This window comes from Kribbella catacumbae DSM 19601, from assembly GCF_000372465.1.
Classification (GTDB): domain Bacteria; phylum Actinomycetota; class Actinomycetes; order Propionibacteriales; family Kribbellaceae; genus Kribbella; species Kribbella catacumbae.
This window is the reverse complement of sequence record NZ_AQUZ01000011.1, coordinates 1-115,343: the sequence shown is the minus strand read 5'-3', so window position 1 is coordinate 115,343 and position 115,343 is coordinate 1. Positions and strand designations below refer to the sequence as shown.

General features: G+C 67.8%; 99 protein-coding genes and 2 riboswitches (1 of these 101 running past the window's edge). Of the genes, 60 read left to right on the top strand and 39 right to left on the bottom strand.

Annotated elements, in window-relative coordinates:
* The 4 genes from pdxT to A3ES_RS0114125 all read right to left on the bottom strand — a co-directional run.
* On the bottom strand, positions 1-122 hold the 5' end (the start) of the coding sequence (gene pdxT / locus A3ES_RS0114140) for a pyridoxal 5'-phosphate synthase glutaminase subunit PdxT (RefSeq protein ID WP_020387481.1). 478 nt of this gene lie to the left of the window's left edge; 122 of the gene's 600 nt are visible here — the first part of the coding sequence; it begins with the start codon at positions 120-122; its stop codon lies off the left edge, out of view.
* 22 nt (positions 123-144) lie between these two features.
* Positions 145-702, bottom strand: coding sequence for a DUF6891 domain-containing protein (locus A3ES_RS0114135; RefSeq protein WP_020387480.1), 558 nt, complete (start codon positions 700-702; stop codon positions 145-147).
* Positions 699-1,601, bottom strand: coding sequence for a pyridoxal 5'-phosphate synthase lyase subunit PdxS (gene pdxS, locus A3ES_RS0114130; RefSeq protein WP_020387479.1), 903 nt, complete (start codon positions 1,599-1,601; stop codon positions 699-701). Before pdxS ends, A3ES_RS0114135 begins: the two co-directional genes overlap by 4 nt.
* Before the next feature lie 75 nt (positions 1,602-1,676).
* Positions 1,677-3,032, bottom strand: coding sequence for an aminotransferase-like domain-containing protein (locus tag A3ES_RS0114125; RefSeq protein WP_020387478.1), 1,356 nt, complete (start codon positions 3,030-3,032; stop codon positions 1,677-1,679).
* A 197-nt stretch (positions 3,033-3,229) separates the two neighbouring features.
* Between A3ES_RS0114125 and A3ES_RS0114120 the strand changes: the two genes are divergently transcribed.
* On the top strand, positions 3,230-4,879 hold the full coding sequence (locus tag A3ES_RS0114120; protein WP_020387477.1) for a bifunctional 3'-5' exonuclease/DNA polymerase: 1,650 nt from the start codon (positions 3,230-3,232) through the stop codon (positions 4,877-4,879).
* Between the two features lie 91 nt (positions 4,880-4,970).
* On the opposite strand, the gene A3ES_RS0114115 is transcribed toward A3ES_RS0114120, so the two are convergent.
* Together A3ES_RS0114115 and A3ES_RS0114110 are read right to left on the bottom strand one after the other, a co-directional pair.
* Positions 4,971-6,977: a glycoside hydrolase family 6 protein gene (locus A3ES_RS0114115; RefSeq protein ID WP_020387476.1), complete on the bottom strand. Its 2,007-nt coding sequence runs from the start codon at positions 6,975-6,977 to the stop codon at positions 4,971-4,973.
* Positions 6,978-7,149: 172 nt separating this feature from the next.
* The gene (locus tag A3ES_RS0114110) at positions 7,150-8,196 is read right to left on the bottom strand and encodes a LacI family DNA-binding transcriptional regulator (RefSeq protein WP_040454669.1); all 1,047 of its coding nucleotides are present in this window, start codon (positions 8,194-8,196) and stop codon (positions 7,150-7,152) included.
* A 64-nt stretch (positions 8,197-8,260) separates the two neighbouring features.
* Here A3ES_RS0114110 and A3ES_RS0114105 point away from each other — a divergent pair, with 64 nt between their 5' ends.
* On the top strand, positions 8,261-11,104 hold the full coding sequence (locus A3ES_RS0114105; protein ID WP_020387474.1) for a substrate-binding domain-containing protein: 2,844 nt from the start codon (positions 8,261-8,263) through the stop codon (positions 11,102-11,104).
* Between the two features lie 110 nt (positions 11,105-11,214).
* Here A3ES_RS0114105 and A3ES_RS0114100 read toward each other — a convergent pair whose 3' ends face one another.
* Positions 11,215-11,700 carry a hypothetical protein gene (locus tag A3ES_RS0114100; protein ID WP_020387473.1) on the bottom strand — a complete coding sequence of 162 codons (486 nt, stop codon included), beginning with the start codon at positions 11,698-11,700 and terminating at the stop codon, positions 11,215-11,217.
* Between the two features lie 86 nt (positions 11,701-11,786).
* On the opposite strand from A3ES_RS0114100, the gene A3ES_RS0114095 reads away from it, so the two are divergent.
* Positions 11,787-12,560, top strand: coding sequence for an S-methyl-5'-thioadenosine phosphorylase (locus tag A3ES_RS0114095; protein WP_020387472.1), 774 nt, complete (start codon positions 11,787-11,789; stop codon positions 12,558-12,560).
* Entirely contained in the window at positions 12,560-13,570 is a 1,011-nt protein-coding gene (locus A3ES_RS0114090) for an NAD-dependent epimerase/dehydratase family protein (RefSeq protein WP_020387471.1), read from the top strand. Before A3ES_RS0114095 ends, A3ES_RS0114090 begins: the two co-directional genes overlap by 1 nt.
* Positions 13,571-13,651: 81 nt before the next feature.
* Here the strand turns inward: A3ES_RS0114090 and A3ES_RS0114085 are convergent, their stop codons facing one another.
* Both A3ES_RS0114085 and A3ES_RS0114080 read right to left on the bottom strand, forming a co-directional pair.
* Positions 13,652-14,794, bottom strand: coding sequence for a sensor histidine kinase (locus A3ES_RS0114085; protein WP_020387470.1), 1,143 nt, complete (start codon positions 14,792-14,794; stop codon positions 13,652-13,654).
* Positions 14,791-15,489 carry a response regulator transcription factor gene (locus A3ES_RS0114080; RefSeq protein ID WP_040454667.1) on the bottom strand — a complete coding sequence of 233 codons (699 nt, stop codon included), beginning with the start codon at positions 15,487-15,489 and terminating at the stop codon, positions 14,791-14,793. The genes A3ES_RS0114085 and A3ES_RS0114080 overlap by 4 nt, the downstream gene beginning before the upstream one ends.
* A gap of 122 nt (positions 15,490-15,611) precedes the next feature.
* On the opposite strand from A3ES_RS0114080, the gene A3ES_RS0114075 reads away from it, so the two are divergent.
* From A3ES_RS0114075 to A3ES_RS0114060, 4 genes are read left to right on the top strand one after another with little or no spacing between them, the layout of a single operon-like run.
* The gene (locus tag A3ES_RS0114075; RefSeq protein WP_020387468.1) at positions 15,612-16,271 is read left to right on the top strand and encodes a glycosyltransferase family 2 protein; all 660 of its coding nucleotides are present in this window, start codon (positions 15,612-15,614) and stop codon (positions 16,269-16,271) included.
* Complete coding sequence (locus A3ES_RS55485) at positions 16,268-17,545, top strand: DUF2064 domain-containing protein (RefSeq protein ID WP_020387467.1); 1,278 nt, start codon at positions 16,268-16,270, stop codon at positions 17,543-17,545. The genes A3ES_RS0114075 and A3ES_RS55485 overlap by 4 nt, the downstream gene beginning before the upstream one ends.
* Positions 17,545-18,999 carry an MptA/MptB family glycosyltransferase gene (locus A3ES_RS47165; RefSeq protein WP_083933442.1) on the top strand — a complete coding sequence of 485 codons (1,455 nt, stop codon included), beginning with the start codon at positions 17,545-17,547 and terminating at the stop codon, positions 18,997-18,999. The genes A3ES_RS55485 and A3ES_RS47165 overlap by 1 nt, the downstream gene beginning before the upstream one ends.
* A 5-nt stretch (positions 19,000-19,004) precedes the next feature.
* A complete protein-coding gene (locus tag A3ES_RS0114060; protein WP_020387465.1) occupies positions 19,005-19,862 on the top strand; it encodes an ATP-grasp domain-containing protein in 858 nt (285 codons plus the stop codon).
* On the opposite strand, the gene A3ES_RS0114055 is transcribed toward A3ES_RS0114060, so the two are convergent.
* Positions 19,859-20,656, bottom strand: coding sequence for a class I SAM-dependent methyltransferase (locus tag A3ES_RS0114055; RefSeq protein WP_020387464.1), 798 nt, complete (start codon positions 20,654-20,656; stop codon positions 19,859-19,861). The two genes, A3ES_RS0114060 and A3ES_RS0114055, sit on opposite strands and share 4 nt — an antisense overlap.
* A gap of 87 nt (positions 20,657-20,743) precedes the next feature.
* On the opposite strand from A3ES_RS0114055, the gene A3ES_RS0114050 reads away from it, so the two are divergent.
* The gene (locus tag A3ES_RS0114050) at positions 20,744-21,676 is read left to right on the top strand and encodes a threonine/serine dehydratase family protein (RefSeq protein WP_020387463.1); all 933 of its coding nucleotides are present in this window, start codon (positions 20,744-20,746) and stop codon (positions 21,674-21,676) included.
* Here the strand turns inward: A3ES_RS0114050 and A3ES_RS0114045 are convergent.
* The 8 genes from A3ES_RS0114045 to A3ES_RS0114010 all read right to left on the bottom strand — a co-directional run bounded on the left by A3ES_RS0114045 (position 21,673) and on the right by A3ES_RS0114010 (position 31,063).
* Positions 21,673-23,130, bottom strand: a complete 1,458-nt coding sequence (locus A3ES_RS0114045) for a glycosyltransferase family 87 protein (protein ID WP_020387462.1) — start codon at positions 23,128-23,130, stop codon at positions 21,673-21,675. The two genes, A3ES_RS0114050 and A3ES_RS0114045, sit on opposite strands and share 4 nt — an antisense overlap.
* Positions 23,131-23,210: 80 nt before the next feature.
* Entirely contained in the window at positions 23,211-23,942 is a 732-nt protein-coding gene (locus A3ES_RS47160) for an alpha/beta fold hydrolase (RefSeq protein WP_202806504.1), read from the bottom strand.
* A 234-nt stretch (positions 23,943-24,176) separates the two neighbouring features.
* The gene (locus A3ES_RS0114035) at positions 24,177-24,998 is read right to left on the bottom strand and encodes a bifunctional allantoicase/(S)-ureidoglycine aminohydrolase (RefSeq protein WP_020387460.1); all 822 of its coding nucleotides are present in this window, start codon (positions 24,996-24,998) and stop codon (positions 24,177-24,179) included.
* The gene (allB, locus tag A3ES_RS0114030) at positions 24,995-26,338 is read right to left on the bottom strand and encodes an allantoinase AllB (RefSeq protein ID WP_020387459.1); all 1,344 of its coding nucleotides are present in this window, start codon (positions 26,336-26,338) and stop codon (positions 24,995-24,997) included. The genes A3ES_RS0114035 and allB overlap by 4 nt, the downstream gene beginning before the upstream one ends.
* Before the next feature lie 22 nt (positions 26,339-26,360).
* Positions 26,361-27,503, bottom strand: a complete 1,143-nt coding sequence (locus A3ES_RS0114025; RefSeq protein ID WP_237744951.1) for a glycerate kinase — start codon at positions 27,501-27,503, stop codon at positions 26,361-26,363.
* Between the two features lie 53 nt (positions 27,504-27,556).
* Positions 27,557-29,344, bottom strand: a complete 1,788-nt coding sequence (gene gcl / locus A3ES_RS0114020) for a glyoxylate carboligase (protein WP_026162851.1) — start codon at positions 29,342-29,344, stop codon at positions 27,557-27,559.
* Positions 29,344-30,228 carry a 2-hydroxy-3-oxopropionate reductase gene (locus tag A3ES_RS0114015; RefSeq protein ID WP_020387456.1) on the bottom strand — a complete coding sequence of 295 codons (885 nt, stop codon included), beginning with the start codon at positions 30,226-30,228 and terminating at the stop codon, positions 29,344-29,346. Before A3ES_RS0114015 ends, gcl begins: the two co-directional genes overlap by 1 nt.
* 10 nt (positions 30,229-30,238) lie before the next feature.
* A complete protein-coding gene (locus tag A3ES_RS0114010; protein ID WP_020387455.1) occupies positions 30,239-31,063 on the bottom strand; it encodes a hydroxypyruvate isomerase family protein in 825 nt (274 codons plus the stop codon).
* A gap of 243 nt (positions 31,064-31,306) precedes the next feature.
* Here A3ES_RS0114010 and A3ES_RS55030 point away from each other — a divergent pair, with 243 nt between their 5' ends.
* The 6 genes from A3ES_RS55030 to guaD all read left to right on the top strand — a co-directional run bounded on the left by A3ES_RS55030 (position 31,307) and on the right by guaD (position 40,815).
* A complete protein-coding gene (locus tag A3ES_RS55030; protein WP_020387454.1) occupies positions 31,307-32,839 on the top strand; it encodes a PucR family transcriptional regulator in 1,533 nt (510 codons plus the stop codon).
* A gap of 141 nt (positions 32,840-32,980) precedes the next feature.
* Positions 32,981-34,897, top strand: a complete 1,917-nt coding sequence (uraD, locus tag A3ES_RS0114000; RefSeq protein ID WP_020387453.1) for a 2-oxo-4-hydroxy-4-carboxy-5-ureidoimidazoline decarboxylase — start codon at positions 32,981-32,983, stop codon at positions 34,895-34,897.
* Positions 34,894-36,333 (top strand): xanthine dehydrogenase small subunit, encoded by a 1,440-nt coding sequence (locus A3ES_RS0113995; protein ID WP_020387452.1) that lies wholly within the window; start codon positions 34,894-34,896, stop codon positions 36,331-36,333. The genes uraD (A3ES_RS0114000) and A3ES_RS0113995 overlap by 4 nt, the downstream gene beginning before the upstream one ends.
* Complete coding sequence (gene xdhB, locus A3ES_RS47155; protein ID WP_040454663.1) at positions 36,330-38,675, top strand: xanthine dehydrogenase molybdopterin binding subunit; 2,346 nt, start codon at positions 36,330-36,332, stop codon at positions 38,673-38,675. The genes A3ES_RS0113995 and xdhB overlap by 4 nt, the downstream gene beginning before the upstream one ends.
* Before the next feature lie 14 nt (positions 38,676-38,689).
* On the top strand, positions 38,690-39,517 hold the full coding sequence (xdhC, locus tag A3ES_RS0113985; protein ID WP_237744950.1) for a xanthine dehydrogenase accessory protein XdhC: 828 nt from the start codon (positions 38,690-38,692) through the stop codon (positions 39,515-39,517).
* Positions 39,514-40,815, top strand: coding sequence for a guanine deaminase (gene guaD / locus A3ES_RS0113980; protein WP_020387449.1), 1,302 nt, complete (start codon positions 39,514-39,516; stop codon positions 40,813-40,815). Before xdhC ends, guaD begins: the two co-directional genes overlap by 4 nt.
* A gap of 37 nt (positions 40,816-40,852) precedes the next feature.
* On the opposite strand, the gene A3ES_RS0113975 is transcribed toward guaD, so the two are convergent.
* Positions 40,853-42,037 carry an RNA-guided endonuclease InsQ/TnpB family protein gene (locus tag A3ES_RS0113975; protein ID WP_020387448.1) on the bottom strand — a complete coding sequence of 395 codons (1,185 nt, stop codon included), beginning with the start codon at positions 42,035-42,037 and terminating at the stop codon, positions 40,853-40,855.
* A gap of 104 nt (positions 42,038-42,141) precedes the next feature.
* Between A3ES_RS0113975 and uraD (A3ES_RS0113970) the strand changes: the two genes are divergently transcribed.
* From uraD (A3ES_RS0113970) to A3ES_RS0113955, 4 genes are read left to right on the top strand one after another with little or no spacing between them, the layout of a single operon-like run.
* A complete protein-coding gene (gene uraD, locus A3ES_RS0113970) occupies positions 42,142-42,654 on the top strand; it encodes a 2-oxo-4-hydroxy-4-carboxy-5-ureidoimidazoline decarboxylase (RefSeq protein ID WP_020387447.1) in 513 nt (170 codons plus the stop codon).
* Positions 42,651-42,971, top strand: a complete 321-nt coding sequence (gene uraH, locus A3ES_RS0113965) for a hydroxyisourate hydrolase (protein WP_020387446.1) — start codon at positions 42,651-42,653, stop codon at positions 42,969-42,971. The genes uraD (A3ES_RS0113970) and uraH overlap by 4 nt, the downstream gene beginning before the upstream one ends.
* A gap of 4 nt (positions 42,972-42,975) precedes the next feature.
* Positions 42,976-43,881, top strand: a complete 906-nt coding sequence (gene pucL, locus A3ES_RS0113960) for a factor-independent urate hydroxylase (protein WP_020387445.1) — start codon at positions 42,976-42,978, stop codon at positions 43,879-43,881.
* Positions 43,878-45,227 (top strand): 8-oxoguanine deaminase, encoded by a 1,350-nt coding sequence (locus A3ES_RS0113955; RefSeq protein WP_020387444.1) that lies wholly within the window; start codon positions 43,878-43,880, stop codon positions 45,225-45,227. Before pucL ends, A3ES_RS0113955 begins: the two co-directional genes overlap by 4 nt.
* A 790-nt stretch (positions 45,228-46,017) precedes the next feature.
* Here the strand turns inward: A3ES_RS0113955 and A3ES_RS53990 are convergent.
* A complete protein-coding gene (locus A3ES_RS53990; RefSeq protein WP_157630503.1) occupies positions 46,018-46,161 on the bottom strand; it encodes a hypothetical protein in 144 nt (47 codons plus the stop codon).
* 301 nt (positions 46,162-46,462) lie between these two features.
* Positions 46,463-47,707 (bottom strand): DUF6986 family protein, encoded by a 1,245-nt coding sequence (locus A3ES_RS0113950; protein WP_020387443.1) that lies wholly within the window; start codon positions 47,705-47,707, stop codon positions 46,463-46,465.
* Positions 47,708-47,846: 139 nt separating this feature from the next.
* Here A3ES_RS0113950 and A3ES_RS0113945 point away from each other — a divergent pair, with 139 nt between their 5' ends.
* Both A3ES_RS0113945 and A3ES_RS0113940 read left to right on the top strand, forming a co-directional pair.
* The gene (locus A3ES_RS0113945; RefSeq protein ID WP_020387442.1) at positions 47,847-48,611 is read left to right on the top strand and encodes an IclR family transcriptional regulator; all 765 of its coding nucleotides are present in this window, start codon (positions 47,847-47,849) and stop codon (positions 48,609-48,611) included.
* A 118-nt stretch (positions 48,612-48,729) separates the two neighbouring features.
* A complete protein-coding gene (locus A3ES_RS0113940; protein ID WP_020387441.1) occupies positions 48,730-49,914 on the top strand; it encodes a zinc metalloprotease in 1,185 nt (394 codons plus the stop codon).
* A 213-nt stretch (positions 49,915-50,127) separates the two neighbouring features.
* Here the strand turns inward: A3ES_RS0113940 and A3ES_RS0113935 are convergent, their stop codons facing one another.
* Complete coding sequence (locus tag A3ES_RS0113935) at positions 50,128-50,916, bottom strand: hypothetical protein (RefSeq protein ID WP_020387440.1); 789 nt, start codon at positions 50,914-50,916, stop codon at positions 50,128-50,130.
* The gene (locus A3ES_RS47150; protein WP_020387439.1) at positions 50,913-51,380 is read right to left on the bottom strand and encodes a SigE family RNA polymerase sigma factor; all 468 of its coding nucleotides are present in this window, start codon (positions 51,378-51,380) and stop codon (positions 50,913-50,915) included. Before A3ES_RS47150 ends, A3ES_RS0113935 begins: the two co-directional genes overlap by 4 nt.
* A gap of 178 nt (positions 51,381-51,558) precedes the next feature.
* A riboswitch (glycine riboswitch) is annotated at positions 51,559-51,653 on the top strand.
* Position 51,654: 1 nt separating this feature from the next.
* A riboswitch (glycine riboswitch) is annotated at positions 51,655-51,750 on the top strand.
* Positions 51,751-51,803: 53 nt separating this feature from the next.
* Between A3ES_RS47150 and gcvT the strand changes: the two genes are divergently transcribed.
* From gcvT to A3ES_RS47145, 5 genes are all read left to right on the top strand, one after another.
* Positions 51,804-52,922, top strand: a complete 1,119-nt coding sequence (gene gcvT / locus A3ES_RS0113925) for a glycine cleavage system aminomethyltransferase GcvT (protein ID WP_020387438.1) — start codon at positions 51,804-51,806, stop codon at positions 52,920-52,922.
* Positions 52,923-52,939: 17 nt separating this feature from the next.
* Positions 52,940-53,314: a glycine cleavage system protein GcvH gene (gene gcvH, locus A3ES_RS0113920; RefSeq protein ID WP_020387437.1), complete on the top strand. Its 375-nt coding sequence runs from the start codon at positions 52,940-52,942 to the stop codon at positions 53,312-53,314.
* Between the two features lies 1 nt (position 53,315).
* Positions 53,316-54,587 (top strand): serine hydroxymethyltransferase, encoded by a 1,272-nt coding sequence (glyA, locus tag A3ES_RS0113915; RefSeq protein ID WP_020387436.1) that lies wholly within the window; start codon positions 53,316-53,318, stop codon positions 54,585-54,587.
* A gap of 142 nt (positions 54,588-54,729) precedes the next feature.
* Positions 54,730-56,565, top strand: a complete 1,836-nt coding sequence (locus A3ES_RS0113910) for a DUF222 domain-containing protein (protein ID WP_020387435.1) — start codon at positions 54,730-54,732, stop codon at positions 56,563-56,565.
* A 142-nt stretch (positions 56,566-56,707) separates the two neighbouring features.
* Positions 56,708-57,511, top strand: a complete 804-nt coding sequence (locus A3ES_RS47145) for a phosphotransferase enzyme family protein (protein WP_020387434.1) — start codon at positions 56,708-56,710, stop codon at positions 57,509-57,511.
* Here the strand turns inward: A3ES_RS47145 and A3ES_RS0113900 are convergent.
* The gene (locus A3ES_RS0113900; protein ID WP_020387433.1) at positions 57,508-58,680 is read right to left on the bottom strand and encodes an acyltransferase family protein; all 1,173 of its coding nucleotides are present in this window, start codon (positions 58,678-58,680) and stop codon (positions 57,508-57,510) included. The genes A3ES_RS47145 and A3ES_RS0113900 overlap by 4 nt on opposite strands.
* Before the next feature lie 126 nt (positions 58,681-58,806).
* Here A3ES_RS0113900 and A3ES_RS0113895 point away from each other — a divergent pair, with 126 nt between their 5' ends.
* The 5 genes from A3ES_RS0113895 to A3ES_RS0113875 are packed head-to-tail and all read left to right on the top strand — an operon-like array spanning position 58,807 to position 64,969.
* Entirely contained in the window at positions 58,807-60,126 is a 1,320-nt protein-coding gene (locus A3ES_RS0113895) for a SidA/IucD/PvdA family monooxygenase (RefSeq protein WP_020387432.1), read from the top strand.
* Positions 60,127-60,162: 36 nt separating this feature from the next.
* Positions 60,163-61,689: a hypothetical protein gene (locus tag A3ES_RS0113890; protein ID WP_020387431.1), complete on the top strand. Its 1,527-nt coding sequence runs from the start codon at positions 60,163-60,165 to the stop codon at positions 61,687-61,689.
* Between the two features lie 2 nt (positions 61,690-61,691).
* Positions 61,692-62,159 (top strand): cupin domain-containing protein, encoded by a 468-nt coding sequence (locus A3ES_RS47140; protein ID WP_020387430.1) that lies wholly within the window; start codon positions 61,692-61,694, stop codon positions 62,157-62,159.
* Positions 62,156-63,814, top strand: coding sequence for a class I tRNA ligase family protein (locus A3ES_RS0113880; protein ID WP_020387429.1), 1,659 nt, complete (start codon positions 62,156-62,158; stop codon positions 63,812-63,814). The genes A3ES_RS47140 and A3ES_RS0113880 overlap by 4 nt, the downstream gene beginning before the upstream one ends.
* 6 nt (positions 63,815-63,820) lie before the next feature.
* Positions 63,821-64,969 (top strand): NAD(P)/FAD-dependent oxidoreductase, encoded by a 1,149-nt coding sequence (locus tag A3ES_RS0113875; RefSeq protein ID WP_020387428.1) that lies wholly within the window; start codon positions 63,821-63,823, stop codon positions 64,967-64,969.
* Positions 64,970-65,015: 46 nt separating this feature from the next.
* Here the strand turns inward: A3ES_RS0113875 and A3ES_RS0113870 are convergent, their stop codons facing one another.
* Positions 65,016-66,212, bottom strand: coding sequence for an RNA-guided endonuclease InsQ/TnpB family protein (locus tag A3ES_RS0113870; protein WP_020387427.1), 1,197 nt, complete (start codon positions 66,210-66,212; stop codon positions 65,016-65,018).
* A gap of 104 nt (positions 66,213-66,316) precedes the next feature.
* Between A3ES_RS0113870 and A3ES_RS0113865 the strand changes: the two genes are divergently transcribed.
* On the top strand, positions 66,317-67,573 hold the full coding sequence (locus A3ES_RS0113865) for an ATP-grasp domain-containing protein (RefSeq protein WP_020387426.1): 1,257 nt from the start codon (positions 66,317-66,319) through the stop codon (positions 67,571-67,573).
* 28 nt (positions 67,574-67,601) lie between these two features.
* Entirely contained in the window at positions 67,602-69,392 is a 1,791-nt protein-coding gene (locus A3ES_RS0113860; protein WP_020387425.1) for an ABC transporter substrate-binding protein, read from the top strand.
* Between the two features lie 72 nt (positions 69,393-69,464).
* Here A3ES_RS0113860 and A3ES_RS0113855 read toward each other — a convergent pair whose 3' ends face one another.
* Complete coding sequence (locus A3ES_RS0113855) at positions 69,465-70,709, bottom strand: cytochrome P450 family protein (protein ID WP_020387424.1); 1,245 nt, start codon at positions 70,707-70,709, stop codon at positions 69,465-69,467.
* A gap of 230 nt (positions 70,710-70,939) precedes the next feature.
* Between A3ES_RS0113855 and A3ES_RS0113850 the strand changes: the two genes are divergently transcribed.
* On the top strand, positions 70,940-72,232 hold the full coding sequence (locus tag A3ES_RS0113850) for an MFS transporter (RefSeq protein ID WP_020387423.1): 1,293 nt from the start codon (positions 70,940-70,942) through the stop codon (positions 72,230-72,232).
* A 129-nt stretch (positions 72,233-72,361) separates the two neighbouring features.
* Here the strand turns inward: A3ES_RS0113850 and A3ES_RS0113845 are convergent, their stop codons facing one another.
* Complete coding sequence (locus tag A3ES_RS0113845) at positions 72,362-73,777, bottom strand: hypothetical protein (protein WP_020387422.1); 1,416 nt, start codon at positions 73,775-73,777, stop codon at positions 72,362-72,364.
* Between the two features lie 127 nt (positions 73,778-73,904).
* Here A3ES_RS0113845 and ddaH point away from each other — a divergent pair, with 127 nt between their 5' ends.
* Genes ddaH through A3ES_RS0113815 form a run of 6 tightly spaced genes read left to right on the top strand, consistent with a single transcriptional unit; the run spans position 73,905 to position 79,271 of the window.
* On the top strand, positions 73,905-74,786 hold the full coding sequence (ddaH, locus tag A3ES_RS0113840; protein WP_020387421.1) for a dimethylargininase: 882 nt from the start codon (positions 73,905-73,907) through the stop codon (positions 74,784-74,786).
* Positions 74,783-75,118, top strand: a complete 336-nt coding sequence (locus tag A3ES_RS0113835) for an avidin-fold protein (RefSeq protein ID WP_020387420.1) — start codon at positions 74,783-74,785, stop codon at positions 75,116-75,118. Before ddaH ends, A3ES_RS0113835 begins: the two co-directional genes overlap by 4 nt.
* A 44-nt stretch (positions 75,119-75,162) precedes the next feature.
* A complete protein-coding gene (locus tag A3ES_RS0113830) occupies positions 75,163-75,627 on the top strand; it encodes a cobalamin B12-binding domain-containing protein (protein ID WP_020387419.1) in 465 nt (154 codons plus the stop codon).
* The gene (locus A3ES_RS0113825; protein ID WP_020387418.1) at positions 75,624-76,967 is read left to right on the top strand and encodes a hypothetical protein; all 1,344 of its coding nucleotides are present in this window, start codon (positions 75,624-75,626) and stop codon (positions 76,965-76,967) included. The genes A3ES_RS0113830 and A3ES_RS0113825 overlap by 4 nt, the downstream gene beginning before the upstream one ends.
* Complete coding sequence (locus A3ES_RS0113820; RefSeq protein ID WP_020387417.1) at positions 76,964-77,977, top strand: asparagine synthetase A; 1,014 nt, start codon at positions 76,964-76,966, stop codon at positions 77,975-77,977. Before A3ES_RS0113825 ends, A3ES_RS0113820 begins: the two co-directional genes overlap by 4 nt.
* A gap of 28 nt (positions 77,978-78,005) precedes the next feature.
* Positions 78,006-79,271: an APC family permease gene (locus A3ES_RS0113815; RefSeq protein WP_020387416.1), complete on the top strand. Its 1,266-nt coding sequence runs from the start codon at positions 78,006-78,008 to the stop codon at positions 79,269-79,271.
* Here A3ES_RS0113815 and A3ES_RS0113810 read toward each other — a convergent pair.
* Positions 79,256-80,278, bottom strand: coding sequence for a M10 family metallopeptidase domain-containing protein (locus tag A3ES_RS0113810; protein WP_157630501.1), 1,023 nt, complete (start codon positions 80,276-80,278; stop codon positions 79,256-79,258). The genes A3ES_RS0113815 and A3ES_RS0113810 overlap by 16 nt on opposite strands.
* A 138-nt stretch (positions 80,279-80,416) precedes the next feature.
* Between A3ES_RS0113810 and A3ES_RS0113805 the strand changes: the two genes are divergently transcribed.
* On the top strand, positions 80,417-81,676 hold the full coding sequence (locus A3ES_RS0113805) for a glutamate synthase-related protein (RefSeq protein WP_020387414.1): 1,260 nt from the start codon (positions 80,417-80,419) through the stop codon (positions 81,674-81,676).
* Here A3ES_RS0113805 and A3ES_RS47135 read toward each other — a convergent pair.
* The gene (locus tag A3ES_RS47135; protein ID WP_020387413.1) at positions 81,673-82,419 is read right to left on the bottom strand and encodes an AfsR/SARP family transcriptional regulator; all 747 of its coding nucleotides are present in this window, start codon (positions 82,417-82,419) and stop codon (positions 81,673-81,675) included. The two genes, A3ES_RS0113805 and A3ES_RS47135, sit on opposite strands and share 4 nt — an antisense overlap.
* A gap of 351 nt (positions 82,420-82,770) precedes the next feature.
* Between A3ES_RS47135 and A3ES_RS0113795 the strand changes: the two genes are divergently transcribed.
* The 6 genes from A3ES_RS0113795 to A3ES_RS0113770 all read left to right on the top strand — a co-directional run bounded on the left by A3ES_RS0113795 (position 82,771) and on the right by A3ES_RS0113770 (position 90,469).
* Positions 82,771-84,051 carry an ATP-grasp domain-containing protein gene (locus A3ES_RS0113795; protein WP_020387412.1) on the top strand — a complete coding sequence of 427 codons (1,281 nt, stop codon included), beginning with the start codon at positions 82,771-82,773 and terminating at the stop codon, positions 84,049-84,051.
* Between the two features lie 21 nt (positions 84,052-84,072).
* The gene (locus tag A3ES_RS0113790; RefSeq protein WP_020387411.1) at positions 84,073-85,416 is read left to right on the top strand and encodes a SidA/IucD/PvdA family monooxygenase; all 1,344 of its coding nucleotides are present in this window, start codon (positions 84,073-84,075) and stop codon (positions 85,414-85,416) included.
* Between the two features lie 10 nt (positions 85,417-85,426).
* Positions 85,427-86,890, top strand: coding sequence for a cation:proton antiporter (locus A3ES_RS0113785; RefSeq protein ID WP_157630500.1), 1,464 nt, complete (start codon positions 85,427-85,429; stop codon positions 86,888-86,890).
* A gap of 245 nt (positions 86,891-87,135) precedes the next feature.
* Entirely contained in the window at positions 87,136-87,756 is a 621-nt protein-coding gene (locus A3ES_RS47130) for an RNA polymerase sigma factor (protein ID WP_020387409.1), read from the top strand.
* 327 nt (positions 87,757-88,083) lie between these two features.
* Positions 88,084-89,844: an aa3-type cytochrome oxidase subunit I gene (gene ctaD, locus A3ES_RS0113775; RefSeq protein ID WP_026162846.1), complete on the top strand. Its 1,761-nt coding sequence runs from the start codon at positions 88,084-88,086 to the stop codon at positions 89,842-89,844.
* Positions 89,845-89,857: 13 nt separating this feature from the next.
* The gene (locus tag A3ES_RS0113770) at positions 89,858-90,469 is read left to right on the top strand and encodes a hypothetical protein (protein WP_020387407.1); all 612 of its coding nucleotides are present in this window, start codon (positions 89,858-89,860) and stop codon (positions 90,467-90,469) included.
* Positions 90,470-90,565: 96 nt separating this feature from the next.
* Here A3ES_RS0113770 and A3ES_RS0113765 read toward each other — a convergent pair whose 3' ends face one another.
* The 5 genes from A3ES_RS0113765 to A3ES_RS0113745 are packed head-to-tail and all read right to left on the bottom strand — an operon-like array spanning position 90,566 to position 97,808.
* Positions 90,566-93,592, bottom strand: a complete 3,027-nt coding sequence (locus tag A3ES_RS0113765; protein ID WP_020387406.1) for a sugar-binding protein — start codon at positions 93,590-93,592, stop codon at positions 90,566-90,568.
* A 38-nt stretch (positions 93,593-93,630) separates the two neighbouring features.
* Positions 93,631-94,431 carry a carbohydrate ABC transporter permease gene (locus A3ES_RS0113760; RefSeq protein WP_020387405.1) on the bottom strand — a complete coding sequence of 267 codons (801 nt, stop codon included), beginning with the start codon at positions 94,429-94,431 and terminating at the stop codon, positions 93,631-93,633.
* Complete coding sequence (locus A3ES_RS0113755) at positions 94,428-95,327, bottom strand: carbohydrate ABC transporter permease (RefSeq protein WP_020387404.1); 900 nt, start codon at positions 95,325-95,327, stop codon at positions 94,428-94,430. The genes A3ES_RS0113760 and A3ES_RS0113755 overlap by 4 nt, the downstream gene beginning before the upstream one ends.
* Complete coding sequence (locus tag A3ES_RS0113750) at positions 95,302-96,669, bottom strand: extracellular solute-binding protein (protein ID WP_020387403.1); 1,368 nt, start codon at positions 96,667-96,669, stop codon at positions 95,302-95,304. The genes A3ES_RS0113755 and A3ES_RS0113750 overlap by 26 nt, the downstream gene beginning before the upstream one ends.
* The gene (locus tag A3ES_RS0113745) at positions 96,666-97,808 is read right to left on the bottom strand and encodes a carbohydrate kinase family protein (protein ID WP_020387402.1); all 1,143 of its coding nucleotides are present in this window, start codon (positions 97,806-97,808) and stop codon (positions 96,666-96,668) included. Before A3ES_RS0113745 ends, A3ES_RS0113750 begins: the two co-directional genes overlap by 4 nt.
* Positions 97,809-97,903: 95 nt before the next feature.
* Between A3ES_RS0113745 and A3ES_RS0113740 the strand changes: the two genes are divergently transcribed.
* Both A3ES_RS0113740 and A3ES_RS0113735 read left to right on the top strand, forming a co-directional pair.
* Entirely contained in the window at positions 97,904-98,671 is a 768-nt protein-coding gene (locus A3ES_RS0113740; protein WP_020387401.1) for a DeoR/GlpR family DNA-binding transcription regulator, read from the top strand.
* A complete protein-coding gene (locus A3ES_RS0113735; RefSeq protein WP_020387400.1) occupies positions 98,668-100,005 on the top strand; it encodes a 6-phospho-beta-glucosidase in 1,338 nt (445 codons plus the stop codon). Before A3ES_RS0113740 ends, A3ES_RS0113735 begins: the two co-directional genes overlap by 4 nt.
* 136 nt (positions 100,006-100,141) lie before the next feature.
* On the opposite strand, the gene A3ES_RS47125 is transcribed toward A3ES_RS0113735, so the two are convergent.
* The 3 genes from A3ES_RS47125 to A3ES_RS0113720 form a co-directional block, all read right to left on the bottom strand.
* Positions 100,142-103,048: a S8 family serine peptidase gene (locus A3ES_RS47125; protein ID WP_040454658.1), complete on the bottom strand. Its 2,907-nt coding sequence runs from the start codon at positions 103,046-103,048 to the stop codon at positions 100,142-100,144.
* Positions 103,049-103,250: 202 nt separating this feature from the next.
* On the bottom strand, positions 103,251-104,171 hold the full coding sequence (locus A3ES_RS0113725) for a hypothetical protein (protein ID WP_020387398.1): 921 nt from the start codon (positions 104,169-104,171) through the stop codon (positions 103,251-103,253).
* Positions 104,172-104,437: 266 nt separating this feature from the next.
* Complete coding sequence (locus A3ES_RS0113720; RefSeq protein ID WP_157630499.1) at positions 104,438-104,776, bottom strand: hypothetical protein; 339 nt, start codon at positions 104,774-104,776, stop codon at positions 104,438-104,440.
* Positions 104,777-105,675: 899 nt separating this feature from the next.
* Here A3ES_RS0113720 and A3ES_RS57040 point away from each other — a divergent pair.
* The gene (locus A3ES_RS57040) at positions 105,676-106,254 is read left to right on the top strand and encodes a GNAT family N-acetyltransferase (RefSeq protein ID WP_420323139.1); all 579 of its coding nucleotides are present in this window, start codon (positions 105,676-105,678) and stop codon (positions 106,252-106,254) included.
* A gap of 671 nt (positions 106,255-106,925) precedes the next feature.
* On the opposite strand, the gene A3ES_RS0113715 is transcribed toward A3ES_RS57040, so the two are convergent.
* Together A3ES_RS0113715 and A3ES_RS0113710 are read right to left on the bottom strand one after the other, a co-directional pair.
* A complete protein-coding gene (locus A3ES_RS0113715; protein WP_020387396.1) occupies positions 106,926-107,318 on the bottom strand; it encodes a hypothetical protein in 393 nt (130 codons plus the stop codon).
* On the bottom strand, positions 107,315-107,629 hold the full coding sequence (locus A3ES_RS0113710; RefSeq protein WP_020387395.1) for an STAS domain-containing protein: 315 nt from the start codon (positions 107,627-107,629) through the stop codon (positions 107,315-107,317). Before A3ES_RS0113710 ends, A3ES_RS0113715 begins: the two co-directional genes overlap by 4 nt.
* A 138-nt stretch (positions 107,630-107,767) precedes the next feature.
* On the opposite strand from A3ES_RS0113710, the gene A3ES_RS0113705 reads away from it, so the two are divergent.
* The 10 genes from A3ES_RS0113705 to A3ES_RS0113655 form a co-directional block, all read left to right on the top strand.
* Positions 107,768-108,469 (top strand): response regulator transcription factor, encoded by a 702-nt coding sequence (locus A3ES_RS0113705; protein WP_020387394.1) that lies wholly within the window; start codon positions 107,768-107,770, stop codon positions 108,467-108,469.
* On the top strand, positions 108,466-109,830 hold the full coding sequence (locus A3ES_RS0113700) for a sensor histidine kinase (protein ID WP_020387393.1): 1,365 nt from the start codon (positions 108,466-108,468) through the stop codon (positions 109,828-109,830). Before A3ES_RS0113705 ends, A3ES_RS0113700 begins: the two co-directional genes overlap by 4 nt.
* On the top strand, positions 109,827-110,417 hold the full coding sequence (locus tag A3ES_RS0113695; RefSeq protein ID WP_020387392.1) for a GerMN domain-containing protein: 591 nt from the start codon (positions 109,827-109,829) through the stop codon (positions 110,415-110,417). Before A3ES_RS0113700 ends, A3ES_RS0113695 begins: the two co-directional genes overlap by 4 nt.
* A 466-nt stretch (positions 110,418-110,883) precedes the next feature.
* Entirely contained in the window at positions 110,884-111,195 is a 312-nt protein-coding gene (locus tag A3ES_RS0113685; protein WP_020387390.1) for a TraR/DksA family transcriptional regulator, read from the top strand.
* Between the two features lie 59 nt (positions 111,196-111,254).
* Positions 111,255-111,626 (top strand): TraR/DksA family transcriptional regulator, encoded by a 372-nt coding sequence (locus A3ES_RS0113680; RefSeq protein WP_040454685.1) that lies wholly within the window; start codon positions 111,255-111,257, stop codon positions 111,624-111,626.
* 2 nt (positions 111,627-111,628) lie between these two features.
* On the top strand, positions 111,629-112,432 hold the full coding sequence (locus tag A3ES_RS47120; RefSeq protein ID WP_051084713.1) for a rod shape-determining protein: 804 nt from the start codon (positions 111,629-111,631) through the stop codon (positions 112,430-112,432).
* A gap of 82 nt (positions 112,433-112,514) precedes the next feature.
* Positions 112,515-113,471: a sensor histidine kinase gene (locus A3ES_RS0113670; protein ID WP_020387387.1), complete on the top strand. Its 957-nt coding sequence runs from the start codon at positions 112,515-112,517 to the stop codon at positions 113,469-113,471.
* Entirely contained in the window at positions 113,468-114,133 is a 666-nt protein-coding gene (locus A3ES_RS0113665) for a response regulator (protein WP_026162844.1), read from the top strand. The genes A3ES_RS0113670 and A3ES_RS0113665 overlap by 4 nt, the downstream gene beginning before the upstream one ends.
* Positions 114,134-114,392: 259 nt before the next feature.
* Positions 114,393-114,608 (top strand): hypothetical protein, encoded by a 216-nt coding sequence (locus tag A3ES_RS0113660; protein ID WP_020387385.1) that lies wholly within the window; start codon positions 114,393-114,395, stop codon positions 114,606-114,608.
* A gap of 167 nt (positions 114,609-114,775) precedes the next feature.
* The coding region (locus A3ES_RS0113655; RefSeq protein ID WP_020387384.1) for a cbb3-type cytochrome c oxidase subunit I at positions 114,776-115,343 on the top strand (568 nt) is incomplete at its 3' end.

The window sequence follows — 115,343 nt, the reverse complement described above, 5'->3', positions numbered from 1 at the left end:
ACCTCGGCGAGCTCCGCCGGCCGGCGTACCGGGCGTCCTTCGACCCCGACGGCGGCCAGCATCGCCAGGTGCTCGCGGACGTTGCCCTGCAGGGCGAAGACGCCGATCACGGGCTTGCTCACTTGGCTCCTCCTCCGACCGGGCTCACAGCGAGACCCGGCGTTGCCAGTCGATGGTCACTTCGATCCGGCCCTCGTCGAAGGTGGCCGGCAGGTCGCGCTCGTGCAACAGCGCCAGTACGTCGTCCAGCAACGGCTCCCCCGGCGCTACGTTGGCGGTGTCGGGGTGCCAGACCTTGAGCTCGAGCATGCTGAAGTCCACGGCATGCCAGACGTCCGTGTCGGTGAAGAAGACCAGCCCCCTGGGATCGACTGCCGACTCCAGCACCGCGCGGGCAGCATGGTGATCCGAGGTGTACCGAACCACCACGACCCCGAGCTGTTCCAACTCGTCCAGCACTGCATCCAACCGGTCCGGGCCGGTCTGCTCGGACCAGCTCGCCGCGTCCTCGCGGAGCTCCGCCAACGCCTCGTCGATCAGCTGGGGCACAAGGGCGGCAGGATCCGCGCTGGGCGCATCCTCGGTCACCGCCTCGGTGAGGGTGGCGGAGATGGCGGCCCGGTCGGCGTACCCGGACCGGACCAGGACGCGGGCTAGTCCCCGCAGTTCCCTGGCCGTCCGGTCGCTGACAGGAGTTGTCACCAGCCGCGCTCTGCGAGGCGGTGGGGCTGGGGGATCTCGTCGACGTTGATGCCGACCATGGCTTCGCCCAGGCCGCGGGAGACCTTGGCGAGCACGTCCGGGTCGTCGTAGAAGGTGGTGGCCTTGACGATCGCCTCGGCGCGCTGGGCCGGGTTGCCGGACTTGAAGATGCCGGAGCCGACGAACACACCCTCGGCACCGAGCTGCATCATCATCGCCGCGTCGGCCGGGGTGGCGATGCCGCCAGCGGTGAACAGCACGACCGGAAGCTTGCCGGCCAGTGCGACCTCCTTCACCAGCTCGTACGGCGCCTGCAGCTCCTTCGCCGCGACGTACAGCTCGTCCTCGGGCAGGTTCTGCAGCTTGCGCAGCTCCTGGCGGATCTGGCGCATGTGGGTGGTCGCGTTGGACACGTCACCGGTACCGGCCTCGCCCTTGGAGCGGATCATCGCCGCGCCCTCGGTGATCCGGCGCAGCGCCTCGCCCAGGTTGGTCGCGCCACAGACGAAGGGAACGGTGAAGTTCCACTTGTCGATGTGGTTGGCGTAGTCGGCCGGGGTCAGCACCTCGGACTCGTCGATGTAGTCGACACCGAGGCTCTGCAGGATCTGCGCCTCGACGAAGTGACCGATCCGGGCCTTGGCCATCACCGGGATCGACACGGTGTTGATGATCGACTCGATCATGTCCGGGTCGCTCATCCGGGAGACGCCACCCTGGGCGCGGATGTCGGCCGGGACCCGCTCGAGCGCCATCACCGCGACGGCACCGGCGTCCTCGGCGATCTTGGCCTGCTCGGCGGTGACGACGTCCATGATGACGCCACCCTTGAGCATCTCGGCCATCCCCCGCTTGACCTTCGCGGTACCGGTCTGCGGGCTGTTCTGAGTCTCGGTCACTGCATCCTCCTGGTCGCGGTCTGACACAGATCCAGCGTAGGACGAGTGGACTGACAACCTTCAGTCCACCTCGAATCAACTGGACTGAGCCAACGCCGTTCCCAGCCGGGCCACCACCAGCCGCAAAGTGGCCGGTGGAGCGGTGAACGGGATCCTGATGTGCCGCCGATCCGTCCCGTCCGGCGTGAACAGATCACCGGCGCCCAGCAGCAACCCCTGCTCCCGCGCGGCGTCCAGCACCCGCCGGGCCCGTACTTCGGTGAGCTCCAGCCACAACGTCATCCCACCGGTCGGTGTCGGCCACGCCACACCGTCCAGCGTCTTCAGCCCGGTCTCCAGCGCAGCCAGGTTGGTCCTGAGCCGCATCTTGCGCCGAGCGATCACCCGGTCGAGCCGGCCTAGGATCGCCTGTGCCAGCAGGTCATCCAGAGCACTGGGCGAGACCACACTGAGCTGTGCCGACGTGTTGATCCGCCGCCGCAACTGCCGCCCGGTGCGGACCCAGCCGACGCGCAGGCCACCCCACACGGTCTTACTGAGCGACCCGACGCTGACAGTCCGGGGATAGCGGCTCAGCGGCTCGGCCTGCTCCCCACTGGCCAGCCATAGCGGCCGCATGGTCTCGTCACTGATCAGTGCAGCACCGTAACGCCGCGCGATCTCCACCACAGTCGTACGCCGATCCGCTGGCAGGCTGAGCCCGGTGGGGTTGTGGTTGTCGGCTTGCAGGTAGATCACCTTCGGCTTGTGCCGCCTGCACAGGTGGGCCAGCTGGTCCGTGTCCCAGACGCCTGCTGGCCAGCCCACTACGTCCAACCGGTGGAGTCGGAGCAGGTCGAAGGCTGCCGGGTACGTCGGCGACTCAGTGATCGCGACGCCAGGACCGAGGTCTAGCCCGGCCAGTGCCGCGTTGAGCCCTGCTGCGGCACCTACTGTCAGCGTCAACTGGCCTGGCTCGGTCGGCACCCCGTCCAGGGTGAGGCGCTCCGCGAGCGCAGTACGGAGGTCTAGTGAGCCACCGGAAGGCGGGCCGTCGCCGCCCATGGCATGTGGGAGTCCCTCAGCCACTATCTGCGCGGCAACTTCAGCCACGTCATGCGGTGCGGCCGTAGTCGCGAACCGCAGGTCCAGCAGCGGTTGGTCGCCCGCCGAGACCGTCGAAGCCGGGGCAATGGGGTCCAACAGCCTGTCGAGCGGCCTGACGTGGGTGCCCGACCCGCGCTTGGTCTCCAGCACTCCGTCCGCCCGCAACTGATCCAGAGCCCGCACCACGGTCACCCGGCTCAGCCCGAGCCGCTCGGCCAGCACGCGTTCCGACGGGAGCCGGGACCCTATCGACAGGTCGCCACGCTCAATCCGGCGCAGCACCAGGGCCTCGACCTGCTCGGTCTTGGTCCCGTCCGCCGGATCCAGATCACTCCCCCGCCACATAAGTCCAGTGTTCCACAATTGGCATCACGGTTCTCATCAAGCATCCCCTCCCCGGCGGGGACGCGGACCGCCACCACTCATGAACCTGCCGGATCCGGCCCAAGCCACGCCACCGCACGCCTGGCCGGCACTGCTCGGACGAGGTTTGTGAGTGGTGGCGGTCCGGGAATGTCGGTGGCAGGTGTGAGGATCAGGGCATGGACGAGCGGTGGGCGATCGCGCCCGTGGACGGTGGGGCGCTGCTTGTCGCGCTGCACCCGGACGGGCAGCCTGCTGGGCCGATACTCCGCGAGCCGGATCTCGCCGCTGCTATCGGGTCACGACCGCAGGTGACCCGGTGGGTGTGGCGGTCGACCTCGGAGATCTACTCGCGACTGCTGGCGTCCGGGGTGCGGGTTGAGCGGTGTTATGACGTCGAGTGCGCCGAGGTGTTGCTGCTCGGGCATGAAGGGCGGCTTGGGGAGCCGCGATCGGCGGCGGCTGCCTGGGCAAGGCTGAGCGGCAAGCCGGTGCCGGCTGATCCGCCGTTGCGCTCCGCGACTCCGGGTGAGCAATCGTCGTTGTTCGAGATCCAGGAGGAGCCGATCGCCTTCGAGGCGCTGCTCCGGGTGTATTCCGACCAGCTTCGCCGGCATCAGTTGGCCGAGTATCCCGAGCGCATGCGGCTGCTGACCGCGTCCGAGTCCTCCGGGATGCTCGTCGCCGCCGAGATGGATCGCGCCGGGCTGCCCTGGAGTGCGGAGACGCATCGCGCACTGCTGACCGAGCTGCTCGGTGAGCGGTTCGCGGGCAGTGGTGAGCCCCGACGGCTGACCGAGCTGGCCGATCAGGTGTCCGAGGCCTTCGGACGCCGGGTCAGGCCGGATCTGCCGGCGGATGTGCTCAAGGCGTTCAAGCAGGCGGGGCATCAGGTCAGTTCGACCAGGAAGTGGGAACTGGAGGGCATCGACCATCCGGCGGTCGCGCCGCTGCTCGAGTACAAGACGCTCTACCGGATCTACACGGCCAATGGCTGGTCGTGGCTGCATGACTGGGTTCATGACGGGCGTTTCCGGCCGGGCTTCATCCCTGGTGGCACAGTGTCGGGGCGTTGGGTAACGAATGGTGGCGGCGGGCTGCAGATCCCGAAGGTGATCCGCCGTGCGGTGGTCGCCGATCCGGGTTGGCGGTTGGTGGTCGCCGACGCGTCGCAGCTGGAGCCGCGCGTGCTCGCCGCGATCTCCCGCGATCCGGGGTTGATGGACGTCGCCGGGTCCGCTGGGGATCTCTACAAAGCCGTTTCGGACAAGGCGTTCTCGGGCGATCGCGCGATGGCCAAGCTCGCAGTACTGGGTGCTGTCTACGGGCAGACCTCGGGTGACGGGCTGAAGAATCTGGCCGCGCTGCGGAAGCGCTTCCCGAAGGCCGTTGCTTACGTCGACGACGCTGCGCGGGCCGGTGAGGAGGGGCGGCTGGTCCGCACCTGGCTCGGCCGGACCTGCCCGCCATCCGGCTCACCCATCGACGACGCGATGCTGGAAGGGCCTTCGGAAGAGCGGCCGACCGACGCCAGGCACGCCCGGGCGAGAGGGCGGTTCACCAGGAACTTCGTCGTCCAGGGCAGCGCCGCCGACTGGGCGCTGCTGATGATGGCCGCGCTGCGCCAGTCCATCGCCGAGTTGAAGGCCGAGCTGGTCTTCTTCCAGCACGACGAGGTGATCGTGCACTGCCCGGCCGAGGAGGCCGACGAGGTCGCGACGGCGATTCAAGCCGCCGGCGACCTGGCCGGCCGGATCACCTTCGGTGAAACCCCGACCCGGTTCCCCTTCACCACCGCGATCGTAGAGTGCTACGCCGACGCCAAGTGAGCGAGTGGAGCCGGTCGCGGTTCCTCCCTGAGGGGCAGGGCGGAACCGCGACCGGCGGCTCAGGCCGCGGTCAAGGCGGCAGTGGTGAAGGTCAGCCGAGCGTGCAGGGCTGGCCGCTGACCGAGAACGCGGTCGGGGCGTTGTTGGTGCCGGTGTGTGCGCCGTTGAAGCCCATGTCGAGCGTCGCTCCGGGCGCGAGCGTCTCGTTCCACGAGCCAGCATTACCGGTGGCGGTCACCGTGCTGCCGGCCTGGCTCCACACCGCGTTCCAGCCCTGCTGGACCGTCTGCCCATTGGCGAAGGCGAAGGTCAGCCGCCAGTTGGTCAGCGGAGTCGTCGACGTGTTGGTCAGCTTGATCGACGCCGTGAACCCGGTGTTCCAGCTGTTCGCGGAGTAGGTCACCTTGCAGCCGCCCGGCGGGTTGCTGGTGCCAGTTGTTGTCGCCGACACGGCCGCCGAGGCGGCAGAGACGTTGCCCGCCGCATCCTTGGCCCGCACCGTGAACGAGTACGCCGTACTGGCCGTGAGCCCGGTGGCCGTGAAGCTCGCAGTACTGGAGGAGCCGGCGAGCGTAGTACCGCGGTAGATGTCGTAGCCGGTCACGCCGACGTTGTCCGTCGAGGGCGTCCAGGTCAGCGCCACGGACGTGTTGGTGATTGCCCCGGCCTGCAGAGCGGCCGGTACCGACGGCGCGATCGTGTCCGTGGGCGGGTTGCCGCCACCGTTGATCACCGGGAAGGCGTTGCGGACCAGTTCGACGAACTGCGATTCGAACCAGTGGCCCGAGAGCGGAGCGCCGGGCGAGGCGCCGGTCAGCCGGTTCCCCAGCTTGGGCGACACGAACGTCGGGTCGCACATCCGGTCGAACCGCTTGCCCTCGTCGTTCGCGATGTCGGTGGACGCGCCGTCGGACTCACCCGGCGGCTTGATCCAGACGAAGGCGTCGAGGTGTGACGCCGCAGGTGCGGCCGGAGTCGACTGCGGACGCTCGCCGATCCCAGCGCCCAGCGGGTTGCACCAGGCGCCCCGGTGGTTGCGGCGATCGACCCGCGACTCGTCGACGTAGGTGTTCACATTCGTACTGGTCGAGGTTGCCGTCGGCCGAGCGGCGCCACCCCACCCGTTGCGCGAGGTGTCGACCAGCATGCCGGTGCTCGCCGGGAACCCCTCGGCAACAAGCAGGCTGTGCAGGTGCGCGGTCCAGTCGAGCTCGTCGAAGTCGAAGTTCCATTCGTAGTACGTCGACGAGCGGATCGGCGTGCCGTTCAGCACCAGCGACGAGTTCGGCAGGTACGGCTCGGCCAGTGGGGTGGTGTTGGCCGTGTTCGTGACGAAGCCGTCGACCGAGGCCAGCCCGGCCTGGGTGGTCCTGGCAACCTCGGCGAACAGCTTGGCGGCCGGAGCGGCGTTGCTGTCCCAGCCGAGCCAGCCGGAGTGGGCGGCGTCGATGTAGTTGTAGACGTTCGGGATCGCGTGCAGCTTGTCGAGTGCGTACTTGACGCCCTCGCGGTAGAACGGCGCGGCCACCTGGCACTCGGGGTGCGAAATGTTCGTGATCAGGTTCGGCAGCGAGTCCGGCTCGATCGTCGCCGCGATCCGCAGGCCCTGGTACTTCGGCTCGGCGAGCATGGCCGCGATCGGATCGATGTACTCGGTCTTGTAGCGGGCCAAACCGGCAGCGGTGGCCGGCAGTTCGCCGTTCGAGGCGAGCGCGTAGCAGTCCCGGCCGGGCAGGTCGTAGATCACCAGGTTCACGACCAGCGGCGTACCGGACTGCTTCTGGGTCAGGGCGTTGTCGAGGTGGAAGCGCAACCCGTTGCCGGCCGCGTTGCCGGCGATGGCGCTGATCCGGTCCATCCAGACCGCGGTCGGCTGGGTCTTGACCGCCCGCATCTTCGCGGCCAGCGCCGGATCGGAGGCGCGGGTGGCGGCGCCCTCGACGGACGCGGCCCAAGTGGGATTCACGTACTGCGCAGCGCCGGCGTACGGGTTGTCGACATGCGGCTCGGCGGCGTTCGCCGTGCTCATCAGGGTCAGCGGGAGGGTGACGACTACGGCGGTGGTGGCGGCCAACAGTCGTTTGGGGATTCTGAACACACGTGCCTCCAGGTGTGGTCGGCGTGCCGGTCCCACCAGGAGGCCCAGGCACGAGCCGCCTCGCACAATCCGGGGCGGCTCCGGCGAACCTCACATGCGGCGATGTGCGCCCGGGATGGGGTTAAACGTTTAGGACAACGCCGCGTTACCGCATCGTGACCATGGGATGGCGTCAGCGGGAACGAGGCGCGGTACTGCCGCGCACTGCGACGCCGCCGATCGGCTCTATCCAGCTGTACTCCGGCTGCCCGTCGAGCACCGCCAGTACCGCCCGCCCCACTGCGGTTCCGAGCTCGCCGGATGGCAGCGGCAGTGCCGTGATCGACGGCGTCGCGAGCCGGCACAGGGCCGAATCGCTGCCCGCAACGATCGACAGATCCCACGGCACCTGCAGGCCGAGCCGCCGCGCGACGTCGAGTGCGGCCACCGCCATCTGGTCGGAGTCGAGCACGATGACCGACGGCGGCGACGGCGCTGTCAGCAGCCGCCGGGTGGTCGCGGCCGCCTCTTCGGCGGTCGCGTTCGTGGCCTCGTGGATCAGCGTGCCACCGACCGCATCGAGCACCCGGGTGAGCACTTCCAGCCGCAGCCGAGTGCGATGCAGGGCCGCCGGAGCAGTCACGGCAGCGACTTCACGATGACCGAGTTCCACCAGGTACGTGCCGACTCGCGAATACGCCTCATCCTCGTCGAGCCAGACCGACGCCAACCCCGGGCAGACGCTCGGCGGCGCCAGTACGACGGCCGGCGCGCGCATCCGCCGCAAGGCGTCCACCCGCGGATCCTGGGTTAGCGCGTCGGTCACGATCATCACGTCGAAGCGGCGCTCGGCCCACCATTTGCGGTACGTCGCGACGGCGGCCTCGGCGGAGTCGACGATCTGCAGCAGCAGGGCGAATCCGCGCTCGGCCACCACATCCTGCACGGCGGAGACGAAGTCGAGGAACGAGGTCGCGTGGACCGCGGCTCCTGTCTCCCGAGTTAGCACCAGACCGGCCGCGCGCGGACCGGTTCGCAGCGATCGCGCCGCCGCGTTCGGCCGCCACCCGAACTCGTCCGCGATCCGCAGTACCCGCTCCCGGGTGGCCGCCGAAACCCCGGGACGGCCGTTGAGCGCATACGAAACGACCGCGATCGACACCCCGGCGGCCCGGGCGACATCGGTGATCGTGGGGCGGCGCGCGGGCGATCCGGGACTGTCGCTGGCAGGTGGTACCACAATTACCTAGTGTGTCGGCCGGTACGTCTTTGCGCATCGGCTCGGCTCTGATCGAGGGGAATGCATGGGTGGGATCTGGCGCGGCGGCACGACCGCACGAAAGACCATCGGGGTGCTGTCGCCCGTGGTCGGCGGGTTCTACTTCGGTGCGCTGATCGCCGGAGTTTCGCGCGCGGCACGCCGGGCTGGGCACAGCGTGGTCGCAGTACAGACCTATCCCGCCGGGCTGGATCGCGAGCGGTATCCGGACGAGCCGTTGCTCGAGGTTCCCGTCGCGCTCGATGCCGTCGACGGCCTCATCGTCATCGTCAAGGCAGTTCGGCACGACCGGCTGGCCTCCGTGCAGGAGTGGGGCCGCCCGGTCGTGATGATCAGCGAGGACCAGACCAGCATCCCCACTCCGCTGGTGGTTCCGGACAACGCCGGGGGCGTGTACGCCGCTTTGCAGCACCTGATCGAGCACGGGCACACCCGGATCGGTTTCATCGGCAGCCCGTTGCAGCGCGACATCCGGGAGCGGTACGACGCCTACCGGACGGCGCTCGCCGAGCACGGGATCAAGCCCGAGCCGGGGTGGTTCTCCGAGACAGTCGACAACCACGAGCAAGGAGGCTCCGAAGCGGCGGCACGGCTCCTGGCCGACGGCCTGCCCACGACCGCAACGATCGCGGCGACGGACCGGAACGCGGTCGGCTTCATCCGGGCACTGCGGGCTGCCGGCCTCGTGCTGCCGCGGGATCAGGCCGTCATCGGGTTCGACCGGACCGAGACCGGCGCCCGGCTGGTACCGCGGCTGTCGACCGTCGATCCGCACAACGACCGAGTCGGCGGGCTCGCGGTGAAGTTGCTGCTCGCCCGCCTGCGCGGCGAGGAAGTGGCCGCCGGGGAGTACCGCGCGCCGTCGACGCTGGTGATCCGGGAGTCCTGCGGATGTGGCGAGTCGACGGCCCAGCCCGACGCCGACACCGACGATCCGCTGTTCGAGATCTACGGCTCCACCCAGGCGCGATCGCGGCTGCGCCGGCTGTCCGACACTGGCTTCGGCGGACGGTCCGCCGCGATCGGCAGTTTCCGCTCGGGCGACGACGAGGCCCGCAGGAGTTGGCTCCATGCGGTCGTCGCTCCGCTCACCGCTGCCGCCGAGCGCGGCTCCGTACCGGCGGCGGTGTCGCTCGGCCGGCTCGCCGATCTGACCTCCGCTCGGCGGCCATACCCGGAAGCGCTCGAACAGTTCGTCGCCGCGATCCGGGATCTGGAAACCGAACTGATGAGCACCTTGCCGCCCGGCTCCGACCGGTTGCCGACGCTGCGCCGGGTCACGACCGACATCCTGCTCGCGCTGACCAAGGGCTGCACCCGGCCGATGCTCGCGCGCAGCGGCTACCTGGAGCGGACGATCGCCGACCAGTACGAGGTCGACATGGACCTGCTGCGCGGCAAGGGGCCGAGCCCGCGCGCCCTCACCTGGCTTCCGCGGGCCGGCCGTGGCGCCGCCTGCCTCGGGTTGTGGGTCGGCCACTCTTCTGGCGATCGGGAGATCGAGATCGTTGGCGTCAACGACACCTCCGGGATGCTGTCGCGCCTGATCGGCACTCGCACCCCAGCCAGCCAGTTCCCGCCCGCGGCACTGACCCGGGCCGGGAGCATCGGCAGCAGCGATCTCACCTTGGTCCTCCCGGTGACGTTCGGCGGAAGCGACTGGGGGCTGCTGGCGATCGACGGCACTGTGGACACCCGGATGACGAGCGGCCGGGACAAGTACAACCACTGGGCGGCGCTGCTAGCGGTGGCACTGGACCAGGAGCGGCTGATGTCGTCGTTGCGCGACCAGCGCCTGGCGCTGGAGGAGGCGGCGGCGCGCGAGCGAGCGCTCGCCGACACCATTCGCGCTAGCGAAGAGCGGTACGCGCTCGCCTCGATGGCGGCCCAGGACGGCACCTGGGACTGGGACGTCTCGGCCGGCACGGTCTACTACTCGCCGAGGTGGAAGCAGACGCTGGGCTACAGCGAGGAAGAGATCGGCTCGTCCCCCACCGAGTGGCTCGACCGCGTGCATCCGGACGACCGGAGCGAACTGTCGGCCGCGATCGCCGCCCAGCTTGGCGGCGCCCGTACTCCGCTGGAACTCGAGCACCGGGTGCGGACCTCGTCCGGCGACTACCGGTGGATGATGTGCCGCGCTGTGACCGTTCTGGACGATGCCGGCTGTCCGGCCCGCCTTGTCGGTGCCTTGGTCGACATGACCGAGCGGAAGGAACAGGAACTCGCCCTGCGCCGCAACGCCTTGCGTGATCCGGAGACCGGGCTGGTCAACCGGATGCTCTTCCTTGATCGGCTTGGCGCTGCCATCAATCGGACCCGGCGCTCGCAGGACTACGACTGCGCGGTCGTCCTGCTACGCGTCGTGCCTGGTCCTGATCAGCAAGTCGCTGACCAGCATGCCCTGGATGAGGACGCCGTGGATCAGCATGCGCCGGACGATCATCCGGTGCGCGACGATCCCGCCTTCGTCGAGGTACGGCGTGAGGTCGAGGTACGGCGTGAGGTCGAGGTACGGCGTGAGGTCGAGGTACGGCGGGAGGTCGTCCGGCGGCTGCGGCAGGTGCTGGCTGATGGGGATTCCGCGGCGCGCCTGCGGCAGGACGAGTTCGCGGTCCTGCTGGAGGACATCGGCCCCGACGCGGCACGGATCGATGAGCTGGTCGACTCGGTGCAGTCCGAGCCCGACGTCGGAATAGCGGTCGGGGTGCTGCCGAGCATCAAGCGCTTCCGGGACGCGGATGCGGCACTGCGCGGCGCCGACATCGCCTTGCTGCGGGCCCAGACGCAGCCCCAGCACCGCTCCCCGGGCTCCCCGACTAGCCAGTCGCCAGGTAATCCGGCAGGCCGAAGCGTTCGAAGTCGGTGAGCTCGAACGCAGTCAGCTCCGCGATCAACCCGTCCTCGATCCGGAAGACGTCGAAGCCGAAAGGGCGGTAGACGGGTACCGCTCCGCCTGCTCCGCGAAGGTCTCCTCCACTAGCTGCCGTCCTCCAGTTCTATCGTGCTGGGCATCGGGGCGTGGCCCGCCAGCCGGAACCAGGTGACGAACCGGCGGCGCCGCAACTCCCGGGTCGACACCACGATGTCGTTGTGGAACCGCCTGGCCAACTGGACCCGCCGCATCGCAGTACCGAGCTCTGCGGCCCAGGGCTCGACGTCAGTGCCGGTCACCCCGATCGCACGGGTCAACGCCGACTCGGATCGCTCCCGCTCGTCGCTGTTCGCAGTACGGGCTCGGTGTGCTGCGTCTAGCAACAGCAACGAGGAGGCGGGGTCCAGTACGCCGCTGCCGGCCAACTCGGAGACCAGGGCCGAGCGGCGGGTCAGCTCAGTCTCGAGGGAGGCGCGGGCGGTGGCGACGCGATGGTGCAGGCGGTCAAGGCGGCCTGCGGTCCAGCTGCAGTAGACGCCGAGCAGGAGCAGCAGTACTCCCACCAGGAAGAGCGTCCACGAGACCGTCACACGCCCATTCGACCATCGATTACGGAGCGCTGACGGTCCGGGCGGATCGGGTAGCGGTCGGGCCGAGTGCTTCTAGGGTCGATGACATGGCAGAAATCGGAGTGATCGGCGGGTCAGGCTTCTACTCGTTCCTGTCCGGGGCGCGGCCCGTCGAGGTCGAGACGCCGTACGGGTTGCCGAGCGAACCGCCCCTGGTCGGCGAGGTGAACGGACGCGAGGTCGCCTTCATCCCACGGCACGGCGCGGACCATCGCTTCCCGCCGCACCGGGTCAACTACCGCGCCAACCTGTGGGCCCTGCGTCACCTCGGTGTGCGGCAGGTGCTTGGGCCGTGCGCTGTCGGCTCACTACGCGCGTCGCTGACGCCGGGGACGATGCTGGTCCCCGACCAGTACGTCGACCGGACGTGGGGACGCGAGCACACCGTGTACGACGAGGCGCCGGTCGTCCACGTCTCCCCCGCCGACCCGTACTGCGCCGTCGGCCGCAGTACTGTCCTTGCTGTAGGCAAGGATGTGGTTGCCGACGGCACCATGGTGGTGATCAACGGGCCGCGCTTCTCCACCCGCGCGGAGTCCCAGTGGTACGCCGCTCAGGGCTGGTCGGTGGTCGGCATGACGGGTGCGCCGGAAGCGTCGATCGCGCGTGAGCTAGCCCTCTGCTACACCTCGATCGCGGTGGTCACCGATCACGACGCGGGTGTTGCCGTCGGCGAAGGCGTCACCCAGGAAGAGGTTTTCGCGGTCTTCGAGCGCAGTATCGGCCGCTTGAAAGACCTGCTGACCGAGGCGATCGGCCAGCTCCCGAAGCCCGAGGCCGACTGCACCTGCCGGCATGCGTTGGACGGTATGGACCTCTGATGAAAATCCTGCTCACCGGCGGCGCCGGCTTCATCGGACGGCACGTGCATGCCGAGCTGGTGGCGGATGGTCACGAGGTCCGCGTTCTCGATTCGCTGAGACCCGATGTGCATCAGGAGAAGCCGGAGATCGACAACCTGATCGTCGCGGACATCCGCGACGGCGAGGCGGTGGATCTCGCGTTGCGTGGCGTCGACGCCGTCGTCCATCTGGCGGCGAAAGTCGGGCTGGGTGTCGATCTCGACGACATGGACGACTACGTCAGCACCAACAGCCTCGGCACGGCCGTCCTCCTTCGCCAACTGGGTCAGGTGCGGCGGCTGATCTATGCGAGCTCGATGGTTGTCTATGGCGAGGGCTCCTACGAATGCGACCTGCACGGCGCCGTGGCACCCGGACCCCGCAGGATCGAGGACCTCGAGGCGGGTCGGTTCGAGCCACCTTGCCCGATCTGCTCGGCGCCACTGCGCCCTGGCCTGGTCAGCGAGGACGCGCCAACCGATCCGCGGAACACCTATGCCGCCACCAAGCTCCATGGCGAGCATTTGGCCGCGACGTGGGCCAGAGAAACGGGCGGTCGGGTCGCCGCCCTCCGCTTCCACAATGTCTACGGGCCAGGCATGCCCCGCAATACGCCGTACGCCGGAGTCGCGGCTATCTTTCGCTCTGCATTGGAACGCGGCGAGGCTCCCCAGGTCTATGAAGACGGCGGCCAGCGGCGAGATTTCATTCATGTCAGCGATATAGCCACGGCGGTCTCGGCCGCGACGACTGCTGACGGCGCTCAGTTCACCGCTTACAACGTGGGGAGCGGGATGGTCCGCACGATCGGTGATCTTGCGGCTGAGTTGTCCCGGGGGTATGACGGTCCGGCGCCTGTGGTCACGGGGGCGTTTCGGCTCGGCGACGTTCGGCATATCACCGCTTCGTCGGAACGTCTGCGCGACGAGCTGGGTTGGAAACCCACCTACGACCTCGCGGCTGGCGTGGCCGATTTGCTCAGGACCTGAACCGCGACCCAGTGGCCACGGTGAGCCGGCCTTGCCGGAGCATGCGACGCAGGAGCGAACAGCGGAGGGTGTGTGGCCGTTTCAGGAGGCGGTGGTTACAGGTGGCAGCTCTATCTCGAAGGCGCAGCCACCCTCAACGTTAGCCACCGCGATGCTGCCCTCGTGGGATTCGACCACCCCGCGGGCGATCGCCAAGCCCAACCCGCCCCCAGTGCTGTTCGAGGACGGTGTCCGTTGCTTGTCACCCCGCCAGCCGATGTCGAAGACCCGTGCCAGATCATCAGCGGGGATGCCACCACAGCCGTCCGTCACCGCCAGCCGCACCCGCCCGTCCTCCTCGCGATCCACCGTCAGCTTCACCGTCCCACCACGTTCGGTATGACGGATCGCATTGCCCACCAGGTTCGTCACCGCGCGCGTCAACTCGTCCGCGTCACCGTGCACCGCCAGCCGATCGTCGTCACCAGGCGTCGACACAGTCAGCGCCACCCCTTCCGACCGGGCGTGCTCGCAGCTCTCCCCCACCACGTCCTCAGCCAGCTCACGCAAGCTGACAGCGGCCCGCCGACGTGGCGGTGGCGCCGCCGACAATCGCGACAGCTCAAACAGGTCGTCCACCAGCCCGGTCATCCGATCGACCGTCGTCCGCATCTGCCGCAGCGCTCCCGGCACATCGTCGACAACACCGTCTTCCAGCCCCTCCGACACCGCCCGCAGCCCGGCGAGCGGAGTACGGAGGTCGTGGGACATGAAGGCGACCAGTTCGCGCCGGCTTGCTTCCAAGGCGCGCTCGCGTTCGCGTGATGCCGCCAGCCGCTGGCGCGTCATCTCCAGCTCGTCGGTGATCGCCGCCAGTTCGGCCGGCACGTTGCTGCTGCCCGCCACCGGCTCGTACGACGTACCGAGGTGGCGCAGGCGGCGCCCGACGTCGCGTGAGCCGGCGCTGATCCAGTGCCCGAGCAGCACCGACATCGCCAATCCCAGCAGGCCGGAGAACGCCAGTGTCCACAGCACGACGAGCGAGTCGTGGGCCGAGATGAACATCGCCTGGACGCTCTGAGTCACCGCGGCCAGAGCGGCCAGCATCGGCACCAGGCCGGCCACGATCATCGTGAGCCGCAGCGACTTGCGGCGGAACCGCCACAGGATCGCCCCACCGAGCAGCCCGACCACCAGCGTCCACCCGGCGGTGATCGCGAAGATCGTGACCTGATCGCGGTTCATTCGGCGTCACCCGCGAAGCGATAGCCGGTCCGCGGCACGGTCAGCACGAGCTGCGGGTCGGACGGATCCGCCTCGATCTTCTCCCGCAGCCGGCGGACGTGCACGGTCACCGTCGACGAGTCCCCGAAGTCCCAGCCCCAGACCCGCCGCAACAGCTCGGCCTTCGTATAAGCCTTGCCCGGATGCGAAACCAGGAACGCCAGCAGGTCGAACTCCCGATGCGTCAACGACAGCTCGACACCGTCCAGCATCGCGATCCGGGCGGCTGTGTCCACGGTGATCGGACCGGCGCTCAGCTTGGTCGGCGTGAGATCCAGCCCGGCCAGCCGCTCCTCCCGGCGCAACATCGCCTGCACGCGCAGGGTCAGTTCGCGCGGGCTGAACGGCTTGACCACGTAGTCGTCCGCGCCGAACTCCAGCCCGACCAGGCGATCCTCTTCCTCACCCCGCGCCGACAGCATGATCACCGCCGCGCCGTCATCGGCAGCGCGCATCCGGCGCAGTACCTCCAGTCCGGACACCCCGGGAAGCATCACGTCCAGTACGACGACCGACGGCTTCCACTGCTGCCAGACCTCGACCGCTGTCACGCCGTCGGCGACCACGCGGGCGTCGTACCCGGCCTTGGTCAGGTACGCCGAGACGACGTTCGACACGGTCGGGTCGTCGTCCACCACGAGCACACGAGTAGCCACAGCCCGAGCGTAGATCTTCCGTACGGCCGAAAGCGCGACCTAGCGCGGTCCGGAGTGGGACGTAAGCGAGCGGTATTCGCTCTGGGCCCCGGTAGAGCGCAGTTACTCCCTACCGTCGAAGAGTGGCCGTTGCCGAAGTCGATCTCATCCTCCCGTGCCTCAACGAGGCCGCCGCGCTGCCATGGGTGCTCGGGCGGCTCCCGGACGGCGTACGGGCTGTTGTCGCCGACAACGGCTCCACTGACGGCTCTGCCGAGATCGCTGCCAGCCTCGGAGCACTAGTGGTGCCCTGCAAGCTCCGCGGGTACGGCGCTGCGTGCCATGCCGGTCTAGAGGCCAGTACTGCGCCAGTAGTCGCCTTCCTCGATGCAGACGCGTCTCTAGACCCACAGCAGCTCGTACGGGTGACTGCGCCGGTCCTGGCCGGCCAGATCGACCTCATGCTCGGCAGGCGACGCCCCGTGTCGCGCAGTGTGTGGCCGTGGCACCTGCGGCTCGCCAATGCCGAGTTGTCGCGGCGCATACGGCGCCGTACCGGAGTACTGCTTCGCGACCTAGGTCCGATGCGGGCAGCGAGGCGGGAGGCCTTGCTGGGCTTGGACCTCCGGGACCGCCGCTCCGGCTACCCAGTGGAGACGGTGGTGAAGGCGGCCGACGCAGGCTGGCGGATCGCGGAGGTCGACGTGGACTACCTGCCACGCTCCGGCCGCTCCAAGGTCACCGGTACGCCGCTAGGCGCCGCGCGGGCCGTCCTGGACATGTCGAAGGTCCTGTCAGCATGACGGCCGACACCCTGATCGTGATCGCGAAGGAGCCGGTCGCGGGCCGGGTGAAGACGCGGCTGCAGACCGGGTTCACCCCGGCGGAGGCGGCAGCGCTCGCCCGCGCCTCCTTGGCCGACACGCTCGCGGCGGTCCGTTCCACCCCGGTACGCCGGTACGTGCTGGCGCTGGAGGGCCGAGCCGGGCCATGGCTGCCGAACGGGTTCCACGTCGTCGCGCAACGGGGTGACGGTCTCGCCACGCGACTCGCGGGTGCCTTCGAGGATGCGTACGACGGTGGGCCGATGCTCTTGGTCGGGATGGACACTCCCCAGCTCACCAGGGAGTTGTTGTCGGTCGATTGGGCCGGGCATGACGCAATACTGGGGTTGACCGAGGACGGGGGCTACTGGTGCCTCGGGTTGCGTGAACCGGACCGGCGGGCGCTGGTCGGCGTACCGATGTCTACTGATCACACCGGCGCCGATCAGCTGGCACGGCTGCGGCTGCTCGGGTACAAGGTGCTGCTGTTGCCGACGCTGCGGGACATGGACACACCGGACGATGCCGCGGCATTGGCGGCGTTGTTCCCTGCTTTGCGGGTGTCGCGGTTGCATCGGCGGTTGCAGCACTCGGCGCCACCGGGGCTGTTGTTCGAGAAGGCTCTGGGTGGGGCGCGGGTAGTTGCTACTGGCATCGATGGGCGGTGGGTGTCGTCGTTGTGCGAGGTCGATCGCTGGCAGGCTCCGGCCGATGACGTGGACCGGTTGGCGCTGAGTCGGTGCGAGGGTCCGGTGCTCGACATCGGCTGCGGGCCTGGGCGGATCGTGACGGCGCTGGCGGAGCGCGGGATTCCGGCCCTTGGGGTGGACATCTCCGCGGAGGCCGTCGCGCTGACGACGAACCGTGGTGCGCCGGCTCTGCGACGGCCCGTGCAGGAGCCGCTGCCGGGTGAAGGACGCTGGGGCAGCGTCCTGCTGATGGACGGCAACATCGGCATCGGTGGAGCACCCGAGCTGCTTCTAAAACGCTGCGCCGAGCTGGTCCGTCCGGACGGCCTGGTGCTCGTCGAGGTCGACCCCGACGACGACCTGGACGACACCGCCCCGATCATCCTCCACGGCGACAGCGGCCGCCGCTCAAAACCCTTGCCCTGGGCAAGAGTAGGAACCCAGGCAGTACTACGCCACGCACTAGCCGCCGACCTCCTCGCCACCGAAGACTGGCGAACCCCCCACCGAGCCTTCCTAACCTTCCGCCGCTCCCCCGCCACCCCACTCGCCCAGGCCTACTGATGCGGGCTTCACAGCGACTTTGGGCACGGGCCAGTCGCCTGGCTGGCGGATGGGCGGCTGGCCGGTGCCCAAAGTGGCGATTGGGGGTGGGTGGGGTTGTTGCTAGTGGGGTTTCGGTGGGGGTGATCGCGGCAGAGCGGGGTGGGTGGTGGCCGAATCTTGTTCTGCTTGCTGGGTGCGGGGTGGTCGGCGGCGTGGGGTGGCTGGTGACGCGGAGGCCTGTGGGCAAGCGAGCGGTGCTGACGGTGGTGGCAATAGCAGCTGCTTGTCAGGTGCCAGGGCTTCTAGCCGCGCCGATCACCAGCACCGACTCCTACCGGTACGTCTGGGATGGGCGAGTGCAGCTAGCGGGCAGTTCGCCGTACTCGCATGTGCCGCTTGCGGACGAGCTGGCCAGGCTGCGCGACCCCGTGCTGTTCCCCGGTCTGTCGCCAGCCGACCGCTCAGGGATCACCGGACGACCGCAGCTCCCGCACGACTCGGCAGCCGTCGCCGCTCTCTCGGCCGACGATCCGCGGACCAAGATCAACCGCCCGCGAGTCCCGACCATCTACCCGCCGGTCGCCCAGGCCTACTTCTCCGCGATAGCCCTCGTCACCCCATGGTCCGCGGGCACCTTCGGACTCCAAGTAGCCGCCGCGGCACTCGCCGTCGCACTGACCGCGCTCCTCGCCCTCGAACTCAGACGCCTCAACCGCGATCCACGCTGGGCCCTGCTGTGGGGTTGGTCACCGATCGTGGCGTTGGAAGCCGCCAACGCCGCCCACGTCGACGTACTCGCGGCCCTCCTCGTAGCAGCCGCCGTCATCCTCGCCGCTCGCCGTCGGCCAGTACTCGCCGGCCTCCTCCTCGGCGCCGCGGCCGCCACCAAACTCCTCCCCCTCCTGCTGCTCCCAGCCTTCACCGCAGTACGCCGCCGCGACCTCCGTACGCCGTTGGTTGCCGTCGGCACCTTCGTCGCGAGCTACCTCCCGCATCTCCTCGCGGCAGGCACCCTCGTGATCGGCTTCCTCCCCGGCTATCTGACCCAGGAAGGCTTCTCCGACGGCAGCTCCCGCTCGGCGATTCTCGCGCTGGTACTGCCTCCTGAGGCCCGCCAGCTCGCTGCCGGACTACTCGCCGTGACACTGGCAGTCCTCGCGCTCCACCGCCACGGCCGCGAGCCGATCGCCGTGACGTGCTGCTGGCTGTACGGCGCCGCGCTGCTGATCACCACGCCCACCTACCCGTGGTACGGGCTGCCCCTGATCGCCCTGGCCGTCCTGGCCGGCCGGTTCGAGTGGATCGCAGTACCGCTGGCCTCGTACCTCGCCTACGCCAGCTTCGGGCACGAGACCCGCCAGGGCCTGATCTACGTCGCAGCCGCCGTCATCGTCGTCACCGCGATCACCGTGCGTCACCGTCCGACGCCTGGGAACCGGTTTGACGAACTGATCGGGGCACGCCAACACTGATCCGCGTGAGTCCTCGAATCGCACTGGCGAACTCCGCCGACCACGCGGAGCTGCACCCGCATGACCTGCCGCTCGCGGCTGCCCTCCAGACCGCCGGCCTCGAGCCGGTAGCCGAGGTGTGGACCGACCCGTCGGTCGACTGGTCCTCCTACGACGCGGTGCTGCTGCGTTCCGTGTGGGACTACCACCGCCGGTACCTCGAGTTCGCCGAGTGGCTGGACCAACTCGACAAGGCCGGCGTACCGGTGATCAACGACAGCGAGCTGATCCGCTGGAACGCCGACAAGCGCTACCTGCTGGAGCTGCGCGAGCGGGGCGTCGCGATCGTGCCGTCCCAGGTGGCGGCGGGCGCGTGCCTGCGCGAGGTCGTCGCCGGGCTGGACGGCCAGGAGATCGTCATCAAGCCGACCGTCAGCGCGACCGCCCACCACACGGTCCGCGGTACTGCGGGCTCCGCCGAGCTCAGCCGCGCGATGGACGACCTGCCCGACAACGTCTACCTGGTGCAGCCGTTCCAGCCGGAGATCCAGACCGAGGGCGAGTGGTCGCTGATCTTCTTCGACGGCAAGTACAGCCACGCAGTCCTGAAGCGCCCGGCAGCTGGTGACTACCGGGTCCAGGACGACTTCGGCGGCAGCGCCCAGCTACAAACCCCTCCAGCAGCCATCCTGGAAGGCTCCACCGCAGCCCTCGCAGCAGCCAACACCCGCCGCTCCCCCGTCTACGCCCGCGTCGACGGCATCGTCAGCAACGGCCGCTACCTCCTGATGGAACTAGAACTGATCGAGCCCTACCTGTTCCTCCCCGAGTCCCCGGCCGCAGTCACCCGCTTCGCCACCGCGATAGCCAACCGCCTGGGCTAGCCCGGAGTCTTCCCTTCGCGGGTTCCGGTTAGGAGGGTGACGTCGATCTGCTCGTTGTATGGCGCGTGGCCTTCCAGGGCACGGCCGACCTGTTTGGCGAAGTACGAGCGTTGTTCTAATGGGGGTAGCAGGTTGACCGGGAGGGCGGAGTAGACGCCGCCGATGATGCGGTCGAGGTCCAGTACGTCGGTGTAGTGGAACTGGCTCCGCCCCACAGTGAAACCCGCGGCGGCCAGGCTGTCGGCGTACCGGGTGCGGCTGTCCTCGTCCGTTCCGCAGGTCGCCGTGACTTCGGAGTCGAGCCAGAGCTCCAGGTGGCGCCGCAGTGCGCGCGACCAGTCGCTGTCCTGGAGCCAGAGCGGCGTGCCGTTGGTGACGACGGCGACACCGCCGCCTGCCCGGAGCAGTGGGTGGAGTGCCTGGAACAAGGTGTCGTGGTCCATCCAGTGCAGCGCCTGGCCGATCGTGACCGCGCCGAGGCTCTCCTTGCCGAGCAGTGTGCTGAGCACGGACACGTCCGCGTCGGAGCCGACCATCCAGCTGAGGTTGCTCCGATCGGCTGCCACCCGGCGGGCTTCGGCGAGCATGTCGGGCTCCGGGTCCATGCCGATGACGGTCCTGACCCGGTCCGCGATCGGCAGCGCCAACTGTCCGGTGCCGCAGCCGAGATCGACGACGACATCGTCCAGCGTCAGCCCGAAAGCCTCGACCAGGCCGTCGATCACCTCGGCCGGGTACCCGCGCCGATAGCGCTGGTAAAAGCCGGCCACCTCACCTCCGAACCCCAAGTCCACGCCTCCACTCTGACAGCCCTGCCCGTACCGCGTCAGACGAACGCCGGAGCAATCTGGTTTCCCCCGCCGCCGACTACTGTCTGGGGTATGCCGAATCTCGAGGACATTCGCCTTGCCGCCGCCGGTTTGCAGGGGCGGATCCACCGCACCCCGATGGTCGAGTCGTCGGCACTCGACGAGCTCTTCGGCGGTCGGCTCACGCTGAAGGCCGAGCTGTTCCAGAAGACCGGGAGCTTCAAGGTCCGCGGGTTGCTCAACAAGACGCTCAACCTGACGGCTGAGGAGCAGGAGCGTGGCGTCATCACCGTCTCCGCGGGTAACGCGGCCGGCGCGCTCGCTTGGGCGGCGCGCGACGCCGGCGTACCGGCGACAGTGGTGATGGCGACGACCGCAGTACCGGCCAAGATCGCGGCTGCACGCGCGTACGGCGCTCAGGTGGAACTCGTCGAGGGCGACCTGATCGGCGCCTACGAGTCGATCCGGGACGAGCGGAAGCTGACCGGGGTGCATCCGTTCGACGACCTCGACGTGATCACCGGCCACGGCAGCCTCGGTCTGGAACTGCTCGAGGATCGCCCGGACATCGAGACCGTGCTCGTCCCGGTCGGCGGCGGCGGGCTGATCTCGGGCGTCGCGCTCGCGGTCAAGCTGCTCAAGCCCGGCATCCGCGTGATCGGCGTCGAGCCTGAGAACGCCGACGTCGTCAGCCGAAGCCTCGCGGCCGGCTCACCGCAGAAGCTGCCGACCGCGAAGAGCGTCGCCGACGGCCTGGCCGCTCCGGTTTGTGGCACGCACAATTACGCGATCATCGCCGAGTACGTCGACCAGGTGGTGCGGGTCAGCGAGAACGCTCTGGTCGAAGCCACGAAGCTCGTCATGTCCCGCACCAAGCTGGCTCTGGAGCCGGCCGCGGCTGCACCCTTCGCCGCCCTGCTCGAAGGCAAGCTCAAGCTGGGCGACGGCCTGACCGCGAGCGTGGTCAGCGGAGGCAACCTGGACGTCGCCAAGCTCGCCCTCTAAGCGTGTGCTGGATCCAGCTGACGCGGTGGTAGGTCTGACTTGACGCCGTCGCCCGGATCGTCGACGAGATCACCCTGCCGGACCGGGTCCTTCTCCGGCAGCAGGATGTCGCGGGCGACGACCAGCATCAGCCACAGTGTCCCGGCCATCCGCAGGACGACGGAGAGCCAGTAGATCTTGTCCGGCTGATCCGGCGTCCCCGGCACCAGGAACTGGGCCAGATGCAGCCACACCATCATCCAGTAGAAGCATTCGCAGGCCTGCCAGATCAGCCAGTCCCGCAGCTTCGGCCGGGCCAGCGCGACCAGCGGCAGCAACCACAGCACGTACTGCGGCGAGTACACCTTGTTGACCAGCAGGAACGCGGCGACCACCAGGAACGCCAGTTGCGCGAACCGCGGCGGCCGCGGTGCCATCAGGCCGAGGATCGCGATCGACAGGCACAGCCCGGCGAAGATCACGATGTTCAGCTGGTTGACGTCGGCGACCTCGTGCTTGGCCAGCTTCAGCACGTACCAGATCGAGCCGTAGTCGCTCTCGCGCTCGTCGTTGAAGACCCAGAACGACAGCCACTCGTTCTTCGCCAGCAGGTAGATGGGCGCGTTCACCAGGCCCCAACTGAAGGCCGTCGCCACGACGGCGAGGAACCACTGCCACAGCTTCCGGCCGCGTAGGCACACGATCAGCAACGGTCCGAGCAGCAGGAACGGATAGAACTTCGCCGCTGTCCCCAGCCCGAGCAGCAGGCCGAACCAGATCGGTTTGCCTCGCGACCACGCGTACATCGCGCCGGCGGTCAGTACGACGGCGAACAGGTCCCAGTTGATCGTGGAGGTGAAGGCCAGTACCGGTGCGGCAGCGACGTACAGGGCGAGCATCGGCTGGCCACGAGCCCCGCCGGACCGTTTGGCGATGCCGCGCGCCGTGGCCATCGTCAGGCCGACCAGGAGCAGTGCGCAGAGGAAGAGCATCGCGACGTTGACGACGAAGAAGACGCCGGCTGTGTCACGCTTCTGCTTCTCGGTCAGGTCCGTCTTGGGGTCGCCGGTGATCACCCAGGTGATCTGGGCCGCGGCCTCCATGAAGCCGCCGGTCAGTACCGGGTACTCCAGCACCGGGTAGTTGCCGGTGTCCAGGAACGGCCGATTACCCTCAGCGAAGCCACGCTCCTGGTAGAGGTAGCCGATGTCGGAGTAGCACAACGCCTTGAACGGGCGCCAGTTCTGCCGGTCCCAGCCGGCGTCCATACAGGGCGCCTTCTGCAGTACGCCGAGCGCGAAGGTGATCGTGCACACCGCGAGCGCGATCCGCAGCGGAGTCCACCAGGACGAGCTGAGCCGGGCGAACCTGCCAGTGGGACCGCCGAGGCCCACAGTCAGGCGCGCGACGGCCGGTTCGACCTCCGGCGGCCGGGGCTGCGAGTCCTGGGCACGTGGTGGCGTCACGGTGGCCATCGTCTCCTATCCGCTCGGCCGCCTGGCAGGCGGCGCCCGCCAGGTTACCCAGGTTGTCCAGCCTCATGCGGCATTGCGTCCTACCGCGCGCCCCTCAGCTCCCCCAGTACTGCGGCCGTCCGGGCCGGGTCCTCCCACCAGAACAGGTGGCCGGCGCCGTCGAAGAGCTCCAGGCGAGCGCCCGGGATCAGGCCGGCCAGGCGATGTCCGTTCACCACCGGGATGCCGGCGTCCGCAGTACCGTGCAGGACTGCTGTGGGCGTGCTGATCGCGCCCAGCCGGTCACCGGTGTCGTGGGCGAGCGCGGCCTGCCACTGCAGCTGGATCACGGGCACCGGCACCTTCACCGCCAGCGCACGGTTCTGGTAGATCTCGAAGGCCCCGGGCGTCTCGGCCGCGAAGCGCCGGGAGAAGTTCGCCTCGAAACTCGTTTTCGTCGCGTGGTCGGGGTCCCTGGTCGCGAACGCCTCGACCATCCGGCGGGACGTCTCCGACATCACCCCGTCCGGACCGCCCGCCCAGGTGCACCCGATCGCGAGCGCGCGGACCAGCCCCGGGTGGCGCAGGACGAGTTCCTGCGCCACCATCCCGCCGAGCGAGATCCCGAACACCAGCGCGTCGCTCCAGCCGAGCGACCTGATCACCGCGCCCGCGTCCTCGGCCAGATCGGCCGTGCTGAACGCCTCGTCCGCGCGATCGCCCCGTCCGATCCCCCGATGGTCGTACGCGACGATGTCGAAGTCGGGCTCCAGCAGGGTCAGCAACTCCTCGCCCCACATCGCGTGGTGGCCGCCCATCCCCTGGATCAGCAACAGCGGCGCACCCCGCCCGCGCCGCGCAAAATCCAGCCGGCGACCGCCGGCCCCTGTCAGGTAGTCGCCGCGCTATCCGGCCCCGCCCACTGCCCCACCATCGACGGCTTCACCGGCGCTGCCGGATCGCCACCACATCGCAACCCGACTCGGGCGCCGCGACACGCCGGGGAAAGCGCTTGCGGGGGGAGGTTCGGTAGTGGTGGCCGTCCGGGGCGGGTGCGTAGTACGGCGTCAGGTCAGGCGCGGCAGCTTGGCGTGGCGGTTTACGTCTTTGTAGAGGAGGTAGCGGAAGCGGGTGGGGCCGCCGGCGTAGCAAGCCTGGGGGCAGAAGGCTCGGAGCCAGAGGAAGTCGCCCTCCTGGACTTCGACCCAATCCTTGTTGAGCAGATAGACCGCTTTGCCTTCGAGGATGTAGATCCCGTGCTCCATCACGTGCGTCTCCGGGAACGGGATCACCCCACCGGGCTCGAAGGTGACGATGTTGACGTGCATGTCGTAGCGGACATCCAACGGGTCGACGAACCGCTGGGTGCGCCACCGCCCCTCGGTCCCCGGCATTTCGATGCCTTCGACATCGACCTCGTTGGTGACGAAGGCCTCCGGTACGTCGATGCCCTCCACCCGCTCGTAGGCCTTGCGGACGAAGTGGAACGACGCGACCCGATCGCTGGTGTTGCGCAACGTCCAGTCGGCGCCCGGAGGAAGGAACGCATAGCCGCCCGGCGTCAGCTCGTGCTTCTCACCGGCGATCGTCAGCACAAGGTTGCCGTCGACAACGAACAGCACGGCCTCCGCGCCAGGATCCGTCTCGGGCTTGTCGCTTCCACCGCCCGGAGCGACCTCCACGATGTACTGCGAAAACGTCTCCGCGAACCCCGACAACGGCCTGGCGATGACCCAAAGCCTGGTGTTCTCCCAGAACGGCAACTGGCTGGTGACGATGTCGCGCATCGTGCCGCGCGGCAGTACGGCGTACGACTCGGTGAAGACGGCACGGTCGGTGGTCAGCTCGGTCTGCGCGGGCAGCCCGCCCTTGGGGGCGTAGTAGTTCATGCTTCGTCTCCTCGGTTCAGCAGCCGGCCTCGCGGGTCGGCGAAGATGTCGATGGGCCGGCCGCGCAGCCAGGTACTGCGGACTGCGCCGGCGAGTGACCGTCCGGCGTACGGCGTGATGGCGTTCTTGTGGTGCAGCGCGTTGACATCCACCACGAACTCCTCGTCGGGTGCGAAGACGCAGAAGTCCGCGTCGTACCCGAGCTCGAGCCGGCCTTTGTGCGACAAGCCGGCCTGCGCCGCCGGCGCCTGGCACATCCAGCGGGCGACATCGACGAGGGTGAAGTCGCGGTCGCGCGCCTGCGTCCACACCGCGGGCAGACCGACCTGGAGCGAGGCGATGCCACCCCAGGCAGCGCCGAAGTCGCCGGTGTCCAGACGCTTGAGGTCCACGGTCGAGGGCGAGTGATCGGAGACCACCAAGTCGATCAGCCCGTCGCGCAAGCCCTGCCAGAGCAGCTCGCGGTTCGCGGCCTCGCGGATGGGTGGACAGCACTTGTACTGCGTTGCGCCGTCCGGGATCTCCTCGGCGGCGAAGCTCAAATAGTGCGGACAGGTCTCCGCCGTGATCCGCACACCGCTACTGCGAGCGCTGGCCAGCATCGGCAGGATGTCGGCGCTGGACACGTGCAGAATGTGCACGCGGCAACCGGTGCGCCGGGCGAGCTCGATCACTTGAGCCACTGCGGCGTTCTCTGCGTCGCGCGGGCGGGACTCCAGGAAGCGTCGGTAGCTTGCGCCATCGGGCGCGGGTGCGTTGTCGATGCGGTGGGCGTCTTCGGCGTGCACGATCAGCAGTCCGTCGAACGAGCTGAGCTCGCGCATCGCTGACTCGACCTCGGCCTGGTCAAGCGGCGGGAACTCGTCGACGCCTGAGTGCAACAGGAAGCACTTGAAGCCGAAGACGCCGGCTTCGTGCAGTGGCCTTAGCTCGGTGAGGTTCCCGGGAATCGCGCCGCCCCAGAAGCCGACGTCGACGTACGCCTGCGTTTGCGCCGTCTTTCGTTTCACGGCCAGAGCCGGTACGTCGCACGTCGGCGGGATGCTGTTGAGCGGCATGTCGATGATCGTCGTGACGCCACCGGCCGCGGCCGCCCGGGTCGCGCTGGTGAAGCCCTCCCAGTCGGTGCGGCCGGGATCGTTGACGTGCACGTGGGAATCGACCAGGCCGGGCAGCAGTACCTCGTCCTCGGCCAGTTCGACGAGCTGAGCGCTCTCCAGGGCGGCGTGATAGGGCTCGATGGCAACGATCCGGCCGTCCTTGACGCCGACGGCAGCGGGCAGCGCGCCCGCGGTACTGACCAGCCGGCGGGCCCGGATGACGAGGTCCAGCGCGGTCATGCGACGCCCCTCTCAGTTGGACTCATCGTAGGTCGGCCGCGATCTGTTCACCGAGTCGCCGCAGCAAGGGGACTGGATCGGCTATGCAACCCCGTACGTCTGGCTGGAGGTCGGTGAGCGCGTACGCCGCCGTTATCCCGGCCTTACTTAGCCGCTCGGGGCCGAGCAAATTGGTCCCACAAACAGCAACCACCGGTACTCCGACCGCGTTGGCAGCCGCAGCCACCCCAGCCACCGCTTTGCCACGCAGAGTCTGCTCGTCAAGCGCCCCTTCACCGGTAACAACAAGATCCACGCCCACAAGCCGCTCCCGAAACCCAACCAGCCCCAACACCAACTCGATGCCTGGCCGCAACTCCGCCCCCAACAACGCAAGCGCCGCAAACCCCACTCCCCCAGCCGCCCCAGCTCCCGCCACATCGCGAAAGTCCAGCCCGCTCTCACCGAGCACCGCGGGTACGGCGCGGCGAGTCGCGCTGGCCACGAGGTCGGCCCAGTGAGTGAGCGCGGTGTCGAGCTCTTTGACCTGTGCGGCGTCCGCGCCCTTCTGGGGGCCGTACGTCGGTGCTGCGCCGGCTGGGCCTGTTAGCGGGTTGTCTACATCGCAGGCGACGATGATCTCCACGCCCTTAATTCGGTCGTGGAGTGCGGTGACATCGAGGTACTCCGCCGTGAGCAGCGCAGCGCCGCCCTCGGTGACTTCCTCACCGTGCGCGTCGAGCAGCCTGGCGCCGAGCGCGCGGACCAGACCGGCGCCTCCGTCGGTGCTAGCGCTGCCTCCGATCCCCAGGATCACCTTCGTACAGCCGCTGTCGATCGCCGCAGCCATCACCTCGCCCGCGCCGCGTGACGTCGCCGTCATCGGAGCCGCCTTGCCACCCGGCAACCGAACCAGCCCGGAAACATCAGCCAGCTCGACAACCGCGACCTCACCGCGCCGGGCAAATCCACTCTCCACCGGCTCACCGGTCGGCCCACTAGCTACCACCGGAACCAACTCGAATCCCGCGGCAACAACAGCCGCCAGAGTCCCGTCCCCGCCATCCGCCACCGGCACCGCACCAACAACAGCATTGGGCCGCACCCGGCGCACACCATCCCCCACCGCAGCAGCTACCTCGTCACTCCTGAGCGTCCCCTTGAACTTGTCCGAGGCAACAATCACCCGCCACCCCGCCCCACGCTTCGCGAGGGGCGGGGTCAGAGGAGGAGCCCCCATCAGCCTGCGCCCACAACCGCGGCTGGGATCGCGGTGGGTGCGTCTTCTGGGGTTTCGGCCAGGGCTTCGAATTCGATGATGGTGTTGAGTTCGGTGCCCATGGAGACGTTGGTTACTCGTTCCAGGATGATTTCGACGACGACCGGGACCTGGAATTCGACCATCAGCTTCTTGGCCTGTTCGAGGGCCGGGAGGATCTCGGCTGGTTCGGTGACGCGTAGCGCCTTGCAGCCGAGGCCTTCCGTCACCTTGACGTGGTCTACGCCGTAGCCGTTCAGCTCGGGAGTGTTGAGGTTTTCGAAGGACAGCTGCACGCAGTAGTCCATCTCCAACCCACGCTGTGCCTGCCGGATCAACCCGAGGTACGAGTTGTTCACGACCACGTGGATATACGGGATGTTGAACTGCGCCCCGACCGCCAGCTCCTCGATCAGGAACTGGAAGTCGTAGTCACCCGACAGCGCCACGACCGTACTGTCCGGATCCGCCACCGCGACCCCCAGCGTCGCCGGCACCGTCCACCCCAGCGGACCCGCCTGCCCCGCATTGATCCAATGCCGCGGCCGATACACATGCAGCATCTGCGCGGCCTGGATCTGCGACAACCCGATCGTGCTGACATAGCGAGTCTCGGGACCGAACGCGCGGTTCATCTCCTCATAGACCCGCTGCGGCTTGATCGGCACGTTCTCGAAGTGCGTCTTCCGCTGCAGCGTCGTCCGCCGCTCGCGGCACTCCGAAACCCAAGCCGACCGATCAGCCAGCCTGTCCTCAGCAGCCCACTCCTTGGCGACCTCGACAAAAACCTCGAGCGCGGCGCGAGCATCGGACACGATGCTGTACTCCGGCGCAAGCACCCGGCCGATCTGAGTCGGCTCGATGTCGACATGCACAAACCTGCGACCTTCGGTGTACGCCGCGATCGACCCCGTATGCCGGTTGGCCCACCGATTGCCGATGCCGAGCACGAAATCCGACGCCAGCATCGTCGCGTTCCCGTACGGATGCGAGGTCTGCAACCCGACCATCCCGGCCATCAGCCGATGATCATCCGGGATCGCACCCCACCCCATCAGAGTCGGTACGACGGGCACCCCGACCAGCTCAGCAAACTCGACCAGCAGCTCAGCCGCATCCGCGTTGATCACCCCGCCACCCGCGACAATCAACGGCCGCTCAGCGTCGTCGAGGAAGGCAAGCGCCTTCTCCGCCTGAGCCCGAGTCGCGGCCGGCCTGGCCACCGGCAGCGGCTCATACGTCTCGATGTCGAAGTCGATCTCGGCCAACTGAACGTCGATCGGCAGGTCGACGAGCACCGGCCCCGGCCGCCCCTCACGCATCACGTGAAAAGCCTTCTGGAACGTCCCCGGGACCTGCGCCGCCTCCATCACCGTGACGGCCCACTTGGCGACCGGCTTGGCGATCGACGAGATGTCGACCGCTTGGAAGTCCTCCTTGTGCAGCTTGGCCACCGGCGCCTGGCCGGTGATGCACAGGATCGGGATGGAGTCAGCCGAAGCGGAGTACAGGCCGGTGATCATGTCGGTGCCGGCCGGACCCGACGTACCGATGCAGATGCCGATGTTGCCTGCCTTGGCGCGGGTGTACCCCTCGGCCATGTGCGAGGCAGCCTCGACGTGGCGAGCCAGGACGTGCTTGATCCCGCCGTGCTTCCTCATCGCGCTGTAGAAGGGGTTGATCGCGGCACCGGGCAGACCGAAGGCCTGGGTGGCACCCTCCTTCTCCAGGATCAGTACTGCGGCGTCGACCGCGCGCATGCGTGCCATCAGTCCGACGCCTTTCCGGACAGACGCTCCACGCCGCGGAGCAGAGCGGAGTGGTCGAGGCCGCCGTCGCCGTTCGTACGGGCCGAAGCGACCAGCTGAGCCACCAGCGCACCGAGCGGTACGACAACACCCGCCTCGCGAGCGGCGGCCGTGACGATGCCCATGTCCTTGTGGTGCAGATCGATCCGGAAGCCCGGCTGGAAGGAGCGCGACAGCATGTTCTCCTTCTTCTGGTTCAGCACCGCCGAACCAGCCAGCCCACCACCGAGTACTTCGAGGGCAGCCTTGGTGTCCACGCCGTAAGCCTCGAGGAAGATCACTGCCTCGGCCACCGCTTGGATGTTGGCGGCAACGATCAACTGGTTCGCGGCCTTGACCGTCTGGCCCGAACCACTCGGACCAACGTGCACGACGGTCTTTCCGACCACGTCGAACAGCGGCTTGGCGACGGCGAAGTCGTCCGCCTCGCCGCCGACCATGATCGACAGCGCGGCATTCTTCGCACCGGCCTCGCCACCCGAGACGGGAGCGTCGAGCATCCGGAAGCCGAGCGCCCGCGCCTGCTCGGCGAGCTGCTGGGTGACATCCGGGCGGATGCTGGAGAAGTCGACGATCAGCGTGCCGGTCTCGGCCAGCTGGAAGACGCCGTCGTCCGCGTTGAGAACCTGCTGCACGTCAGGCGAGTCGGGCACCATCACGCAGATCACGTCGGCGCCCTTGACCGCGTCAGCGAGCGAAATCGTACCCCGGCCGCCGGCGTCGACGAGTGCTCGATAGCGCTCGGGGCTGCGGTCGAAGCCGGCGACACTGTGGCCGGCATTGGCGAGGTGGACGGCCATCGGGTTGCCCATGATGCCGAGCCCGATGAAGGCAATATTCGTCACGTTCTGTCTCCTAAGAGGTAGCGGACCGGCGCTCGCGCGGCAGCCAGCGGAAGCTTTCGTCAGTGGTGGTGGACGGCTTGTACTCCAGGGCGGCCCAGCCGGCGTAGCCATTGGCCGCGAGGGCGGCGAGCTGAGCGTCGAGCGGGAGCGTCCCCGTACCTGGCTCGTTGCGGCCGGGCGAGTCGGCGATCTGGACATGGGCGATCCGGTCGGTGTGCTCGGCGATCACCCGGTAGACGTCGTCGCCGTTGACCGCGAGGTGGTACAGGTCGGCGAGCAGCCCGAGATTCTGTACGCCGTACGACGCCTGCACCCGGTCGATGACGCTCAGCACGTCGGCAGCGGTCCGGAGCGGATAGCGCTCAGCTCCGCTGACCGGCTCCACCAGCACGGTCGCGCCGATCCGGGCGGCGGCCTTGGCTGCCAGCCCGAGGTTCTCGGCGGCGAGCTCGTCCTGCTCGCCCGCTGAATGGATCTCGTCGCGGTTGCCGTAGAGGGCGTTGAAGGCCCGGCAGCCGAGCAGTTCGCCGATGCCGACCACCACCTCGATGTTGTCCCGGAACTCGCCGTAGCGCTTCGGCCAGGACACCAGGCCGCGGTCACCGCCAGGCATGTCGCCGGCGAAGAAGTTGAGCCCCACCAGTTGCACGCCGGCGTCCTCGATCGCGGTCACGAACGCATCGACGTCGTGATCCGACGGGACCGTCTCGGCGAACGGCCACCAGAACTCGACGGCCCCGAATCCGGCCTGCTTGGCGGCCGCCGGGCGCTCCAGCAGCGGGAGCTCGGTGAACAGGATCGAGCAGTTCACCGCGTAGCGCAGCGGGTGGCTCATGACATCCTTCTCTCGTTATTCCGCATTGTGGAAACTTGTTTCTGTGATGCGAAATGACCATAAGATGCGTCCGAGGCAGCCGTCAAGCACGGGCCGCAGAGCCCGATCAGGCCTGATCGGTGCCCGGACGGACAGTCCGCGCGCGGGGGCACGCGTTGTAGGCGCGCGTGCTCGCGTTGTACGTTCCTCCAAGGACCGGCAGGATCGCTGTCGGGGGTCCCCGCATCGGTCAGAGGAGATGCCGTGCTGCTCTCGGAGCTGTTCGACGCGCCTGAGCTAGGGCTTCACCTGCTGCATGCGGCGCGCGGCGCGTACGACCGCCCGATCGGCCGGCTGGTCACCACCGACCTGCTCGAACCGGGCAACTACCTCAACGGCGGCGAACTGGTTCTCACCGGTCTGGTCTGGCGTCGCAGCCCGGCGGACAGCGAGACCTTCGTGGCCTCGATGGCCGCCCGCGGAGCCACCACGATCCTCGCCGGCAAGGCGTTGCTCGGCACGATCCCGGACGACCTGCTCGAGGCCTGCCGCCGGCACGAGGTCACGCTCGTCGAGGTGCCCACGGAGGTCGCCTTCGCGGACGTCACCGAGTACGTCGCGGCCGCGGGATCCGCCGACACCGGAGCCCGGTTGTCCGCGAGTCTCGTGCGCCAGCGCCAGTTGCTCTCGGCAATCGCCTCCGGTCGCAGCCTCGACGAGCTGACCGCCCGGATCTCCGCCGAGATCGGGCACGACTGCCGGGTGATCACCTCGACCGGCAGGCACGTAGTACCGGGTCCTGGGCCGTTGGACGACGACACTCTCGACGCGATCTCCCGGCGGTTCCTCACGGCCGAGCGCACGCCTGCTGTCGCCGACGCCGGCGGTGCGTCGTACAGCCTGTTCCCGGTCGGATCAGGCCTGGGCAACCGGCTCACCGCCTGGCTGCTGGTGATCGAGGGCGACCACGCTCAGTGGCCCCGCGCTCATGTCGAAGCCGTGCAGGAGTTGTGCGCCATCGCCGCGCTCGACCGGGTACGCCGGGACGAGGGTCGGCTGGCGTTGCGGCCCTTGGTTGCAGACGCGTTGGCACTGGTCGAATCAGGCGGTCCGCAGGCCGAAGTCGCCACCCGGTTAAGGCAGGCCGGTGTGCACTCGGAGCGGCGGATGGCCGTCGCCGTCGCCGAACTGCGGGACGACGGGCCGGTCGAGATCGCTCTGACGGTGTTCGAGGACGTCGCACTCACGGTCGGCCCGGCAGTGGTCGCGGCGGGGCGAGACGGCTTGCTGGTCGCGTTGCTGCCGTCGTCGCCCGAGCTCCCGAATCTCCTGCGCCGGGCATTCGGACGGCTCTCCCCCGGCCTGTCCCGGGCGCGACTCGCGGTCGGCCTCAGCGGCGAGACCGCCATCGACGCGCTGACCGGCGCGCTGGAGGAAGCGCGGTTTGCCCAGCGGGCCGCATTGGCCGGTAGTACAAGGGTTTCCGTCGTGACTTCGGACGAGGTCGCATCGCATGTTCTGCTGCTCGCGACAGTGCCTGACGACGTACGGCGTACGTATGCGCACCGGGTGCTCGGGCCGGTGCTCGAGCACGATCGCCGGACCCGCGCCGACCTCATCGCGACCCTGCAGGAATTCCTCGCGTGGTCGGGCTCGTGGTCACGAACCGCCGAGGCCCTGCACCTGCACGTCAACACGGTCCGGTACCGGATCGAACGCATCGAGCAACTGACCGGTCGCGATCTGTCGCAGTTCGAGGACCGGGTCGACGTCTTCCTGGCCCTCAAGTCGCTCTGAGGCTCGCGCTTTGGAGGATCCTCCAAATCCGGCCCACTGCGAGTGGGCGAAGTTCAGAGGTTTCTCGGGTGCAATCGGTCCCTTCCTGAGCCCAAGCTGTCGTGCAGGTCAGATCCGCCGCGACCCCTTGGAAGGTTCACGATGAAGGCAAGCCGCGCCAACCGTCATCCTGTCGACGAGCTGTTGTCCCCGGGACGGCTTGCCGTCTACGGCACGCAGCACGTCCTGGCCTTCTACGCCGGTGCGGTGATCGTACCGATCCTGCTGGCGAACTCGATCGGGCTGAGTACCGAGCAGCTCGTGCACCTGATCAACGCCGACCTCTTCACCTGTGGCATCGCCTCGATCATCCAGTCGGTCGGCTTCTGGAAGGTCGGCGTCCGGCTGCCGCTGCTGCAGGGCGTCACCTTCACGGCGGTCTCGCCGATGATCGCGATCGGCATGGCCGCGGGAGGTGGGACCGACGGTCTGCTGGTGATCTACGGCGCCGTCCTGGTAGCCGGGCTGGCCACCTTCCTGATCGCCCCGTTCTTCAGCAAGCTGATCCGCTTCTTCCCACCCGTCGTCACCGGTTCGGTCATCACGATCATCGGCATGGCGCTGCTGCCGGTCGCCGCCGGGGACGCGACTGGCGGCGCCGGTCCCACCTCGGACCCGACCAGCGGCAAGAACCTGGCCTACGCGCTCGGAACGCTCGCCCTGATCGTGCTGATCCAGCGGGTCTTCAAGGGCTTCATGGCGACGATCGCAGTACTGGCCGGCCTGGTCGTCGGCACGCTGGTCGCCTGGGCCTTCGGTGACGCGCACTTCGACGCTGTCAGCGGCTCGGGCTGGGTCGGCGTGACCACGCCGTTCCACTTCGGCTGGCCGCAGTTCTCCGTCGCCGCCATCATCTCGATGATCGTGGTCATGCTGATTACGGCGGTGGAAACCACCGGCGACGTGTTCGCGACCGGCGAGATCGTGGAGAAGCGCATCGGCCGCGAAGACATCGCCCGAGCGCTGCGGGCGGACGGCCTGGCCACCACCATCGGTGGCGTCTTCAACTCCTTCCCCTACACCTGCTTCGCCGAGAACGTCGGCCTGGTCCGGCTCACCCGGGTCAAGAGCCGCTGGGTGGTCGCGGCGGCCGGGGCGATCATGATCCTGCTCGGCCTGGTGCCCAAGGCGGGCGCGATCGTGGCCGGCATCCCGCATCCGGTCCTGGGCGGTGCCGCGCTGGCGATGTTCGCCACCGTCGCGGTCGTCGGCTTCCAGACCCTGGCCAAGGTCGACTTCCACGACCACCGCAACGTGGTCATCGTGGCGACCAGCGTCGGCCTGGCCATGTACGTCACCGCGCAACCGCAGGTCGCCCAGGCGGTACCGGACTGGGCCGAGATCATCTTCGGCAGCGGCATCACCCTCGGCAGCCTCACCGCGATCGGCCTCAACATCCTGTTCCACCACGTGGGCAAGGACTTCGGTCCCGCGGTCGCCGGCCAGCCGAACGGCACCGGCACAGTACGGTTGGACCAGGTGAACGAGATGACCCGTGACGAGTTCGTGCAGACCTTCGGCGAGCTGTTCCAGGGACCGACCTGGGCGGTGGAGCGCGCCTGGGAGATGCGGCCGTTCGCGGACACCCACGCACTGCGCCGCTCGTTCCAGGAGGCACTCTTCTCCGGCTCGCCGGAGAAGCAGCGCGAACTGATCGAGTCCTACCCGCAGCTCGGCTCGCAGTTGGTGGCCGACGGCCTCAGCGGTGAGGCCTCCCTTCGCGACCAGTCGGCGCGGGGACTGACCTTCCTGGCCGAGCCGGATCGGGACGAACTGGCGGCGATCACCGCGCGGTACCGGGATCGCTTCGGCTTCCCACTCGTTATATCGGTGAGGGACGCCGAGTCCTTCGACCGGATCGTCGAGCAGGGCCGGGTCCGGCTGGGCAACTGCGAGAACCAGGAACACGCCGCCGCCCTGCTGGAGATCGCGAAGATCGCTGGGTACCGGTTCGACGACTTCCTGCAGGACGCGAACCCCATCCACAGCGCACGAACCCGCTGGAGCAGCAGACCATGACGACGATCAAGGTGAACGGCAAAGACGCCCCCCTCACCGGCGTACCGGTCCACACCACAATGCTGGACTGGCTCCGCGACCGAGGCCTGACGGGTGCGAAGGAGGGTTGCGCCGAAGGCGAGTGCGGCGCCTGCTCCGTGCTCGTCGCCCGCCCTGGGATCGACAGCGCGACCGAGTGGGTCGCGGTCAACGCCTGTTTGTTGCCGGCGGCCTCGCTCGACGGCCAGGAGATCATCACCGCGGAAGGTCTGGGCTCGCCGGACGCCCTGCATCCGGTGCAGCAGGAGATGGCCGTCCGAGGCGGATCGCAATGTGGCTTCTGTACTCCGGGCTTCGTCTGCAGCATGGCCGCGGAGTACTACCGCTCCGACCGTACTGCGCCCGCTGACGGCCCCTGCGACCACGAGCACGGTCCCAACGGTTTCGACCTCCACGCGCTCAGCGGGAACCTCTGCCGCTGCACGGGATATCGCCCGATCCGGGACGCGGCGTACGCACTGGGCGATCCGTCAGTGGAGGACTCGCTCGCGGCACGGAGATCCAGCCCACCGCCTCCGCCGGCGGCGACTCGGTTGGAGGTCGACGGGTCGGAGTTCCTCAGGCCGGCCGGGCTGGATGAAGTGCTCCAGGTGCTGGCCGACCGGCCCGACGCCAGGCTCGTGGCAGGGTCGACCGACGCCGGGGTCGAGGTGAACCTGCGCGGCGAACGGGCTCCGCTGGTTATTGCCATCGACCGGCTGGACGAGCTGCGGGAGTTCACCTTCGGGCCCGATGAGGTCCGGATCGGTGCTGCGCTGACGTTGAGCGAGATCGAGCGGTTGCTCGCTGGACGGGTGCCGCTGCTGGCGCAGATGTTCCCGCAGTTCGCCTCGCGGCTGATCCGCAACGGCGCAACGATCGGTGGCAACCTCGGCACCGGTTCGCCGATCGGCGATACGCCGCCTGCGCTGCTGGCCCTTGACGCCTCGCTCGTGCTGGCATCGCGCCGTGGGGAACGCATGGTGGCTCTCGCCGACTACTTCACGGGGTACCGGGAGACGTTGAAGGCCGCGGACGAGCTGATTCGGGCCATCGTGGTGCCGCTGCCGCTCGCGCCGCTCACCGCCTTCCACAAGATCGCCAAGCGGCGCTTCGATGACATCTCGAGCGTTGCGGTCGGCTATGCCGTCGACATCGTGGACGGTGTCGTCGCCCAAGCCCGGATCGGGCTCGGTGGCGTGGCTGCCACGCCACTGCGCGCGCGGGCGACCGAGGACGCATTGATCGGCCGACCATGGACCGAGCAGACCGTCCGCGAAGCGGCCGCAGTACTGGCTGCCGAAGGAACCCCGATGGACGATCACCGCGCCAGCGCGTCGTACCGCTCGGCGATGCTCGGCCAGTCGCTACTCCGCTTCTATGCCCAGCACCTCGCAGCTGAGGGGGTTCCCGCATGAGCGCGTTGTCCCAACGACCTCAGCACGCCGTGGTCGGCCTGCCGTTGCCGCACGAGAGCGCGGCGTTGCATGTCACCGGCGAGGCGCTTTATACCGACGACCTCGTCGGGCGCACGCGCGACGTCCTGCATGCCTGGCCGGTTCAGTCGCCGTACGCTCATGCGCTGATCACCTCGCTGCGGGTGAAGCCGGCGTACGACGTACCGGGGGTTGTCCGAGTTCTGACCGCCGACGATGTGCCGGGGGTCAACGACGCCGGGGTGAAGCACGACGAGCCGCTCTTCCCTTCCGAGGCGATGTTCCATGGGCATGCCATCTGCTGGGTGCTCGGGGATACGCTGGAGGCTGCTCGGCTTGGCGCCCTGGCTGTGGAGGTCGAGTACGAGCAGCTGCCCTCGCTGGTGACCGTCCGCGAGGCGATTGCCGCGGGCAACTTCCAGGGAACTGGGCGGCACTTGGCGAGCGGTGACGTCGAGGCGGCCTTGGCTGCGGCGCCGCATGTGTTCCAGGGCGAGTTCGAGTTCGCGGGCCAGGAGCACTTCTACCTGGAGACGCATGCTTCGCTCGCCCTGGTCGACGAGGGCGGCCAGATCTTCGTGCAGAGCAGCACGCAGCATCCGTCGGAGACGCAGGAGATCGTCGCGCACGTGCTCGGCGTGGCCAGCCACGCGGTGACCGTGCAGTGCTTGCGGATGGGAGGCGCCTTTGGTGGCAAGGAGATGCAGCCGCACGGGTTCGCCGCCATCGCTGCTCTCGGCGCGACGCTTACTGGCCGGCCGGTGCGGCTGCGGCTCAACCGCACTCAGGACATCACGATGTCCGGCAAGCGTCACGGCTTCCACACCGAGTGGCGGGCGGGCTTCGACGACGACGGGCACCTGGTCGCTCTCGATGCCACCCTCACGTCCGACGGCGGCTGGAGTCTCGATTTGTCCGAGCCTGTGCTGGCTCGCGCGATGTGCCACGTCGACAACAGTTACTGGATTCCCAACGTCCGCGTCGACGGCCGGATCGCCAAGACGAACAAGACGTCCCAGACGGCCTTCCGTGGCTTCGGCGGGCCCCAGGGCATGCTCGTAGTGGAGGATCTGCTCGGGCGATGCGCACCGCTGCTCGGGTACGACGCGATGGAGCTGCGGCGGCGCAATCTCTACCAGCCGCAGCACAGTACGCCGTACGGGATGCCGGTCCGGCATGCCGAGCGGCTGGAGGCGTGCTGGAGTGAGGTGCTCGCGGCTGCTGACATCGAGCGGCGGAAGACGGAAATCGAGCAGTTCAACGCCACCCACGCGAACACGAAGCGCGCGGTGGCGATGACGCCGGTGAAGTTCGGCATCTCGTTCAACCTCACCGCGTTCAACCAGGCCGGCGCCCTGGTGCACGTCTACAAGGACGGCTCGGTCCTGATCAACCACGGCGGCACCGAGATGGGGCAGGGCCTGCACACCAAGATGTTGCAGGTGGCGGCCACGTCGCTGGGCCTTCCGCTGGCTCGCGTGCGGCTTGCGCCGACTCGCACCGACAAGGTGCCCAACACCTCGGCCACCGCGGCGAGCTCCGGCGCCGACCTGAACGGCGCGGCGATCAAGAACGCGTGCGAGCAGATCCGTGGGCGCCTCGAACAAGTTGCCGGCGGCAAGCTCGGCATCAGCCCGCACGACGTACGAATCGTGGACGGCCAGGTGCACGGGCTGACCTTCGACGGCGAGAGCCTGACCTGGGAAGAGCTCATCAATATCGCCTACCACCAGCGGGTCCAGCTGTGGGCGGCCGGCTTCTACCGCACTGAAGGACTGCACTGGGATCCCACCGTCATGCGCGGCGAGCCCTTCAAGTACTTCGCGTACGGCGTGGCGGCGTCCGAGGTCGAGGTCGATGGATTCACCGGCAGCTACACGCTGCGCCGGGTCGACATCGTCCACGACGTGGGCGACAGCCTCAGCCCGCTGATCGACATCGGCCAGATCGAGGGCGGCTTCGTCCAGGGCGCCGGCTGGTTGACGCTGGAGGATCTTCGCTGGGACGAGAGCGACGGACCCAACCGCGGCCGGCTCGCGACGCAGGCGGCCAGCACGTACAAGCTGCCGAGCTTCTCGGAGATGCCGGAGGTCTTCAACGTCCGGCTGCTGGAGAAGGCTCATGAGGACGGAGCCGTCTACGGTTCGAAGGCAGTCGGGGAGCCGCCGTTGATGCTGGCCTTCTCCGTACGGGAGGCGTTGCGGCAGGCTGCGGCGGCGTTCGGGCCTGCGGGGACGAGTGTGGAGCTGGCCTCGCCTGCTACGCCCGAGGCTGTCTATTGGGCGCTCGAGACGGCCCGCTCAGGTGTTTTGAGTGGAGTGTGAGTGAGATGGAGTGGATGCGAGCAGTTGGGAGCCTGCGGGAGCAACGCAGGCCCGGAGTACTGGTCACTGTGATGTCCGTTCGTGGGCATGCACCGCGGGAGGCCGGCACCAAGATGGTGGTGTCGGAGGATCGCATCTGGGCGACCGTTGGCGGAGGCAACTTGGAGGCGGTCGCCATCGACCGCGCGCGTGCTCTGCTTGCGGATGGGGCTGTCGAACCCGAAGTACTGGAGTTCGCGCTGTCGGACAAAGCGCCGTACCAGCAGGCTGTTCAGTGCTGTGGTGGTGAGGTGAAGTTGTTGCTGGAGCCGTTGCCGGTGGTTCCGGCCGTCGCGATCTTCGGGGTTGGCCACGTGGGGCTCGAACTGGCCCGGATCCTCGCCCGGCACGATCTGGAACTGCACCTGATCGACTCGCGGCCCGAGCAGCTCGTGCCGTCGCGGCTGGCTGTTCTCGACGATGCCGTGGCCGGAGTGCATGTCCACCACGTCCCGGTGTTGCCGGAACTGGTGGTCGGCGAGCTGCCGCCGGGCACGCACGCGCTGGTGATGACGCACGACCACGCGGAGGACGCCGCCCTCTGCGACGCCGCCCTGCGCAATGGGCAACTGGCGACGATCGGGCTGATCGGGTCCCGCGCTAAGTGGGCGCGATTCCGCCAGAAGCTGGCCGAGGACGGCAACTCGGCCGAGGCGATCGCCACGATCACCACCCCCATCGGGCTGTCTGATCTGCCCGGCAAGGAGCCCGCCACCATCGCGGTCAGCGTGGCCGCCTGGCTGCTCCAAAAGTTTGTTGCCGAGCGCAACTCCGCGCCGGTTCACCGTGAGGCAAAAGCATGACGCTCTTCCGAGGCACGTTCCTCGACACACCGGACAACCCGTTCACCGGTGGCACCCTGCGGGTCGCCACCGACGCAGCACTGCTCGTCGAGGACGGGGTGATCACGGCTCGCGGGACCTACTCGGAACTGCGCAACGCCCATCCGGCCGAGCGGGTCGTCGACCTGACCGGCGGCCTGGTACTTCCTGGGTTCGTGGACACGCATGTTCATTTCCCGCAGATCCGGGCGGTCGGCGGCATGGGGATGCCGCTGCTGGAGTGGCTCGACAAGTACGCGCTGCCTGAGGAAGCCCGGATGGCCGATCCGGCGTACGCCTCCAGCGTTGCCGACGAGTTCGTGCGAGGCCTCGCCGCCGCGGGTACTACGAGCGCGTTGGTCTTCGGCGCGCACTTCGCCGAGGCCGTCGACACGCTGTTCACGGCTGCGTCGCGGGTCGGATTGCGAATCACCAGCGGGCTGGTCGTGAGCGACCGGATCCTGCGGGACGATCTGCTCACAACACCGGAGCGGGCCTACACCGAATCGCTCGCCCTGGCGTCGCGTTGGCACGGCGTCGGCCGCAACCGGTACGCCGTTACGCCGCGCTTCTCGCTCTCCTGCACGGACGAGCTCCTCGCCACCTGCCACAACGTGCTGGAGGAGATCCCGGGGGCGTTGTTCACCTCGCACCTCAATGAGAACGAGGCCGAGATCGCCACGGTGGCTGAGCTTTTCGGTGGGAGTGACTATGTGAGCACGTACGAGAAGCACGGGCTGGTTGACCATCGGAGCGTGCTCGCGCACAACGTGCATCCGACCGATGTTGAGCTCAAGGTGCTCGGCGACGCCGGCGCGACGGTTGCCCACTGCCCGACGAGCAACGCCGCCTTGGGGAGCGGGCTCTTCCCGCTCGGGCGGCATCTCGATCACGGCGTACGGGTCGCGCTTGGGTCGGATGTTGGCGCTGGTACTGGTTTCTCGCTGCTGAAAGAGGGGTTGCAGGCGTACTTCTGCCAGCAGTTGATGGGTGATCATGGTCATCCGCTGACGTCCGCGCATCTGTTGCGGTTGGCAACGACTGCTGGTGCTGAGGCGTTGGGCTTGGCCGATCAGGTCGGTGACTTGAGCGTTGGTAAGCGATTCGATGCTCAGCTGCTGCGGCCGGCTGATGGTTCGCCGCTGGCGGTCGGGGTCGCGCACGCCGACGACTACGAGGAAGTTTTGGCGCGGGTCTTCACGCTCGGTACGCCTGCTGACATCCGCGCCGTCTGGATCGATGGCCAACTGTTGGACGACTCCTCCCTGGAGGTGGGTTGACGTCCTCCCCGCCACTGATGCACGGGGATTCCAACTACTACGTGGAGGTAGCGTGTTGAGGTTCACGCTTCGGCGAGACCCGTACCGGCGTCTCTCGGCGTGCGCTGACGGCCCGTCCGGCCGCGATGTTCACGTCAGCGTTGGCCTGATGTCCGCAGGCTACGCACCGGAACACCGCTTGGCTCTCGCGGTTCTCCGGTACGCAATGCCTGCAGACGCTACAGGTCTGCGATGTGTACGCCGGGTTCACTTTCTCGACCCTGCCCGCAGCCTTGTGCTCCGAACAGGTCACCAGGGCGCCCCAGCCGTTGGCCAGGATGCCCCGGTTGAGTCCGGCTTTGGCCCGGCGACGGTTCGGCAAGTACCTACCCGGTCGGTCCGGGTCGGGTTTCGGCCTTGGTCGCCGGGTCATCTGGGCGATGCGCAGGTCTTCCACGCGGATGACGTCGAACCGACGGGCCAGGTCGGTGCTGGTCTTCTCCACCCAGTCCTTACGGCGGTCACCGGCCCGCGCAGACAGCTTCGCGATAGCGGCCTTCACCCGCCGGCGGCGGTTGGAGCCGCGGCGGCAGCGGGCCAGTCGGCGTTGCAGGTGCTTGAGCCGTTCCCGCTCGCGGGCCGACAGACCGGGACACGACAGGAGTTCGCCGGTGGACAGGGCCGCCGAGACGGTGATGCCGCGGTCCACGCCGACGACCTCACCCGTACCCGGCGCGGGGATCGGCGGCGGGATGACGGCGAACGCGAGGTGCCAGCGACCCACCCGGTCACGGGTGACACGGTACGACTTGGCATCCGGAACAGCACGAGACAGCCGAAACCGCACCCAGCCGACCTTCGGCACGTTGGCCGCCGCCCACTTCCGGTTCAGCCTCACTATCCGGGACGCCTGGGAACCGACGATGCGGAACCCTTCGTGCAGCCCGGCCCTGCGCCATGTCGGCCGCCGGTGGGTGCCTGCGTAGAAGTTCTTGACGGCTTGGTCGAAGTCTCGCAGCGCCTGTTGCTGGACGGTCTGCGATCCGGCCCGCAGCCAGCCGAACATGGCCCGGGCCTCGGTCAGTTGCCGTGCCTGCTCGAGGTACCCAGGAGTTGCGCCTTTGTCTCGGGTCCACATCGACCACTGCTCAAGAGCAAGGTTCCACAGGTATCGGGCATGCCCGCACTGCTCCAGCAACGCAGCCTGCTGCGAGGGAGTCGGGTACATCCGGAACCTGGACATACCGCCTACTCAATCAGCCGGGACCGACAATCCCCGATCTCCGAAGGGAGGCAGTCGCGGTTTCTCCCCACCCTGAACAACGGGGCTTCCCCGCGACCAACCCGATGAAGCTGCAGGACTTCAACTCTGCGCCGGCCGACCGGCTGCGTCCCGCACTGGCTGCCTGCTGCGACGTGCCGCGCTGGGTCGACAGCGTCCTCGCCGGCCGCCCGTACGCCGATGCGGCCGCGCTCACGGAGGTTGCTGACCAGGCTACGCGAGACCTTTCCGGCGATGAGGTTGGCCAGGCACTCGCGGCCCACCCTCGGATCGGCGACCGCGTGGGCGGCAACAGCACCGAAGCTGCGTGGTCGCGCAAGGAACAGTCGGGAGTCGGCGACGACCCGGAGGTCCGCGCGGCACTGATGGCCGGCAACCGCGAGTACGAACAGCGCTTCGGGAGGGTCTTCCTGATTTGCGCAACCGGCCTCTCAGCCGACGAGATGCTCACCAGCCTGCGCCATCGCCTGACGAACGACGACAGCACCGAGGCGGCCGTAGTACAGGAGGAACTCCGCAAAATCACCCTCCTCCGCCTCAGCAAGATCCTCCCGCTCAGCAAGGAGATCCCCGCATGAGCACCCTCAGCACCCACGTCCTAGACACCACCCTCGGCCACCCCGCCCAAGGCGTCCCGGTCCGCCTCTCCAGCCTCACTGAGACTCTCGGAAGTGGTACCACCGACGAGGACGGGCGCATCGCAAGCTTCACCACCGACAAGCTCGAGCCCGGCACCTATCAGCTTCGGTTCGACACCGCGGCCTATGGCGCCTCCACCAAGCAGGACATGTTCTTCCCCGAGGTCACCGTGACCTTCACGATCACCGACGAGCGGCACTATCACGTCCCACTGCTGCTCAGCCCGTTCGCCTTTTCCACCTATCGAGGGAGCTGATCCGATGGCGATCCACCTGGGAGCCAATCAGTACGGCAAGGCCGAGAGCCGTGTCGTCCGCATCTACCGAGACACTCCTCGCCACCAGATCCGCGACCTCAACGTCTCCTCCGCCCTGCGCGGCCGGTTCGAGAACGCGCACACGACCGGCGACCAGTCCGAAGTACTGCCCACCGACACCCAGAAGAACACCGCCTTCGCCTTCGCCAAGGAGAAGGGCATCGGCGCGATCGAGGACTTCGCACTGACCCTCGGCGACCACTTCCTCGACGCCACCCCCGCCGCCGACGGCGCCCGGGTAGAGATCGAGGAGTACCCGTGGGAGCGGATCTCCGTCGACGGCGCCGGCCACGACCACTCCTTCGTCCGCAGCGGCAGTGGCCTGCGGACGACGGTCGTCAACGTCGAAGGCCGCGGTACCGACCGTAAGGCGTACGTCGTCTCCGGTATCCGCGACCTCACCGTGCTCAAGTCGACCGGCTCGGAGTTCCACGGCTTCCTCAAGGACAAGTACACGACCCTGAAGGAGACCGACGACCGCATTCTCGCGACCTCGCTGGTCGCCCGCTGGCGCTACGACCACACCGACGTCGACTGGGACAAGTCGTACGACGAGATCAAGGGCCTCCTGCTCGAGCAGTTCGCGAAGATCCACAGCCTCGCACTGCAGCAGACCCTGTACGGGATGGGCGAGGCCGTCCTCGAACGGCACCCCGAGGTCGCGGAGATCAAGTTCTCGGCACCCAACAAGCACCACTTCCTGGTCGACCTGAGCCCCTTCGAAGTGGAGAACCCGGGCGAGGTGTTCATCGCCGCCGACCGGCCGTACGGGCTGATCGAGGCGACCGTGGTGCGCGACGACGCCAGCGACGCGGGTTCCGCCTGGCACGCAGTACCGGGCTTCTGTTGATCGTCATCGACGGCGCCGCCGTCGTCACCCTCGACCGCGACCGGCGCGAGCTCACCACCGGCCATGTAGTTGCTGATGGCAATCGAATTGTCGCGGTCGGGGCGGGGCCCGCACCGGCGTACGACGGAGCGCGGGTGATCGACGGGCGCGGCTGTCTCGTCACGCCCGGCTTCGTCAACACGCATCAGCATCTGTACCAGTGGGTGACGCGTGGACTGGCCGCCGATGCGAACCTGTTCGGCTGGCTGACCACGCTCTACCCGATCTGGGCTGGGATCGACGAGGAGTCCGTACACGTCGCCGCGAAGGGCGCACTGGCCCGGCTCGCGCGAACCGGCTGCACGACGGCGGCTGATCACCACTACATCTTTCCGCGCCATGGTGGCGACGTACTCGAAGCTGAGATCTCGGCCGCCGCCGAGGTGGGGCTGCGGTTCCACCCGGCGCGGGGGTCGATGGATCTGAGTGAGAAGGACGGCGGACTGCCACCCGACTCCGTGGTCGAGGACCGGGACGAGATCCTGCTCGCGACGGAGGCGGCGATCGACCGCTGGCACGATCCCGCGCCGGACTCGATGCTGCGGATGGTGGTCGCGCCGTGTTCGCCGTTCAGCGTCACCGGTGAGCTGATGCGCGAGGCGGCGGAACTCGCGCGCCGCAAAGGCGTTCGGCTGCACACGCACCTGGCCGAGACGACTGACGAGGGCGACTGGTGCAACGAGAGATTCGGCTGTACTCCATCCGAGTACGCCGCGGAGCTTGGTTGGACCGGGCCGGATGTTTGGTTCGCGCACGGCATCCACTTCGATGACGCGGAGATCAAGCGGCTGGGCGACTCGGCCACCGGGATCGCGCATTGCCCCAGCTCCAACGCTCGGCTCGGGGCCGGCATCGCGCGCGTCGCCGATCTGCGGGCTGCCGGCTGTCCGGTCGGCCTCGGCGTAGATGGTGCCGCCAGCAACGAATCCGGCAGCCTCATCGAAGAGCTCCGCAACGCTCTGCTCTTCGCCCGCGCCCGAGGCGGCCCACAAGCACTCGACGTCCGCACCGCCCTGGAACTGGCAACCCTCGAAGGCGCCCGCATCCTAGGTCGGTCAGACGAAATCGGCTCCCTGGAACCCGGCAAACTAGCCGACCTAGCCGTCTGGCGCCTGGACACCCTCGCCCACGCAGGCATCACCGACCCCGTCGCCGCCCTGGTCCTAGGCTCCCCACCCCCACTAGAGCTCCTGCTAGTCAACGGCCGCCCCGTCGTAGAACACGACACCGTCGTCACCATCGACGAACCCACCGTGGCCACCCAGGTCAACACCCTCCACCACAACCTGCTAACCAGGGCAACCTAGTCGAGCCCACGGACCGCCACCACTACCGAACCTGACCCGCAAACGCTTTCCCCCGGCGTGTCGAGGTGTTGAGGACGGCTTCGATAGTGCTGGCGGTCCGCGACTTGCGCCCCCAGGCCGGTGACACCTCACCCAGCGGCCCGCTGCCCACCGGATCCATCGCCGAATCGGTGTGCTCCACCCCGCCAAGCGGGCATCACCCCCTGGTAGAGCAAGGGGCGAACCCCACCCCGCGAGGCGAACCCTCCGGACTACGGCGAACCCCCCACCCCGCGACGCGAACCCCACCGGAGCACGGCGAACCCCCCACCCCGCGACGCCAACCCCACCGGAGCACGGCGAACCCCCCACCCCGCGACGCCAACCCCACCGGAGCACGGCGAACCCCCACCCCGCGACCCGAACCCCACCCGAGCACGGCGAACCCCGCACCGTGACGCGAACCTCTCCGCAGTACGGGTAAGCCCGGTCAGTCCAGGCACCGAAGACGCAGGTGCCGAGGCCAACCGGCAGGCAGGCAGGCAGGCAGGCGCACGGAAGGGGAAGGCGCGGACGGCTGCGCACGCAGGACCCGGCGCCGATGCCGCGACACGCCGGGGGAAAGGCTTGCCGGCCAGAGATGGGTACGCGTGGGTGTCCGGACCCCCGGCGTTGTACCCAGGGGGCTCGCCGTCGCCGACCCTTCGACCCCGCCAGCCAAGCCCACCAGTGGTGGGCTCGCGGCCCTTGCTGACGAAGAAGCCGGCCAGGGCCGCGGTCAGCGGTGTGGTGGATGAATCGGCCCAGAGGGCTACGCACCCGCGTACTCGGCCCTGCCGAGCCACCCGAGCCAGCCGAGCCAGCCGAGCCAGCCGAGCCACCCGAACCAGCGGGGCCAGCGGGGCCAGGCGGGCAGGCGGGCCGGCTGGCCGGGGCAGGCGGGCCGGGAAGTCACGCATGCACGTCGTGCACGTCAGGTTGCGGGGCCGATGGCTGGTTTTGTTGCCGATGGCGTCTTGCCGAGCCTGTTGGGAAATGGGTCTGGGGTTCGCGTTGTGTCCCGACCGACAGGAAGTAGTGCCGGTTCTGCGGCCGGCCGCGGCCTGCGTGAGCGTGGCGCGCGGCCGAACGGTCGACTACTTCCTGTCGGTCGGTACACAATCGGCCGCTGCCGAGCCAATTCGCAACAGGCACTGTAGGGGGCTATTGGTTGGATAGGGCGCTGTCGGGCAGACCGGAGCGGCGGCTCTCCGGAGCTAGGGCCTGAGGGGGCGGCGGGCCAGGGTTGCCAGCGTTGGGGTGTCTACGCCTAGCAGGTGGTCTAGTTCTGCGGTGTCGATGGCGCCGCATTCGGTGCCGCGTAGGACGTAGGTGGCTAGTGCGGCGGCGGTGGCGGGTTCGTCGAGGTAGCCGGAGTTGCCTCCTTCGACGTACGCGCGTAGGCGGGCAGCCGCTGTCTTCAGGCCCTCGCGGTAGAAGAGGTACGTCGCGACGTAGCGGGTTGGCAGTTGCGCCGGGTGCATGTCCCAGCCCTGGTAGATGCCGCGCTCGAGCGAGCGGCGTACAAGCCGCTGGTGCAACCGCCAAGCAGCGTGCACCTGCTCCCGATCGCCTACCGGCAAGACGTTGGTCGACCCGTCGCAGACGAACACCCCCGTGCCCGCCGCCGCCAACTGCATCACGTTCTTGGCGTGGTCGGCGACCGGATGCTCCATGCTCTGGTACGCCGCCGCGATCCCCAGCGAAGCCGAGTAGTCATAGGTGCCGTAGTGCAACCCCGTGACCCGTCCAGCGCCCGCTCTGATCATCCGACCCAGCGGAGCATCGCCATCCGGACCGAGAATCGCCTGCGGCGTCTCCACCTGGATCTCGAACTTCAGCGACCCCGACGGCACCGCATGAGCACGCTCCAGCGCCTCCAGCACAACAACCATCGCCTCGATCTGCTCCACCGAAGTGACCTTCGCGAGCGTGATCACGAACCCATCCGTCAACGCCCCGGCGAACTCGCCGATGAACAAGTCGAGCGTCCGCACCCCGCGCCGACGGCTCGGCGCCTCCAGCGACTTGATCCGCAGACCGTGGTACGGCGGCGCAGCACCGGCCTTGACGAGCGAGGCCAACGCCCGCGCCGCGCCAACCGCAGCGGCATCCTCCTGCTCATCAGGCCGAGTCCCGTAGCCGTCCTCGAAGTCGATGCGCAGATCCTCGATCGGCTCCCGCTCCAGCTTGGCGCGTACCCGCTCATAGACCTCGACAGCGTGCCCAGCCGGCAACTCCAGCGCCTCGGCCAGCACCTCCGCCGACCCGCCGTGCTCGCCGAGCGCGGCCCGAGCCTCCTCCGCCCACGCGGCAACCGTGCCGGCCTCGAACCGGTCAGCAGGTACATAGACGGTATGAACCGGCTGCCGCACCCCGCGATCACCCGGGTACAGCGCAGTGAGCGCCGCGTCGGCCTCAGCCAGCCGTCGATCCAGCTCAGCCAGGAGTGCATCTTCCACGTCCGCGCACCTCAATCCTCAAAGATTTCGTATTGTGGATACTAATATCTGCACTGCGGAAGTAGCAAGGTGCAGACTTTCCGGCAGCTGGCGCTAAACTTCCGGGATCCGGAAGACTCCAGGAGGGTGGGACCGCGAAGTGACAGAAGAGACGGGCACCAAGAGCCGTTCCGGGAGCGTGCAGTCCATCGAGCGCGCTTTCGGCCTACTCGAGATGATGGCCGATGCCGGCGGCATGATGGGCCTCTCTCAGCTGGCCACCGCCTCCGGGCTCCCGCTGCCGACGATCCACCGCCTCGTCCGCACGCTGGTCGACCTCGGGTACGTTCGCCAGGAGCCGTCCCGGCAATACGTCCTCGGCCCGAAGCTGATCCGCCTCGGCGAGACGTCCTCGCACATGCTCAGCGTCTGGGCCCGCCCGCACCTGGCCCGCCTGGTCGACGAGTTCGGCGAATCGGCCAACATGGCGATGCTCGACGGCGACCAGATCGTGTACCTCGCGCAGGTCCAGTCGCGGCACTCGATGCGCATGTTCACCGAGGTCGGCCGGCGGGTGCTCCCCCACTGCACCGCCGTCGGCAAGGCGATCCTCTCCCAGCTGCCCGAGACCGAAGTACGCGAACTCCTCCAACGCACCGGCATGCCCAAGCACACCGAGACGACCATCACCACCGTGGAAGAGTTCACAACCCAACTCCACAAGGCCCAAAAGCTCGGCTACGCCACCGACGAAGGCGAGCAGGAGCTGGGAGTCCGCTGCGTCGCAGTACCGGTACCGGATGTCCCGTCCCGCCTGGCGATGTCGATCTCAGGCCCCGCCGGCCGGATGACCGAGGACCTCCTCCAGCACGCGGTCCCCCTCCTCACCCAAGCAGCCCAGTCCCTGTCCGACGACCTGCGCTGACCGGGTCCCAGATACATCAAGGATGCAGGAATCCCCTAGCATCCATGATCGGTCATTGCCTTCGGTATGGGGCCCGCTGCATTGTGTGCAGACGTCCCGCCCCCGCTGAGGAGAAGCGATGAGATTCCGCCCCCGCCCCGTAGTACTGGCCACGTTGTCCTCGCTTGTATTGACCGCTGCAGCAGCCGGTGGCGCTGTTGCGGCGGTTGCGCCCGACGAGCGAGCGGCCGCTCCGGTCGCCGCCCCGGCAGCCGCTCTGGCCACCGACACGGATGGTGACTCGCTGCCTGATGCCTGGGAGACCAACGGTTATGACGCCGACGGTGACGGCGACATCGACGTCAACCTGCCCGCGTACGGCGCGACGCCGAACAAGAAGGACCTGTTCGTCGAGATGGACTACATGAGCGGCCGGCTGGCGACGACGGCCGCGTTCGACCGGATCGTGCAGGTGTTCGCGTCCGCACCCGTCAGCAACCCGGACGGCACTACCGGGATCCGGCTGCACCTCGACGGCGGGCCGGCCGCCGGTGCGGCGCACAACCTCGGCGGCGGCAACCAGGTGCCGTACGACAGCAACCTGCAGCCCGCCGAACAGCAGACCGACGCGATCAAGAGCACCCACTTCGCCTCGGCCCGCAAGGCCGTCTTCCACTACATGCTCTGGGCCGACGACTACAACAACACCTGCAGCAGTGGCAACGCCTTCGCGATCCCGAACGACACCTTCATCGTCACGATGGGCCCGAAGTGCAACTGGACCGTCACCGAGAACAGGAACGTGGGCACCTTCATCCACGAACTCGGTCACGACCTCGGCCTCACCCACGGTGGCGCCGACCACGTCAACTACAAGCCCAACTACCTCAGCGTGATGAACTACTTCTTCCAGTTCGACGGCGTACCGCGGACCAGCGGCAGCAGCTGGTTCAGCTACTCGAGCTTCACGCCGCCCGCGCTGAACGAAGCGAGCCTGCGCGAGTCCGTGGGCCTGAACACCAGCACGGCCTCGACCTGGAAGACGAAGTGGAAGTGCCCGAACGGTACGACGCGGACCTCCGGCGCGGCCAACGGCGGCATCGACTGGAACTGTGACGGCGACACCGTGGACACCACGTCCGCGGACGTCAACGACGACAACCTGACCCGGACACTGACCGCGCAGAACAACTGGGCCTCGATCCGCTTCGGCGGTGGAGACGTCGGCGGCGGCAGCCAACAGGCCAAGACCGCGACCGCAGCCGAGGACCTGCGCGAAATGACCCAGCAGGAGTACAACAAGCTGAGGAAGACCACCCGCTGACCCAGCCAGCTGGCCCCGACCGCGTCTGGTCGGGGCCAACTGGGGCGTCGCCTACCGGATGCCGTACGCGTGGATGATGGTCTGATCCGTGGTGGTGCCGTCGGCTCCCGACACGGTGGCGCGCAGCGAGATGTACTTCGCCCCTGGCGGCGTCCGGAACGCCGCCCGACAGGCACCGTCACCAGTGCGTACCCAAGCTCGCCGGTAGCCAGGTCACCGGCCGATCACCTTACCGGCCGTATTCAGTGGATCTACGGCGGTGACCTTGAGGTTGCGCTTGGGGATCACGAGTGCGAAGAACCGCAGGGTGTCGGTGGCCGGGGTGGCGACGGCGGGAGCGGTGTAGGTCTTGCCGCCGGCCGTCACCCGTACTGCGCGGGCGTCGATCGGGGCCGAGCCCATGACCAAGGTGGCGTCGATCTTGGGGCTGTCCTTCTCTTTGGCATAGCCCTGGACCACCCAGTACTTGCCGTTGGACGGTGGGTCGAAGCAGATCAGCGGGCGGCCGAAGCTGTTGGCCGGACCCTCGTCGGTGACTAGGCAGCCTTCCCTGGAGTAGACCAGCACCGCCCAGCTCTCGGTCGAGATTGTTCCCTTGGCGACGTAGTACGCCTTGGGGTTGTATCCGTTGGCGTCCGGCATCTTGGTGAAGACCTCCGCCGACCAGGGCGCCGGCAGGACTCGATGGTGGTCACCCGCGGCAGGTGCGGTCTTCGTCGGGACGCGTGGGCTCTCTGGTACGCGCGGGCTCTCGGGCGCGGCCGAGGTGGTCGGGGCTCCGAAGCCCGCGACGCCCGGCTCTTCGTGGCTCGATCGCAATGAGCCAAGGGCCGGAATGCTGATCACGGCTGCGGCAGTCGCCGCGGCGCACAGAGCCACGGCAGTGCCCTGACGCCGGCGACGGCGCCGCGCGATCGACCGCCGTACCGGAATCGCCGGATCAGGCGGCTCGGGCCGGGCGTCGGTCAGTACTGCGAATTTGTCCTTCAACTGGTCGGTCATGCGATCTCTCTTCCGGCCACGGAGGCCAGCCGCTCGGGGGTGGCGAAGTCGATGTCCTGCCGAAGAGCGTCGAGTCCCCGCCGGACGTGCTGCTTGACGCTGCCGACCGAGCAGCCGAGCAACTCGGCGACGGTCCGTTCGGGCAGGTCCTCGAAGTACCGCAGGTAGACGGCGGCTCGTTGCCGTGGGCTCAACCGGGCCATCGCCTGACGAAGCGCGATCCGGTCGTCCACCTGGCCGGTCGCCGGATCGACGGCGCTGTCGGGCGGCCGGTCCGTCGGCCGCTCCGCGGACCATCGGCGCCGGGCACCGGACAGGAACACCGTCGTAACGATCCTGCGCAGGTATCCCTCCGGACTCTCGCCACGAACCTTGCGCCACTGGAACCAGAGCTTGGTGAACGCCTCCTGCGCCAGGTCCTCGGCCTTCTGGTGATCCAGGGTGAGCGCGCCGTGGCCGTCCATCGAGCCCTGACGAAGGCGTCGAAATCGTCGCCCACGGGGTCTACAACTCTCATCGGCATCCCTTCCTCACCCCTAGAACGCCTCAGCCAGCCTCGCAGGGTGACAGCTCACCGGTCCGGATTGACCCCATGCCGCGGTTCGACCTAGAGTCGGCGGCCCAAGTGAATATCGCGCCGCTCGAATCGGGGCGGGAGAGCTCTCGCCCACCATGGCGAGACGCCGAAGGAGCAACTCTCCCCAGAATCTCTCAGGCCCATTTACCGTCCCGGTGAGGCGAACTCTGGAAAGTCAGGACCCTGGTCCTGCGCCCACGGTGCAAGCCGCCCATCAGGCGGTGAAGCTCTCAGGTACCGATGACAGAGCGGGGAGGTCACCCAGCCGTGGCACCGCTTTGCGGTGCTTGATCCAGGGAGCCTCCCACTCATGACGACGTCGCGCGATCCGTCCCAGCACACTCCGCTGTACGCCGAACACCAACTCCTCGGCGCCTCCTTCACCGACTTCGCCGGCTGGTCCATGCCGGTGCGCTACTCGTCCGACATCGCCGAACACACCGCCGTCCGCACGGCTGCTGGCCTGTTCGACCTGTCGCACATGGGCGAGCTCGAGCTGACCGGTCCGCAGGCCGGGCTCGCGCTCGACCACAGCCTGGTCGGTCACCCGTCGAAGATCGGGGTCGGCCGGGCGCGGTACTCCATGCTGTGCGACCCCAACGGCGGCATCCTCGACGACCTGGTCGTTTACCGGCTCGCCGAGGAACGGTTCCTGGTCGTCGCCAACGCGAGCAACGTGGACGTCGTACTCGAAGCTCTTCAGCAGCGCATGACCGGCTACGACACCCGGCTGCGCGATGCCTCTCGTGACTGGGCCTTGATTGCAGTGCAGGGTCCTGCCGCGGCGGCCATCGTGTCGGAGCTGACCGACGCAGATATCGCTGAACTCAAGTACTACGCGATCGCCGAGGCCACCCTCGCCGGGAGCGACGTGCTGCTCGCCCGCACCGGATACACCGGCGAGGACGGTTTCGAGGTCTACAGCCGTCCCGAGGACGCGGAGCACCTCTGGACCGAACTGCTCCGCGTCGGCGAGCCGCACGGCCTGGTACCGGCCGGGCTGGCGTGTCGCGACACGCTGCGACTGGAGGCGGGCATGCCGCTGTACGGCCACGAACTCAGTCGTGACGTGACGCCGTTCGAAGCCGGCCTGGGCCGAGTTGTTGCTTTCGGCAAGGAAACCGCCTTCGTCGGCGACCAAGCACTCGCCGTACGCCGAGACGAAGGCCCCCGGCGCCTGCTGGTCGGACTGGTGTCGTCCGGCCGCCGCTCACCCCGCAGCGGCTACTCGGTCCTGGATCCCAAGACCGGCGCGGCAATCGGAAGCGTGACCAGTGGCGCGCCCTCACCGACGCTTGGCCATCCCATCGCGATGGCCTACGTCAACGTCGGTTTCGAGCAGCCGGGGACGCGACTGCAAGTCGACATCCGCGGCACCCATGACGACGTCGAGGTCGTCACTCCCCCGTTCTACCGCCGCGCCCAATGACCACATCAGGAGCTTCCATGTCCGTGCCTGCCCACCTCAAGTACACCGCCGAGCACGAGTGGCTCGACTTCGACGGCGACATCGCCACCGTCGGCATCACCGCGTTCGCCGCCGATGCGCTCGGGGACGTCGTGTACGTCGACCTGCCCGCGACCGGCACCGTCGTCACCGCCGGCGAGTCCTGCGGTGAGATCGAATCGACCAAGTCCGTCAGCGACCTGTTCGCCCCGGTCGACGGCGAGGTCGTCGAGATCAACGACGCGGTCGCGGCCGAGCCCGGCGTACTGAACACCGACCCCTTCCAGTCCGGCTGGCTGTTCCGGCTGAAGGTCACCGGACCGGGCGAACTGCTGGACGCCACGGCGTACGAGTCCCTGATCGGAGGCGAGTGAGATGAACACCCACGACCAGTCGCTGGCTGGCTTCGATCCGGAGATCCACGCCGCCATCCGCGCCGAACTCGGACGCCAGCAGGACACCCTCGAACTGATCGCGAGTGAGAACTTCGCACCCGTCGCGGTGATGGAGGCGCAGGGCTCCGTCCTGACCAACAAGTACGCCGAGGGCTACCCCGGCCGCCGGTACTACGGTGGCTGCGAGCACATCGACGTCGTCGAGCGACTCGCCATCGACCGGGTCAAGCAACTGTTCGGCGCCGGGTTCGCGAACGTCCAGCCGCATTCGGGCGCGCAGGCCAACGCGGCCGCCATGTCCGCCCTGCTCGAGCCCGGCGACACGATCCTGGGCCTCGACCTCGCTCATGGCGGACATCTCACCCATGGCATGCGACTCAACTTCAGCGGCAAGCTGTACGACGTCGTCGCGTACCACGTGCGCGATACCGACTTCGCCGTCGACATGGCCGAGGTCGAACGGCTCGCACTCGAGCACCGCCCGAAGCTGATCATCGCCGGCTGGTCGGCGTACCCGCTGCACCTGGACTTCGCGGAGTTCCGCCGGATCGCCGACCTCGTCGACGCCTACCTGATGGTCGACATGGCGCACTTCGCCGGACTCGTCGCGGCAGGTCTGCACCCGAACCCGGTCCCGCATGCGGACGTGGTCACCACGACCACGCACAAGACTCTCGGCGGCCCGCGCGGTGGAGTCATCCTGACCAACCGCGCGGAGCTGGCCAAGAAGTTCAACTCGGCGGTCTTTCCTGGTCAGCAAGGTGGCCCGCTGGAGCACGTGATCGCCGCCAAGGCGGTGGCGTTCAAGCTGGCCGCGACGGAGGAGTTCCGCGACCGCCAGCGCCGTACTCTCGAAGGCGCTCGCACACTGGCCGAACGGCTCCTGGCCGACGATGTCCAGGCCGCCGGAATCTCCGTACTGACCGGAGGTACCCAGGTACACCTCGTCCTGGTCGATCTGCGGAACTCCGACCTCGACGGCCAACAGGCCGAGGACCGGCTACACACAGTCGGCCTCACCGTAAACCGCAACGCCGTCCCCTTCGACCCCCGCCCACCAATGATCTCCTCAGGCCTCCGCATCGGCACCCCAGCCCTGGCCACCCGCGGCTTCGGCCAACCCGAGTTCACCGAGGTCGCCGACATCATCGCCACCACACTCACCCACCCCCCAACCGAAGCTCTCACCACCGACCTACGCACCCGCGTCACCACCCTGACCTCAAAGTTCCCGCTCTACCCGAACCTCTGACAACCCTCCTCACAGAGCGTCAACGCCGCGCGGATGGAATCCTCGCCCGCTCGCCCGGCGTTGTCGAACTGCCTTGTAAGTAAGGAACTTCAGGGTTGTCTCCGATTTGCATGGACCGCTAACAGAGCGTAGTATCGAACACATGTTCGCATCTGATCTCGACGACTACACGGCCCGGGAGACCCTCTCCTCGACCGGCGAACTGCACGCCCAGCGCAACAGGATCGACGTCGAAATCCTCCGCCACGCCCAGCACTTCGCCGACCTCCACCCCGGCACAGCCACCGTGTCCGACCACGAACTGGTCCCCGGCGGCGAGCAAAGCAGGGTGTACGGCGGTTCCGGCTGCCCCAGCGTCGCTGAATTCGCCGTCGCCGAGTTCGGCGTGATGATCGGCCGCTCCACCGCCTCAGCCGCCCGCTACATGGGCCAGGCCCTCGCCCTTCGCCATCGGCTCCCCAGGATCTGGGCACAAGTCGAGTCAGGGCACGCCACCGCCTGGAAGGCGTGCAACATCGCCTCAGCCTGCATGGACCTGTCCGAGGAGGCTGCTGGCATCGTCGACCGGCGCGTCGCAAACATCGTCGACACCCTCTCCCCGCTACGCCTCCACAACATCGTCAAGGCCGCCCTGTGGGAAGCCGACCCCGACGGCGCCCGCGCCATCGCAGAGGAGAAAGCACGCGAACGCGGAGTCTGGGCCGGCCGCACCGACGACCACGGCACCACCGTCCTGTTCGTCAAAGCCCCCACCGGCGACGTCATCCGCTTCCAAGCCACCCTCGACCAAATCGCCGACGCCCTGGCCGCCCTCGGAGACACCTCCCCCATCAACCAACGCCGAGCCCGCGCCATCGGCATCATCGCCGACCCTGTCCTCACCACCGAACTCCTCCAAATAGCCCAGCACCTCACCACCCAAACCCCTACCACCCAGCCGCCCAACCCGGCACCTGACACGGCGTCCGACGACGAGCCAGCCGCGCAGCCCACCCGACCCACTGCGGCACCCAGCCCTCAACCTCCTGCGGCGCCGCCCGCGACCCCCGGCAGCGAGCCAGCCACCGAGCCCGACCCAGCTCCTGACGTCACGCCGGACCTGGCGCCGGACTGGGCGTCTCCCGCCCCGGTTGCTCCTGCACGGCATGAGAGCGAGCCGGACACCCCGGCAACACGTTGGCCGTGGGACGAAGTGACTGAGGCCGACGAGCACACCGGGCCCGGCCAGCTTCACCCCTGCCCGCAAGACACCTCACACGGACCATCCGACCACTCCGAACAGCCCGACCTGCTCGAACAGTCCGGCCAGTCCGGCCAGTCCGTTGAGTCTGATCCGCTCCAGCACCCTGACGCACGTGACACATCTAGGCCGACCTGCAGGCCGAGTCACACGAGCGACTCCCCGGCCGACCGGCCCGATCTCGACAGCGCAGCGTTGCGGGAACTGCTCGGCAAACTCGCTGACCTCAAGCAGGACTCAAAGCGCCAGAGCAGTGGCACGATGCTCTACCTCCACATCACCGACGAAACCTTGCTCGCAGGCGAAGGCGTCGCACGGATCGACGGATGCGGCCCGGCGCTGGTCACTCGATTGGAGGAACTCCTTGGCCACAACCACATCACCATCCGCCCGGTCATCGACCTCAAAGACAACCCGAGCGTCGACGCCTACGAAATCCCCCAACGCATCCGCGAACGCGTCAAACTCCGCCACCCCATCGAACAGTTCCCCTACGGCACCGGCGACAGCAGCCGCGCCGCCGACCTCGACCACATCGAACCATTCCGGCCAAACGGCCCACCAGGCCAAACTAGCGTCAGTAACCTCATCCCGCTCCGGCGCTTTAGCCACCGGGTGAAAACGCATGGCCGCTGGAAGGTCCGCCGCCTAGACGAGGACACCCTCGAATGGACCACCCGCTACGGCTTCAAATTCATCGTCGACCACCAAGGAACCCGCCCAGCCGACCGGCCATGAACGGAATCCGCGTAGCCAGCGGTCACCTCCAACTCCTCCGTCCCTGGCTTGGGAGACGAACCGCTTCCCCTGCTGCGTGTTCGCCAGCTGCGCCAGATAAACCAGCTGAATTTCGCCCAGCCCTGCGGCTAGGGTCGCTGGTATGAGGGTCGAACCTGCCGAGATCCCGTGCGACCTGGTGACCAGAATCCTCAGTGAGCATTGGGGTTTCCGAGCTACCAAGGTGGCCTACGCACCCATCGGATTCGGCAGTCACCACTGGATCGCCTCCGAAGCCGGCAGTGCGCGCTGGTTCGTCACGGCGGATCGGCTCGATCCGTGGGGCAGCGGGCTCGGCTCGACCGCCGAGCAAGTGAAAGGTGCCATCGAGGCGGCCGCGCACACGGCGAAGGAGCTAGCCGAGGGCTGCTACGAGTTCGTCGTGGCGCCGTTGCCTGATCGCACCGGCCGGCTCGTCAGCGAGGTGCTACCGGGTTGGACCCTGGTGGTTCTGCCTTATCTGCAGGGGTGGAGCACTCCAGACGGCGCGTGGGACAACCCGGCTGAGCGGGCAGAGATCGCCGGGATCCTCGGTCGGCTGCACACGGCGACACCGCCAGAAGCCTTGCAGCGCTGGGACTTCGCCGTACCAGGCCGGGATGCGCTGCTGGCCGCTCTCGCCGACCTCGACCAGCCTTGGTCCTCCGGGCCATATTCCGAGGCCACCCGGCTGCGGCTGGCCGGTGCGCTCGATCACCTCCGCGCCAGGCTCGCGCACTACGATGCGCTGGTCCGCGAGATCGAGGCGTCGGACGATCCCTGGGTGGTGACTCACGGTGAGCCGAACAGCGCCAACGTCCTCCGCACCACCGACGGCCGGATGCGCCTGATCGACTGGGACTCTGTGCTGCTCGCGCCGCGCGAACGCGACCTGGCCGCGGTCCTCGGCGGGCCGACGCCCGGCTAGCCCGTTGTGGTTCGGGGGGACGTCGCCGCTGGCTGGCGTTTGACGCCGACGAGGACTGAAACCCCTGGCAGGATCGACAGCAGCCAGGCCAGGGTTGTGGAGAGTAGGAAGGCGGCTGGCATCAGTACGGCGTACTTTGTCGCGATGCTCGTGTTCCAGTCGACCACGTAGTAGGCGAGTGCCAGGATCACCGGTTGGTGGATCAGGAAGAAGGGCATCGCCGCTCGGGCGAGTGGTGTTGGCAGTGGTCGTTGGAACGCGGGTAGCCGCATGCCGAACGCCAGTACGGCGACCAGCCAGCCCCAGACGGCGAAGGTGATCAGCGTGGAGTACCAGACGTACGGCCACGAGTAGGTCGGGTCCTCCCACCACGCCTCGAGGAAGTCGATGATGCCGGTGGCGACGCCGATCACGAATGCACCGAGGCCCAGCGCCAGGCCGGGCACGGCGTCACGGCGTACGGCCGCGATCAGTCGATCGTCTGACAGGACGAGAAAACCGACCACGAAGAAGTCGAAGAAGAAGATGAACTCGCCCCAGCCGTGGTCGGGACCAGGTGCGCCGTAGAGCAGCAGGTGCACCGGCACGAGCGGCACCGCGAGCAGCAGGATCCTCCCGCGCCGCTTACAACGCACTGCGATCCAGTCGACCAGACGTCTGCCCTGCGAACCGCGCAACCACAGGAAGATCGGCAGGCCGAGCAGAGCGAACTGCAACAGGTAGACGAGGAACCACAGGTGATAGGTGTCGCGCAGCCACAACGGCGCATCACCACTCAAGTCGCTGAAGAACGTCTTCACGTCACCCAGGAACGAGTCGTCGGAGCGGCCCTTGTGGTGCTCCTCGATGAAGTACTGCGGCGGCGACAGCACCACGTACGCGACGACTAGCGGGACGAGCAACCGGAGCAGTCGCTCCCGCAGGAAGCCCGTCGCAGTGCGCCACCGCAAGGCCAGCCAGGCACCCGCGCCGGACAGCATGAAGAAGAACGCCAACCCCCACAACCCGAGGAACGCGATGGCGGTCGAGATCCCCTCACTGGTGTCGGCGTTCTTGACGTGCCAGTCGGCATCATCGAACGGCCGCAAGGTGTGAAACAAGAACACCCCGGCCACAGCCAGCACCCGCAGCCAGTCCAGAAACCACAGCCGCCCCTCTTTCAGAACCATCCCGCAAGGATCGGGCCTACCACCCCACCTGTGCCACCCCTGGCCAGGTGAAGACATGTATCACCGGCGCCCGGCCGGCTGCTCTCGAAGGGGAGGCAACGGCTACCAGAGGCGAAGGCGGCACAGATGTCCGAGCAGACGTTCACGTCCGACGTAGAGGTCGAACTCCTGGCGATCGGCGCCGGCCCGTCCAATCTCGGGCTCGCGGTCGCCCTCGAGGAGCTGGCGCCGGACCTCGCGGAGAACACTCTGCTGATCGACCGGAACCCGACGATCGAGTGGCAGCAGGGCATGCTGATGCCGTGGGCCACCAGCCAGGTGTCGTTCCTCAAGGACCTGGTCACCCAGCGGGATCCGCGCAGCAAGTTCTCGTTCCTGAACCACCTGTTCGAGACCGGCCGGCTGGACGAGTTCGTCAACATGAGCACCTTCACGCCGTACCGGGTCGAGTTCGCGAAGTACCTGCGCTGGGTGGCGGACTCGCTCACCAAGGTCCGGATCGACCTCGGCCGCGAGTGCGTGGCGCTCCTGCCGAGACGAGACGAGACCGGCGCAGTGACCGGCTGGGTCACCACACTCGCCGACGGTACGACCATCACCAGCCGGTACCTCGTGTACGGCGGCAGCCGGGAACCCAATATCCCGCCAGTGCTCGCCGGCGTATCCCCGACCCGGATCGTCCACAGCACCTCGTACCGGCAGCGGGTGGCCGAGCTGTCGGGTGAGCTGCCGTACCGGGTCGCCGTGGTGGGCAGCTCGCAGAGCGCCGCGGAGATGTTCCGTGCGCTGCGCGACGACCTGCCCGACAGCGACGTCACGTGGCTGATGCGTTCCATCGGGCTGAGCTCGGACGAGTCCAGCAAGTTCACCAACGAGCTGTATTACCCGTCGTTCGTGGACGAGTTCTACCAGGCCCGGCCCGCCGCGCGCGAGCAGATCCTCCGGGAGATGTACCGGACCAACTACTCCGTCGTCACTCCCCCGATGCTCGAGCATCTGTACACCGATCTGTACCTCGACCGGTTCAACGACCGCAACGACCGGCGGCTGGTCACGATGGTCGACATCACCGCCGCCCGCGAAACCGACGAAGAGGTGGTGCTGGAGCTCACCGACCGGCGGACCGGCGCGGTCACCGAGCTGCACCGCGACGTGGTGTTCCTGGGTACCGGCTTCGACACCCGGATGCCGCGGCTGGTCCGCGAGCTGGCCGGCAATCTCGAGCTGGATCGCATCGACGTCTCCCGCCAGTACCGGCTGGAGCTCGACAGTTCGAGTACGGCGGCCTGCTACCTGCAGGGCGTCAACGAGCAGACGCACGGCATCTCCGATTCCTTGCTCAGCGTGCTGGCCCAGCGGGCTGAGGAGATCTGCCGCGACATCATCGCCCACCGCGATGGGATCCCTGCCACGGCTGTATCAGCCAAGGAGTCAGCCGCGCTCTAAGGGTTGGAGAAACGCCCAGCCCTCAAGGAGAGCCGGATGACAACGCTCGAACTGGATCGGACCCCGACCGACGAGGTGGCCCGGGCCCGCGACCAGGTGTTCGAAGGTCTGCGCGCGGCCATGCCGGAAGGTGTGATGGCCGAAGCGCTGCGCTGCAGCGGCAGGCTGGAGGCAGAGTTGCCGCACCGGACGGAGCTGGAACGCAACCTCGTCATGGTGGCTTACGGCGGCGGCAAGGACAGCTCGTACACGCTGGCCTTCGTCCGCGCGATACAGCTCATCCTGTACCGGGTGCACGGCCGCACCTTCCAGATGCGGGTCGCGACCAACCGGCATGCGGGCATGCCGCGCGCCGTGATGGAGAACATCGATCGCGAGTACCGCGCACTGTGGCTTGCCGACGACCCGGACTGCGAACTGCTCCTGGTGGACGGCGACGAGGTGAGCCCGTTCGACGTCGACCTGCCGCAGTTCGACCACGTGGTCCGGCGCAACCGGCTCGACATCCTGATGACCGGCCACCGCACCTTCGCCGACGGCCGGCCGACGTTCTGCAACTCCTGCAACCTCAGCGTGTTCAACGCGTTCGGGGTCGCTGCCTCCTTCGGCGACGGTGCCGACGTGATCATCACCGGCGACTCGCCACAGGAGCAGCGTCAGTACACCTTCTGGGTCGGCCGGCTGGCCCGCCGGCTCGGTACGGCGATGCCCGCCAAACCGCGCGACGGCCAGAGCGGGTTCGGCCGGATACTCGGCCAGCTCGACGGCATCTCCCAGTCGTACTTCGCCGACATCCACGGCGCGGGCGCGGCCGACGCGATCGCCGAGCGCCGGGTCAGCACCGACGTACCGGAGCGGCTGCGGTTCTTCTCGATCTACGACGAGACCGACTACGCGGCCGGCGATCACTTCGAGCTGCTGACCGGATTCCTCGGCTTCCAGTTCGACGACCTCGCCTTCAGCTTCACCGAGTCCGACTGCGCGAACCCCGCGCTGATGGCTCACCTGCGCGGGCTGAAGGCCGAGCACCTGTTCCAGCGCTCGTACGACGAGGGCCTGACCGAGTACGTCGAGTTCGCTCTCAACCTGATGCGCAGCAAGGACATCCCGGTCCACCTGATCGAGATGATGCAGGCCCGGTACGACAGCCCGGCCGCGCTGAAACGGATGCGGCTCGCCGCCCAGGAGTACGCGCTGGAGACCTTCGGGATGACCGAGGAGCACCTGGTCTGCATGACGTACTCCCCCTTCGCCGGACAGGGCGCGGGACTCGAACGGTTCCTGGACCGCGAGCACCCGGACCTGGCAGCCCGCGTCGGCGAGATCCACGCGTTGCTGGCCGGTGGAACCGGCGAGCCGGCGCTGGTCGCCGAGCTGGAGCGGATCAGCGGGCTCGAGCCGAGCCAGCTGCGAGTGCTGTACAGCCGGTCGGTGCAGACGCCCGGCCAAGGCGGTACGCCGGTGATCGACCTGATCTTGGCGGGCGACCCGCACAAGGCCGTCATCGAGACCCGGCACACCCAGGACGGTCCGAACACCTTCGAGCAGATTTCGGGACGGTAATCATGGTCGTACACATCTCCCGGCTGGATCGCGAGAACCTCGTCCACGAGTACAGCGTCGACACCCAGCGGCTGATGCCGTGGGCGGTGCTGAACGCGCCGTTCGAGGTCTCGTACGCCGTCTGCCGGGCGAACACGGTCTCCAAGCTGCACACGCACCACGAGCAGGAGATCTTCGTCGCGGTCTCCGGTGAGTGCATCGTCGAGTGCGGTGGCGAGCGGCAGCCCTTCCGGGCCGGTGACGTCTGCTACTTCACGCCCGGCCAGCTGCACCGGGTGCACAACGAGAACGACGAGGACTTCGTCTTCACCAGCATCTGGTGGGACCCGGAGATGTCCCACCGGTTCCTCGCCGAGCATGCCGGGTCGGAGACCGAGGCGCTGGCCGCCGCGGCGGCCGCGAACGCCGACGAGAACGCCGAGGCCGCCGAAGCCATCGAGACCGCCGAACGAGTAGGAGCTCGCGCATGACCCAGCTGCTGCCCACCGACGACGACCGTCCGGTCCTCGTCCTGGGGCCGAACCCGACCCCGAACGGTGGCATGCACCTCGGCCACATCGCCGGTCCGTACCTGGCCGGCGACATCTATGCGCGCTACCAGCGGGCGCGCGGCCGCAACGTCATCTTCACCACCGAGACCGACGACAGCCAGACCTACGTGGTCGCCTCGGCCGCCCGGGAAGGGATCACGTCGGAGGAGCTCTGCAAGCGCTCAACGGCCCAGATCCAGGAAGCCCTGCAGGCGATCGGCATCTCGTACGACGGTTTCGGCCCGTTCGACTCGACGTACAAGGCGACTGTGCTGCAGTACTTCAGTGCCCTGCACGCCGCCGGAGTGTTCCGGCTGAAGACGGTCCGGCTGCCCTATTTGGAGCGCACCGGCGAGTTCATGGTCGAGGGCTTGATCGAGGGCGACTGCCCGGTCTGCCTGAGCAGCAGCCGCGGTGGCCTGTGCGAGACCTGCTGCCACCCGAACAACTTCGACCAGCTGATCAACCCGCACTCCACGATCGACCCGAACGACAAGCTGACCTACCGCGAAGCCACCATCATGGTGCTGCCGCTGGAGGAGTACCGCGAGCGGCTGGCGGCGTACCACGAGTCGCTGGCCGAGCACCGGCGGCCGCACGTTCGGCAGATGATCGCCGAGCTGCTCTCCCACCCGCTGCAGGACATCCCGATCACGTTCCCGCTGAACTGGGGCGTCCAGGCGCCGTTCCCTGAGGTGCCCGGCCAGGTGCTCAACGCCTGGCTCGAACTCATCCCGGCCGGCATGTTCACCACGTCGTACGCCGCCAGCAAGCTCGGCCGGGACACCGTGCCCGGGGAGCTGTGGCGCAAGGCCGAGAACCTGCGGATCGTGCACTTCCTCGGTTTCGACAACGCCTACTACTTCTGCCTGCCGCACATCGCGATGCTGATGGCGCACGGCGACAAGTACTCCCTCCCGGAATCCATTATCAACAACGAGTTCTACGAGCTGGAGAGCTCGAAGTTCTCCACCAGCAAGCGGCACGTGCTGACACCGCAGGAGCTGCTGAAGGAGGTCCCGCGTGACGTCGCCCGGCTCTACCTGGCGCTGACGGCACCGGAGTACCAGCGGTCCACCTTCAGCCGGGCCGGTCTGGACAAGATGGCCGAAGACCGGCTGATCGGCCCGTGGAACCAGCTGGCCGGCACTCTGGCCAAGGCGATCGCCAACGCCGGCGACGACAGCGCCAAGCTGCCGGTCTCGCCGGCCGCGCGGGGCCGGGTCGTCGCCATGCTGGAGCGGTTCAACCTCTGCTACGAGATGCCGACGTTCAACCTGAACCGTTCGGCCGACACCGTGCTGGTCCAGATCGACCGGCTGCGACGGGTTGCGGCAGCACTCGACGGCACCGCCCTGGACGAGCAACCCGAAGCCTGGGGTGACCTGTTCTGCGAGGTGAAAGCACTGCTCGCGCTCGCCTCACCGATCCTGATCGACCTCACGGAAGCGGCCCGCGAAGCCGGCGTCTTCGACGGTACGCCGGACGCCGGGTTGCTCGTCGCCGGAGCGTTCGACATCACCGAGGTCACGCCCTTCGCACCGCCACTGCTGACCGCCGAGCCGACCGGCGGGGATCTCGCCGGAGGTGGGTGATCGCCGATGCGGATCACTGTGGTCGGCGGTGGCGTGATCGGACTGCTCACCGCGATCGAGTGCGTTCGCGCGGGCGGTGAGCACCAGGTCGATCTCGTGGACGCCGGTCCGATCCCCTCACCGGCGGCCACGTCGAACGATCGGCTCCGGGTGGTTCGCGCGCTGCACCGCGGCGTACCGACGTTGACGCTGGCGGCCGCTGGCGCGCATGCGGGCTGGATGGATGTCGAGTGCCTGATCGGCACGCGCTTCTACCATCCGACCGGGGCGCTCACGGCGATGCCGGAGCAGGACACACCGGCCGAGCTCGCACTCCTCACCACGGCCGGCGCGAAGGCCTGGGCACTGTCGCCAAAGGACCTGGCCACCTGGTATCCGCGGATCCGGTTCCCGGCCGGAACCGCAGCCGTGCTGGAGGCGACGGCCGGCGTCGTGCTGGCCGACCATGCGCTGGTGGCGATGGCCCATTGGCTGGGCGCCCAGTCGCGGGTTCGGCTGCACCCACACCGGCAAGCCGTCGCGGTGTCCCAGTCCGGCGAGGCCGCGATGATCCGGTTTGCCGATGGCGAGACCCGAACCACCGACCGGGTGGTGGTGGCGGCCGGGCCCTGGTCCCGGGAGCTGCTACCGACTGCCGTCGGCTCGGACTTGACGCTCTACCGGCAAAGCGTGCTGTCGTACCGGCCGCCCACCTCGCGACGGGACTGGGCCGGGATGCCCGCTGTGCTTGGTCTCGGCCCTGCCCGCGACGCCTGGTTGATGCCGTCGGTACCGCAGTCGGACGCACCCATGCGGTTGAGTGCCGCGAGCGCCTGCCGGCCGGTCGACGAGATGTCCGACCGAGTCACGCCCGACAAGTGGCGCGAACACCTCATCGGTGTGTTCTCAAGGCTGCTGCCGGCCTTCGATCCAGCGGCTGTCGTCGGCGCCAGCGACGGCTTCTATCTGGCCGAGCGGACGCACGGCGGACCACTGCTGACGGAGTACGGCGCGGGCAGGGTGTTGGCGTTCGCGGCCTGCGGCGGGATGTCCTTCAAGTTCGCACCGCAGATCGCGCGGGCGATCGCCGATCGCGCCGTGGGTGCAACCCCCCGTCCGACCGGCCTCGACTCGATCGACAGGCCGCGACAGCTCGCCGCGGTCGGTGAGGAGTAGTGACCTTGACGTCCTCCCTGTCCCAAGGGGACGGGGATTCCAACTACTACGTGGAGGTAGCGTGTTGAGGTTCACGCTTCAGCGAGACCCGTACCGGCGTCTCTCGGCGTGCGCTGACGGCCCGTCCGGCCGCGATGTTCACTGCCGCGTTCACATCCGCGTTCGCCCGGTGCCCGCAGGCTACGCACCGGAACACCGCTTGGTTCTCACGGTTCTCCGGTGCGCAATGCCCACAGACGCTACAGGTCTGCGACGTGTACGCAGGGTTCACTTTCTCGACCCGTCCCTTGGCCTTGCGCTCCAGACGCTTCACCAGGTCACCCCACCCGTTGGCCAGGATGCCCCGGTTCAGACCCGCTTTGGCGCGCCGACGGTTCGGCAGGTACGCGCCCGGTTGGTCGGGATCGGGTTTCGGCTTGGGTCGCCTGGTCATCTGGGCGATCCGCAGATCCTCGACGCGGATGACATCGAACCGCCGCGCCAGGTCGGTGCTGGTCTTCTCCACCCAATCCTTGCGACGGTCGCCGGCCCGGGCATGCAGCTTCGCGATCGCGGCCTTCACCCGCCGATGGCGGTTGGAGCCACGCCGGCAGCGCGACAGGCGGCGTTGCAACTGCTTGAGTCGATGCTGTTCGCGATCCGACAGACCGGGGCACGACAGGAGTTCGCCGGTGGACAGGGCCGCCGACACGGTGACGCCGCGGTCCACACCGACGACCTCACCCGTACCCGGCGCGGGGATCGGCTGCGGGATCACGGCGAACGCGAGATGCCAGCGCCCCACCCGATCGCGAGTGACCCGGTACGACTTCGCAGCGGGAACGGCACGCGACAATCGGAACCGCACCCAACCGACCTTCGGCACGTTGACCGCAGCCCACTTCCGGTTGAGCTTGACGATCCGGGACGCCTGGGAACCGACGATACGGAACCCCTCGTGCAGCCCCGCCTTGCGCCAGGTCGGCCGCTGGTGGGTACCTACATAGAAGTTCCTGACGGCTTGGTCGAAGTCTCGCAGCGCCTGCTGCTGCACGGTCTGCGAGCCTGCCCGCAACCAGCCGGACACAGCCCGCGCCCCGGTCAACTGCCTCGCCTGCTCGACGTACCCCGGCGTCGCGCCTTTGTCGCGGGTCCACATCGACCACTGCTCAAGCGCCAGGTTCCACACGTACCGGGCATGCCCGCACTGCTCCAGCAACGCAGCTTGCTGCGCGGCAGTCGGATACAGCCGGAACCGGGACACGGAATCTATCCAATCAGTCGGAACCGACAGTCCTCGATCACCGAAGGGAGGCAGTCGCGGTTTCTCCCCGACCTGAAGGATGGGGTTTCCCCGCGACCGATCCTATGAAACTGCTCGCACTGGAGGCCGTGCAGAACGCCGGCTACTACCAGTCCCGCTACCACCAGGTCGAGGAGTTCGGCGGCACCCTGTTCGTGCTCAACGGACTTGGCGAACCGGACTACTGGCCGGCGGCGCGCTACCGCGTCGCCGGCTCCAAGCACATCGACCACATCATCGCGGCCGCTCGCGAGTGGCACGCCGACGAGCAGTTCGACGGCGTGCTCACCTTCTCCGAATCCGGGGTGCTCACGGTCGCCGCGGTGGCCGAGGCGCTCGGCCTGCCCGGTGTCGGCCTGGACGCGGCCAGGATCAGCCGGAACAAACTGCTGATGCGGGAGGCCCAGCAGCGCGGCGGTGCTCCGGTGCCCCAGTTCCGGCTGGTGCCGGACGTCGACGCCGCGCTCGCGGCCGCGGACGAGTTCGGCTACCCGATCATTCTCAAGCCGACTTTAGGTGCCGCGAGCAACTTCGTGTTCAAGATCAACGGACCGGACGAACTGCGCACCCGGTTCCCGCAGGCGGTCGGCGGGATGGCGCGGATGTCGTGGTTCCAGATGGAGGCCGACGGCATCGACCTCGGGCCGTACGGGTTGCTCGTCGAGTCCTTCCTGGACGGCCAGGAGATGCAGATCGAAGCGGTCGCCTGGGACGACGAGGTGTACCTGGGCTCGATCGTCGACCGGATCACGATCGAGGGCGACACCTTCGACGACGACGCGCACCGGGCTCCGACCGTACTCGGCACCGACGACCTGGCCGCCGTCCACAAGGTCGTCACCTTGGCGGCTCATGCGCAGGGCTTGCGGCGCAGCGTGATGCACGCCGAGGTCCGCTTCCACGAGGGCAGACCGCACCTGCTGGAGATCGCCGTACGGCCTGGTGGTGGCGGGCTGGACTACTTCGCCAGGCTGAGCACCGGCTACTGCCCGATCCGCGCCGCGATGGCCGTCGCCGCCGGGATGAAGCCCGACGTGCACCACTACCGCCCGACCGGTGTGCATCTGGCCGGGACCTGTCTCATCGGCGGACCTGGCCGGATCGAGGAGATCACCGTGCCGCCCACGGTGTCCGAGTCCGACCGGGTGTTCTTCCTGAAGATCACGGCGAAGCCGGGCGACGTGGTCCGGCGCCCGCCGGACGGCAACAACATCCTCGGCTTCCTCTGTACCAGCGGACCGACTTTCGACGAGGCGATCCGGACGGCGTACGAGTTCGCCGGGCAGATCGACGTACGCCTGGCCCTGCCGGCCTCGACCTGACTGATTCAACCCACGAGAGGTGACCTGGATGTCCACTGCGTTGACCGACGAGCACTCCGACCAGCCGTCCGGGGCCGGCCGGCCGATCAAGGGTGGCACTGTCACCTGGGCCTGCAACCCCGGCTTCCCGCCCGCTGCCATCTTCCCGTTCACACCCCGGGAACGGATCGGCATCCGGAACCTGTACGAGTTCCAGATCCTGATGTTCCGGCCGCTGTTCTGGCTCGGCAAGGAGGGCGCGCCCGAGGTCGACTACGACCTCAGCCTGGCGTACCCGCCCGAGTGGAGTGACGACGGGCTCAGCGTCACCGTCACGCTGAAGCCGTGGCAGTGGTCCAACGGCGAGCCGATCTGTGCCGACAACGTGATGTTCTGGGTGAACATGATGGCGGTCAAGGGCGACCGGCTCGGGTACTACGTGCCGGGCTACTTCCCGGACAACCTGTCGTCGTACGAGAAGGTTGCCGAGGACAAGGTCCGGTTCACCTTCGACGAGGTCTACTCCAAGACCTGGGTGGAGATGAACCAGCTGTCGCTGATCACCCCGATGCCGAAGGCCTGGGACCGGACGGCGGACGGACCGGCGCGGGCGTCCTTCGACAAGGACGACATCCCGGCCGTCTACGACTACCTGGTGTCGGAGAACGGCGACTGGACCGAGGAGGCCAACCTGCACCGCGGTGGCTGGGCGGACAGTCCGGTGTGGAGTGTGGTCAACGGCCCTTGGAGGCTGAAGAGCTACACCGTCGACGGCATGGTGACCTTCGTTCCGAACGAGCAGTACTCCGGTCCGAACAAGCCGCACCTGGCCGAGTTCCGGCAGGTGCAGAACGACACCGACGAGCTGATGTACGAGCGGTTGCTGGCCGGCCCGGACGCACCGGACGGGATCCAGATCGGTTACCTGCCGCCCGGGATGGAGATCACCGACGGCAGCCCGGACCCGCTCGCCGACCAGTACCGGGTGGTGCCGCAGGACGTTTTCGTGGTTAGGTACATGCCGTTCAACTTCGACAACGACTCCACCGCGGCGGCGATCTACAAGCACACCTATGTCCGGCAGGCGCTGCAGATGTGCCTGGACCAGGACCGCATCATCAGTGAGGTCTTCAACGGCAACGCCTACCGGATGGACGGCCCGATCCCTCCGTCGCCGGCGAACCCGCACGTGTCGCCGAAGCAGCTCAAGGACCCGATGCCGTTCGACCCGGCGGCCGCCAACGAGCTGCTCGAGGCGCACGGCTGGGACACCAGCACCCTGCCGGCCGGCTGTGTGCAGCCTGGTGAGGTCGCCGGTTGTGCGGGCGATGGCGTCGAGATCGGCGACCGGATGTCTTTCACGATCCGGTACGTCGAGGGCAAGGACGCGCTGCTCCGGCTGCTGGAGATCTTCAAGGAGGACGCCGGCAAGGCCGGGATCGAGCTGAAGCTGGAGCCGGTCTACGGCTCGGTGATGGTGGCCGAGGACCACGCCCCGAACCAGCCGGCCAAGCGGTTGTGGGAGATCAACACCTGGAACGGCGGCTGGTCGTACTACGGCCACCTGACCGGCGAGATGCTGTTCCGCACCGGCGGCGGCAGCAACTTCGGCGACTACTCCGACCCGAAGGCCGACGAGCTGATCGACCGGACCGTGCACAGTGACGACCCGGAGGCGTTGTACGAGTACCAGGACTACCTCGCCGAGCAGGTGCCGACGATCTGGTCGCCGGGCTTCCCGAACCGGATGTTCGAGGTCGCGAAGAACCTGCACGGCGTCCAGCCGGTCAACCCGTACGGCCTGATCAACCCCGAGGACTGGTACTACGTCGAGGAGTGATCCACTCCCCCCGGCAACGAGAACGCCGCTCCAGCCGAATCGGCTGGAGCGGCGTTTCCTTTGCCTGAGGGCCTAGGACTTCGGCGGAAGGGTCGAGGCCGGCAGGTGGTGCATGCCGCGCAGCAGTGTGCTGGGCTCCCACTCCAGGAAGCTCGCGTCGGCGGTCATCCGCAGCTCCGGGAAGCGTTCCAGCAACCGGGTCAGCGCGATGTTCGTCTGCATCTTGGCCAGCGGCTGGCCGATGCAGAAGTGCGGACCGTGACCGAACCCGAGCACGCCCTTGGGATGGCGGTCCAGGTCCAGCTTGTTCGCGTTCGTGTACTGCTCCTCGTCCCGGTGCGCCGACAGGATCGACAGCGCCAGGATGCTGTTCTCCGGCACCACGGTGTCGCCGATCTCGATGTCCTCCAGGGAGAACCGGAAGGTGGCCACGCCGACCCCGCCGTCGTACCGCATCAGCTCGTCGATCGCGTGCGGCATGATCGACAGGTCGCCGCGCAGCCGCTCCATCGCGTCGGGGTTGCTGAGCAGGCTGAGGATGGAGTTCGACAGCGTGTGCTGCGAGGTGATGTGGCCGGCCACCGTGTAGAGGAAGATCATCGCGACGAGTTCGTCGTCGGTCAGCCGGTCGCCGTCCGGGTTGCCCTCGATCATCGCGCTGACCATGTCGTCGCCGGGGTTCTTGCGCTTCATCTCGATGATCGCGTGGCCGTACTCCTGCACGTTCTTCGAGGCGTTCTCGACCACCTCCGGCGGGTGGCCGGCACCGACCAGCTCGACCGCCCACTGCTGGAACCGTTCCCGGTCCTCGAACGGGATGCCGAGTACGTCGCAGATGATCACGATCGGCAGCGGCTGGGCGTACTCGGTGACCAGGTCGACGTCGTCGCGGCCCTCGAGCTTGTCCAGGTACTGACCGACGAGCTCCTCGATCCGGTCGCGGAAGTTCTCCATCCGCTTCAGTGTGAAGGCCTTGCTCACCAGCGAGCGCAGCCGGGTGTGCCGCGGCGCGTCGGTGTTCAGCATGTGCTGGGACAACTCGTCGTCGAAGCCGACGTCGGGGTGCTCGTCCTCGACGTAGGTGCCGGTGTGGCGGGCGAACATCTCGTTCATCCGCGTCCCGTCCTTGCTCACCCGGGGGTCCTGCAGCAGGGCGCGTACGTCGGCGTACCGGGTGACGAGCCAGACGTCGGCTCCGTGCGGGAAGACCACGTGATGCACGCGGCCGGCCTTCCGGTAGGGCTCGAGAATCTCGTACGGCCTCTGCATGAAGTCGTCCGGGATTCGATCGAGGTCCTTGTGGATTTCGATGGTCATAGGGGTCCGATCCTCCTGCCTGCAGGGCATGTCGAAACAGGCGTACATACGCTCCGCGTTGTCTCGCCGTCATCCCAGAAGAGGCAGCCGGGAGCCGCCCTTGATACGCCTTGTTTTGTTGCCTTTAAACCCTGTCGGTGAGGCCCTGGGCGCGGTAGCGTGCGGGACCAAATGTCCACCGGCAACCGCCGGAGCATCACGTCTGCCCGGACCAAGGGGTGAAGTAGCTAATGAGTGAAGACCTCGACCGCGAACCGGCTGCGGCCGAACAACCGGGCGCCGGGCTCGGCGCGATCGCTACCTGGCGCCAGACGTCGCTGACGTCGAAGGCCCTGCTGTTCGGTGTGTTCGTCAACCGGCTGGGCGCCTTCCTGCAGATCTTCCTGGTGCTGTTCATGACGCACCGCGGATTCACCGTCGGCCAGGCCGGGTTCGCCCTCGGCATCTACGGTGCCGGCCACGTGCTGGGGTCGTTCGTCGGCGGCTGGCTCACCGACCGGCTGAGTGCCCGGGCGGCGACCTTGATCAGCATGCTCGGCTCGGCCGCGCTGATCGTCTCGATCCTGTACATCGACGTCTACTGGCTGATCCTGCTGGCGATCCTCGTGGTCAGCACCGTGAGCCAGCTGAACCGGCCGGCCGCCCAGGCGATGCTGGCCGAGCTGACCAAGCCAGGTCAGCTGGTGATGACGATGGCGATGTACCGGCTGGCCATCAACCTGGGCACCGCGGTCACCCCGATCGTCGGCGTCGCGCTGGTGTCGGTCTCGTACAGCCTGCTGTTCTACGCCGAGGCGGCCGCCGCCGTCCTCTACAGCGCGATCGCCTGGAGATTCCTGCCAGGCAAGGCGAGTCCGGAGGACCAGGCCGCGGCTGCTGCCGCGAGGGCCGCGGAGACGAAGCAGGGCTATCGGGCGGTGCTGGCCGACTGGCGCTACGACTTCTACCTGGCCGCCGTGTTCTTGGTGACCATCGTCTACTGCCAGTACATCGCGGTGCTCCCGCTGGCGATCGTCGACGAGGGCCTCAGCCTGTGGTGGTACAGCCTGGTCGTCTCGGCCAACGCCATCGTCGTGGCGGTGTGCGAGGTGCCGGCCACGAAGTACGTGCAGAAGTGGCCATTACGGATCACCGCCATCGCCGGCTTCGGCCTGGTCGCGGTCGGCTACGGGGTCTACGCGATCGCGCTGATCCCGGTGCTGCTGATCCTCGGCACGATCGTCTGGACGGCGTCGGAGATCATCGGCGCACCGACGACCTTCGCCTACCCGGGCATGGTCGCGCCGCCGCACCTGCGCGGCCGGTACTCCGGCGCAATGCTGAGCGTCTTCGGCCTCGGTAACGCGGTCGGTCCGGCGGTCGGCGTCTGGGCGTGGTCCCACCTCGGCCAGACCTTCTGGCTGTGGGCCGCCGGAGTAGCGATCCTGTCCGCAGTCTGCGCCCGGATCGGCATGCGCCGCCCCGACGAGGAGCCGGCCACCGACACCGTCTCTACGGGCCCCAGCACCGAACCCGCCACCTGACCCCACCACGCCCCCGCGTCCGAGCCCACCACTGGTGGGCTCGGACACCAAGTGGGGACCTTGAACAAGGTCTACCTTGTTCAAGGTCCCCGTTTCCGGTCCGAGCCCACCAGTGGTGGGCTCGCTTGCTTACTTGACCGGGAGTGCGGTGCCGGGCTCTACGTCGGAGTCCGGTGGCAGGACGTGCAGGCCGCAGCCGACGAAGCCTCCGCCGCCGAGGCGGACTACCTCGTCGGTCGACTCGACCAGAGCGGCCCGGGCGTAGACGCCGCCGAAGCCGTTGACCACGGTGAAGACGCCCCAGTTCACGATCCACGGTGCCGGGTCGCCGTCCGGCATCGGGAAGAGTTCCGGCACCGGCCGGATCCGGCGCTGGACGATCCAGGCGCCTTCGTCGAGCGCCTCCTTGACGCGTTCGGCCCACAGCTCGGCAGTGGTGTCCTCCCGCCAGCCCAGCAGCACCCCGATCCCGCTGTGCCGCTGGGTCGGCTTGAGGACCAGGTCGTCCTGGTGGCTGAGCACGTAGTCGATCAGCTCGACCTGGCTGCCGTCCTCCAGGGTCACCAGCCCGGCGCGGACCATCCGGGTCCACGGCAGGATCCGGTCCAGGCTGGCCAGCGTCTGCTCGTCGAAGTACTGGCGGTTCGCCTCGTCGGACAGCACGGCCAGTGCGCCCTTGCTGGCGAACATCTCCGAGTCCAGCGGGGTGAAGATCTTCACCTCACCACGGGCGGCGGCGTCCAGGATCGGGTCCATCAGCTGCGACGCCTCGGAGTACTCGAGCAGGTCCTCCAGCATGAACAGCCGCTGGATGATGTCGATCTTCACGTCCCCGAGCCAGACCCCGCCGTCGCGGACCTCGAGCTGTCCGATGTGGCCGACGTGCGCGTCGATCCCCATCTGGTCCAGCCGCACCGCGAAGTGCCGCATGTACGGCTCAAGGGTCTCGTAGCTGCTCGGCCAGTCCACGGTGGCCAGCACCGGCCGCCGCGACCCGCGCTCGAATCCGCTCTCCACCAGCATGTTGTTGACCTGCTCGCGCATCGTGTCCACATAGGTGAGCCGTTGCGCCTGCGCGAACTCCGCCAGTACAGGCTGGTCCAGCAGTGCGCGGGCGATGTCGGACTGGTCGATGCCACCGAGCGCGCTGCCCATGTTGAACTCGAGCAGCTTGAAGCCGGTCTCGTCCATGTACAGGTCGGCGCGACTCTGTTTGGTGACGCTGGTGCCTTGGCTGCGCAGGACGGCCGAGATCTGTACTTCGCTCAGTCCGACGGATCGGCCGAACGCGGCCACGTCACCGCCGTGCAGCTTGTCGGGCAGGCTGATCAGTGCGGAATGCATCGTCAGGATGTCGTTCGCCAGCTGCTCGGTCTCCTCGTGCCCGAGGAACAGCGGCCGGGACAGGTACCGGCCGCCGTAGAAGGACTGCAGGCCGACGGACTCCGGTTGGGTGCTGACGAGTTCGGCGGCCGAGATCCCTCGTCGCTTGATCTCGTCCAGGTATTCCGCAGTGAGTTCAGCTCGGCTCAAGCCGGTAACCATGATCAGAACCTCCGGTGGGCTGGGCGGAGTCAGAACGCTCCTGCTCGGACAGAGACCAGGACGGAGGCGTGGAAATACAGTGGGTGGCTCAAGTATCTGATCGCGGCCCTCGCGCGCTCTTGTCGGCATGGAACTCATCTCCGAGGTCGGTACCTCGACGGCCACCGCCGACAGCCCGTACGACGCCCGGACCCGGCGGAGCACCCTCCGCCGGTACCTGATGTGCCCGCCGGCCCATTTCGACGTCACCTACTCGATCAACCCGTGGATGAACCCGGGCAAGCCGACCGACCAGTCGATCGCGATGTCCCAGTGGCAGCGGATCCACGACCAGCTGGTCGAGCTCGGCCACACCGTGGACCTGATCCCGCCGCTGCCCGGGCTGCCGGACATGGTCTTCGCCGCCAACGGCGCCACCGTGTACGGCAACCAGGCCCTGGTGGCCCGGTTCCGGTTCCCCCAGCGGGACGCGGAGTCGGCAGGCTACCTGGACTGGTTCGCCGCCCAAGGACTGTCCGTCCGGCAAGCGACCAGGGAGAACGAAGGCGAGGGCGACTACCTTGCCGCCGGCCCCTGGCTGCTGGCCGGCAACGGCTTCCGCACCGACCGCCGCGCGCACGTCGAGACCGAGGAGTACTTCGGCCGGGCCGTGATCGGCCTGACGTTGGTCGACGACCGGTTCTACCACCTGGACACCGCGTTGGCGGCGCTGGACGAGCGGACCGTCATGTACTACCCGGACGCCTTCACCCCCGGCAGCCAGGCGATCCTGCGCGAGCTCTTCCCGGACGCCATCATCGCCACCTCTGAAGACGCCGAGGCCTTCGGTCTCAACGCTGTCTCCGACGGCAAGCACGTGCTGATGCCGGAAGGTGCGAGCAACCTGACGGCCCAGTTGCGGGCGGCGGGCTTCGAACCGATCGGCATGGACGTCTCGGAGCTGCTGCGGGCCGGCGGTGGCGTGAAGTGCTGCACGCTCGAGCTGCATGATCAGGTGCCCGGCCAGTGATCGACTACAACGGCAGGAGGTTCCGCGACGTCGCGCACGCCGACGGCGACGGGCCCGTCGCGGCGTACCGGCAGCAGGGTGACCTCCTCTGGGCCGACTTCAGCGGCGGCCGGGTACGGCGCGGGTCGCTGAGCGGCCTGTGCCGTCCCGATGGCACGCTCGAGTTCACCTACACGATGGTGCTTGCCGACGGCACGGTGCTGGCCGGGCACTGTGAGAGCACGCCAGAAATGCTGCCCGGTGGGCAGATCCGGTTGCACGAACGCTGGGAGCGGTACGGACCGCAGGCGGCGACCGGCGTCTCCCAGCTCGACGAGATCGTCGGCGGCTGACCGTGGTGTGTATCAGGGCTACGGAGGCCAGCACTCTCCTTGGCATGGACCACGCCGCCGCCGTCGCCGCGGACAGAGCCGTCAGCGCCGGTGATCTGTCCGTCGTGGTGACCAGTGTGTCGTCGGACTCGCACACCTGGAACCTGGTCGTCCTGCAACTGGTCCTCGAGGAACTCGGTCACCGGGTGCACAACCTCGGCGCCTGCGTGCCGGACGAGCTGATGGTCTCCGAGTGCGCTCGCCTGCGACCCGATCTGATCGTGATCAGCAGCGTCAACGGTCACGGCCGGCACGACGGGCTGCGGCTGATCGGCAAGGTCCGGGGCCACCCGGAACTGGCCCTCACCCCGGTAGTGATCGGCGGGAAGCTGGGTATCGCCGGGCCGGGCAGCGACCGCAGCCGGGCCCAGCTGAGGTCCGCGGGATTCGACGCGGTCTTCGAGGACGGCTCCGGGCTGACCGCCTTCCAATCGTTCGTCGGCCAGCTGACGGCGAGCGTGGTTAGGTGAGCCACCCGACCACCGGCTCGTTCGGTGACTTCGTCACGCGCGCTCAAAGGGCGGGCCGGCTCGTGGTCCAGCCCCGGATGGGGGTCAGCGATCCCGGCGCGATGCGCTCCGGGCTCCTGGCCACCAGGGATGCCGCAGCCACCACCGTCGGGACAATCACGCTCGACAGCTATACCCGGATGGGAGACAACGTCAACGCGCACGCCGCGCTCGCGGCCGGGGTCGAGCTGAACGGCTTTCCCATCGTCGCGCACGACGTGGCCATCACCCGGGCAGTGCTGGACGGCGTGGTCGGTGCCGACTTCCCCGTCCAGATCCGGCACGGTTCGCCGCTGCCGGAGACGATCGTCGGCGCGCTGATCAAGGCCGGCCTGCACGCGACCGAGGGCGGGCCGGTCTCCTACTGCCTGCCCTACAGCCGGGTGCCGCTGGTGGACTCGATCCCGAACTGGGCTCGCAGCTGTGATCTCCTTGCGGAGGTCAGGGAAACCGGCGTCGAGCCGCACGTCGAAAGCTTCGGCGGCTGCATGATGGGCCAGCTCTGCCCGCCCGGCCTGCTGGTCGCGTTGAGCGTGCTGGAGTGCATGTTCTTCCGCCAGCACGGCATCCGCAGCGTCTCCCTGAGCTACGCCCAGCAAACCAATCCGGACCAGGACACCGAGGCGGTGCAGGCGCTGCGCCAACTAGCCGCCCACTGGTTGCCGGACCTGGACTGGCACATCGTTATCTACACCTACATGGGCGTCTATCCACGAACGCCGAACGGCGCCACCCTGCTACTCGAAGAGGCCGCGCGACTGGCGGTCCGGACCGGCGCGGCCAGGCTGATCGTGAAGACAGTTGCCGAGGGCTACCGAATTCCCACCTTCGCCGAGAACATCGATGCGCTGGAGACCGCCGCGGCCGCCGCCGAGCGCTGTACGACGATCGCCGGCGAGGTCGCCGACACCGGCATCCACGCCGAAGCCACCGCGTTGATCGAGGCGGTGCTCGACCTCAGCCCGGATCTCGGCACGGCACTGGCTATCGCGTTCCGGCGGGGCTATCTCGACGTGCCGTACTGCTTGCACCCGGACAATGCCAGCCGGGCCCGCAGTTACCTCGACAGCGCCGGAAGGTTGCAGTGGTCCTCCATCGGGTCGATGCCGATCCGCGACGTCGTCGGGCACACCGGCTCCGGCCAGCTGACGGCAGCCGGGCTGCTCGCCTCGCTGTCGTACGTGGAGCGGACGTTCGACAACGCCAGCCTCGAGCAGGAATACCGAGCCGCGCCGGCAGGGGAAGTCCCGGCCACCCCACCGCCCCGGTCGGACGAACTCACTAAGGAGCAGAGCAGATGACGGAGACCCGGATCCCGGAGACTCAGGCCGAACCACGGCTGCCCGCCAGTCCGCGTGAGCACCTGACCTCACCGGTCACCCGGTCGGTGCTCACGATCCAGAACCGGATACTGGCCGCGACCCGCCAGTTCCTGGGCAGCCAGGGTTTCACCGAGTTGCTGCCGCCGATCATCGGACCGGTCACCGACCCGGGCGCACGCGGCGCCAAGCAGGTCGACGTGGACTACTACGGGCACCGGTACAAGCTGATGACCAGCGCGATCCTCTACAAGCAGGCGGCGCTGACCTCCTTCGACAAGATCTTCTTCATCGCTCCGAACATCCGGCTGGAGCCACTGGAGACCGCGTCGACCAGCCGCCACCTGGCCGAGTTCCACCAGATCGACATCGAGGTGGCGAACGCGTCCCGCGACGACGCCATCGGCATTGCCGAGGGCCTCGTCCGGCACGTGGTACGGCAGGTGGTGGAGGAACTGCCCGGCGAGCTCGAAGCCGTCGGCCGCGACATCGGCGCGCTCGCCGGGCTGCTGACCCAGCCGTTCGGACGCCGGACGCACGCGACCGCGGTCGCCAACCTCACGGCCATCGGGCACGCCCAGAGCCCGGACGCCGAGATCGACTGGGTCGGCGAGGCGATGTTGTCGGAGCAGGTCGAGACGCCGTTCTTCGTCACCGACTACCCGAAGGGATCGCGCGGCTTCTACGACCGGGAGAGCAAGGACCAGCCCGGCATGCTGCGGAACTTCGACCTGATCGCCGCCGAGGGGTACGGCGAGTTGTGCAGCGGCAGCGAACGCGAACAGGACTACGCCACCATCGTCGCGCGGATGCGGGAGACGGCCGAGAACCCGGCGAAGTACGCGTGGTACCTGCAAATGCTGAAGGACGGCGTGCCGCCCAGCGCGGGCTTCGGTCTCGGCCTGGAGCGGTTCACCCGGTACGTCGCCGGGCTGGACTCGGTCTGGCAGGCCAGCGCGTTCCCGAAGGTCCCGGGCATCGCCTCGCCGTGACCGCCCTGTTGCGGCGAAGATATCCCGCATGACGGATGCAACCACAGCACCGGTCGGCCGGCTGAGTCTTGGCCAGGGCACGGCTCTGTACGTCGGAGCCGTGCTGGCGACCGGTGTGATCGCACTGCCGGCTCTCGCTGCCGACGTCGCCGGCCCGGCGTCGTTGCTGGCCTGGCTGGGGCTCGCGGTGGTTTCGGCTCCACTGGCGGCGACGTTCGCCGCGCTCGGTGCGCGCTACCCGGACTCCGGTGGCGTTGCGACGTACGCGCGGCTGGCGTTCGGCGATCGGGCGGCGGCAGTCGTCGGCTGGTGCTTCTATCTGTCCGTCCCTGTCGGCGGTCCGGCCGCTGCGCTGTGGGCCGGTGGGTACGTCGAAGCAGGGCTGGGCGGCGGTGACAGCACCGTCTTCGCGACCATGCTGGCGCTGATGATCGCCGTACCGGCCACCAACGCGTTCGGCATCCAGGTGACCGGCCGGGTCCAGATCGGCCTGTCTGCGCTGCTGACGCTCTTCCTGGTCATGGCGGTCGCGCTCTCGCTACCGCACGCCGACCTGGGCAACCTCCAGCCGTTCGCGCCGCATGGTTGGCAGGCGATCGGCCCGGCGGCCGCACTGCTGGTGTGGAGCTTCGTCGGCTGGGAGGCGGTCACCCACCTGACAGCGGACTTTCGCCGACCGGCTAGGGACGTACCGCGGGCCACGGCCATCGCAGTGATCGTCGTTGGCGTGCTCTATCTCAGCGTCGCATTCGCCACCATCACTGTCCTCGGCCAGGGCGCCGGCGAGACTGACGCACCGCTTGGCGATCTGCTCGCGATCGGCCTCGGCGGCGACGCCCGCGTACTCGCTGCCGCCGCTGCGCTGTTGCTCACCTTCGGCGCCATGAACGCGTACTACGCCGGCGCCGCCAGGCTCGGTGCCGCGTTGGCCCGCGACGGCTCGTTGCCGGCCTGGCTTGACCGAGGCAGCGCCGCCGACGAGGTGCCCCGACGCAGCCTCGCCGTACTCACTGTCATGTCGATGGCGACGGCGGTGGTCGTAGTAGCGGCAGGAGTCGGCCCGTCGTCTCTCGTGCTGCTCACCACCGGGCTGTTCGTCACTGTGTACGCCGTCGGTGTCGCGGCGGCCGTCAAGCTACTCCCCCGGCGCAGCAAGGCACGCCGTGCCGCGATGGTGGCGCAGGGAGCCGTGGTGATCCTGCTATTGATGGCCGGTCCCTACTTGATCTGGCCGGTCATCGTCACCGCCGCCGCGCTGCTCTACCTCCGGCTGACCCGTCAGCGGCGTCCGTAGAGCGCTCGCATACCGAGTACGTCACCGCGTCCGAGGCTGCGCATGTGTCCACTGCAGCGTCTGATGCCGGGGAACATCGTCTGGTTGATGTCCTCGGCGGCGCTGAGGTTCACGAGACCGTAGACGTGGCCGACCTCGTGGGTCAGCACCGACTCCACGTCGTAGCGCCAGCGTTGTGGGTCTGGGGGAAAGGCCGGATCGCAAGCTGGATCCTCGCTGGGGTGGTAGGTCCAGTTGTAGTCGCTGCCGTTCATCCTGATGTCGGCCGAGACCGCCATCGTGACGCCGTGGTGCGTCTCGGCCCAGGTGCAGGTCCACGCCAGCGTCGCTTCGAGGAAACCGCCGGGCAGATCGCCCTCGTCGATCACGTTCTGATAGTCGTTGGCGCCGCAGGTGGTCTGGCCGTCGGCGTAGACGAAGTTTCCCTGCCGGGCAGTGTGGCCGATGAACCCGCCGGCCGCGCCGGTCTTGCCCCGCAGACCGCAGGTGTTGCGGCCCTGGGTGATGTTGGCTGTGGCCCGTCGGGCCGCCGCGTCGAAGTCGGCCTGACGGTCGGTGGCGAGAGCCGTGCCCTTGGTCGTGCGGAAGAGCCAAGGCCAGTACCACTTGTAGGGCCGCACCACGTAGCTGTCTCGCTCGCAAGCTCCGGGACCGGGCAGGTCGGGAAACATCGTGGGACTGTCGATCGCTTGGCCGCCGCTGGTCACGTGCCCCTGCGCGTCGGTGGTCAAGGTGTACGTCCGGGCGCCGGTCGGGTACAGCACGTCCAGCGTGACACTGCTTCCAGGCGGTTGAACGGGGAGCGGCACCCCGTCGCCGGCATCCACCAACCGGCCGACAGCGCCGCACTCCACCGCGGAGCGAGCTGCCAACGCGCCGGACTTCAGGACACCTCCCGGCAACCGGCAAGGATCTGCTGCAGCGGCTTCGGCCGCGGTCAGCGACGGGATCGAGCCGACGCCCAGCGTCAGGCCGATCAGGACTTTCATGGCGCGCGCGGATTTCATGGTTGCCCCCCGGCAGTTCTGACTTGTCCCCTTTGATGGCGCTCTTATCAAACAGAGGGGTCAGCGGTCCGGCAGTGATACCGGTTGGTCGTATTTTCATTGGCCCATCGCGGCCTCTGGTCGGCAGAGAAGGATCTCTTGAAGGAGGCCACCCTGCGCGCCGAGGCATTTCCTGAGGCAGCTGTCCGAAGCCGGGCCCGAACCGGCGCCGCGGATGCGTTCCCGCCCGCCGACGAGTACGGGCAGGCGCTGTTCGGCGCCGACGTCGGCTCTCCCGATCCGACGTGCCCGATCGACCGGCTCCGGCTGGTGCCGCCGATCTTCGTGCCACAGCGGATGGCCCAGCTGATCGAGCTGGCCCGCGAGCCGGTGTATCGCGACGTACTGCTCGAGACGACGATCGGCGGGTTCCGTTCCGCGCTGCCGTTGTACGTCTCGGCCTTCGGCTCGACCGAGGCCGCGAGCGTCGACCTCGGGATCGCCGCCAGCCGCCAGGCCGGCCGCCTCGGCATCCCGATGGTCGTCGGCGAGAACGTCATGCCGGTGAACAGCTACGGCCGGCTCGAGGCGGACGCCGAACAGTCACTGCTCGGGCGGATCAGCGCGTACCAGAAAGAGGCGCTGGACGGGTACGGCGGAGTGGTGGTGCAGCAGAGCACCGAGGACGCCGACGCCGAGGTGTGGAACCTGGTGTACAGCGACCCGAATGTCCTGCCGCTGTTGCAGTCGGGCCGGCTGGCGTTCGAACTCAAAGTGGGGCAAGGCGCCAAACCAGGCCTGGGCGGAATGACGCTGGTCGGCGCAGGCGCGGCCGAACGGCTGGCCGACGCCTATCTCCTCGACCCGGTTCTCGGCGGTGGCCAGATCCTGCGCAGCAGCAGCCCCGGTACCTTCACCGAGGAGATCCTGCGGCAGCAGATCCGGTTGATGCGCAACAACTACCCGCGGGCCCGGATCTGGGTGAAGTTGCCACCGGCCCGCGACGTCGCGGCGGCAGCACAGGTGGCCTGGGCGGCCGGCGCTGATGCGGTGACGGTCGACGGCGCTGAGGCAGGTACCGGGTGGGCTCCGCGGGCGTTCCTCCGCCAGGTCGGGCTACCCCTCGGCGAGTGCCTGCGGCGGATCGGCCACGACCGGGCCGCGCCGGATCCGTCCTGCCTACTGGTGTCCGGCCGGATGTGGGAAGGCGCGCGGGTCGCCAAGTGCCTGGCACTCGGCGCGAACGCGGCCGGCCTGGGCCGGGCTGCACTCCTTGCTGTGGACACCGACCCGGACCAGGGCCTGGTCAACCTGGTCGAATGCCTGGCGCTGGAGTTGCAACTGCTCATCAGCGCCCTCGGCAAATACAACGTGGAGGCGCTCGGTACCGAGGACGTGTGGAGTCCACTGGAAATCTAGGCCAGGTACCGCCCGCGGCCGAGCATGTCGGGTAGCTCCCGGCGCGCGTCCGGTACGGTCTGCCGACTGCGGACCAGCTCCACCAGTTCCGCGGTCGGCTCGACCCCGAGCTCGCTGGCGAGACTCCGCCGGAAGAACTCGAGCCGGCGGATCGCCTCGACCACGTTGTCCTCGGCAAGGTGAACCTCGATCAGCACCCGGGTCGCGCTCTCTCGCAACGGTTCCAGCCGCACTGCTGCCATCGCCGCTTCGATCGCCTCGGCGTACCGGCCCTCGCAGGTCAGCGCCTGAGCGGTCAGCTCAAGCGCATGCAGCTGCAACTGGCGTAGCCGCTCTCGCCCTAGCAGGACCCAGTCGTCGTACCAGCCGGGCAGCAACTCCCCCATCGTGGCGAGCTTTGGCAACAAGCCCTGGTCGGCTCCACACTCGCCGTCGTTGATCACCCGGCGGATGGCCGTGATGAGCGTGTTGACGTCGACGTCGAGGGACTCGTCCAGGCGCAGCGTCTCGTCGCCGGTGATGAGCGGGTCCCGGCTCAGCTGGCGTAGCCGCCACAGCGCTGTCCGCAGGCAGGCCTGAGCTTTGGAGTCCGACACCTCCGGCCACAGGGTGCCGGCTACCTCGGCACGGCTGGACCGACCGCGCAGTGCAACGAACGCGACCACTCGCCGCGCACTGAGCGGGATAGACAGGGTCTGTTGGTCGACGACGACTCGGAAGCCATCGAGCATCCGCAGCTTCACGGCTTGGTGACCTTCACCGTGCGGTGCCTCCGAATCCGGATGCCCCGCCCCTGTTGACTCAACCCGCATCTGACCGTTTCCCCCTTGTGGGTAGACAAAACCCACTGCCGGTGATGATGAAACAACACTGCGTTACCGCTAACAGTTCGAGGCGGATGTCACCCGGTACAAGCATCAACAACCTCCTCGTCGAGTGACCCCCGCGTCACCTGCCGTGAAGTCTGAAGCGTCAGCTAAATGAGTACAAGTCATTGGGCCAGGCAGTTCACCGGCAATTCCCGCCAGCGGGTGGCTGTATCAGCGGTGGACGGTCTACGCCTCTCGTTCGTAGTCCGATCCGAGAGGAACCCCGTGGACAACACCGATGGTGTGGTGCTGCAACTCGGCAGCGGTTTCCAGCCCTACCGGCAGTACCTGATGGAGGGTGCGGCGAAGCGCCGGCCGCTCTGGTTGATCGACGACGAACCGGCCGGCTGGCAGCTGCCCTACCTCGTCGGAAGCAGCGTGGTCGTGCCACTCGAAGGGGCAGGCCTGGTGCTCGATCAGGCCGGCCTGCTCGCGGCGGCCGAGGCCGTTGCCCGGAGCCACCGCGTCCTGGGCGTCTTCACGTACGACGAGCCGTCGGTGATCGCCACCGCACTGGTCGCGGACCGGCTCGGCCTGCCGGGCCTGACCCCCGAGGGCGCGGAAGGTTGCCGCAACAAGGTCAAGAGCAGGCAGGCGCTGACCGCCGCCGGCCTCCCGCAACCGCGGTTCGCGGTAGCGACCACGGCTGACGAGGCTGCCACCGCCGCCGCGGACATCGGCTACCCGGTCGTGGTCAAACCGCGCGGCATGGCGGCGAGCATCGGAGTCGCTCTGGTGGACGACCCGGCCGGCATCGCCGCCGCGTTCGACCGGGCCGACCAGTCCAGCCGCAGCGGCCCGGCCGAGTACCACGGCGGCGCGCTGATCGAGGAACTGGTCGACGGCCCGGAGATCAGCATCGACGGTGCGGTGGTCGCGGGTGAGTACCTGCCGATCTGCATCGCGCACAAGCAACTCGGGCCGCCGCCGTACTTCGAGGAGATCGGCCACGTCGTCGACGGCAACGACCCGTTGCTGACCGACCCCGAGCTGCGCGAACTGCTCCGGGCCGCGCACGCGGCGCTCGGCGCGCAGTACGGGATCACCCACACCGAGATCCGGTTCAGCTCCCGCGGACCGGTGGTGATCGAGGTGAACGGCCGGCTCGGCGGTGACCTGATCCCCTATCTCGGAAAGCTTGCCACCGGCATCGATCCCGGCGCGGTCCTGGCCGACGTCGCCCAGGGCATCCGGCCCCAGCTGGACTCCGGTCACCGGACCTGTGTGGGCATCCGGTTCTGCTATCCGCCCGAGGACTGCCGCGTGATCGAGATCGGCGTACCGGAGCCGGGAGCGGTTCCCGGCCTGGTGGAAGCACATCCGATGGTGGCCGCGGGAGCGACGGTACGGCTGCCACCGCGGGCCCACATCGGCCGGCACGCCTACGTCATCTGTACCGCGGACGACCCCGCAACCTGTGCCGACCGGCTGACCGCCGCGGCGGAACTGGTCGAGCTGAAGTACGAAGCCTTGAACGAGACAGAGTATTCCGGACGGCCATGGTGAGCCGAGACGTTTGGAGCCCGAATGATCAACCGTGAGGTCGAGCTGCTCGCAATCGGCGCCGGGCCGGCGAACCTGGCCCTTGCCGTCGCGATCGAGGAACTCGGAATCGACGGCCTGGCAGAGAATACGCTGGTCATCGAACGAGGTCACTCGATCGAGTGGCAACGCGGACTGCTGCTGCCCTGGACGAAGAGCCAGGTGGCCTTCGCCAAAGACCTGGTGACATTGCGGAACCCGCGCAGCGAGTTCACTTTCCTCAACTACCTGCGCAGCGTCGGCCGGCTCGACGACTTCATCAACATGGGCAGCTTCACGCCGTACCGCCTCGAAGTCTCCGGCTATCTCAGCTGGGTGGCGGAGTCGCTGCGCAAGGTGAGGCTCGAGCTCGGCTGTGAATGTACGTCGGTCACACCGGTCCGGGACTCGGCCGGCACCCTGACAGGCTGGCTGACCAAGCTCGCCGACGGCAGCACGATCTCCAGCCGGTACCTCGTCATCGGCGCAGGGCGCGACACGTACGTACCGCCGGTCCTGGCCGGCCTGCCCTCCGACCGGTTGGTCCACAGCACGCGGTACCGCACGCGGGTGACCGCGCTGGACAAGGAGCAGCCGCACCGGGTCGCCGTGGTCGGCGCCGCGCAGAGTGCGGCCGAGATGTTCCGCGCACTGCACACCGACCTGCCGGCCAGCGACGTCAGCTGGGTGATGCGGTCGATCGGACTGCGCGCGTACGACACGAACAAGTTCACCAACGAGCTCTACTACCCGTCCTACATCGACAAGGTCTTCGAGGCGCGACCGGAAGGCAGGGAGCAGATCCTGCGGGAGATGCACCTGACGAACTACTCCGGTGTCGAGACCGACCTGCTGCAAGACCTCTACACCAGCATGTACCTGGACAAGCTGAGTGGCGTGGAGCAGCGGCGGCTGGTGACGATGACCGACATCACCGGTGCCCGGGCGGAGGGCGACGAGATCGTCCTCGAACTGACCGACCGCAGGACCGACGCGGTGACAGAGCTGCGCCGGGACCTGGTCTTCCTCGGGACTGGCTTCATCCGGGAGATGCCGGCCATGGTCCGCAACCTCAGCGCTGCGATCGGACTGGACCGGATCGACGTGACCCGGCAGTACCGGCTGAAGCTGGGCGAGCCGTCGGACGCGGCCTGCTACCTGCAAGGGGTGAACGAGGCGACACACGGCATCGCCGACTCGCTGCTCAGCGTGCTGGGCAACCGGGCCGCCGACATCGCCAATGACGTCCTGGCTCGCCGGGCCGGGAAAAGAACCAACGGGATTCACCGGGCCACGGCGGAGCAACTCACTCCTGTTGCGCTGTCTGCTGACGGAGCCCTACAAACCTGAGGAGGCCGCCGTGCCTGGAACGGAAAGATCCTTGCTATCCAGGCCCGGCCGCAGCCTCGCAGCCGCCGCTTGCCTGGTCGCCGGCGCGGTCGCCTTGCTGGTTCTCGCGTACGCCGCCGGCTGGCTGACGTCGGACCGCACTTCCGTGGCCGGTTCCCTTCCACCGGCCGGCGGTCCGACGCCGGCACAGCTGATGTGGCGGCTGCTGCTGGCGATCGCGGTGGTCTGTGCGCTGGCCACAGTGTGCGGCCGGCTGGCCCGGCTGATCGGCCAGCCTCCCGTGGTCGGCGAGATCATCGCCGGTCTCATCCTCGGACCGTCGGTGATCGGATCGCTGGCACCGTGGCTGTTCGACGCCATCCTGCCGGCCGAGGTACTGCCCCATCTGGGCTTGCTGGCACAGGCCGGCCTAGCCGTCTTCATGTTCACCGTCGGCGCCGAGTTCGGTCGAGAAGGGCTCGGTCGCGATCGGGGAGCGATCGCTGGAGCCAGCCTTGCGATCATGGCGGTTCCGTTCGCCCTCGGCGTACTCGCGGCACTACCGCTCTACTCGACGCTGGCCGGCCCGTCAGTGGATCGGCTGCCGTTCATCATCTTCATCGGTACGGCGCTGAGCATCACCGCGTTCCCAGTACTGGCCCGGATAGTGCAGGACTGCGGTCTGCTCGGCACCCGGCTCGGATCACTGGCCATGCTGTGCGCCGCAGTTGCCGACGTACTCGCCTGGTGTGCACTCGCGATCGTGATGGCGATGATCCGGGCGGCGGGTCCCGGTGAAGCCCTGGTGTCGCTGACTCTGACTCTGCTGGTCGGCGGAGGCTGCCTGCTGGTCCTCCGACCGCTACTGCGGTGGCTCGCAGACCGGTACGCCGCAGCCGTGCCCACCCCGATCCTGGTACTGATGGTGCTCGGCCTGATCCTGGGCCTCGCCGCGGCGACCGACCGGATCGGAGTACACGCGATCTTCGGCGGCTTCCTGGCGGGTCTGGTGGTGCCGAAGGACTGCCTGCCGGTGCGTCAGGTGGCAGAGCAGATCGGCGGGCTGAACCGTGTGCTGCTGGTACCGGTCTTCTTCGCCTCGATCGGCCTGCAGACCGACGTCACCGCGGCGGTGTCTCAGCCGGAGGTGCTCGCTGCCGGCGGCCTGCTGCTGGTGGTCGCGATCGCCGGCAAGTTCTGCGGAGCCGTGCCGGTGGCCAAGGCCGGCGGGCTACCGGTCCGATCCGCGGTCGGCCTCGGCGTACTGATGAACGCCCGTGGGATCACCGAGATCGTCGTCCTGTCCGCCGGGCTCAGTGTCGGCATCATCAACCACAGCGCCTTCACGGTGATGGTGGTGATGGCGCTGATCACCACCATGATGGCCGCTCCGTTACTGCGTTTGCTCGGTCCGTCACTGCGGGACCCCAGCGCTACCGACCGGTTACCGACGGGTGCGTATGCCCGCGGTGACGCAACACCGCTGATTCCGTGACGGCATGACTACGCCTTCGTGACGGGGCCGGTGATCGAATAGAGGGCGAAGGCGGCACTGACGACGGACCTCGGGGGACGTGGTGAGGCACAGGGCCGTTCAACATTTTACCGGGGAGGCTTTACCGCGCCCGTAGAACGGATCGGGCAACCTGTCGGCGTCCAACCTCGCCGGCGGGACCTACCTGTGCCTTTTTGCTCCTGCATCGTCGCCAGTCCGCGAGCATCAGCGAAAGGACGTGGAGCGTGTCGACGATCTCGTTACGCAAAACCGAACGGACTGAGGGAAATCGCCGTAACAACGATTCCGGACCCTCACTCGAAGACCTTCTCGGTCGGGCCCTGGCTTCTGATTGGTCGGCATGGAAGGAGCTGGAAAGCCGCTACGGCCAGCTGCTCATCCACGCTGCTCGTGGTGTCGGACTCAGCCACAGCGACGCCGGCGACGTGGCTCAGCTGACCTGGCTCCGGTTGTGGCAACACGGTCACCAGATCCGGGACCCTGAATGCCTCCCGGCCTGGCTGGCCGCGACGGCCCGGCGCGAAGGTCTGCGACTGGCGATGAGCAGGAAGAAGTACCTCCTGTACGCCGACCCGACAGCCGAGCACAGCGATGGCCACCGCACGGCTGTGCTCGACGTCTACCCCGTCGACGGCGAATACGAGCCGACGACGGAGCAGGCCCTACGCAGGCTGCCCGGCCGCTATGAGCGGCTGATCCGCCTGTTGATGTCCGACAGCTGTCCCTCCTACACCGAGATCGCCGAAATGCTGAATCTTCCGATCGGCAGCATCGGCCCGATGCGGATGCGAGCGCTCCAGATGCTCCGCCGTACACCGGAACTGGCACCAGCCTTCGCGCCCTGACCAAACCGAAGGCACCTGCCAGTAGTAAGTCCTGACCGCCACCGCAGACGGTGGCGCGCTCGCCGCGACCGCCCCAGAGGAGCAGCCCCCGGCTCCTCTGGCCGCCGCAGTAGGCAGTTCGACGAGATCCTGTATGACGAACTCGCGCGCCGTCGCGCCGATCCGAAGCTTGCCGAGCGCAACGATGTCGACCGCCGCGTCCCCGAGGCTGCGAAATCCTGGCCACTCCCCGCTGACAGCCCGACACGGAGCCTCGGCTTCGTTTTTCTTGCTGCTTACGACTGGACACTGCGCGTCCGGAGAGGGATCGTGCAAGGGGAGACGCAAATGGCTGATGTGGCGGAGCGAATCAGTGCCGGGGCGCGTGTTACCGCGCTCCCGCGCAGGAGAAGCCTGGGCAGTGTGGTTCGCAAATGGGTGACCACCACCGATCACAAGCTGATCGGGCATCTGTACCTGATGACCTCGTTCGGGTTCTTCCTGATCGCCGGCGTGATGGCGCTGCTGATCCGCGCGGAACTCGCCGAGCCGGGTCTACAGGTTGTCAACGAAGAGGTCTACAACCAGCTCTTCACCATGCACGGCACGATCATGTTGCTGCTGTTCGCGACACCGCTGTTCGTCGGTTTCGCCAACGAGATCGTGCCGATCCAGATCGGCGCCCCCGATGTCGCGTTCCCGCGGCTCAACATGTTCAGCTTCTGGCTGTTCCTGTTCGGTGGCCTGATCACCATCTCCGCGTTCCTGACGCCTGGCGGGGCCGCGGACTTCGGCTGGACCGGCTACGCGCCGCTGTCGAACGAGGTCCGCTCTCCGGGCGTCGGCGGTGACCTGTGGATCATGGGTCTGTGGATGGCCGGGCTGGGCACCATCCTGGGCGCCGTCAACTTCGTCACCACGATCATCACCCTGCGCGCGCCCGGGATGACGATGTTCCGGATGCCGATCTTCACCTGGAACGTATTGGTCACCTCGATCCTGGTCCTGATCGCCTTCCCGATCCTCGCTGCGACGCTGCTGATGCTGGAGGCGGATCGAGCCCTCGGAGCCCACGTGTTCGACGCCGCGAACGGCGGGCCGCTGCTGTGGCAACACCTGTTCTGGTTCTTCGGCCATCCCGAGGTTTACATCATCGCGCTGCCGTTCTTCGGCATCATCACAGAGATCCTGCCGGTCTTCAGCCGCAAGCCCATCTTCGGGTACGTCGGCCTGGTGGCGGCCACCCTCTCCATCGGGGCCCTGTCGATCGCCGTCTGGGCGCACCACATGTTCGTCACCGGCGCGGTGAACCTGCCGTTCTTCTCCTTCATGACGTTCCTGATCGCGGTGCCCACCGGGGTGAAGTTCTTCAACTGGATCGGCACGATGTGGGGCGGCTCGATCTCGTTCGACACCCCGATGCTCTGGTCGGTCGGCTTCCTGGTGACCTTCCTTTTCGGCGGCCTGACCGGCGTGATCCTGGCTTCGCCGGCCTTGGACTACCAACTGTCCGACTCGTACTTCGTGGTCGCGCACTTCCACTATGTCGTCTTCGGCACGGTGGTGTTCGCGATGTTCGCGGGCTTCTACTACTGGTGGCCCAAGATGACCGGCCGGATGCTGGACGAGAAGCTCGGCAAGCTGCACTTCTGGCTGCTGTTCATCGGCTTCCACACCACGTTCCTGGTGCAGCATTGGCTCGGAGTGGAAGGCCTGCCGCGCCGCTACGCGACGTACGGGGCGAACGAGGGCTTCACCACCATGAACCAGATCTCGACGGTCGGCGCCATGCTGCTGGGCATCTCGATGCTGCCGTTCTTCTACAACCTCTACAAGTCACGCAGGGCGCCGCTCGTCGGCGTCGACGACCCATGGGGCTGGGGCCGCTCACTCGAGTGGGCGACCAGCTCCCCGCCGCCGCGGCACAACTTCGAGAAGCTACCGCGGATCAGGTCGGAAAGCCCGGCCTTCGACCTGCACCACCCGGCTGTCGCGATGGCGGAGTACCCGGACTCCGGTGCGCCGCGCGACAACCTGCTGGACGCCGGCGAGGACCAGGGCCGGGTCGAGAACCTCGAACGCAACGCGGGGACCGAGAGCAGCACGTGAGAGTGGCAACACCATGGCCTACAGCTTCGTCTGGCGCGCAACCTGCGGCGTGATCGGTGGTCTAGGGATCGGCCTGGCACTGATCGTGCTGCCACTCGACCTGCTGATCCCGTTCGTCCTGCTGACCATCGTCGTTGGCCTGACAGCGGCTGTCGGTCACGCGTCGAGCAACACCGGCGACCAGGAAGAACGGCGAACCAGCAAGCAGGCAGGCCTTCTCGCCGCGCTGCCCTTCCTGGGACTCTTGGCCTTTGCAGGTCTCGCCTTCGCCCTCGGCGCCGTAGTACTGCTGCTGGCTCTGGCCCTGGTCGCCACCTCACCACCTGTCGTCCGCTGGTACGGCGACTCCCCCAACTGGCCGCAGCCAGGGGAACCTGGTGATTCGGCGACCAGTACGGCCGAGCTCTGCCGGCAATGGCATGACAGCTTCGAGGACCTGAACCAGGCGATCACGCCGGCAGCTCGGCTGCGCATCGTGACGGCTCGTCAACGCTGCCTCGACGAGCTGGAACGCCGTGATCCCGACGGTCTGAACGCCTGGCTCAGCTCCAGCGCCAGCGCCGCCGGCGACCCCAGCCGCTTCCTCAGGATGGACCATTCAGAAACCCCACCCACCGACAGCTGATACCTCGCCAGACTCACTCCGCAACGCCTCAGAGCAAGGCCGGGCGGCCGCAGAGTAACCCTCTGCGGCCGCCCGTTGAGTCCTAAGGCCAGACGGCTAGCGACTGAGACGCAGGTCGAAAGCCTGGACTTCACCCTTCGTGGTCTCGTAGGACAGCAGGAGTCGTCCGTCTGCCCGCAGCTTCTCTCGTTGAGCCGCGGTGATCGGGATCGACAGGTGCGTGGTCTTCTTGCTGATCGTGCTTGTCGTTTGCTTGACGACGTGGCCGCTCATGTCCGGTGACCAGGGCGGATAGCCGCCGTCGGTGGCCGCGCACGGTGTCAGGCCGTAGTCCGGCGCGGGATCGGCCGCTGGCGAGCAGCTCGTTGTGTAGACCGGGATCGCGCCGATCAAGCCGGTCCAGAGGAACAGGCGAGCTGTACCTGAGCCGGTGGACGATATATCGAGCTCGACAGACGAACGAGACAGCTTCGCGTCTGTCACCTTCAGCTTGTTACTCGCGGAGACCGGTACGCGTCCAGAGATCGGTACGCCGTTGCGGGCCGACTGCGCGATCGTCTGTGGCGACAGGGCTCCGTTGAGGTTGGGGTTGGAGACGTTGGGCGGTGCCGGGGTCGTCGGGCGATCGGCGGGTGGCGTGTAGCCGGTGAGCGACGCCTGACCCCAGCGGTACGGATCGGACTGCACCGAGCCGAGTGCCGACCAGCCGAGCCGGGTGCTCATGTCGATGTGCCGCAGCGTCGTCGTACCGGCTGCAGAGGTGTCGTCGTTGTCGTACGGCGTGATGTTCAGCCCGAGCTTGGCCGGGTCCACTGCGGCCGGGAGTGCGGCCAGTGGGATCTTCACCTCCAGGTCGTAGCCGCCACCGGCGTACGCGTGGGGTGTCGTCGTCTCGTTGCTGCCGACCCAGGTGGCATTGCTCGCGACCTGTACGCCGGGGGCGTTGCCGATGCTGAGCGGGCCGGTCGAGTAGCCCTGGTGGTTGTCGGCGTCGCGTTCCCAGCAGGGCCCGTTCGTGCCGTTGCCGTTGCGGTTGGTGGGGTCGTTGGTGAACGGGAAGATGCCGAGCTTGAAGGTGTTCGCGGTGTCCTTGAGCACCTGCGACGCAGTACCGCGTGGGTCGAGCAGGATCTCCACCGAGTCGGCCTGCCAGTGCCCGACACATTCCTCGGGTGTGACCGCGTAGGACTGGTAGTCGTCGCGGACGTGGACGAAGAAGTAGAGCGCGTCGTTCGACCAGGTGACCTTCGCAGTGTTGCCGTCGCCTGTCGATGAGACGCCGCAGTCGTCAACGCCTGTGCAAGAACCCCCGCCTTGCCAGACACGGCCGAGGTCGAGTGTCGGCCCGGCGTACTCGCCAGGTGAGGCCGTGCCGTCGACAACCGGTGCAGTGGACGCCTGCGCGATCCCGGTGGAGGGAACGAGCGACAAGGTCAGTGTCTCGCTACCGGAACCGGCCGGCGCGCTGTAGGTGGTAGTGATCGGGATCGAGACGTTCTGCGTTGCAGGCAAGGCGGTGTCGGTGTTGGTGACCTGGAACGTCACCGTGGTCTCAGCGCCCGGCTGCACAGCGCCGTACGGCTTCGTGGTCGCGTCGGCCGTGAAGTTGGACGGCAGGGTGAGACCGACCGTCCCACTCTGCGGCTGACTCGACCAGTTGTGTACTACGACCGGAAGCGCGATTGTCGTGCCGACGGCCATCGACTGGATCGCTGCCGATCGGCCGAGCCTGGTGGCTTGTGGAGCTGTGTCCTTCAGCCATTCGTCGTACTCCTGCCAGTTCCCCCAGCGCTGGAAGCGGCCCTCGGTCGGGGACACGATCCGTACGACGTTGTCGGTGTAGCCGGTCTTGGTCCCGCTGGCGAACAGGGCCGAGATCTTGAAGTTCTGGTTCACCGTGGCGGTGGTGCTCGGCGTGACCGTGAAGGTCACTTCCTTGCTGCCGTCGACCTTGCCGACGTCCTGGGCCGGGCTCACCGTCCAGCCCGGCGGCACGGTCAGCTCGGCCTTGCCGGGCTTCAGCGACCCCTTCAGGTGAAGCGTCGCCTGGAACGGTTCACCGGCAACGTTGAGGAACCGCGAGAAAGTCAGGTACTCGAGCGTCCCCAGCGGCAGACCACCCGGATCTGGTTTGGTCGCGCCGAACAAGATCGCCTCATCCCGGCCGGCCGCGGGATTCGTGGTGGGCTGGAACGGCACGAACGATTGCGTCATCCCGAACCGCGAACAAGCCGGCGCCGAAACTCCCTTGTACATAACGCGACTCTGCGTCGGATAGGCCGCCCGTCCTTCGTCGGCGACCTGCTGCCAGATCTTGGCGGACCCCGCCGGCTTGCCCTGCAGGTTGCCGGCCGGCCACTTGTACGGCGAGTCGTAGCCAGTCCACACACCCGCCACCGTGTCGAGATTGGCCGGGACGAAACCGGTGGTGCAGTTGGCGGCCGTGGTGGTTCCGCCGGCGCCGGCAGTACTGCCACCCGAGAACACCTTCTTGACCTGCCAGGTGCTCAGCGCGTCCTTGCCCTGCAGCTGTTCGGGGAACCTGGTCGGATCGGCGGCCGCGAGCACGCCCTCCCAGATCAGCCGCCCAGCCTGCTGGTGGTTGCCGTGGCCCGCCCCGAGAGTCGGCGTGAAACCGATGTAGATTTCCGGCTGCGTCGTCCGGATCACCCGGGTGACGCGGCGCAGCGTCTCCTCCTCGTCCCAGAAGTACTGCGTCAGCGGCGCGCTCTGGTTGTAGAAGAAGTCGACCCGGTCCAGGTTGAAGATGTCGACCGTGCCGGAACGGTAGTGCGCGACCCGATCCTCGTTCTCCCGGCGCAGCCCGAGGTCCGGCCCGAGTTCGTTACCCGCGGAGTTCCCGCCACCCTCACCACGAGTGACCATGATGATCCCGCATTTCGTGCCATACCGCTCATGCCAGACACCACACGGCCCGATGATGCTCGTGTCGTCATCTGGATGGGCCCACTCCCCCATCACATCGATCTTGGTCGCCCGATCCGCGACGTACTGGCCGGGTGGACTACCGCCCGCCTGCGCAGGTGCGGTCGCCGCGGGGCTACCTAGGGGGATCAGGACAGCGGCTGCCAGCAGGGCAACCATGGTGCGGTAACGCTTCATTGCTGTCTCCTTGTCACTGGCACAGCGGGGGATACGACTCATTCCCTGACAGCGCCCTCGAGCATGCCTGCGATGAAATGGCGCTGCAGGAAGAGATAAAGAACGACGACAGGCGTCGCGACGATGACCGCACCCGCTGCGAGCAGGGTGAAGCCTTGGGTGTACTGCCCCTGGAAGAAGGCCAGGCCCAGTGGTGCCGTGCGGAGGTTCTCGTCGGTGACCATCACCAACGGGATCAGGAACTCGTTCCAGGTCCACATGAAGACCAGCACCGTCATCGTGACGATGGCCGGTCTCGCCAGCGGAACAAGGATCTGCCAGAGCAGCCTGCGGGTGGAGGCGCCGTCGAGCCTGGCCGCCTCGACCAGCGCGCGGCTGGACGAGCGGAAGTAGGCGCGCATCCAGAAGGTGCCGAAGGCAACCGATTGCGCGACCTGCGGCAACGCGACGGCCCAGAAGGTATCGGTCAGACCGAGCGAACGCAGGTCGAAGTACAGCGGGACGACGATCGCCTCGCTGGGCATCATGATGCCGAGGAGAAACAGGTAGAACAATGGTCCCGAACCGCGGAAGCGCATCACCCCGAAGGCGAAGCCGCTGAGGATCGACAACAGTACGCTGACCACCACGACCGAGACCGACACCGCCAGGCTCATCCGCAGGTAGGTGCCGAAGTGGCCGATCCGCCAGGCGTCGGCGAAGTTCCCGAAGCCGCCACCGCCACCGGCGTCCGAGGGCCCGAACGCCGCCTGCAGAACGGTAAGGATCGGTGTGATCGCGAACACTGCGAAGACGACCAGGATCAGGTAGTTCGCGGACTTCTCGGCGCGAGAGATCACGAGGCGGCCTCCCGGTCGCCGATCCAGTTGATCAGCAACGAGATCGCCAGGATGACAACCGTCAACGTGACCCCGACCGCGGCGGCCGAACCGACCCGGCCGAGCTCGAAGGCCCGGTGATAGACCTCGTACGACGGCACGCTGGTCGACGTACCGGGTCCCCCGCCGGTCGTCACGTAGACCAGGTCGAACGTGCGCAGCGCGGCGATCACCGTCAACGTCGAGGCGACCGCTATCTCACCCCGCACGGACGGCAACGTCACCGCGAAGAACTCGCGCACCGGCCCGGCCCCGTCGAGCCGCGCGGCCTCGTACAGGTCACCGCTGATCCGGCTCATCCCGGCCAGCAGCAACACGGTCACCAGCCCGGTCTCGAACCAGGTGCCGACGAAGCCGACCGCCGGCAGGGCAAGCGCGTAGTCGCCGAGCCAGCCGCGCTGGAGCGAGTCCAGCCCGAGCGCGCCGAGGAGAGCGTTGAGGCTGCCGTCCGGCGCGTACACGCGGCGCCACGCGACGGCCACGACGACCATCGCGACCACCTGCGGCAGGAACACCACGGTCCGGAAGAACGGCAGTCCGCGGACCTTCGCCCGGTTCAGGATCGACGCCAGCACCAGCCCGACACAGACCGGCACGACCGCGAAGAACACGATCAGTACCAGCGCGTGCCCGAACGCTGCCCGGAGCCCTTCGTCGCTGACGATCTCGCGGTAGTTGGCGAATCCGATCCAGCGGCCCAGCGTCAGCCCGTCCCAGTCGTAGAAGGACAGTTGAACCGAGCGCAGCAACGGGTAGAGCAGGAAAGCCGCGTAGACGAGGAACCCGGGCAGCAGGTACAGGTACGCGATCCGCCGCGGCTCGCCCGGCGGGCTACCCGTTCTTCGCGGCGAACGCACTGTAGTCCTTCTCCAGCCGGTCGAGGAACTGGTCCGGGGTCGCCTTCTTGGCGAGCAGGTCCTGCAGCGCAGCGCCGATCGTGTCGTACATCGTCGGCGTCGCGTAGTCGAGGTACGGAACGAGCCCGTCCGCCTCGACCGTCTTGCCGAATGCGGTGAAGACATCCTGCTGCAGTCCCGGCGTGACCTGCTGGGCCGCCGTGTCGGCCACCGGCAGGTTGCCGGTCTTGGCAAGCGTGCCCATCGCGTCCTTGCTGGTGATGAAGTTGATGTACGCCGCGGCCGCCTCGGGGTGCTTGCTCTTGGCGGTGATGGCGAACGGCAGTCCGGTACCGCCGGTGGCGAGCGGCTTGGCGTCAGCGCTTGTGCCGGGCGGCACCATGAAGCCGACGTCGTCGCCCATCGCCTTCTGCAGGTCGGCCTGCAGCCAGGTACCGGCGATCAGGTAGCTCCCCTTTCCCTTAGAGAAGCTTTGCCAGGCGGGGTCGTAGTCCTGGCCGTTGAACCCCTCGTTGAAGTACCCCTTGGTGACCCAGTCGGTAAGCGTCTGTGCCGCCTTGACGTTCTCGGGCGTCTTCCAGCTGGCGCCCTTTTGCCCAAAGGCCAACTGCTTGATCGAGTCAGCGGGCGTGGTACGCCCCTGGACCGTTCCGAAGACGTGGATAGCGGGCCACTTCTCCAGGTTGCCCAGCACGAGCGGCGGCTCGCCCTTGCCCTTCAGGGTCACCAGCGACGCCTCGAATTCGTCCCACGTCTTCGGCGCCTCGACGCCAGCCGCGGCCAGCTTCTTCTTGCTGTAGTAGACCCCTACGACCTCACCGACCTGCGGCAGCCCGTACAGGTTGCCTTGGCCGAACGTCTTCCCATCAGGGCTGTACGACGAGTACTGCCGCACCGATGCCGGGTAGCGCTTGTCCCAGCCGTAGGCCGTTGCGTACGGGTCGAGCGGGATCAGCTGGTTGGCCTTCACGAACTCGCCCATGTCCGAGCGGCCGTTGTTCGCCTCGACGACGTCGGGCGGCTCGTTGCCGCTCAAGGCCAGCCTGAGCGTCGTCTTCAGGTCGTCGAAGGACCGGGAGACGCGCTTGAGCTTGATGTTCGGGTACTTCGCCTGGAAGGCCTTGTTCAGCTCTTCCATCTGCGCCGCCTGGCCACCGCGGACCTCCTGGTCCCAGACCACCAACGTGACGTCGCCGAGCTTGGAGGCGTCGGTCTGCACGCTCGAGGCTGTCGCCTGCGGTGGTGGCGCCGAAGTGTCGGAACCCGGGGCGCAGGCGGCGAGGGTGGCGAGGGCGGTGGCCAGGACGCCGGCGGTCAGCAGCAGTCGGGGTGAGCGGCTCATGAGGTGCTCCAAGAGTTCGGGGTGACGTCCGCGTTCCGGGCGATGGTGGCAGCGGCGCGACGTACGGCGCCGACGGGGACAGTGGGGACGATCTCGTCGAGGAAGGCGTACCGGCGCCGCAACGAGCGGCTGTAGCTGGTCTGGTCGTTCGAGTCGCGCAGGTCGTGCCACCAGTCCGCGATGTCTCCCCAGCCGGGCGCGGCCAGCGAGCCACCGAACTGCTGCACAGCCAGCGCCGAACAGAGCGTCGAGAAGGCGAGCCTGTTCTCGAGACTCCAGCCGGCCAGCGTGCCGACGACCAGACCGGCGCCGAAGACGTCGCCCGCCCCGGTCGGATCCAGCGCGGGCACCCGAAGAGCCGGGACCCGAGCCTCCTCGCCAGTGGTGGCGTCGATGGCCAGCGCGCCTTCGGCGCCGTTGGTGACGACGGCCAGCGGGACGCGATCAGCCAGCGCGTACAGGGCGTCCTGTGCGGTCTCGGTCCGGGTGTAAGCCATCGCCTCGCCCGCGTTCGGCAGGAAGGCGTCGCAGTGCTGAAGCTGGTCCAGCACGCCCGTCGACCAGACGCCGGTGCCGTCCCAACCGACGTCGGCGAAGACCTTCGCGTCCTCCTTGCGGGCGAGGTCTACCCAGGTCGCGCGGTCCGTGCTGCCCAGCGGCTCGATGTCGCCGAGGTCCACGATCACAGCCCGGGAGCGCGGCGGCTGGCCGATCATCTCGGTCGCCGACAGCGGGGACGGGTGGCCATGGGTGACCATGCTGCGGTCGCCGCCGTGCGCCACCGACATCGTCACCGGCGAGTGCCAGTTGTCGAACCGCCGGGACCGGCCGAGATCAACGTGCTCCTGCTCGGACAGCGTCCGCCAGCAGAAGTCCGCGTAGTCGTCGTCACCGAAGGCAGCGGCCAAAGAGGTCCGCAGGCCGAGGCGGCTGGCCGCGATGGCGAGGTTGGCGGTGCCGCCGGGCGAGGAACCCATCCCGTCGGCCCAGACCTCGGTTCCACCGGTCGGCTTGTCGGCGAGGCCCGTGAAGATGATGTCGAGGAAGACCGTGCCCCAGAGAAAGACGTCGAACTCGGCGCCTCCGGGACCTCGCTGACCAGCCAGTGGGTCGTACGTCATGTCCGGCATGTCGGTCATCTTGCTCCTGACATACCTGACCTGGCAAGCATGTTTGATCAAAAATATTCAGAACCTGCACACTTCTGATCGAGAATGACTGGTATCTTCGAGGCGTGCGACATCAGCGGCAACTCGACATCGTGCAGCGACTGCGGACCGATGGCGCCACTTCGGTGGACGACCTGGCCCGCCTGCTGGGGGTCAGTTCGGCGACGATCCGCCGGGATCTGCAGCACCTCGACGAGGCCGGCCAGATCACCCGGGTGCATGGTGGTGCGATCATCCCGGCGGACGGGTCGGAGGACGCCGACCTGCAGCGCCCCTTCGCGACGGTGGCCGCCGACGAGACGTCGGACAAACGAGCGATCGCTCGTCTCGCGGCCACAGTGGTCAGTGACGGCGACGTGGTTCTGCTGGACGTCGGGACGACTACTCAACTGCTGGCCAAGGAGCTTCGCGGTCGCCGGATCACGGTGATGACGACAAGCCTCGCAGTACTGGACGTACTCCGCGACGACCCGGCGGTCGAGCTCATCTTGATGGGCGGATGGGTGCGACGCGCCTATCACTCGCTGGTCGGGGTGCTGACCGAGGACGCCCTGCGCCAGGTTCATGCCGACCTGGCCTTCTTGGGCGCCAGCGGCATCCGGCGTGACGGTGAGGTGCTCGACACGACCTTGGTGGAGGTTCCGGTCAAACGTGCGCTGATCGAAGCCTCGGATCGATCTGTCCTACTGGCCGACTCGCACAAGTTCCCCGGGACAGGCAAGCTCAAGGTCTGCGGTGTGGCAGACCTCGACGTGCTGGTCACCAACAGCGGAGCAGATCCGGAAACCCTTCGACTGTGCGCCGACAGCGGCGTGGAGGTACTGACCGCATGAAGCTGGCCATCCTTGGCGGTGGAGGATTCCGTGTCCCGCTCGTCTACGGCGCCGTGATGCGCGACCAAGGCGACCGGCGGATCGATCACGTTTCCTTGTACGACGTGGTGCCGGAGCGGCTCCAAGCCATCGAGCAAGTTCTGCGGCAACTCGGAGCGGAGGCTGACCAGCCACCCGTTGTGGAGACCACGACGGATCTTGACACCGCCCTTGACGGTGCCGACTTCGTCTTCTCGGCGATCCGGGTAGGCGGACTCGAGGGCCGCACCGCGGATGAGCGGGTCGCACTCGATCTCGGTCTGCTCGGACAGGAGACCACCGGACCCGGCGGCCTGGCCTACGGCCTTCGGACGCTGCCAACCGCAGTACGGATCGCAGAACGCGCAGCGGCGATGTGCCCAGGGGCATGGATCATCAACTTCACCAATCCAGCTGGGATGATCACCGAGGCCATGCAGCAGGTGCTGGGCCGCCGGGTGATCGGAATCTGCGACTCGCCGATCGGGCTGGGACGCCGCGCGGCCCGGGCACTGGGTCACGATCCCGATCGCGTCTCGGTCTCCTATGCCGGCCTGAACCACCTGGGCTGGCTGAACGGGCTGGGCAAGGACGGCAGGAATGTCCTCCCTGACCTGATCCAGGACGAACGTCTACTGGCAACGATCGAAGAAGGCCGGCTGTTCGGTGCCGAGTGGATTCAATCGCTGGGTTACCTGCCCAACGAGTACCTGTACTACTACTACTTCACCCGCGACGCTGTTGCCTCGATCCGAGGTGGCGCAGAGACCCGGGGTGAGTTCCTCCTCGGCCAGCAGCGTGCCTTCTACGAGGCAGTCGCCGCACAGCCCGGCAATGCACTCGCCCGGTGGCGACAGGTCCGCGAAGAACGAGACGCCACCTATATGAAGGAAGGGCGGACAGCCGGGGAGTCTCGCGATGCAACGGATGTCGAAGGAGGCGGCTACGAGGCGGTGGCGCTTGCCCTGATGGCCGCGATCACCCGAAACGACCGCGCGACGATGATCCTCAACGTCCGCAACGGATCGACGATTCCGGCCTTGCCGGCCGACGCCGTCATCGAGGTTCCCTGCATGGTCGATGCCGACGGCCCCCATCCCCTGGCCGCCGCACCCCTTCCCGCCGAACAGCTAGGACTCATCCAGCAGGTCAAGGCGGTCGAGCAACTCACCATCCAGGCAGCTCGAGACCACTCCCCAACCCTCGCCCTGAAGGCCCTGGCCCTCCACCCCCTGATCGACTCCGTCACCACAGCGCGCATCCTGCTCAGCAACTACAGATCCCGCCTACCCGACTTGGACCAACTACTCCGCTGATCGCTCACCTCCTGTTCCGCTGGACTGACGACCAGCCACTCGTGACATGCCCCGAGCCGGTGGAGCACTGGCTCGGGACATGCTCACGGGGAGATCAGTTGGTGTGACGCCTCCTTTCGGGATCAGTCGCGACAGGTCAGTACGGGAAGATGAACCAGTAGAAGGTGGCCGATGCAGAAGCGCCGGAGCTGTCGGTGACCCTGACTGCCGGACGGTAGTTCGTCGCGACGGTCGGGGTCCCACTGATCAGACCGGTGGACTGGTTGATGGACAGTCCGGCCGGCAGCCCGGTGGCGTTGAAGCGGTTCCCGCCCTTGCCGCCGGACGCCTTCATCTGCAGGCTGACCGGACGGCCCTTGACCGAGGTCTGGACGCCGGGGTCTGCCAGCGAGAGAGTTGTCGACCCTCCGTTGACGGTCAGCCGGTACGTCGTCTGCCGGGTCACCGAGTCGCGGGACCCGCTCACAGTGATCGTGTAGTCCCCGGCCGGGGTGGAGGCCGAGGTGCTGATGGTGAGTCGCGAGCTGCCGCCGACGTCGATCTTCGACGGGCTGAACGACGCGGTGGCGCCGCTCGGCAGGCCGCTGGCGGTCAGTTCGACCTCACCGGTTGGCGGCTCGGTGTTGCCGAGCTGGTCGTTGGCCCAGTCGCCCATCACGCCCCACAACTTGCCATGCGCCTGGTAGGTCGCGCAGTCGGTGCGCAGCCAGGAGAAGACTCCGTAGATCTTGCCGTTGTGGAGATACGGACCACCGCTGTCGCCCTGGCAGAGGCTCGGACCGCCGCTGGCGAAGCCGCTGCACATCATGTACCGGTCGTCGAAGTGTCCGGAGTAGGAGTTGCAGCCCTGACCATCGACAGTAGGTAGCACGGCCTCGTACAGCTTGGTGTTGCGCTGAGCGTCCTGCGAGTCGCTCTTGCCGTATCCGATCGCCGTACCACGGGTGCCGACCGGCAGGGTGTCGCTGGACTTGGCGACCGACGGGTAGGCCATCCCGGCCGGGGTCGGGATGTCGGTCGTAGTGGTGATCACGGCGACGTCGTGGCCGATCCGCCAGCCGTCGCTCGGGTTGTAACTCGGGTGGGTCAGGTACTCCAGGATCTCGATCCGGACGCCCTTGCTGGTGTCGGCCAGGTCGTCGCGGCCGTAGACGAGGTACTTCTCGCCCTGGGCGAACTTGCAGTGTGCCGCGATCAGCACCTTGCGCGGTGCGACCACTGAGCCGGTGCAGGACTGTTCGGTCGGACGGGCGCCGCCGGTGCGATGCTGGGAGATGATGAACGGGTACTTGCTGACGGTCGTCAACGTGCCACCGACGACCCCCACGCCGGAGCCTGGCCCTGCACTGCTCTCCTCCCGCATCGCGGTCTTGGACTGACCGGTGTCAGCCGGGGCCACACTCGTGGCGGTCGCCCGCACGGTGGTGGTCACCGAGTTGCCGGCAGTCACAGTTCCGGACGACGGATCCGTGCTCAGCGAGAAGTCGTCGGGGATGTCACCGTTCACGGTGAGCCCGACGTTCGTCGTACGGGTCACCGCGCCCTTGCCGGTGACGGTGACAGTTGCCCGGGTCGGGCTGGCCGAGGCGGCCGCGGTGAGGGTGAGCCGCGACGAGTTGCCGGCGGTGACCGATGCCGGATCGAACGACGCGGTGACACCGGACGGCAGTGTGCCGGCAGACAACTGCACGGTCTGCGCCGCGCCGCGAGTCACCGTGGTGGAGATCGTGGTGGTCACCGAACTGCCGGGGTCGACATTGACCGCCGTGGGGTTGGCGGCCATCGAGAAGTCGTCCGTGGCCGGTGGGGTGTTCGGTACGTAAAGGAGCTTGTTCGGGGCGTCCGACGGGATACTCGACATCTTCCCGGTGCTGGCGTTGTCCATCACCCACTGGTGCAGCTGGGCCGGGGTGCTGCTCGGCGCGTCGTGCAGCCGTAAGGCCATCGCGCCGGCGACGTGCGGTGCCGCCATCGACGTACCGCTCAGGCTCCCGTACGACGTGTCGCCGCCGCGGAAGGCCGAGTTGATGTTGGAACCAGGCGCCCACAGGTCCATACAGCTGCCCGCGTTCGAGTCGAACGCCCGAGTGTCCTGGTTGGTCGAGTTGCCGACCGTCAGGGCCTCGGTCATCTGACCGCCTGGGCCGTAGCTGCAGGCGTTGCCACTGTTGTTGCCGGTGATCAGCGCCCACTGCACCCCGCCGTTGGTGATCGAACCGCGGATCGCCGACACCGCGACATCCGGGTCGTCGGTGTACACGCTCAGGTTCACCACGGCCGGCTTGGCGGCGTTTTTCGCGATCCACTCCGCGGCCTCGGCGACGTCGACGTCCTGGCCGAGCCCGTCGCAGCCGAGTACCCGGACGGAGACCAGATTCGCCTTCTTCGCCACGCCGCGGGTGTTGCCGGCGACGATGCCGGCCACGTGCGTGCCGTGGTTGTGGCAGTCGTTGCCCTGGTTCGGGGTCGCGTGCAGGTCGACGCCGAACTTGGCCCGGCCTTCGAACTCCTGGTGGGTGTAGCGGATCCCGGTGTCGACGATGTACGCCGTCACGCCGGCGCCGTCGTTGGGATAGGTGTACTTGCTGTCCAGCGGCCGATCACGCTGGTCGATCCGGTCTAGCCCCCAGTTCGGCGGATTGTTCTGGGTGCCGCCCGGCCCGTTGGCGGTTCCGATCCGGGCGGTCCCACTCTGCCGTACCTCGGCGACATCCGGGTGGGCCGCAAGCCGGCGAGCCTGCTGCTCGGACAGATCGCGGACAACGAAACCGCGCATGGTCTTGGTCAGCACCGTGCCCAACCGTCCGTCGTACCGGTCGGCCAGGGCACTGGCGGCCCGCTCGGTCGCCGCAGCGGACGCCACCGCTTGGCGGCCCGCCGCCAGGGTGACCAGATAGGTCCCGGCGACGGGCTTCTTGGCGACACTGACCACGTGGCCTTCGGGCTCTGGCGCGGCCGACCCGGCCGATGCCGTCGCCGCGGTGACGGCGAACGCGGCCAGCGCCGCAACCATGAATGGTGCGGTTCTTCGCAATAGGCGCATGCGTGCTACCTCCTTGGGGCGGAGGGGCCCCGGTCTCCGCCGGCGCCCAGGAACAGCAGGACGGTAGCGATGCGAATCCGCCTGGTGAGCGGAATTTCCCCGTTCCCAACCGAATGCTTCCGCGACCGCGTTCGCGCAGGTCAGCGGGCGATTCTGTGCACAGTTTTACCGGGTATTCGCGGTGGTGTTTACGGCCGAGCCGTCACCACACCCATCTGACGCCGACCGTGCCGGCCTGCACCTGCGGGACGACCATCGAGGTGGTTCCCGAACCACTCAGCCACAGGTCCTCGACGTGCCGGTCGAGATCGTCGGTCCCGGAGCGGTCGTAGCGGCGTACCCACGCGGGCTGCCGGCCGACGAACCTGAGTTGCAGGGTGTAAAGCGCGCCCGGCCGGGTGAACCGCCGGTAGAAGTTGTCCATCGGTTCACTGAGCGGCAGCCGTAACTCGTACTCGACAACGGCACGCTCGCCGGCCATCAGCGGTCGCTCGAAGAGGAACTCGGCGACGAACTGGCGGGTGGCCAGGTCGCAGCGGACCCTACCGCGACGCGCGAACGCCACCCCGACGAGCTCGGGCACCCGGTCCAACGGGTCGTCGACGATCTCGTGGTACACCATGCACCGGTCGACCCGCTCGGTCAGTGCCTCGGCGACCAGCCGGACGCGTTGGCGCCGTACTTCGCTGTCTTCGTCCACGACGAGCAGATCGCTCACGCTGAGAAAGGCGAGCTGCCCGTCGGGCGGCGCGTGCAAGGCGGCCAGCAGTGGCTCGGACGACGGCCACAGCTTCCACCGGTCGACCGCACCCGCGGGATGCCCGATCCAGCGGCCTCGTGGCCGCCGGGCGCCGAGCAAGGTCAGCAGCGCCGACGAGGGCAGGCCGAGGATCTCCTCCAACCTGGCGACTGCTTTCAGCGATTCGCTGCGCTCGGGCCGGCTGCGACCGTGGCGCCAGTACGACAACGCCGTCCGGCTCACAGAGACGCCGTCGGCGGCCAGTCGCTCGCACAACGCCCCCAGTGACAGGCCGGACGCCGCGATCGCCGAGTCGAGCGCCTCCTCGAACGGACCGGTCCGCAACAGCCGTGCCAACTCCCGGTTGTTCCGCGTCACCGTCATCCGCCAATAGTCACGCCGCAACCCAGCGACGTCCAGGAGCCACCGGCCGACGGTTAGTGATCATGCTCGGATGATCACCGGGAAGTCAGCTACGCCAGACGAAGCCGAGCTTCCCAGCCCCGCCCTTTCCGAATGCCAGACCCTGCTCGTCATCCAGCAGTCCACTGCTCGATCAACCTCATCAAGTTCAATCGACCGATCCAGAACCGGCATACTTCCGCGCTCAGAGGTCGGCCCACCGTGACCGGAGCGGCCTTGGCCTCGATCTAGCGGGCGGCCATGTGCTTCCTTTTCTTGGATGGCTGCCATCGGGGCAGCAGCAACAACGCATCCGGCTGGTCGGCAGTTGCGCGGAGGCTGCGCAGATAGCGTTGTCCGCCGCTGTCACTGACCACGATCCGTGGCCCGCGGGCACCGTCAGGCTGGCGGACGAACGCACGGGCGTCGCCGCGGTCCAGCCAGCCGATGAAGTCCGCGACCGATGATTCCTCCGGGGCCAGGTCGCCGCCGTCCCACCGGATCGCGGTGATGTCCGCCAGATCACCCGGCTCGACCACCCGGATCGCGGTCACGTACAGCGTCGTGAAGCTTGCCAGACTGGCCATCAGCACACGCCCTCCCTGATGGCATCCTGCTCGCTCAACCAGTAGCTGGGAAGTCCTCGGGGCAAGCTGCCCGCGCTCTAGTTTCCGCTCACCTCCTACTGCCGTCTCTACCACTCAACCCCGCTGCATCCGGCTGGCATGTGTGGCCCCCTTTTGCTGGTCGTCTCACCTGCTCAAAGCACCACTGTGCTGGGCGAATCTTGTCCGGGCAACGGTTCACGCCCGTTTGCGGCGACCGCAAAGGGTGCAGCCGGCAACCCGTATGGCGCCACCCCGTCCAGGTGCCCAGACCACGGAAGAATCGTGGATCCGGCGGCCGGGCTCAGCGGCCAACTGACTTCGTGCGAAGCGCATCTGAAAGCCCTGCACCTTGCGCAAAGTTGTGCATAGAGGCACAAGAACAACCACTTATGACCACAATCACAAGCTGTACGGGTTGCCGATGCCCGCCACGGGCGTAACACTGCACTGCCAGGTGTATCGCCGGCTCACACCGCCTGGCGGCACCGCAGAAAACCTGGCTACGCAGACACCTGCTAATGGGCGAGAGGGGAGGCCCATTAGCAGGACTGTGGAGTCGGCGGCGGCACTGGCCCGCCAGCGCCCCGGAGGCCCGCCCCGGTGTAAAGGCAGGAGGACCCGTGATGCCGACCTTGATCCACAGCTGATTGTCGATTAGATGGCCGGACTGCTGATCGTCCGCGCCATCACCAGTCAGCCAGTACCCGCATTCGACGCGGAACGCTCGTCGATTTCACCCTGCACGGCATCACTCCCAACCCGACGGTCACCAGGCCGCGTGCGTCGCTGGGCGACCCCGGCGCCCGAGTGAAGGAATAGTTAGTGCTCGCGCTCTAGGTTTGGCCGGTTCGGGGACTGATCGCGGTGGCATCGGGTGCGTGTACAGCAGCGCTGTTTTGTCGGTGCTCGCGACGCCGTCCGCTCCCGCTCTTGTTCTTCGCCCGTGGCGTGCCGAGGAGATCGAGCAGTTGATCGAGGTCTGCCGTGATCCGGGCTTGCGGCGCTACACCAGTGCTTGCGTGGATACCGTCGCAGAGGGCGAGCAATGGGTGCAGATCCAGGAGAGGGGTTGGGCGGCCGGGGAGCGATTCAGTTTTGCGGTACACGATTCAGGGAAGGCCGGCCGGTGGGCTGGTCGGCAACGTGGTGCTCAAGGAGTTCACCGAGGACGGTTCAGGTGCCGAGGTCGGGTATTGGACCGCAGCCCGGGCGCGGGGTCAGAGTGTGGCGCCGCGCGCGCTCGAGGTGCTCACAGATTGGGCCTTCGACACCTTCGCGGACCGGGGGCTCAGCGGCTTGTCCTGCGTCATCAGGTGGACAACGTGGCCTCGTGCCGCGTCGCGCAGAAGTGCCGTTTCGAGTTCGACCAGATCTTAGTGTCCGCGCCGCCAAGATTCCCACTCGAAGGACACCTGCACGTACGCCGTACGGATGGTGAACTGTCCCGGGTTCGATGACGAGGAGGACCTCCGCCTTGGACCGACCTGATGCATGGCAGCGGAACTCCGGCTGGACTTGAGAGCCCGTCATCGTTGCCGTTGGCACCGATGCGCTGCGGCCGACGTCCAGCGCCTACACCTGGCGGCGTCAACTCGTGGCCGGGCTGGCAGATCACCAGCCCGCTGGCGGCTTCACCCGACGGGTCAAGGCGGACAACGCAGCCAGGCCGGATCGAAAGCCCCGCCGCCGGTGTGCGATCAACGGCGGGGCTCTCTACTCAGGTTGGTGAACCGACCCCGGGTCAGTATGGGGTACCAGTCCGGGACTAGCTCAAGGGCTACGCTACTTCCCCGGCGCAACAGATCGGGCATGTTGCTGTGGCAACTCGATGACAGCCCTGTCTCGATTGCGGCACACAATCCCGGGCGCTCCTGTGGGTGCGGTGGGCAGGGTCAAGCCGGTCATGAAGTGGGTCAGGTGAGGACCGGCTGTCTGGAGTCACCTGCCGGCTGTCGTCCGGCCGGATTCCGATGGATGGGGCCTTCCCGTCGGCGGCGCCGCCTTCGAGCAGCCGGCGATGGCCAAGGACAGGATCAAGGTTGCCGTCAGCAACCGATTCACGGGGAGCGACGCTAGTGCTCCAGTGGGTCAATCCTGCCAGGCTCTCGCGCGGTCGCCTGGTGCGCCGTCAGATCCAGCGCTGGCGCTCGATGACCAGTTCGTCGGATCTGGCGGACAGCCATACGATGTCCTCGTCGGCCTCGGCGATCTGGTCAGCAGCGACGTACCGATCGTGGTCCATCAGGCCGGCTCCAGCCACCTTGAGAAACCCGCGCCGGATCAACTGCTCGGCAACTGGGAGATCCACCTGAGGCTCGACGGAAGTCAGAGCACGGGCAAAGGCCTCGTTGAGGTTCTCCTCGGCGAACGGCTTGTCGTTGACGACCACGGACGCGAACGGATCACCCTCGCGCACAAACTTCACCGATCCGATCAGCGCCCCATCGCGATCGACGACCGGCATACCCTTCCAGATCGCCTGCAGCACCGGAAGGCCGGGCGTGGACGAACGCTCGGTCACGCGGCCTCCTCGACGGCGAAGACCTTGTCGAGGCCGGTCCGCTGCAGCAGTTCGGCTGTCTTGCGGTTCGCGTGCAGGATGGCCACGCCACCGCCCCGCCGCCGGCAGACCCGATGGGTGTCCAGCAAGGCGGCCAGCAGGGTGGAGGAAATCTGATCCACGTCCGACACGTCGACGACGACCAGACAGGCACCGTCCATGACGAGATCTCGCAACTGCCAGCGCAGGCCGGTCAACCCCTCGGCAAGCAGAGCGTCGGTCACCGTGACGATCGCTTTCTGCGGCAGCGGGCTGTGAGCAGGGTTCGGCATGGGTCGCCTCCGACTGGATTGACATCTGCCCTCAGCCTCCGCCACCGACTTTGAGACGAGTCGGGCCGGATCTTTACGATCACATGACGAGGCGGCCCCACTCGGCCTGTTTCCGGTCCGGTTTGCAACCATGGACGGATGCCGCTGCAGGTCCTCGTCGTGGAGGACGATGACAGAATCAGGGCCGTTCTGCGCCTCGCCCTGGAGGACGAGGGGTACGAAGTAGCCGAAGCCGGTGACGCCGAGACCGCGTTGGCACTCGCCCACGCCGCGATGCCAGACCTGATGATCGTCGACCTGATGCTCGGCGCCACCGACGGCTACACCTGCATCCGCGAGATCAGACGCAGCAGCGACATCCCTATCGTGGTGGTGAGCGCCCGTTCCGACACCCACGACATCGTCGCCGGCCTGGAAGCCGGCGCCGACGACTATGTCACCAAGCCGTTTCAGGTGAAGGAGATCACCGCCCGCCTGCGTGCGCTGCGACGCCGTCTCCGTACCGCGGTCGAGGCAGCCGAGCCGGACCTTTTCCTCGACTCCGATCCGCGCCGGAGCCTCGTGCTGTCCCGGGCGCGTGGCGCGGCCAGGCTGGACGGCGAAGACGTGCCGCTCACGGTCACCGAGTTCCGGCTGCTGTCCGAGCTCGCTCAGGCACCCGGTCGGGTTCTCAGCCGGCCGGCCCTGCTCGAAGCCGTGTGGCAGCACGGTTTCTACGGCGACGAACGGATCGTCGACGTGCACATCCGCCGGCTGCGCACCAAGATCGAACGCGATCCAGGCCAGCCGCGGATCGTCGTCACCGTCCGCGGCCTGGGGTACCGCCTGGACCTGCAATGACTCCCGCCCTGGGCTCGGTCAGCCTGCGGCACCGCCTGATTCTGGCCTTCGCAGCGGTCGCCTTGATGGTCTCGGCCGTCTTCGCGGCCAGTACCTATCTGCTGGCGAGGGGCTATCTGCTGGCACAGCGCGAACGGGTCGTGCAGCACCAGGCCATGGCAGACGCCGAGTTCGTGCAGCAACGGCTGGAGAGCGCGGGTGCGGACATCTCCGAGGTCCTGACTTCGGCAGGTCCGCCCGCGGAGAACACCATCATCCTGCGCTGGCAAGGCAAGTGGTACACCTCCGAGCTCGGCACCGAGCGCGATACCGTTCCATCGGCTCTGCGCAGCGACATCGAGGCCGGAAACGCTGCCCACCAACGGTTCCGGACCGATGACGGACCGGCTGTGGCGATCGGAGTACCCCTCCCCTCGGTCGGCGCCGAGTTCTACGAAGTCGCACCCCTCACCGAGCTCGAAGGCATCCTTCGCCTGCTCAGTGCGATCCTGATCGGCGGCGCGGTGCTCGCCACCACCGCGGGCGCGGCCCTTGGTGCCTGGGCGAGCCGGTCCGTCGTCACCCCACTCAACAGAGTCGCGGCGACCGCTGCCAAGATCGCCGGCGGTCATCTCGACAGCCGTCTGCCCGCCACCCAGGACCCGGAGCTGACCACCATCGTGGGCTCCTTCAACAGCATGGTGGACACCCTGCAGCAGCGCATCGAACGCGATGCCCGGCTCGCGGCCGACGTGAGCCACGAGCTTCGCTCGCCGCTGACGACGCTGGTCGCAAGCGTCGACCTGCTGAATGCACGCCGGTTCGAACTCCACCCCAGATCGCGGCACGCGCTCGATCTGGTGACCGCGGATCTGGACCGCTTCCGCCGCCTGCTCGATGACTTGCTGGAACTCGCTCGGTCGGACGCGGGCCTGGACAGGGTGCCGTCGGACACTGTGGATCTCGGCCTACTCCTCAAACACGTCCTGACCGAGATCGGCGCGGACCCGGGTCTGCTGGCAGGTCCAGTCGAGGTCGAAACCACCGGCGACAAAGCGCGACTGGGGCGGCTGTTCCGCAATCTGTTCGAGAACGCCGAACGCCACGGCGGTGGACTGACATCCGTCCAGATCAGCCGGGTCGACGAGGACATCGTCGTCACCGTCGATGACCACGGCGACGGCGTACCAGGCCTGGATCGCGAGCGCATCTTCGACCGCTTCGCCACCGGACGCAACAGCCGCGGCTCCTCCTCTGGTACCGGACTCGGCCTGGCCCTGGTCGCGGAGACAGCAGCAGCGCATCGTGGAGCCGTCTGGTGCGCGGAAGCTCCCGGTGGTGGCGCGAGGTTCGTAGTACGACTGCTGGAGGCCGACCGATGAGGTCGCGGCACATCCTCCTGAGCCTGCTCGCGTGCCTGCTCCTGCTTTCCAACTGTGGCGTGCCTGAACAGAGCTCGCCTGTTCGGGTTCCACCCGCCGACCTTCCTTCGCCACTGCGCCAGGGTGGCAGCGCCGAACCGACGGCTCAGGCCAGCGTCGACCCGGCCAAGTCATATCTCGTGTACTTCGTCCGCAACGACCGCCTGGTCGGTCTGGCTCGTGAAGAAGCGGCCGGGTCCGCCGCCGACCGGCTCGACGCGATCCTCGGTTCGCTGGCAGCGGGGCCTACTCAGAGCGAGGAGGCTGCCGGAATCACGACCGCTCTTCCACCTGGCCTCCACTTGAAGGTGTCGGAAGTACGAGCACAGCAGGCCATTCTCGACCTGAGCGGCGAGACGGACGGCCGGTCAGCTACCGACAACCTACTGATCGTCGGGCAGATCGTTCTCTCCGTCACCTCTCTGCCAGGGGTCAACCAAGTGGCCTTCGTCCGCGACGGATCCCCCGTCGAAGCCCTCCTCCCCGGCGGCGCCCTGACCGCCGATCCGCTGACCGCGAGCGACTACCAAGCCCTCAGATCGCGTTAGGCTGCGACTGCATTGAGCGCACTTTGAGAACGTGTGACTTTGCCTCGCGAAAGCCACGGATCGACCCGCCATCGGCTCGGTCGCGCCCTAGAGTCAGCGGATGTACAACCCCGCACAAGGCAAGGACCGATGACCAGACGCATTCCTCGCTGGCTGGCCAGATCGCCGATCTCCTTGTACTACTGGGGATTGGGCCGTTGCTGGGCCAGCGCCTGATGATGCTCGAACACCGCGGTCGTACCACCGGCCAGCGCCGCTCTGTGGTACTCGAGGTGGTCGACCGCGAACCGGAATCGATCGGGTCTGCGGTCGGGTGTACAGCCTGACCCTGGCCACAAATGGGTGCTGGCCCCGATGGTCGTGTCGTGCGGTGTCGACCATGGTTGAAGCAGGACACATCTCGGGCAAGCGGCACGGAGCCGCGTCACCGGCCTTCACTCCCGTGTCCTCGAGAGGACGTACTTCAGTGACCACCGTGGCTCGCTCCCCGAACATGACCGTGCACGAGACCCGGCAGCGACTGGGACATGAACGCAACTCGCGTCTCACCCAGCTGAGCGCGATCGAGGACGGCGCGGCCCTCGCCGACCCGGAACTCCTCACGGCTCAGACGGCCGCTATCCGGCGTGTGCTGACCGAGATCAGCGCAGCCGAAGAGCGCGTTGCCGACGGCACCTATGGTGCGTGCCAGGACTGTGGCGCCCGCGTTCCGGTAGAACGGCTGGAGATCCTGCCCTATGTGCGCTACTGCGTCAGCTGCCAGCAGCGCGCCACCTGAGCTTTCGACGGCCTGTCCGGATCATGAGTCTTCTTACGCCTTGCAGAGGGTGTGATGTGTTGAGCTACACGTTCGCCGCTATCGACGAAGGTCACCTGGCTCCCGAGGACGTGGTGGCTTTGCGAGCGGCCCTTGAGGACGCGCGCACGTTCCGGCGCGAGCAACTGGCTGGCCTCGCCGAGATCTGGCCAAGCCACGGCAACCTCCCGCCTGACCAGCACACAGTGGCCCGCGAAGAGGTGTTGACCACGCTCGCGACCGCTGCCCGAGCGGTCCTCGTCGAGGTTGACGCCGCACTCAGCCGGATCGACACCGGCCACTACGGCAGCTGCCACCTCTGCGACCAACCTATTCCCGTACGGCGACTGCGCATCCTTCCGCACGCCCGATACTGCGGCCCGTGCCACCAACTCAGAGAAGCGGTCACGTGACAATGCTTGGGAGGGCGGTCCCGCAGGGGCGGCGGGGCACGTGGTCAGCCAACCAGCGGTCGACCGGCATCGCGATCGACCTAGGCAGCGCCCGTACTCGGGCGTGGATGCCTGACAACGGCCTGATCATCGACGCGCCCACAACCACGCCGGCAGGCGCGGACGGTAGCTGTCGTCCGGTGCGGCGCGGCGTCGTTGTCGACCTGCCCGGAGCCACTCGGAGCCTCGATCACCTTCTCGGCCGCCGGGCCGGCCTCGGTCGGTACTCGGTTGTCATCTTGACCACCCCACTCCTCTGCGCCGGCCTCCACCGCAGCACGGCCATCGCAGCGCTGGAGGTGCTCGACGCGCGCACCATCGTGACCATCGAGAGTGTGAAAGCCGCCGCGCTCGGAGCACGCGCCGACCTGACCCGGCCATTGCTGGTGGTCGACATCGGAGCCGACCTGACCGAGGTGGGTCTGCTGGTGAATGGTTGTGTAGCGGAGGCCTGTCGATTCGAGGTGGGAACTTCCGATCTTGGCGCGACTACGACCCCTGCCGATCTCGTGGAGTCGATCGGCGGAGCGGTGACCGATCTCCTGCGCCTTGACTGCGGTGGGCAAGTTGTCGATGCCCTGGACCGTGGGCCGCTGCTCACCGGAGGCGGCGCGCTGCGTCCGGAGATCACGTACCGGTTGTCCAAACGGCTGCTCGCCCCGGTGCGACCAGCTCCTGCCCCGCAGGTCGCCGCTGTCCGAGGCGCCGGTCTCGCCTTGGTCGCCGCCCAGCGCCACCCCAGCCTCCCGGGTAGGGCTCCACAGTGACTCCGGTGTCGGCCGCCCTCGGCGGCGATGGGGAGAGCGCGGATAGTGATCATAGGCGTGATCGAGGAAGGCGACGGTACCTATGACGTTGTTCTGGCGAATCTTTGGACTCAATGCGGTTGTGCTTGGTGCGGCTACGGCGTTGCTGCTGTGGGCGCCGGTGACCGTGTCAGTGCCGGTGGCCCTGGCGGAGGCTGTAGTCCTGATCGTCGGTCTAGGGGTGATGCTGGTGGCCAACGCCGTGCTACTGCACGTCGGCCTGGCACCGTTGGAGCGCGTGACCCGGCGGATGGCCACGGTCGATCTGCTCCGCCCAGGTCAGCGCCTGTCGGTGGCCGGCCACGGAGGTGTTCCGGATCTGGTCCGGGCGTTCAACGACATGCTCGACAGGCTGGAGAACGAGCGTGCCACCAGCAGTGCGCGAGCCCTGTCGGCGCAAGAGGGCGAGCGGCGCCGCATCGCTCAGGAACTCCACGATGAGGTCGGGCAGAGCATGACGGCGGTGCTGCTCGAGCTGAAACGGGCCGCTGACCGCACCCAGGATCCATCCCTGCGAACGGACCTGCAGCACGCCCAGGAGACCACGCGCGGGAGCCTGGACGACGTACGCCGACTCGCGCGGCGGCTGCGGCCCGGCGTACTGGAAGATCTTGGCCTGATCAGTGCGCTGACTACCCTGACCACTGATCTGTCCACCCACACCGGGCTGGCAGTACACCGTCGCTTCGACTCCGACCTTCCAAAGCTGGACCAGCAAGCAGAACTGGTGCTCTACCGGGTCACCCAAGAAAGCCTGACCAATGTTGCCCGGCATGCTGAGGCCACCGAGGTCGTGGTACGTCTCTACCGCGACGGCGACATTGTCCGGCTGCTGATCTGTGACGACGGCCGCGGGATCGGGCTCGCCCACGAGGGCGCCGGGATCCGCGGGATGCGTGAACGTGCCCTGCTGATCGGAGCGAACCTGGATCTGGCGCCCGCTCCCAAAGGTGGGGTTCAAGTGAGCCTGTCCGTGCCGCACTCTCAGAATGGCGGATGACAATGCCAGGACAATCGCCGGTCCGAATTCTCCTGGCAGACGACCACGCGCTGGTACGTCGCGGAGTGCGCCTCATCCTCGACGGCGAACCTGACCTGACCGTCGTCGCCGAGGCCGGCGACGGCGCGGAAGCGATCGCTGCGGCCAGGCGCCAGCCCATCGACCTGGCTATTCTCGACGTCGCCATGCCACGGATGACCGGCCTACAGGCAGCCCGGGAGTTGTCCGTTCTCCTTCCGGAGCTGCGGATCTTGATGCTGTCGATGTACGACGACGTGCAGTACTTCTTCCAAGCCCTCAGATCCGGAGCCTCCGGCTACGTCCTCAAATCGGTCGCCGACCGCGATCTGGTGGAAGCGTGCCGGGCCGCGATGCGGGGCGAACCCTTCCTCTACCCGGGCGCTGTCACCGCGCTGATCCGCGACTACCTGGACCGGGTTCGGCGTGGTGAGGGCGTGCCGGAGCAGGTCCTCACCGTCCGCGAGGAGGAAGTGCTCAAACTCGTGGCCGAGGGCCACTCCTCCAAGGAGATCGCAGAAGCACTGTTCATCAGCGTCAAGACGGTCGAACGACACCGAGCCAACATGTTGCACAAGCTCGGCCTGCGCGATCGTCTGGACCTCACCCGCTACGCCATCCGAGCCGGCCTGATCGAACCCTGATGCCATCAGCGGGTGATCAAGGTGGCGACTCGGTTGCCGATGTTCGGCAATGAAGAGTGGTCGCCCTTGGCCGGACTCGGGCATGTCTACCCCGGGCGTGGGGCGGCATTGTGGGCGTCAGCCGGACAACGATCCGACCGGTGTCGAGGTCGCTAAGCGTCGAAGCGACCCGCCCGGCTGTCCCCATTGCCATGCAGGGAGGTCCCGTGACCAAACTCAACTATGCGGTCCGACTGGCGGATACCACGGCCGGACGGATTTGGAAGTCTTCCGCGCGGATCTCGAGCAACACCGACAGTTTCGGGCCGAACAGCTCGATGAGCTCACCGCCGACATGTCGACCGGATCCCATAGTGCACTGGACGAGGTGGCGTCCGCGTTGATGACAGCCGCGGTAACTGCCCTGGCCGACATCGATGTGGATGTGTGGGGCTACGGTTCATTTCCCGCCAGTGACCCGCCGGCGAACTGGTGAAGCGGCGCAGGGCCGTCACCCGAACGCACGGAACCAACGACGCTGAATCGCTCGTGGAACAGCTCAGACACATCACCGCGCACAGAGAGCGCATACGGTCCCTGACCGGCAGTGTCGAGCCAAAGACGGCACCTGCAGACGACCGCCGCCGAATTGGTAGGTTCGCTGTGAAGTGGCTGACCACCACCGACCACAAGCTGATCGGGCATCTGTACCTGATCACGTCGTTCGCGTTCTTCCTGATCGCCGGCGTGATGGCGCTGCTGATCCGCGCCGAGCTGGCCAAGCCGGGTCTGCAGATCGTCAACGAAGAGGTCTACAACCAGTTCTTCACCATGCACGGCACGATCATGTTGCTGCTGTTCGCGACGCCGCTGTTCGTCGGCTTCGCGAACGTGATCGTGCCGGTCCAGATCGGCGCCCCTGACGTCGCGTTCCCGCGGCTCAACATGTTCAGCTTCTGGCTGTTCCTCTTCGGTGGCCTGATCACCATCTCCGGCTTCTTCACCCCCGGTGGCGCCGCCGACTTCGGCTGGTTCGCCTACGCGCCGCTGTCGAACGAGGTCCGCTCTCCGGGCGTCGGCGGTGACCTGTGGATCATGGGTCTGTGGATGGCCGGCCTGGGCACCATCCTCGGTGCGGTCAACTTCGTCACCACGATCATCACCATGCGGGCCCCCGGGATGACGATGTTCCGGATGCCGATCTTCACCTGGAACATCCTGGTGACCTCGA

Bases quoted from the DNA above. Each gene is read 5' to 3' on its own strand.
- A3ES_RS0114125 (WP_020387478.1), bottom strand. From the start codon at position 3,032: ATGTGGCGGGGGAGTGATCTGGATCCGGCGGACGGGACCAAGACCGAG.
- A3ES_RS0114120 (WP_020387477.1), top strand. From the start codon at position 3,230: ATGGACGAGCGGTGGGCGATCGCGCCCGTGGACGGTGGGGCGCTGCTT.
- A3ES_RS0114105 (WP_020387474.1), top strand. From the start codon at position 8,261: ATGGGTGGGATCTGGCGCGGCGGCACGACCGCACGAAAGACCATCGGG.
- A3ES_RS0114095 (WP_020387472.1), top strand. From the start codon at position 11,787: ATGGCAGAAATCGGAGTGATCGGCGGGTCAGGCTTCTACTCGTTCCTG.
- A3ES_RS0114090 (WP_020387471.1), top strand. From the start codon at position 12,560: ATGAAAATCCTGCTCACCGGCGGCGCCGGCTTCATCGGACGGCACGTG.
- A3ES_RS0114085 (WP_020387470.1), bottom strand. From the start codon at position 14,794: ATGAACCGCGATCAGGTCACGATCTTCGCGATCACCGCCGGGTGGACG.
- A3ES_RS55485 (WP_020387467.1), top strand. From the start codon at position 16,268: ATGACGGCCGACACCCTGATCGTGATCGCGAAGGAGCCGGTCGCGGGC.
- A3ES_RS47165 (WP_083933442.1), top strand. From the start codon at position 17,545: ATGCGGGCTTCACAGCGACTTTGGGCACGGGCCAGTCGCCTGGCTGGC.
- A3ES_RS0114050 (WP_020387463.1), top strand. From the start codon at position 20,744: ATGCCGAATCTCGAGGACATTCGCCTTGCCGCCGCCGGTTTGCAGGGG.
- A3ES_RS0114045 (WP_020387462.1), bottom strand. From the start codon at position 23,130: ATGGCCACCGTGACGCCACCACGTGCCCAGGACTCGCAGCCCCGGCCG.
- A3ES_RS0114035 (WP_020387460.1), bottom strand. From the start codon at position 24,998: ATGAACTACTACGCCCCCAAGGGCGGGCTGCCCGCGCAGACCGAGCTG.
- allB (WP_020387459.1), bottom strand. From the start codon at position 26,338: ATGACCGCGCTGGACCTCGTCATCCGGGCCCGCCGGCTGGTCAGTACC.
- gcl (WP_026162851.1), bottom strand. From the start codon at position 29,344: ATGGCACGCATGCGCGCGGTCGACGCCGCAGTACTGATCCTGGAGAAG.
- A3ES_RS0114010 (WP_020387455.1), bottom strand. From the start codon at position 31,063: ATGAGCCACCCGCTGCGCTACGCGGTGAACTGCTCGATCCTGTTCACC.
- uraD (WP_020387453.1), top strand. From the start codon at position 32,981: ATGAAGGCAAGCCGCGCCAACCGTCATCCTGTCGACGAGCTGTTGTCC.
- A3ES_RS0113995 (WP_020387452.1), top strand. From the start codon at position 34,894: ATGACGACGATCAAGGTGAACGGCAAAGACGCCCCCCTCACCGGCGTA.
- xdhB (WP_040454663.1), top strand. From the start codon at position 36,330: ATGAGCGCGTTGTCCCAACGACCTCAGCACGCCGTGGTCGGCCTGCCG.
- xdhC (WP_237744950.1), top strand. From the start codon at position 38,690: ATGCGAGCAGTTGGGAGCCTGCGGGAGCAACGCAGGCCCGGAGTACTG.
- guaD (WP_020387449.1), top strand. From the start codon at position 39,514: ATGACGCTCTTCCGAGGCACGTTCCTCGACACACCGGACAACCCGTTC.
- A3ES_RS0113975 (WP_020387448.1), bottom strand. From the start codon at position 42,037: ATGTCCAGGTTCCGGATGTACCCGACTCCCTCGCAGCAGGCTGCGTTG.
- uraD (WP_020387447.1), top strand. From the start codon at position 42,142: ATGAAGCTGCAGGACTTCAACTCTGCGCCGGCCGACCGGCTGCGTCCC.
- uraH (WP_020387446.1), top strand. From the start codon at position 42,651: ATGAGCACCCTCAGCACCCACGTCCTAGACACCACCCTCGGCCACCCC.
- pucL (WP_020387445.1), top strand. From the start codon at position 42,976: ATGGCGATCCACCTGGGAGCCAATCAGTACGGCAAGGCCGAGAGCCGT.
- A3ES_RS0113940 (WP_020387441.1), top strand. From the start codon at position 48,730: ATGAGATTCCGCCCCCGCCCCGTAGTACTGGCCACGTTGTCCTCGCTT.
- A3ES_RS0113935 (WP_020387440.1), bottom strand. From the start codon at position 50,916: ATGACCGACCAGTTGAAGGACAAATTCGCAGTACTGACCGACGCCCGG.
- A3ES_RS47150 (WP_020387439.1), bottom strand. From the start codon at position 51,380: ATGGACGGCCACGGCGCGCTCACCCTGGATCACCAGAAGGCCGAGGAC.
- gcvT (WP_020387438.1), top strand. From the start codon at position 51,804: ATGACGACGTCGCGCGATCCGTCCCAGCACACTCCGCTGTACGCCGAA.
- gcvH (WP_020387437.1), top strand. From the start codon at position 52,940: ATGTCCGTGCCTGCCCACCTCAAGTACACCGCCGAGCACGAGTGGCTC.
- glyA (WP_020387436.1), top strand. From the start codon at position 53,316: ATGAACACCCACGACCAGTCGCTGGCTGGCTTCGATCCGGAGATCCAC.
- A3ES_RS0113910 (WP_020387435.1), top strand. From the start codon at position 54,730: ATGTTCGCATCTGATCTCGACGACTACACGGCCCGGGAGACCCTCTCC.
- A3ES_RS47145 (WP_020387434.1), top strand. From the start codon at position 56,708: ATGAGGGTCGAACCTGCCGAGATCCCGTGCGACCTGGTGACCAGAATC.
- A3ES_RS0113900 (WP_020387433.1), bottom strand. From the start codon at position 58,680: ATGGTTCTGAAAGAGGGGCGGCTGTGGTTTCTGGACTGGCTGCGGGTG.
- A3ES_RS0113895 (WP_020387432.1), top strand. From the start codon at position 58,807: ATGTCCGAGCAGACGTTCACGTCCGACGTAGAGGTCGAACTCCTGGCG.
- A3ES_RS0113890 (WP_020387431.1), top strand. From the start codon at position 60,163: ATGACAACGCTCGAACTGGATCGGACCCCGACCGACGAGGTGGCCCGG.
- A3ES_RS47140 (WP_020387430.1), top strand. From the start codon at position 61,692: ATGGTCGTACACATCTCCCGGCTGGATCGCGAGAACCTCGTCCACGAG.
- A3ES_RS0113880 (WP_020387429.1), top strand. From the start codon at position 62,156: ATGACCCAGCTGCTGCCCACCGACGACGACCGTCCGGTCCTCGTCCTG.
- A3ES_RS0113875 (WP_020387428.1), top strand. From the start codon at position 63,821: ATGCGGATCACTGTGGTCGGCGGTGGCGTGATCGGACTGCTCACCGCG.
- A3ES_RS0113865 (WP_020387426.1), top strand. From the start codon at position 66,317: ATGAAACTGCTCGCACTGGAGGCCGTGCAGAACGCCGGCTACTACCAG.
- A3ES_RS0113860 (WP_020387425.1), top strand. From the start codon at position 67,602: ATGTCCACTGCGTTGACCGACGAGCACTCCGACCAGCCGTCCGGGGCC.
- A3ES_RS0113855 (WP_020387424.1), bottom strand. From the start codon at position 70,709: ATGACCATCGAAATCCACAAGGACCTCGATCGAATCCCGGACGACTTC.
- A3ES_RS0113850 (WP_020387423.1), top strand. From the start codon at position 70,940: ATGAGTGAAGACCTCGACCGCGAACCGGCTGCGGCCGAACAACCGGGC.
- A3ES_RS0113845 (WP_020387422.1), bottom strand. From the start codon at position 73,777: ATGGTTACCGGCTTGAGCCGAGCTGAACTCACTGCGGAATACCTGGAC.
- ddaH (WP_020387421.1), top strand. From the start codon at position 73,905: ATGGAACTCATCTCCGAGGTCGGTACCTCGACGGCCACCGCCGACAGC.
- A3ES_RS0113830 (WP_020387419.1), top strand. From the start codon at position 75,163: ATGGACCACGCCGCCGCCGTCGCCGCGGACAGAGCCGTCAGCGCCGGT.
- A3ES_RS0113820 (WP_020387417.1), top strand. From the start codon at position 76,964: ATGACGGAGACCCGGATCCCGGAGACTCAGGCCGAACCACGGCTGCCC.
- A3ES_RS0113815 (WP_020387416.1), top strand. From the start codon at position 78,006: ATGACGGATGCAACCACAGCACCGGTCGGCCGGCTGAGTCTTGGCCAG.
- A3ES_RS0113810 (WP_157630501.1), bottom strand. From the start codon at position 80,278: ATGAAATCCGCGCGCGCCATGAAAGTCCTGATCGGCCTGACGCTGGGC.
- A3ES_RS0113790 (WP_020387411.1), top strand. From the start codon at position 84,073: ATGATCAACCGTGAGGTCGAGCTGCTCGCAATCGGCGCCGGGCCGGCG.
- ctaD (WP_026162846.1), top strand. From the start codon at position 88,084: ATGGCTGATGTGGCGGAGCGAATCAGTGCCGGGGCGCGTGTTACCGCG.
- A3ES_RS0113770 (WP_020387407.1), top strand. From the start codon at position 89,858: ATGGCCTACAGCTTCGTCTGGCGCGCAACCTGCGGCGTGATCGGTGGT.
- A3ES_RS0113765 (WP_020387406.1), bottom strand. From the start codon at position 93,592: ATGAAGCGTTACCGCACCATGGTTGCCCTGCTGGCAGCCGCTGTCCTG.
- A3ES_RS0113750 (WP_020387403.1), bottom strand. From the start codon at position 96,669: ATGAGCCGCTCACCCCGACTGCTGCTGACCGCCGGCGTCCTGGCCACC.
- A3ES_RS0113745 (WP_020387402.1), bottom strand. From the start codon at position 97,808: ATGACCGACATGCCGGACATGACGTACGACCCACTGGCTGGTCAGCGA.
- A3ES_RS0113735 (WP_020387400.1), top strand. From the start codon at position 98,668: ATGAAGCTGGCCATCCTTGGCGGTGGAGGATTCCGTGTCCCGCTCGTC.
- A3ES_RS47125 (WP_040454658.1), bottom strand. From the start codon at position 103,048: ATGCGCCTATTGCGAAGAACCGCACCATTCATGGTTGCGGCGCTGGCC.
- A3ES_RS0113725 (WP_020387398.1), bottom strand. From the start codon at position 104,171: ATGACGGTGACGCGGAACAACCGGGAGTTGGCACGGCTGTTGCGGACC.
- A3ES_RS0113720 (WP_157630499.1), bottom strand. From the start codon at position 104,776: ATGGCCAGTCTGGCAAGCTTCACGACGCTGTACGTGACCGCGATCCGG.
- A3ES_RS0113710 (WP_020387395.1), bottom strand. From the start codon at position 107,629: ATGCCGAACCCTGCTCACAGCCCGCTGCCGCAGAAAGCGATCGTCACG.
- A3ES_RS0113705 (WP_020387394.1), top strand. From the start codon at position 107,768: ATGCCGCTGCAGGTCCTCGTCGTGGAGGACGATGACAGAATCAGGGCC.
- A3ES_RS0113700 (WP_020387393.1), top strand. From the start codon at position 108,466: ATGACTCCCGCCCTGGGCTCGGTCAGCCTGCGGCACCGCCTGATTCTG.
- A3ES_RS0113695 (WP_020387392.1), top strand. From the start codon at position 109,827: ATGAGGTCGCGGCACATCCTCCTGAGCCTGCTCGCGTGCCTGCTCCTG.
- A3ES_RS47120 (WP_051084713.1), top strand. From the start codon at position 111,629: ATGCTTGGGAGGGCGGTCCCGCAGGGGCGGCGGGGCACGTGGTCAGCC.
- A3ES_RS0113670 (WP_020387387.1), top strand. From the start codon at position 112,515: ATGACGTTGTTCTGGCGAATCTTTGGACTCAATGCGGTTGTGCTTGGT.
- A3ES_RS0113665 (WP_026162844.1), top strand. From the start codon at position 113,468: ATGACAATGCCAGGACAATCGCCGGTCCGAATTCTCCTGGCAGACGAC.